Annotated in this window: 108 protein-coding genes, 1 rRNA gene and 2 pseudogenes (1 of these 111 cut by a window edge); 53 read left to right on the top strand and 58 right to left on the bottom strand. The window is 70.5% G+C overall.

All coding sequences use genetic code 11. The features are described 5' to 3' along the window. Together sigK and EAS64_RS24420 are read left to right on the top strand one after the other, a co-directional pair. Window positions 1–53, top strand: partial view of an ECF RNA polymerase sigma factor SigK gene (sigK, locus tag EAS64_RS24425; protein ID WP_145856377.1) — the final stretch only. Its footprint begins 532 nt before the window's first position; only the last 53 of its 585 coding nucleotides appear in the window; its start codon lies beyond the left edge, outside the window; the stop codon is at window positions 51–53. Beyond that, on the top strand, window positions 50–682 hold the full coding sequence (locus EAS64_RS24420) for an anti-sigma factor domain-containing protein (protein ID WP_222849541.1): 633 nt from the start codon (window positions 50–52) through the stop codon (window positions 680–682). The genes sigK and EAS64_RS24420 overlap by 4 nt, the downstream gene beginning before the upstream one ends. 86 nt (window positions 683–768) lie before the next feature. Here the strand turns inward: EAS64_RS24420 and EAS64_RS24415 are convergent, their stop codons facing one another. The 3 genes from EAS64_RS24415 to EAS64_RS24405 are packed head-to-tail and all read right to left on the bottom strand — an operon-like array spanning window position 769 to window position 2,848. Beyond that, window positions 769–1,107, bottom strand: coding sequence for a phospholipase (locus EAS64_RS24415; protein ID WP_145856375.1), 339 nt, complete (start codon window positions 1,105–1,107; stop codon window positions 769–771). A 9-nt stretch (window positions 1,108–1,116) separates the two neighbouring features. Continuing rightward, window positions 1,117–2,508 (bottom strand): DUF4331 domain-containing protein, encoded by a 1,392-nt coding sequence (locus EAS64_RS24410; RefSeq protein WP_145856373.1) that lies wholly within the window; start codon window positions 2,506–2,508, stop codon window positions 1,117–1,119. A 4-nt stretch (window positions 2,509–2,512) separates the two neighbouring features. Then, window positions 2,513–2,848, bottom strand: coding sequence for a hypothetical protein (locus EAS64_RS24405; RefSeq protein WP_145856371.1), 336 nt, complete (start codon window positions 2,846–2,848; stop codon window positions 2,513–2,515). 165 nt (window positions 2,849–3,013) lie between these two features. On the opposite strand from EAS64_RS24405, the gene EAS64_RS24400 reads away from it, so the two are divergent. After that, window positions 3,014–3,478: a GNAT family N-acetyltransferase gene (locus EAS64_RS24400; protein ID WP_222849540.1), complete on the top strand. Its 465-nt coding sequence runs from the start codon at window positions 3,014–3,016 to the stop codon at window positions 3,476–3,478. 34 nt (window positions 3,479–3,512) lie between these two features. Here the strand turns inward: EAS64_RS24400 and msrA are convergent, their stop codons facing one another. From msrA to EAS64_RS24380, 4 genes are all read right to left on the bottom strand, one after another. After that, entirely contained in the window at window positions 3,513–4,028 is a 516-nt protein-coding gene (msrA, locus tag EAS64_RS24395; protein WP_145856369.1) for a peptide-methionine (S)-S-oxide reductase MsrA, read from the bottom strand. A 133-nt stretch (window positions 4,029–4,161) separates the two neighbouring features. After that, a complete protein-coding gene (locus EAS64_RS24390) occupies window positions 4,162–4,410 on the bottom strand; it encodes a DUF8691 family protein (protein WP_145856367.1) in 249 nt (82 codons plus the stop codon). Further along, a complete protein-coding gene (locus EAS64_RS24385; protein ID WP_145856365.1) occupies window positions 4,407–6,281 on the bottom strand; it encodes a glycoside hydrolase family 15 protein in 1,875 nt (624 codons plus the stop codon). Before EAS64_RS24385 ends, EAS64_RS24390 begins: the two co-directional genes overlap by 4 nt. A 24-nt stretch (window positions 6,282–6,305) precedes the next feature. Next, window positions 6,306–7,700 carry a dihydrolipoyl dehydrogenase family protein gene (locus EAS64_RS24380; RefSeq protein ID WP_145856363.1) on the bottom strand — a complete coding sequence of 465 codons (1,395 nt, stop codon included), beginning with the start codon at window positions 7,698–7,700 and terminating at the stop codon, window positions 6,306–6,308. A 297-nt stretch (window positions 7,701–7,997) separates the two neighbouring features. On the opposite strand from EAS64_RS24380, the gene EAS64_RS24375 reads away from it, so the two are divergent. Continuing rightward, the gene (locus EAS64_RS24375) at window positions 7,998–8,297 is read left to right on the top strand and encodes a dihydrofolate reductase family protein (RefSeq protein WP_246115835.1); all 300 of its coding nucleotides are present in this window, start codon (window positions 7,998–8,000) and stop codon (window positions 8,295–8,297) included. A gap of 34 nt (window positions 8,298–8,331) precedes the next feature. Here the strand turns inward: EAS64_RS24375 and EAS64_RS24370 are convergent, their stop codons facing one another. Next, complete coding sequence (locus EAS64_RS24370) at window positions 8,332–9,153, bottom strand: glucose 1-dehydrogenase (protein ID WP_145856359.1); 822 nt, start codon at window positions 9,151–9,153, stop codon at window positions 8,332–8,334. 605 nt (window positions 9,154–9,758) lie between these two features. Here EAS64_RS24370 and EAS64_RS24365 point away from each other — a divergent pair. The 3 genes from EAS64_RS24365 to EAS64_RS24355 are packed head-to-tail and all read left to right on the top strand — an operon-like array spanning window position 9,759 to window position 12,258. Then, window positions 9,759–10,421 carry an RNA polymerase sigma factor gene (locus EAS64_RS24365; protein ID WP_145856357.1) on the top strand — a complete coding sequence of 221 codons (663 nt, stop codon included), beginning with the start codon at window positions 9,759–9,761 and terminating at the stop codon, window positions 10,419–10,421. A 45-nt stretch (window positions 10,422–10,466) separates the two neighbouring features. After that, on the top strand, window positions 10,467–10,784 hold the full coding sequence (locus tag EAS64_RS24360) for an SDR family oxidoreductase (RefSeq protein ID WP_145856355.1): 318 nt from the start codon (window positions 10,467–10,469) through the stop codon (window positions 10,782–10,784). Window positions 10,785–10,806: 22 nt separating this feature from the next. Continuing rightward, on the top strand, window positions 10,807–12,258 hold the full coding sequence (locus EAS64_RS24355; protein WP_145856353.1) for an APC family permease: 1,452 nt from the start codon (window positions 10,807–10,809) through the stop codon (window positions 12,256–12,258). Here EAS64_RS24355 and EAS64_RS24350 read toward each other — a convergent pair. The 4 genes from EAS64_RS24350 to EAS64_RS24335 form a co-directional block, all read right to left on the bottom strand. Then, window positions 12,251–14,473: a winged helix-turn-helix domain-containing protein gene (locus EAS64_RS24350; RefSeq protein WP_145856351.1), complete on the bottom strand. Its 2,223-nt coding sequence runs from the start codon at window positions 14,471–14,473 to the stop codon at window positions 12,251–12,253. The genes EAS64_RS24355 and EAS64_RS24350 overlap by 8 nt on opposite strands. 419 nt (window positions 14,474–14,892) lie before the next feature. Further along, window positions 14,893–16,125: a cation:proton antiporter gene (locus EAS64_RS24345; protein WP_145856349.1), complete on the bottom strand. Its 1,233-nt coding sequence runs from the start codon at window positions 16,123–16,125 to the stop codon at window positions 14,893–14,895. Continuing rightward, window positions 16,118–16,339 carry a hypothetical protein gene (locus EAS64_RS24340; protein WP_145856347.1) on the bottom strand — a complete coding sequence of 74 codons (222 nt, stop codon included), beginning with the start codon at window positions 16,337–16,339 and terminating at the stop codon, window positions 16,118–16,120. The genes EAS64_RS24345 and EAS64_RS24340 overlap by 8 nt, the downstream gene beginning before the upstream one ends. Before the next feature lie 156 nt (window positions 16,340–16,495). After that, entirely contained in the window at window positions 16,496–16,807 is a 312-nt protein-coding gene (locus EAS64_RS24335; protein WP_145856345.1) for a hypothetical protein, read from the bottom strand. A 304-nt stretch (window positions 16,808–17,111) separates the two neighbouring features. Here EAS64_RS24335 and EAS64_RS24330 point away from each other — a divergent pair, with 304 nt between their 5' ends. Together EAS64_RS24330 and EAS64_RS24325 are read left to right on the top strand one after the other, a co-directional pair. Then, window positions 17,112–18,716, top strand: coding sequence for a GMC oxidoreductase (locus tag EAS64_RS24330; RefSeq protein ID WP_145856343.1), 1,605 nt, complete (start codon window positions 17,112–17,114; stop codon window positions 18,714–18,716). Then, the gene (locus EAS64_RS24325) at window positions 18,713–19,204 is read left to right on the top strand and encodes a hypothetical protein (protein WP_145856341.1); all 492 of its coding nucleotides are present in this window, start codon (window positions 18,713–18,715) and stop codon (window positions 19,202–19,204) included. The genes EAS64_RS24330 and EAS64_RS24325 overlap by 4 nt, the downstream gene beginning before the upstream one ends. 328 nt (window positions 19,205–19,532) lie before the next feature. Here the strand turns inward: EAS64_RS24325 and msrB are convergent, their stop codons facing one another. From msrB to EAS64_RS24300, 5 genes and pseudogenes are all read right to left on the bottom strand, one after another. Further along, window positions 19,533–20,003: a peptide-methionine (R)-S-oxide reductase MsrB gene (gene msrB / locus EAS64_RS24320; protein ID WP_145856339.1), complete on the bottom strand. Its 471-nt coding sequence runs from the start codon at window positions 20,001–20,003 to the stop codon at window positions 19,533–19,535. A gap of 119 nt (window positions 20,004–20,122) precedes the next feature. After that, complete coding sequence (locus EAS64_RS24315) at window positions 20,123–21,982, bottom strand: DNA repair protein RecN (RefSeq protein WP_145856337.1); 1,860 nt, start codon at window positions 21,980–21,982, stop codon at window positions 20,123–20,125. Between the two features lie 184 nt (window positions 21,983–22,166). Continuing rightward, window positions 22,167–23,195 (bottom strand): NAD kinase, encoded by a 1,029-nt coding sequence (locus EAS64_RS24310; RefSeq protein ID WP_246115834.1) that lies wholly within the window; start codon window positions 23,193–23,195, stop codon window positions 22,167–22,169. A gap of 341 nt (window positions 23,196–23,536) precedes the next feature. Beyond that, window positions 23,537–24,337 (bottom strand): annotated as a pseudogene (locus tag EAS64_RS24305) (TlyA family RNA methyltransferase); the annotation flags it as partial. A gap of 30 nt (window positions 24,338–24,367) precedes the next feature. Beyond that, the gene (locus tag EAS64_RS24300; protein WP_187366143.1) at window positions 24,368–24,688 is read right to left on the bottom strand and encodes a hypothetical protein; all 321 of its coding nucleotides are present in this window, start codon (window positions 24,686–24,688) and stop codon (window positions 24,368–24,370) included. A 97-nt stretch (window positions 24,689–24,785) separates the two neighbouring features. Between EAS64_RS24300 and EAS64_RS43790 the strand changes: the two genes are divergently transcribed. Then, the gene (locus EAS64_RS43790; RefSeq protein WP_187366142.1) at window positions 24,786–25,127 is read left to right on the top strand and encodes an SCP2 sterol-binding domain-containing protein; all 342 of its coding nucleotides are present in this window, start codon (window positions 24,786–24,788) and stop codon (window positions 25,125–25,127) included. Between the two features lie 119 nt (window positions 25,128–25,246). Then, window positions 25,247–25,888 (top strand): histidine phosphatase family protein, encoded by a 642-nt coding sequence (locus tag EAS64_RS24290; protein ID WP_145856329.1) that lies wholly within the window; start codon window positions 25,247–25,249, stop codon window positions 25,886–25,888. 10 nt (window positions 25,889–25,898) lie between these two features. Here EAS64_RS24290 and cutA read toward each other — a convergent pair whose 3' ends face one another. Beyond that, window positions 25,899–26,285, bottom strand: a complete 387-nt coding sequence (cutA, locus tag EAS64_RS24285) for a divalent-cation tolerance protein CutA (protein ID WP_145856327.1) — start codon at window positions 26,283–26,285, stop codon at window positions 25,899–25,901. A gap of 77 nt (window positions 26,286–26,362) precedes the next feature. On the opposite strand from cutA, the gene EAS64_RS24280 reads away from it, so the two are divergent. The 11 genes from EAS64_RS24280 to EAS64_RS47185 all read left to right on the top strand — a co-directional run bounded on the left by EAS64_RS24280 (window position 26,363) and on the right by EAS64_RS47185 (window position 37,851). Beyond that, on the top strand, window positions 26,363–27,196 hold the full coding sequence (locus tag EAS64_RS24280; RefSeq protein ID WP_145856325.1) for a phosphoribosylaminoimidazolesuccinocarboxamide synthase: 834 nt from the start codon (window positions 26,363–26,365) through the stop codon (window positions 27,194–27,196). Window positions 27,197–27,305: 109 nt separating this feature from the next. Next, window positions 27,306–30,902 (top strand): S53 family peptidase, encoded by a 3,597-nt coding sequence (locus EAS64_RS44995; RefSeq protein WP_222849539.1) that lies wholly within the window; start codon window positions 27,306–27,308, stop codon window positions 30,900–30,902. 240 nt (window positions 30,903–31,142) lie between these two features. Further along, complete coding sequence (locus EAS64_RS24270; protein WP_246115833.1) at window positions 31,143–32,351, top strand: pyridoxal phosphate-dependent aminotransferase; 1,209 nt, start codon at window positions 31,143–31,145, stop codon at window positions 32,349–32,351. 36 nt (window positions 32,352–32,387) lie between these two features. Beyond that, on the top strand, window positions 32,388–33,566 hold the full coding sequence (locus EAS64_RS24265) for a MerR family transcriptional regulator (RefSeq protein WP_222849538.1): 1,179 nt from the start codon (window positions 32,388–32,390) through the stop codon (window positions 33,564–33,566). A gap of 95 nt (window positions 33,567–33,661) precedes the next feature. Next, on the top strand, window positions 33,662–34,234 hold the full coding sequence (locus EAS64_RS24260) for a DUF1697 domain-containing protein (protein ID WP_145856321.1): 573 nt from the start codon (window positions 33,662–33,664) through the stop codon (window positions 34,232–34,234). Between the two features lie 33 nt (window positions 34,235–34,267). Further along, on the top strand, window positions 34,268–35,017 hold the full coding sequence (locus EAS64_RS24255) for an SDR family NAD(P)-dependent oxidoreductase (RefSeq protein ID WP_145856319.1): 750 nt from the start codon (window positions 34,268–34,270) through the stop codon (window positions 35,015–35,017). 111 nt (window positions 35,018–35,128) lie between these two features. Continuing rightward, entirely contained in the window at window positions 35,129–35,260 is a 132-nt protein-coding gene (locus EAS64_RS47195; RefSeq protein WP_342782070.1) for a DUF3291 domain-containing protein, read from the top strand. Beyond that, a complete protein-coding gene (locus EAS64_RS47190; protein ID WP_342782069.1) occupies window positions 35,260–35,460 on the top strand; it encodes a DUF3291 domain-containing protein in 201 nt (66 codons plus the stop codon). The genes EAS64_RS47195 and EAS64_RS47190 overlap by 1 nt, the downstream gene beginning before the upstream one ends. A gap of 166 nt (window positions 35,461–35,626) precedes the next feature. Then, window positions 35,627–36,595 carry a cyclase family protein gene (locus tag EAS64_RS24245; protein WP_222849537.1) on the top strand — a complete coding sequence of 323 codons (969 nt, stop codon included), beginning with the start codon at window positions 35,627–35,629 and terminating at the stop codon, window positions 36,593–36,595. 26 nt (window positions 36,596–36,621) lie between these two features. Further along, window positions 36,622–37,086 carry a nuclear transport factor 2 family protein gene (locus tag EAS64_RS24240; protein WP_145856315.1) on the top strand — a complete coding sequence of 155 codons (465 nt, stop codon included), beginning with the start codon at window positions 36,622–36,624 and terminating at the stop codon, window positions 37,084–37,086. 51 nt (window positions 37,087–37,137) lie between these two features. After that, window positions 37,138–37,851 carry a VOC family protein gene (locus EAS64_RS47185; RefSeq protein ID WP_145856313.1) on the top strand — a complete coding sequence of 238 codons (714 nt, stop codon included), beginning with the start codon at window positions 37,138–37,140 and terminating at the stop codon, window positions 37,849–37,851. Between the two features lie 73 nt (window positions 37,852–37,924). Here the strand turns inward: EAS64_RS47185 and EAS64_RS24230 are convergent, their stop codons facing one another. Next, on the bottom strand, window positions 37,925–38,464 hold the full coding sequence (locus tag EAS64_RS24230; protein ID WP_145856311.1) for a hypothetical protein: 540 nt from the start codon (window positions 38,462–38,464) through the stop codon (window positions 37,925–37,927). A gap of 213 nt (window positions 38,465–38,677) precedes the next feature. Here EAS64_RS24230 and EAS64_RS24225 point away from each other — a divergent pair, with 213 nt between their 5' ends. Both EAS64_RS24225 and EAS64_RS24220 read left to right on the top strand, forming a co-directional pair. Then, complete coding sequence (locus tag EAS64_RS24225) at window positions 38,678–39,934, top strand: sensor histidine kinase (protein ID WP_187366141.1); 1,257 nt, start codon at window positions 38,678–38,680, stop codon at window positions 39,932–39,934. Window positions 39,935–40,024: 90 nt separating this feature from the next. Continuing rightward, the gene (locus EAS64_RS24220; RefSeq protein ID WP_145856307.1) at window positions 40,025–40,723 is read left to right on the top strand and encodes a response regulator transcription factor; all 699 of its coding nucleotides are present in this window, start codon (window positions 40,025–40,027) and stop codon (window positions 40,721–40,723) included. A 75-nt stretch (window positions 40,724–40,798) separates the two neighbouring features. Here EAS64_RS24220 and EAS64_RS24215 read toward each other — a convergent pair whose 3' ends face one another. From EAS64_RS24215 to EAS64_RS24195, 7 genes are all read right to left on the bottom strand, one after another. Beyond that, window positions 40,799–42,178 carry an alpha-amylase family protein gene (locus EAS64_RS24215; protein WP_145856305.1) on the bottom strand — a complete coding sequence of 460 codons (1,380 nt, stop codon included), beginning with the start codon at window positions 42,176–42,178 and terminating at the stop codon, window positions 40,799–40,801. Window positions 42,179–42,263: 85 nt separating this feature from the next. Next, window positions 42,264–42,404 (bottom strand): hypothetical protein, encoded by a 141-nt coding sequence (locus EAS64_RS43785; RefSeq protein ID WP_187366140.1) that lies wholly within the window; start codon window positions 42,402–42,404, stop codon window positions 42,264–42,266. Between the two features lie 23 nt (window positions 42,405–42,427). Beyond that, a complete protein-coding gene (locus EAS64_RS24210) occupies window positions 42,428–43,645 on the bottom strand; it encodes a serine hydrolase domain-containing protein (protein ID WP_145856303.1) in 1,218 nt (405 codons plus the stop codon). Then, window positions 43,642–44,262 carry an L-threonylcarbamoyladenylate synthase gene (locus EAS64_RS24205; protein WP_145856301.1) on the bottom strand — a complete coding sequence of 207 codons (621 nt, stop codon included), beginning with the start codon at window positions 44,260–44,262 and terminating at the stop codon, window positions 43,642–43,644. Before EAS64_RS24205 ends, EAS64_RS24210 begins: the two co-directional genes overlap by 4 nt. A 124-nt stretch (window positions 44,263–44,386) precedes the next feature. Beyond that, entirely contained in the window at window positions 44,387–44,683 is a 297-nt protein-coding gene (locus EAS64_RS24200; protein ID WP_145856299.1) for a hypothetical protein, read from the bottom strand. Between the two features lie 85 nt (window positions 44,684–44,768). After that, window positions 44,769–44,897, bottom strand: a complete 129-nt coding sequence (locus tag EAS64_RS46855; RefSeq protein WP_281283308.1) for a hypothetical protein — start codon at window positions 44,895–44,897, stop codon at window positions 44,769–44,771. Between the two features lie 31 nt (window positions 44,898–44,928). Continuing rightward, window positions 44,929–45,693 carry a class I SAM-dependent methyltransferase gene (locus tag EAS64_RS24195; RefSeq protein ID WP_145856297.1) on the bottom strand — a complete coding sequence of 255 codons (765 nt, stop codon included), beginning with the start codon at window positions 45,691–45,693 and terminating at the stop codon, window positions 44,929–44,931. Window positions 45,694–45,739: 46 nt separating this feature from the next. Here EAS64_RS24195 and EAS64_RS24190 point away from each other — a divergent pair, with 46 nt between their 5' ends. From EAS64_RS24190 to EAS64_RS24180, 3 genes are all read left to right on the top strand, one after another. Beyond that, window positions 45,740–46,174, top strand: coding sequence for a helix-turn-helix domain-containing protein (locus tag EAS64_RS24190; RefSeq protein WP_246115832.1), 435 nt, complete (start codon window positions 45,740–45,742; stop codon window positions 46,172–46,174). Window positions 46,175–46,212: 38 nt separating this feature from the next. Continuing rightward, on the top strand, window positions 46,213–46,653 hold the full coding sequence (locus EAS64_RS24185) for a VOC family protein (protein ID WP_145856293.1): 441 nt from the start codon (window positions 46,213–46,215) through the stop codon (window positions 46,651–46,653). Window positions 46,654–46,722: 69 nt separating this feature from the next. Further along, window positions 46,723–50,055, top strand: a complete 3,333-nt coding sequence (locus EAS64_RS24180) for a sacsin N-terminal ATP-binding-like domain-containing protein (RefSeq protein ID WP_145856291.1) — start codon at window positions 46,723–46,725, stop codon at window positions 50,053–50,055. Between the two features lie 202 nt (window positions 50,056–50,257). Here EAS64_RS24180 and EAS64_RS24175 read toward each other — a convergent pair whose 3' ends face one another. Further along, entirely contained in the window at window positions 50,258–52,399 is a 2,142-nt protein-coding gene (locus EAS64_RS24175) for an MFS transporter (protein ID WP_281283307.1), read from the bottom strand. 35 nt (window positions 52,400–52,434) lie between these two features. After that, on the bottom strand, window positions 52,435–52,884 hold the full coding sequence (locus EAS64_RS24170) for a COG4315 family predicted lipoprotein (RefSeq protein ID WP_187366139.1): 450 nt from the start codon (window positions 52,882–52,884) through the stop codon (window positions 52,435–52,437). Between the two features lie 147 nt (window positions 52,885–53,031). On the opposite strand from EAS64_RS24170, the gene EAS64_RS24165 reads away from it, so the two are divergent. The 4 genes from EAS64_RS24165 (at window position 53,032) to EAS64_RS24150 (ending at window position 58,561) form a co-directional block, all read left to right on the top strand. After that, the gene (locus tag EAS64_RS24165; RefSeq protein WP_145856286.1) at window positions 53,032–53,766 is read left to right on the top strand and encodes a YcnI family copper-binding membrane protein; all 735 of its coding nucleotides are present in this window, start codon (window positions 53,032–53,034) and stop codon (window positions 53,764–53,766) included. Between the two features lie 28 nt (window positions 53,767–53,794). Then, the gene (locus EAS64_RS24160) at window positions 53,795–55,519 is read left to right on the top strand and encodes a copper resistance CopC/CopD family protein (RefSeq protein WP_145856284.1); all 1,725 of its coding nucleotides are present in this window, start codon (window positions 53,795–53,797) and stop codon (window positions 55,517–55,519) included. 108 nt (window positions 55,520–55,627) lie between these two features. Then, window positions 55,628–57,553: a multicopper oxidase family protein gene (locus tag EAS64_RS24155; protein ID WP_145856282.1), complete on the top strand. Its 1,926-nt coding sequence runs from the start codon at window positions 55,628–55,630 to the stop codon at window positions 57,551–57,553. Between the two features lie 255 nt (window positions 57,554–57,808). Next, a complete protein-coding gene (locus tag EAS64_RS24150) occupies window positions 57,809–58,561 on the top strand; it encodes an SGNH/GDSL hydrolase family protein (RefSeq protein ID WP_187366138.1) in 753 nt (250 codons plus the stop codon). A gap of 18 nt (window positions 58,562–58,579) precedes the next feature. Here EAS64_RS24150 and EAS64_RS24145 read toward each other — a convergent pair whose 3' ends face one another. Continuing rightward, window positions 58,580–59,983, bottom strand: a complete 1,404-nt coding sequence (locus EAS64_RS24145) for a lyase family protein (RefSeq protein WP_246115831.1) — start codon at window positions 59,981–59,983, stop codon at window positions 58,580–58,582. Between the two features lie 60 nt (window positions 59,984–60,043). Between EAS64_RS24145 and gabT the strand changes: the two genes are divergently transcribed. From gabT to EAS64_RS24130, 3 genes are all read left to right on the top strand, one after another. Beyond that, the gene (gene gabT, locus EAS64_RS24140; protein WP_145856278.1) at window positions 60,044–61,396 is read left to right on the top strand and encodes a 4-aminobutyrate--2-oxoglutarate transaminase; all 1,353 of its coding nucleotides are present in this window, start codon (window positions 60,044–60,046) and stop codon (window positions 61,394–61,396) included. Window positions 61,397–61,518: 122 nt separating this feature from the next. Continuing rightward, window positions 61,519–61,854 (top strand): Gfo/Idh/MocA family oxidoreductase, encoded by a 336-nt coding sequence (locus EAS64_RS24135; protein WP_145856276.1) that lies wholly within the window; start codon window positions 61,519–61,521, stop codon window positions 61,852–61,854. Next, a complete protein-coding gene (locus tag EAS64_RS24130) occupies window positions 61,817–62,161 on the top strand; it encodes a hypothetical protein (protein WP_145856274.1) in 345 nt (114 codons plus the stop codon). The genes EAS64_RS24135 and EAS64_RS24130 overlap by 38 nt, the downstream gene beginning before the upstream one ends. 21 nt (window positions 62,162–62,182) lie before the next feature. Here the strand turns inward: EAS64_RS24130 and EAS64_RS24125 are convergent, their stop codons facing one another. The 5 genes from EAS64_RS24125 to EAS64_RS24105 are packed head-to-tail and all read right to left on the bottom strand — an operon-like array spanning window position 62,183 to window position 65,873. Further along, window positions 62,183–62,743 carry a hypothetical protein gene (locus EAS64_RS24125; RefSeq protein ID WP_145856272.1) on the bottom strand — a complete coding sequence of 187 codons (561 nt, stop codon included), beginning with the start codon at window positions 62,741–62,743 and terminating at the stop codon, window positions 62,183–62,185. 10 nt (window positions 62,744–62,753) lie between these two features. Then, window positions 62,754–63,704, bottom strand: a complete 951-nt coding sequence (locus EAS64_RS24120) for a Gfo/Idh/MocA family oxidoreductase (protein ID WP_145856270.1) — start codon at window positions 63,702–63,704, stop codon at window positions 62,754–62,756. A gap of 29 nt (window positions 63,705–63,733) precedes the next feature. Continuing rightward, complete coding sequence (locus tag EAS64_RS24115; RefSeq protein ID WP_145856268.1) at window positions 63,734–64,585, bottom strand: class III extradiol dioxygenase subunit beta; 852 nt, start codon at window positions 64,583–64,585, stop codon at window positions 63,734–63,736. A 2-nt stretch (window positions 64,586–64,587) separates the two neighbouring features. After that, window positions 64,588–64,980: a protocatechuate 4,5-dioxygenase subunit alpha gene (gene ligA / locus EAS64_RS24110; RefSeq protein WP_145856266.1), complete on the bottom strand. Its 393-nt coding sequence runs from the start codon at window positions 64,978–64,980 to the stop codon at window positions 64,588–64,590. Then, the gene (locus EAS64_RS24105; RefSeq protein ID WP_145856264.1) at window positions 64,977–65,873 is read right to left on the bottom strand and encodes an amidohydrolase family protein; all 897 of its coding nucleotides are present in this window, start codon (window positions 65,871–65,873) and stop codon (window positions 64,977–64,979) included. Before EAS64_RS24105 ends, ligA begins: the two co-directional genes overlap by 4 nt. A gap of 300 nt (window positions 65,874–66,173) precedes the next feature. Here EAS64_RS24105 and EAS64_RS44980 point away from each other — a divergent pair, with 300 nt between their 5' ends. Continuing rightward, on the top strand, window positions 66,174–66,329 hold the full coding sequence (locus EAS64_RS44980; protein ID WP_222849536.1) for a hypothetical protein: 156 nt from the start codon (window positions 66,174–66,176) through the stop codon (window positions 66,327–66,329). 28 nt (window positions 66,330–66,357) lie between these two features. Here EAS64_RS44980 and EAS64_RS24095 read toward each other — a convergent pair whose 3' ends face one another. The 3 genes from EAS64_RS24095 to EAS64_RS44975 form a co-directional block, all read right to left on the bottom strand. Beyond that, entirely contained in the window at window positions 66,358–68,259 is a 1,902-nt protein-coding gene (locus EAS64_RS24095; RefSeq protein WP_145856262.1) for a DUF222 domain-containing protein, read from the bottom strand. Window positions 68,260–68,370: 111 nt separating this feature from the next. Next, entirely contained in the window at window positions 68,371–69,048 is a 678-nt protein-coding gene (locus EAS64_RS24090; RefSeq protein WP_145856260.1) for a DUF429 domain-containing protein, read from the bottom strand. A 3-nt stretch (window positions 69,049–69,051) separates the two neighbouring features. Then, window positions 69,052–71,229: an RtcB family protein gene (locus EAS64_RS44975; RefSeq protein ID WP_222849535.1), complete on the bottom strand. Its 2,178-nt coding sequence runs from the start codon at window positions 71,227–71,229 to the stop codon at window positions 69,052–69,054. Between the two features lie 671 nt (window positions 71,230–71,900). On the opposite strand from EAS64_RS44975, the gene EAS64_RS24075 reads away from it, so the two are divergent. The 10 genes and pseudogenes from EAS64_RS24075 to EAS64_RS47575 all read left to right on the top strand — a co-directional run. Then, on the top strand, window positions 71,901–74,648 hold the full coding sequence (locus EAS64_RS24075) for an ATP-binding cassette domain-containing protein (RefSeq protein ID WP_145856258.1): 2,748 nt from the start codon (window positions 71,901–71,903) through the stop codon (window positions 74,646–74,648). After that, on the top strand, window positions 74,645–75,355 hold the full coding sequence (locus tag EAS64_RS24070; protein ID WP_222849534.1) for a response regulator transcription factor: 711 nt from the start codon (window positions 74,645–74,647) through the stop codon (window positions 75,353–75,355). Before EAS64_RS24075 ends, EAS64_RS24070 begins: the two co-directional genes overlap by 4 nt. 297 nt (window positions 75,356–75,652) lie before the next feature. Beyond that, the gene (locus EAS64_RS24065) at window positions 75,653–76,903 is read left to right on the top strand and encodes a sugar ABC transporter substrate-binding protein (RefSeq protein WP_187366137.1); all 1,251 of its coding nucleotides are present in this window, start codon (window positions 75,653–75,655) and stop codon (window positions 76,901–76,903) included. A 76-nt stretch (window positions 76,904–76,979) separates the two neighbouring features. Then, complete coding sequence (locus EAS64_RS24060; protein ID WP_145856253.1) at window positions 76,980–77,774, top strand: ATP-binding cassette domain-containing protein; 795 nt, start codon at window positions 76,980–76,982, stop codon at window positions 77,772–77,774. Between the two features lie 3 nt (window positions 77,775–77,777). Further along, complete coding sequence (locus EAS64_RS24055; protein ID WP_145856251.1) at window positions 77,778–79,058, top strand: sugar ABC transporter permease; 1,281 nt, start codon at window positions 77,778–77,780, stop codon at window positions 79,056–79,058. Window positions 79,059–79,143: 85 nt separating this feature from the next. Then, complete coding sequence (locus EAS64_RS24050) at window positions 79,144–80,121, top strand: spermidine synthase (protein WP_246115830.1); 978 nt, start codon at window positions 79,144–79,146, stop codon at window positions 80,119–80,121. Between the two features lie 50 nt (window positions 80,122–80,171). After that, window positions 80,172–81,653: a DUF2510 domain-containing protein gene (locus EAS64_RS44970; RefSeq protein ID WP_222849533.1), complete on the top strand. Its 1,482-nt coding sequence runs from the start codon at window positions 80,172–80,174 to the stop codon at window positions 81,651–81,653. A gap of 167 nt (window positions 81,654–81,820) precedes the next feature. Then, complete coding sequence (locus EAS64_RS24040) at window positions 81,821–82,786, top strand: ABC transporter ATP-binding protein (protein WP_145856249.1); 966 nt, start codon at window positions 81,821–81,823, stop codon at window positions 82,784–82,786. A gap of 2 nt (window positions 82,787–82,788) precedes the next feature. Further along, window positions 82,789–83,532: an ABC transporter permease gene (locus tag EAS64_RS24035; RefSeq protein WP_145856247.1), complete on the top strand. Its 744-nt coding sequence runs from the start codon at window positions 82,789–82,791 to the stop codon at window positions 83,530–83,532. 14 nt (window positions 83,533–83,546) lie between these two features. Beyond that, window positions 83,547–84,269, top strand: a pseudogene (locus EAS64_RS47575) (ABC transporter permease); the annotation flags it as partial. A 62-nt stretch (window positions 84,270–84,331) separates the two neighbouring features. On the opposite strand, the gene EAS64_RS47570 reads toward EAS64_RS47575, so the two are convergent. From EAS64_RS47570 to EAS64_RS23995, 7 genes are all read right to left on the bottom strand, one after another. Beyond that, window positions 84,332–84,853: a DUF1707 and DUF4190 domain-containing protein gene (locus tag EAS64_RS47570; RefSeq protein ID WP_187366135.1), complete on the bottom strand. Its 522-nt coding sequence runs from the start codon at window positions 84,851–84,853 to the stop codon at window positions 84,332–84,334. 36 nt (window positions 84,854–84,889) lie between these two features. Then, window positions 84,890–85,654, bottom strand: coding sequence for an ABC transporter permease (locus EAS64_RS24020; RefSeq protein WP_145856241.1), 765 nt, complete (start codon window positions 85,652–85,654; stop codon window positions 84,890–84,892). A gap of 5 nt (window positions 85,655–85,659) precedes the next feature. After that, window positions 85,660–86,517, bottom strand: a complete 858-nt coding sequence (locus tag EAS64_RS24015; protein ID WP_342782068.1) for an ABC transporter ATP-binding protein — start codon at window positions 86,515–86,517, stop codon at window positions 85,660–85,662. A gap of 111 nt (window positions 86,518–86,628) precedes the next feature. Beyond that, complete coding sequence (locus EAS64_RS24010) at window positions 86,629–87,555, bottom strand: CHAD domain-containing protein (RefSeq protein ID WP_187366134.1); 927 nt, start codon at window positions 87,553–87,555, stop codon at window positions 86,629–86,631. 37 nt (window positions 87,556–87,592) lie between these two features. Further along, on the bottom strand, window positions 87,593–89,698 hold the full coding sequence (gene ppk1 / locus EAS64_RS24005) for a polyphosphate kinase 1 (RefSeq protein ID WP_145856235.1): 2,106 nt from the start codon (window positions 89,696–89,698) through the stop codon (window positions 87,593–87,595). A gap of 277 nt (window positions 89,699–89,975) precedes the next feature. After that, complete coding sequence (locus tag EAS64_RS24000) at window positions 89,976–91,490, bottom strand: CoA-acylating methylmalonate-semialdehyde dehydrogenase (protein ID WP_145856232.1); 1,515 nt, start codon at window positions 91,488–91,490, stop codon at window positions 89,976–89,978. Then, the gene (locus tag EAS64_RS23995) at window positions 91,490–92,806 is read right to left on the bottom strand and encodes an aspartate aminotransferase family protein (RefSeq protein WP_145856230.1); all 1,317 of its coding nucleotides are present in this window, start codon (window positions 92,804–92,806) and stop codon (window positions 91,490–91,492) included. Before EAS64_RS23995 ends, EAS64_RS24000 begins: the two co-directional genes overlap by 1 nt. A gap of 109 nt (window positions 92,807–92,915) precedes the next feature. Between EAS64_RS23995 and EAS64_RS23990 the strand changes: the two genes are divergently transcribed. Next, window positions 92,916–94,865 (top strand): PucR family transcriptional regulator, encoded by a 1,950-nt coding sequence (locus EAS64_RS23990; RefSeq protein ID WP_439333620.1) that lies wholly within the window; start codon window positions 92,916–92,918, stop codon window positions 94,863–94,865. Here the strand turns inward: EAS64_RS23990 and EAS64_RS23980 are convergent. The 6 genes from EAS64_RS23980 to EAS64_RS23950 all read right to left on the bottom strand — a co-directional run bounded on the left by EAS64_RS23980 (window position 94,840) and on the right by EAS64_RS23950 (window position 101,481). Beyond that, the gene (locus EAS64_RS23980; RefSeq protein WP_145856228.1) at window positions 94,840–95,577 is read right to left on the bottom strand and encodes an alpha/beta fold hydrolase; all 738 of its coding nucleotides are present in this window, start codon (window positions 95,575–95,577) and stop codon (window positions 94,840–94,842) included. The genes EAS64_RS23990 and EAS64_RS23980 overlap by 26 nt on opposite strands. Before the next feature lie 43 nt (window positions 95,578–95,620). Further along, entirely contained in the window at window positions 95,621–96,052 is a 432-nt protein-coding gene (locus EAS64_RS23975) for a YybH family protein (protein ID WP_145856226.1), read from the bottom strand. A 41-nt stretch (window positions 96,053–96,093) separates the two neighbouring features. Next, window positions 96,094–96,624 (bottom strand): hypothetical protein, encoded by a 531-nt coding sequence (locus EAS64_RS23970; RefSeq protein ID WP_145856225.1) that lies wholly within the window; start codon window positions 96,622–96,624, stop codon window positions 96,094–96,096. 14 nt (window positions 96,625–96,638) lie between these two features. Continuing rightward, window positions 96,639–98,876 carry a penicillin-binding transpeptidase domain-containing protein gene (locus EAS64_RS23965; protein WP_145856223.1) on the bottom strand — a complete coding sequence of 746 codons (2,238 nt, stop codon included), beginning with the start codon at window positions 98,874–98,876 and terminating at the stop codon, window positions 96,639–96,641. A gap of 71 nt (window positions 98,877–98,947) precedes the next feature. Then, window positions 98,948–100,081 carry a hypothetical protein gene (locus EAS64_RS23960; protein ID WP_222849532.1) on the bottom strand — a complete coding sequence of 378 codons (1,134 nt, stop codon included), beginning with the start codon at window positions 100,079–100,081 and terminating at the stop codon, window positions 98,948–98,950. Then, window positions 100,051–101,481 (bottom strand): DUF4037 domain-containing protein, encoded by a 1,431-nt coding sequence (locus tag EAS64_RS23950; protein WP_246115829.1) that lies wholly within the window; start codon window positions 101,479–101,481, stop codon window positions 100,051–100,053. The genes EAS64_RS23960 and EAS64_RS23950 overlap by 31 nt, the downstream gene beginning before the upstream one ends. Before the next feature lie 94 nt (window positions 101,482–101,575). Between EAS64_RS23950 and EAS64_RS23945 the strand changes: the two genes are divergently transcribed. Next, window positions 101,576–102,316 carry a dienelactone hydrolase family protein gene (locus EAS64_RS23945; protein WP_145856219.1) on the top strand — a complete coding sequence of 247 codons (741 nt, stop codon included), beginning with the start codon at window positions 101,576–101,578 and terminating at the stop codon, window positions 102,314–102,316. Between the two features lie 21 nt (window positions 102,317–102,337). Here the strand turns inward: EAS64_RS23945 and EAS64_RS23940 are convergent, their stop codons facing one another. Then, the gene (locus tag EAS64_RS23940; RefSeq protein ID WP_145856734.1) at window positions 102,338–103,225 is read right to left on the bottom strand and encodes a phosphotransferase; all 888 of its coding nucleotides are present in this window, start codon (window positions 103,223–103,225) and stop codon (window positions 102,338–102,340) included. A gap of 139 nt (window positions 103,226–103,364) precedes the next feature. Here EAS64_RS23940 and EAS64_RS23935 point away from each other — a divergent pair, with 139 nt between their 5' ends. Continuing rightward, entirely contained in the window at window positions 103,365–104,216 is an 852-nt protein-coding gene (locus EAS64_RS23935) for an LLM class flavin-dependent oxidoreductase (RefSeq protein ID WP_145856217.1), read from the top strand. Here the strand turns inward: EAS64_RS23935 and EAS64_RS23930 are convergent. Beyond that, window positions 104,182–105,558, bottom strand: coding sequence for an MFS transporter (locus EAS64_RS23930; RefSeq protein ID WP_145856215.1), 1,377 nt, complete (start codon window positions 105,556–105,558; stop codon window positions 104,182–104,184). The genes EAS64_RS23935 and EAS64_RS23930 overlap by 35 nt on opposite strands. Window positions 105,559–105,624: 66 nt before the next feature. Here EAS64_RS23930 and EAS64_RS23925 point away from each other — a divergent pair, with 66 nt between their 5' ends. Then, on the top strand, window positions 105,625–106,341 hold the full coding sequence (locus tag EAS64_RS23925; protein ID WP_145856213.1) for an ArsR/SmtB family transcription factor: 717 nt from the start codon (window positions 105,625–105,627) through the stop codon (window positions 106,339–106,341). Window positions 106,342–106,357: 16 nt separating this feature from the next. Here EAS64_RS23925 and EAS64_RS44965 read toward each other — a convergent pair whose 3' ends face one another. Beyond that, window positions 106,358–106,600 (bottom strand): hypothetical protein, encoded by a 243-nt coding sequence (locus EAS64_RS44965; protein ID WP_222849530.1) that lies wholly within the window; start codon window positions 106,598–106,600, stop codon window positions 106,358–106,360. A 53-nt stretch (window positions 106,601–106,653) separates the two neighbouring features. On the opposite strand from EAS64_RS44965, the gene EAS64_RS44960 reads away from it, so the two are divergent. Then, window positions 106,654–106,941: a hypothetical protein gene (locus tag EAS64_RS44960; RefSeq protein WP_222849585.1), complete on the top strand. Its 288-nt coding sequence runs from the start codon at window positions 106,654–106,656 to the stop codon at window positions 106,939–106,941. Window positions 106,942–106,981: 40 nt separating this feature from the next. Then, the gene (locus EAS64_RS46080; protein WP_246115828.1) at window positions 106,982–107,215 is read left to right on the top strand and encodes a hypothetical protein; all 234 of its coding nucleotides are present in this window, start codon (window positions 106,982–106,984) and stop codon (window positions 107,213–107,215) included. A gap of 37 nt (window positions 107,216–107,252) precedes the next feature. Here EAS64_RS46080 and EAS64_RS23915 read toward each other — a convergent pair whose 3' ends face one another. Next, window positions 107,253–107,720, bottom strand: a complete 468-nt coding sequence (locus tag EAS64_RS23915; protein ID WP_145856211.1) for a PPOX class F420-dependent oxidoreductase — start codon at window positions 107,718–107,720, stop codon at window positions 107,253–107,255. 81 nt (window positions 107,721–107,801) lie between these two features. On the opposite strand from EAS64_RS23915, the gene EAS64_RS23910 reads away from it, so the two are divergent. Further along, window positions 107,802–108,602 carry a 2-keto-4-pentenoate hydratase gene (locus tag EAS64_RS23910; RefSeq protein WP_145856210.1) on the top strand — a complete coding sequence of 267 codons (801 nt, stop codon included), beginning with the start codon at window positions 107,802–107,804 and terminating at the stop codon, window positions 108,600–108,602. Window positions 108,603–108,718: 116 nt separating this feature from the next. Here the strand turns inward: EAS64_RS23910 and EAS64_RS23905 are convergent, their stop codons facing one another. Next, window positions 108,719–109,795 (bottom strand): alpha-hydroxy acid oxidase, encoded by a 1,077-nt coding sequence (locus tag EAS64_RS23905; RefSeq protein ID WP_222849528.1) that lies wholly within the window; start codon window positions 109,793–109,795, stop codon window positions 108,719–108,721. A gap of 118 nt (window positions 109,796–109,913) precedes the next feature. Here EAS64_RS23905 and EAS64_RS23900 point away from each other — a divergent pair, with 118 nt between their 5' ends. Continuing rightward, window positions 109,914–111,341 (top strand): MFS transporter, encoded by a 1,428-nt coding sequence (locus tag EAS64_RS23900; protein ID WP_145856207.1) that lies wholly within the window; start codon window positions 109,914–109,916, stop codon window positions 111,339–111,341. Here the strand turns inward: EAS64_RS23900 and EAS64_RS23895 are convergent. The 3 genes from EAS64_RS23895 to rrf all read right to left on the bottom strand — a co-directional run bounded on the left by EAS64_RS23895 (window position 111,264) and on the right by rrf (window position 113,905). Then, complete coding sequence (locus EAS64_RS23895) at window positions 111,264–111,674, bottom strand: RidA family protein (RefSeq protein WP_145856205.1); 411 nt, start codon at window positions 111,672–111,674, stop codon at window positions 111,264–111,266. The two genes, EAS64_RS23900 and EAS64_RS23895, sit on opposite strands and share 78 nt — an antisense overlap. A gap of 53 nt (window positions 111,675–111,727) precedes the next feature. Next, window positions 111,728–113,614 (bottom strand): primary-amine oxidase, encoded by a 1,887-nt coding sequence (locus tag EAS64_RS23890; RefSeq protein ID WP_222849527.1) that lies wholly within the window; start codon window positions 113,612–113,614, stop codon window positions 111,728–111,730. Window positions 113,615–113,788: 174 nt separating this feature from the next. After that, window positions 113,789–113,905 (bottom strand): 5S ribosomal RNA (gene rrf, locus EAS64_RS23885). Window positions 113,906–113,917: the final 12 nt, after the last annotated feature.

The raw sequence follows: 113,917 nt of genomic DNA, 5'->3' as shown, positions 1-113,917 counted from the left end.
GGATTCGCGACGGGCTCAGCAGGCTGCGGGACTGCCTGGGGGTGGGCCGGTGAGATTCCCGCGCTTCCTGTTCCTGGGCATGCTGCCCTGGCGGTCCAGGCACTCGCTGGCCGGCCCGTACGCGCTCGACGCGCTCGAGCCGGCCGAACGCGCCAGGTTCGAGCGGCACCTGCGCGGCTGCGCGGCGTGCCAGTCCGAGGTGCGCGACTTCGCCGAGGTGGCGGCGTCGCTAGGCCTCGCGGCGGCGACGACCCCGCCGCCCTCGCTCAAGGGGCGGGTGCTCGCCGACGTCGGGGCGCTTGACGCCGCTAGGTCCGACGACGCCGCGATCGCCGCCGTGCTGTCCGCGGCGGACGCGCTGATCGCCAGCGCGGCGACCTCGGCGGGCGGCACCGCAACGGTCGTCGCGTCGCGGAGCGGCCGGTCGGTGGTGTTCACCAGCGCGGGGCTGCCCGTGCTGCCGCCTTCTTCTGTCTACGAGCTGTGGTTCATCGGGTCCGCGGGGGTGCGGGCGGCCGGCCTCGTGCCGTCGCCGGCGGCCGGGACCCACGGGATCACCGTGCCGGTGCTCGCGGCCGGGCTGTCCGGCGACGACGCGGTCGGCGTCACTGTCGAGCCGGCGGGCGGCACCACCGCGCCCACCACCACGCCGATTGTGGTGCTGACGCTCCCCGGACGTTAACCGGGTCCGATCGCGGAACCGAGTGATCTCGGCATGCCGGATGCGGCGGGACGCATCCGGCACGCCGAGCGTGCGGGACAGCCAGATCAGGCGAGGCCGGCCGGAGTCACTTCCGGCCAGCGGAACCGGCTCGCCTGACCCCCGCGGATAGTGACCTGTCCCGCTTGGCTCCCGTCCTGGCGCCATACGACGTAGTCGCCCGCGGCGAGGACGGGATAGACGGCGGCGTAGACGGTCCGCACGCCGGTATGACGCTCTCGCACCATCGAGTGGGTGCGCGGGCCGCCCTCGGACGGGCTGATCTCGATCTCCTGGCCTGCCAGGTCGGGCGGCGCGTCGAGAACGAGGGCGCCGATGCCCTCGCCGAGCTCGAGAATGACGCTGCCCGGCTCTGACGTGCCGTAGTGGTGATGGTGCTCGGTCATCGCGGTATCTCAGGAACTCGGAGTCTCGAAGCCCCCGTAGGGGACGCCGAGGTAGGGGAAGGTGCTGAGGTAACCGGACGGCACGCTCGACGGGGTGAGGCCGTCGGTGACCAGGCTGGCCGCGCCGTCTGGGGTGAAGGACTTGTCGACGAGCGGCACCGTCACTCCGGCGATGGCGCGCAACTCGACGGTGACCACGTCGTCGAACACGCGGCGCCCGTTCGGGAAGCCGGCCGGGTCGCCGCCGATCAGGCCGAGAATGTTCGGCTTGCTCGTCGGCGGTATGGCCGTGTTGAGCCGGAGCATGTCCGCGATGACCGGGCCGGTGAAGTTCTGGAAGCCCGGCACGATGCCCGACGGGATGCCGGTCATCAAGATGGCCTCCAGGTCGGCGCGCGCCGTCTTCGCGGCGACGAGCGCGGCCAGGTTGGGGAACACGCCCGGGTAGAGCGCGGGGAGCAGCCCGGCCAGTTCCGGGTGGGCGACGGTGTTCAGGAAGATCTTGTCGACGTGCGGGGGCTGGCTGTTCCAGAAGTCCTTCTGGCCGAGCGGGATGAGCACCTCGTTCACCAGCGGGTTGCCCAGGCGCGACACCTGGTGGAACGGCCCCGACCAGACCTTCTTGTGGCTGTGCGAGTCCCACACCTGGACCCGCTGGCGGCTCGCCGTGGTCCACACGCCGATCACCGAGCCCTGGTCGGTCACCTTGCCGTGCGGGCTGCCCCACAGCAGGTCGCCGATCGGCACCTGGATCGCGATCGAGTGCACGTTGAGCTGCGCCGTGGCGTTCACGCCGGGCGCGCCCTTGCTGAACAGGTGCATGCCGTACTGGGCGTGCAGGTTCTCGAACGGGCGCAGGTCGCCCAGGTCGAAGATCGCGCCGAGGTCCACGTAGAAGCCCTCGGCGCGCTGGCCCGCGAACACCTTGATGTTGCCGTGCAGGTCGTGCACGGCCGCCTGGGCGAGCGACGGGTAGTTCGGCGTGGACAGCGGGCCGATGTTGCACGGCGGGCAGGACAGCCCGTCGGCGAGCACGGTGCTCTTGCCGTTCTTGACCTGGGTGACCCGGTAGACCTGCCGCCGGTTCCAGTTCGAGCTGCTCAGCGACGTGATCGGGCCGGTGTTGTAAAGGAACGTGTCCGGGTCGGCAAGCTCGGTCCTGAACCGGAACTGGAAGGTGAGATCCGGCTCCGCGTCGCCGTCGTTGTCGACGTGGATCTCGTAGAGCACGTCGTCGCCGAAGGCGTAGAAGTTCGGGCCGCCGGCCGGCCCCTCGAGCGGGATGTAGTTCGCGATCAGGGTGACGGTGCCCGGGCAGTCCGGGCTGACGAACGCGTAGACGTCCGTGCTGTCGGCGACCGGGTCTGTGCAGATCTCCGGGGCCTCGCGATGCGAAGACACTGTGCTACCTCACCTGGTTGAGCAGCTGGACGGCGAGCTTTCTGTCGCGGACCCGCACCAGCCGGGTCCCGTGGAAAACCTCGAACTCTCCGGTGGCCGCGTCCCGCAGGTACGCGACGATCGGCTCGTCGCCCGCCGGGTGCGCCCCTGTGCCGGCGGGCGTGTCGGTCGCCGCGTGCGCCGACCCGGCCGCCGCGAAGATCGTGCCCGCGCCCGCCGCGGCGGCGACGGAGACCGCGCCGACGCCGGCGGCGCCGCGCAGCAGGGACCGGCGGGAAAGCGAAGGTGCCGGGCGCCCGGCTCCGGGTTCCGCTTGATCCGCATGAATCTGAGGAGGCATGGATGTCCTTCCCTGTGTGTACGGACTGCCGTTACGCAGCGGATTCGGCGCACACCCGGTTACGGATTGACCACGCGCCACCTCGTAACGAAACCGTTACCTGAGACCGGGCCGAAGCACCACGGGTCTAACAGAACGGAAATCTCCTGCTCATACACTGCTGCGGTGACTGCTGCAGTGATCATGGTCGATGACCCGCGCAAGCCCGAGGTGCGCGCCATCCTCGAACGCCACCTGACGTTCTGCCTCACCGAGACGCCACCCGAGCACAGCTTCGCGCTCGACGTGGACGGCCTGCTCGACCCGGCGGTCACGTTCATCAGCTACCGGGACGGCGACACGCTGCTCGGCGTGGCGGCCATCAAGGAACTAGACCCGGAGCACGCGGAGATCAAGTCGATGCACACCGCGGCCGAGGCACGCGGGCGCGGCGTCGGCCGGGCGCTGCTCACCCACCTGCTCGAGGCCGCGCAGGCGCGCGGCTATCGGCGGGTGTCACTGGAGACAGGGACCACACCGGGCTTCGCCGCGGCGCGCGCCCTGTACGAGTCGGTCGGGTTCGTGCCGAGCGGCCCGTTCGGCGGCTACCCGGTGACCGGCGACAACTGCTTCTACACGCGGGCGCTATAGCCGACGGGCCGCCAGTCCTCGGGCAGCCGGAGGTTCAGTGTGCGGCTGTGCCAGTGCGATGCGGCAGCTTCCAGCCGGGACGCGGGAAGTGGCAAGTGTACCCGTCGGGGTAGCGCTCCAGGTAGTCCTGGTGCTCGGGCTCGGCCTCCCAGAAGGGCCCGGCCGGTGTCACCTCGGTGACCACCTTGCCGGGCCACAGGCCGGAGGCGTCGACGTCGGCGATCGTGTCCTCGGCCGTGTGCCGCTGCGCGTCGCTGAGGTAGAAGATGGCCGACCGGTAGCTGGTTCCGATGTCGTTGCCCTGCCGGTTCAGCGTGGTCGGGTCGTGGATCTGGAAGAAGAACTCCAGCAGGTCGCGGTAGGAGATCCTGTCGGGGTCGAAGGTGATCTCGATCGCCTCGGCGTGGCCGTGGTGGTTGCGGTAAGTGGCGTTCGGTACATCGCCGCCCGTGTACCCGACCCGCGTCGAGATCACGCCGGGCAGCTTGCGGACGAGGTCTTGTACCCCCCAGAAGCAGCCGCCGGCCAGGATGGCCTTCTCAGTGCTCATGATGCGCTCCCTGTATCATGGTTCGGGTCCGAACAGGTGGCTGTCGCCATCCACCATCCATGCAACCCCATGCCGGTCACCACTATTTCAGCGGGTAAGGGCTGAGCCGCACGGCAAACCGAAAAGGCACCTGTCACTTCGTGGCACCGCGCGAGCCACCCTCTGGGCCGGCGTCTGCCGGGGCAGTGGGCTCCACGGCGAGCAGTTCGATTCCGAAGTCACGCAGCCGGTCGAGCAGCCCGTACAGGTGCGCCTGGTCACGGATCTCGCCGACGAGCACCGACTGGTTGGGGCCGAGTTCGAGCGCCATCCCGTCGAAAGCCGACTCGAAGCGATCGCCCAGCCGCCCGCGCAGGACGATGCGGTATCTGCTTGGGGTCACTGGTCAGCTCCAGTGCTCGGACGCCTTGCCTGAACTGCCCCCCCCGGGGCACGGCGGGCAGCTCGCTGCCGTGCCTGGGAGATGGCCCAGGCCGCGTTGACCAGGCCGATGTGACTGAAGGCCTGCGGGAAGTTGCCTATCATCTCGCCGCTGGCCGCGTCGACCTCCTCGGCCAGCAGGCCCACGTCGTTGATAGCTGCCACCGCCCGCTCGAAGGTCGCGGTGGCCTGGTCCAGCTCCCCGGCCAGCGCCTGGGCGTGGGCGAGCCAGAAGGTGCACAGCAGGAACGTTCCCTCCTCCCCAGCTAGGCCGTCGTGAGCCAGGTACCGGTAGACCAAGCCTCGCTCGTCGGTCAGCCGGGCGGCGGTCGCATCGATGGTCGCCTTCATCTGCGGGTCATCGCCGGGCAGGAAGCCGGTGATGGCCAGCATCAGGTTGGAGGCGTCCAGGTCATCGCGGCCGAAGGCCTGGGTGAAGGCGCCTGCCTTCTCACTCCACCCGTGCTCCAGGATGGCCGCGCGGATGTCGTCGCGGGCCGCGGTCCATTCCCCGACCTTGTGCTGGGCGCCGAGCTGGGGAGCCAGCGCAATCGCGCGGTTGAGCGCCGCCCAGCACATTAGCTTGGAATACAGGAAGTCGCGCGGCTCGCCGCGGATCTCCCAGATGCCTTGATCCTTCTCCTTCCAGCGGCTGGCGGCGGTGTCGGCGGCTGCGGCCAGGAACCGCTGGGTGATCGTGTCGAGATCGCCTAGCTGCTGCACCAGCCGCTGGGCGGCACCGAGCATCTCGCCGTACACGTCAAGCTGGCGCTGGCTCCAGGCACCGTTGCCGACCCGGACCGGCCTGCTGCCCCGCCAGCCGGCCAGGTGCGGCAGCTCTCGCTCCGACAGGTCGCGTTCACCGCCGATCCCGAACATGATCTGCAAGTCCATCCCGCGCTGAAGCTGGGACGCTGCGGCGTCAGCCAGGAACGCGAAGAACTTGTTCGCCTCATCCGGGCATGCCGCCACCCACAGGGCCTCCATGGTCAGGCACGCGTCGCGCACCCAGGTGTAGCGGTAATCCCAGTTGCGCTCGCCGCCGACGGTCTCCGGCAGCGAGGTAGTAGGCGCCGCGACGATCGCGCCGGTCGGCGCGAACGTAAGCGCCTGCAGCACCCGCCCGGAATGGTGGACAAGGTCCTGCCAGGGACCCTCGTAGCTCTGGTGAATCACTGACCAGGACCGCCATCCCGCCAGCGTGTCATCTAGCCGGGCAGCGATCGTTTCCTGGTCCCAGGCGTGCAGCGGCGGGTCCCACATCTGGCCGTGTGCCAGCGCGAAGCCCACCGCCTGGCCGGCTGCCACATGCACGCGCGCTGTCGCAGTCGCGCCGTCAATCCGGAAGGCAGCAGGTGCGGACAGCAGCAGGCGACCCGCGCCACCCCGCGCGGCCAGGCCACCAGGAACCGCTTCCAGGATCGGGTGGATCAGGCCATATTCCGGCCGGGGTGCGTAGCTGACCTCGATATCCATCTCCCCGCTGGTGCACACCAGCCGTCGCAACAGCACCCCAGGAGACCCGGCGCCCAGCTCATGGCCCCGTTCGTTGCGGCCCACCGCCATCGCATCGGTCAGCACCGCTGTGCCGGCCGACGTCGTGAAGGTGATTTCCAGCGCCATGGTCTGGTCAGCGTAGGTCCGGCTGGCCTCGTAGTCCCCGGCTGGCGCGATGGCGAAGTGCCCGGCACCAGGGTCGAGAAGGCGGGCGAACACTGCCGGGGCGTCGAAACGCGGGAAACACAGCCAGTCCACCGAGCCGGCCCGGCTGACCAGCGCCGCCGAGCGGCAATCCGACAGCAGGGCGTAGTCGCCGATCGGCAAGCTACCCATCACGGTTTCCCTTCTTCAGGACGGTTAGAGGCCGTAGGCCTCGAGCAGGTGCAGCCAGACTTCGCTGACGGTGGGGAACGACGGCACCGCGTGCCGCAGGCGGTCGACGGTGACGCCGCCGCAGATCGCGACGGTCGCGGAGTGGAGCAGTTCCTGGATGCCGGGGCCGGTGAAGGTGGCGCCGACGACCGTCCTGCGGTCGTCGGCGATCACCAGCTGGCTAGTGCCGCGGATTCCGTTGCCCTGGGTGTACGCACCGGGAACCTCGCCCGTCGGGGTACTGACGGGCGTGACGCGCAGCCCGGCGGCCCGCGCCTCGGCCGCGGTCAGGCCGACCGCGCACACCTGGGGGTCCGTGAACGTCACCCGGGGCACGATGCCGTGCGAGGCCACGTCCTCGGCCTGGAGGCCGAGAATCGCCGCCGCGGCGATCCGCGCCTGGTACTTCCCCATGTGCGTCAGGGGGGCCAGCCCGTTGCAGTCACCGATCGCGTACAGCCACCCCCCGGCCACACCCGCAGCACGCAGCTGCTGGTCGACCTGGACGGCACGCCCAGGCTCCAGCCCCACTCGATTCAGGCCGAGGCCGGCCGTGGCCGGCTTACGGCCCACGGCCACCAGGATCTCATCGCCGGTGAACTCGCGCCCGTCCGCCATCTGTGCCAGTACCGGGCCGTCCTTGCCCAGCCGGCGGGCGGCAGTCATCCGGGCACCGGTTACCACGGTGATGCCCTCAGCCTCGAAAGCCGTGCGCAGCTCCTCGCCGGCGAACGGCTCTTCGCGGGCGAGCAGCCGCTCCGCGCCCTCGAGCACGACCACGTCCGCGCAGCCGAGACGTTTGAACGCCTGTGCCATCTCGGCACCGATGGCACCGCCGCCCAGCACGAGCAGCCGGCGGGGGAGCTCCTTCGCGCTGGTGACCGTCCGGTTGTCCCACGGGCCGGCCTCGCGCAGGCCGGGGATCGGGGGGATGACCGGGGTGCTCCCGGTAGCTAGTACGACCGCCCGCGCCGCACGGAGCTGCCGGACGGCGCCGTCCGTGGCTTCGACCTCGACGGACCGCTCCCCGGTCAGCCGTCCGGTCCCGCGGATCAGCTCGATGCCTTTGCTGTCCAGCCAGCGGCGTTGCCCGTCGTCACTCCAGTGGGAGGTCATGTAGTCGCGCTGGGCGAAGGCGGCGGCCGTGTCGAGCTGGCCGGTGACGGCCTGCGCGGCGCCCGGCGCGCGCCGCGCCGCGGCGATCACGTCACCTGGCCGGATCAGCGTCTTGCTGGGGATGCAGCCCCAGTAGGAACATTCTCCGCCGACCAGCTCCCGTTCCACGATGGCCGCGCTGAGGCCGCGATCAGCCAGGCGACCCGCAGCGTGTTCGCCGGCCGGGCCGGCCCCGATCACCAGCACGTCGTATGTGTCGGACACGAGGTGACTCCCTCCGCGAGGCGATTGGTTGCATGACCCCGTCGTTACGCAGTCTCGGCTGCGCCGCGTGCGTTACAGCAGCTGGGATGATGTAACGCCACGCGCCGCCGCCGGGACCGACGGCCATCATGGCCCGCGCGCTCACTGGTTTACCGGAGGCGGCCCAGCCGACCATGCGCTGTTGGCCCTGCTCCGCCCAGGCCGACGCGGTGCTGATCGCGGCCGGAACGTCCCGGGCCGAGCGCTATGGGCCCGCTGAGCTGCACATCGCGGTCAGGTCATCGCCGGGAGCGTGACGTGGACCTGACGGCCGCGATTGGTGCGCTGGCCGCGTGGGGCTTCGCCCAGATTCTCGCCGAAGGCGGCCCGAGCCTCAACGCGCAGCTTGCGGCCGCCGGCCTGATCGATGAGGTATGCCTGACCGTGTCCCCGCTGCTGGCCTTCGGTGACGCGAGCGGATCCTGGCCGGGCCCGGCCTTCCGGGCGGCCCGCTCTGGCGCCTCCGCTCGCTCTGTGAGCAGGACGGATTACTGTTCGTCCGCTCCCGCCCGGCCTAGGCCTGCTCACCCGGGACCGGCCGGGGTACCTCCCGCTTGAAGGTGCCCCCGTGCGCCAGGGCCTTGCCGAGCCGTTACTCCGAGGACCAGGTCGTTTCGAACGACGGGTACAGGGTGAGCCCGCCGTCCACAAAGAGCGTCTGCCCTGTGATGTATGCCGCCTCATCGGAGGCCAGGAAGGCCGCCACGGCGGCCATCTCCTCGGACCCGCCGGCACGGCGCATCGGGATGTGGTTTTCCACCATCCGCCGTTTCACCGGGTCATCAATCCACGACCGGTTGATCGGTGTGACGGTCGCGCCGGGGCCGAGTCCGTTGACCCTAATTCCTCGCGCGGCGAATTCGAGGGCCAGCGACCGGGTCAGGTTCTGCATTCCGCCCTTCGACACCGAATAGCCGAGGAACCGCGGCTTGGGGATCACCTGATGCACGCTGGACACGTTGATGATGACCCCTGGCTGCTGCGCGGCCAGGAAGGCCCGCACCGCCCCGCGGGCGCACAGGAAAGCGCCGCGCAGGTTCACGGCCAGGACCTTGTCGAAGTCCGCGGCCGACAGTTCATCGGAGTCTTCGGCGATCTGGATACCCGCGTTGTTGACCAGGATGTCAAGCCGACCGTATTCGCCCAGCACGTGCTCGAACATCTGGTCCACGGCTTGCTCGTCGGACACGTCCGCTGCGACCAGGATCGGCCGGCCGCCGGCGTCCGAGAGTTTCTTCATGCAGATCTCCACGCCATGGTCTATCGCTTCCTTGGTAGAGACCGCGCCCTCCGGCCGGCCTACGTAGTTGATCGCAACGCTGGCGCCCTCCTCGCCTAGGCGGATTGCGATCGCCTGCCCGATTCCGGAGCTGCCCCCTGTGACGAGAGCAACCTTGTCCTGCAGTCCTTTCATGGCATCCTCCCTGATGGGCTGGCCGGGGCTGTGTGAACTCGCGCCCGGGCGTTGCGGAAGAAGGCGACCGCTTCCGGCACGGTGCCGATCTGCTTGCTGGTGCGGATGACCCCGAAGGGGGCGACAGCTGCTGCCGTCCGGATCGTGGTGAGGGCCGTCCGGCGGGTGCCTGCGGCGTCGCCGACGACCAGCTCAGTGCCGTCAACGGCGCGGAACCTGCGGTTTGCCCCGAACGGCGGGGTCCGGAAGCCGCCCGGTGCGGGAACAAGACCCATGTGGCCGGTGGCCGCGAACCGCGCGGGGGCGAGTACATGCTCTGCGACGCCGTGCCACGCGGCGCGGGTCGCTGCCAGGTGGGCTGGTGAACGGTCGGCCCCGGCTGTTCATTGCTGTCATGCCTGTTCTGTCTCACTCGCCGCTGCGGCGTTACGGAATGGGGACGCGTCGTGCCTGTTGCCCGCGTGTGCACTGGTCAGCGTCCCGGGTCGCTCCGGCCTCGGCCGCAGGCGTGGGTTTCTCACCCGGGTGAGATGAGGCGAGGGGGGAGGCGCCTGGCCGGCTTCCGGGATGAAGCTGCAATCAGCCGAGGCCGGGAGGCGATCACCATGGCGCAGACCACTTGTTCCGTAACCCCGCGGACCGATGAGTCCAGCTACGCCGACGCGAATCTTGTCGCGCAGCTGCGGGCCGGGGACGAGGCCGCGATGTCCCAGCTGGTGGATCAGTGGTCGCCGACAATGCTCCGCATCGCGCGTTCGTTCGTGGACAGCGTGCAGTCCGCCGAGGATGTCGTCCAAGACGCCTGGCTCGGCATGCTGACCGGCCTGGCCAAGTTCGAAGGCCGGGCATCGCTGCGCACATGGACGTTCTCGATCCTGATCAACCGGGCCAAGACGCGTAGCGCCCGGGAGGCGAGGACGCTTCCGCAGTCGTCGCTCGCTTCCCAGGAAGGGCAGGCGGCGGATGACTGGATCGCGGACCCGCAGGGTGAGCGCCCCCGGAAGTGGGCCTCTATCGACGCTCTGTCGTCCTGGGACAGTGCCCCGGAGAACGTGCTGATGTCGAAGGAAATGCTGCGACTTCTGGACCAGGCCCTGTCTGAGCTCCCGGCCCGGCAGCGCAGCGTGCTAACCATGCGCGATGTCTGCGGGATGTCGACCGAGGAGGTTTGCGCTGCCCTGCGCACCTCACCCCAGAATCAGCGGGTGCTGCTGCACCGCTCCCGGGTCGCGCTGCGCACCGCTCTTGAGGGGTATTACCGTGGATGACCTGGACCGGGTGGAGCAGACCCGTGCCGCTCCGAGAGGAGACACATGGCCGCTGATCTGTCTGGCCAGGCCGCGCCGATCACTGGTGCCACTTCTGGCATCGGCCGGGCGAGCGCACTCGGGTTCGAACTTGGCGGCACCGGCATCCGCGTCAACCGCGTCAACGCCATCGCCATCGCCCCGGGAGTGACCCGGACAAGCATGACCTCGGCAGTCAGCGATGAACTGCTCGCCGCGGTGGCGCTGAGCCGCATCGCGGAACCTGAGGAGATCCCCGCGGCCGCGGTGTGGCTGTGCTCGGCCGAGGCCTCGTACATCACCGGCTCGGTGCTGGTCGCCGACGGCGGCTGGCTCGCCGGGTGAACATGGCCCCGGGGAGCCGCTGATGACACACCACGAAAGCGGCGCCCAGCCGCGCTCCGGCGACCCGGCCCCGCGGCCGGCGCTGCGCCGTGAGCTCCGGTTCATGGAGACGGCATCAGTCTCGGTGGGAGTGATGGCCCCGACCCTGGCCATGTCGATCACCGGAGTCGCAGCCGCCACTGCGCTGGGCCGAGCGGCACCGCTGGCCTTCGCCGTCGCCGCTCTGGGAGTGGGGCTTGTCGCCTACGGGTTCGTCCGGCTCGCCGGCGAGTTCAGCCACGCCGGGTCGGTCTATGCGTTCGTCGGCAACACGCTCGGCCCCCGGCCCGGGTTTCTCGCCGGATGGGCGCTGCTCGGCACCTACCTGGTGTTTCCTCCGGTGTCAATCATGGGTGCCGCTATTTTCGGACGTGCCTTCCTGAGCATCGCCGGGCTGGCCCGCGATGCCGACTGGTACCCGCTCGCGCTCTCCGCCTGGGCGGTCATCTGGGTGCTCGCGGCGCGCGGGGTCCGGCCGACGACGCGGTCCGTCCTGGTATTCGAAGTCGTGTCTGTCTGCCTCATTTTGGTGCTCATGGGGGCGATCTACTGGCGCCTGGGCGTCGGCCGGCCACCTGGCGGCCAGGCCTTGTCCAGCGATGTCTTCGTGCTCCCGCCGGGCGTGGGGGCCTCCGCTCTAGCGCTGGCTGCGACGACGGGCTTCCTCGCCTTCGCAGGCTTTGAGTCGGCTGGCTCGCTGGGAGAGGAGTCCCTCGTGCCGACGCGGATGATCCCGCGCGCCATCATCACCACGGTCGCCTTCGGAGCCGTCTTCTACCTGGCCTGCGTCGTCGCCCAGACGCTCGGGTTTGGTACCGGCGCGGCCGGTGTGTCGGCTTTCCGTCACTCCCAGGCGCCGCTCAGTGAACTGGCCCAGCGGTACGTGGGTACGCCGCTGGCTTCGCTGCTCAATCTCGGGGCGGTGCTCAGTGCGCTTGGCGCCGGGCTTGGCGGGGTGACCGTCGCCGCCCGGATGATGTTCGCCTTCGGGCGAGATGGCCTGACCGCCCGCCGCCTCAGCCGCGTGTCAGCATCCACCGGCGTGCCGCAGCGAGCGCTGGCGCTGGAGATGCTCATCGGCCTGGTGCTGCTCACGGCGTTCCGGCTGGCTGGAAGCCCGGCTCTCAACGTGTTCTTCTACCTGGCGACCATCGGAACTCTGTCCTTGCTGGTCATGTACGTGCTCACCAATATCGCCGCGGCCCGGCATCTCGGCCGGCGATCGCTCTGGCAGGTCATGGCTCCGGCGGGTGGCGTGCTCATCGCCGGTTTCGTGCTCTACCACAACGTCTGGCCAGTGCCTCCGCCGCCCTATGAGTTCCTCCCCTACCTGGTGCTCGGATGGCTTGCCGTCGGGCTGATCATCACCACCGTGATCCCCGGTTTCGCTGCCAAGGTGGACGACGGGCTGGGACGTGCCACGGACGTCAGATAAGGCCGCGTTCCCGGGCCCGGACCACCGCGTCGCCCCGGGATTCCGCGCCGAGCTTGCGGTAGATGGCGCGCAGATGAGTCTTCAGCGTGTTGGGAGTGACGAACAACGCTGAAGCCAGTTCACGCTGCGGGGTCGGCGCGGGTAGCAGCCGCAGGATCGCGAGCTCTCGGCCGGTCAGCGGCTCGATCAATCTCTCCTGGCGGGTGCGCACCGCCTCGGCGCGCTGTTCGTCGGTCAGCCAGGTGGTCACCACCGGCCCCGGGTCGGGGCAGTGCCGCACGATGCCGCGCGCCTCCCGCACGAGCGCGGCCGGCTCGCTGCCTGCTCCGTCAGCGGCGGTCCGACCTTCGGGATCGCGGGTGGCCGTGGCGGGCGGCGAGGTTCTGAAGACCGCCGACGCGGTGAGCAGTGCCGCGGCGAGCTCCACCCGTCCAGCGCCTCGCCGGCCCAGTTCCACCGCCGTGGCTGCCGCGCGCTCAGCTTCCGCCCAGTCCCCGTGCCGGGCGGCGAGACGGGCCCCGGCCAGTGCCGGGAACATGGCCACGAAGTGCGAGTCCAGGAGCGCCTGGGCGACCATAGACTGCGCGTCGCGCACCAGCGAGCCCGCGAGGGCCAGGTCCCTGCGGTTCACCGCCATGAGCGCCAGGCAGCCCTGGGCGTAGATGTAGGCGAGGCGGTTACCGTCGCCCACAGCTCGTCGGCCCGCCTCGGCGAGCAGGTCACAGGCGCGGTCAGCGTCGCCCAGCCACATCGATGAGATGCCCTGAACGAGCCGGTGGACCGTGGCGACGAAGGGGTCATGGGCACTCGGAGAGATCTCCCTCAGCCGACGCGTAGCACCGCCCACATCCCCCGTCTTGTACATGTGCAGCGCGCGCAGGACCATCAGGTGGGTATCGGGTGGACCTGACCTCTCAGCGGCGTCAAGCGCGGCTCCCACTTCCTCCAGCCTGCCTGTGTCCAGAGCTACCCAGACCCGCGCCGCCGAGAGGGACGCGTCCACGGCAACGAGTTCGGTCGGCAGGGCATCGAGCCACCTGCGCACCGTCTCCAGCTGTCCAGCGTTGAAGTGCTGGCGCCAGTGCGCCGCTACTAGGCATCTGGTGAGCGAGGGGTCGCCGGAGGCGATGGCATGGCCGATCGCCTCGGCCGGATCGCCGTTGCTGGCGTACCACTCCGCCGCCCGCTGATGCAGCGCGGAAGACTGCTCTGGCGCGGTGCGGACCAACTCATGCCGGAGCAGGCCGCCGAAGAGGTGGTGGTAGCGGAACCAGCGCCGTTCGTCGTCCAGTGGGATCAAGAACAGGTTGGCGCGATGTACCTCGCTGATCAGTTCGGCGCCGTCGGCGCGTCCGGTGAGCGCATTGCACAGCGGTGCACACATGCGATTGAGGACCGAGGTCACCAGCAGGAACTCGCGTACTTGCGGGGTCTGGCTGGCCAGCACCTCCTCGCCGAAATAGTTGACGATGTGCCAGTCAGCGCCGGTGAATCGCTCGATGAAGGCAGACGAGTCAGTCCGGTCCTTTAGCCGGAGGGCCGCGAGTTGCAGGCCTGCCGCCCATCCTTCAGTCCGCGCCAGGAGCCTGTGCACGTCCTCCTCGGACAGCTGCGTCCCCAGCCGGTCACCGAAGAACTCCAGTGCCTCGTCCAGGCTGAACCGGAGCTGCTCGGCTCGCAGTTCGGCGAGTTCCCCGCGCACTCTCAGCCGGCTTAGCTGCAACGGCGGGTCGGCCCGCGTGATGAGCACGAGGTGCAGTTGGGGTGGGCACCGATCGACCAGCGTGCTGACGGACGCGTGCACCTGCGCGCTGGTGATCAGGTGATAATCGTCTAGCACCAGCACCAAGGGCGCGTCTGACGGCGTCATCTCATTGATGAAGGTTGGGAGCACGTCCCGCAGGACATCGGAACCGGCGGCGTCTAGCCGGCGCAGGGCGGCCGCGCCTTCGGCCGGGCCCGCCTGGCCGGCGGCGAGGAGGAGGTACCGCCAGAAGCGTTTGGGGTCGTTATCGCCGCCGTCAAGCGACACCCAGCCAGCGGTGACCCGGTCCTGTCGGAGCCAGTCGGCGACGAGCGTGCTCTTCCCCCAGCCCGCTGGGGCGACAACGAGGGTCAGCGGCAGTGTACGGCCCTGGCGCAACAGATCATGCAGGCGCGTGCGCTCCACGGTCTGGTGCCGCGGGCTGGGCCTGAACAACTTGGTCGCGATCACGACCTCGGGAACCGCCAGCTGTCACCCCCCACCGCCTCGGTCCTGCCGAGGTGCCGCGCTGGTGGCTGCGGACACACCGGACTCGTCCTGAGGCACGACCGGGCCGCGCTGGCCGGGCCCGGCTTTAGATCGACTTTAGCTTGCCGGCACTCAGACCGACAGATCCCGCGGCGAGGGAAGGCTCTGTAGTCAGCCGCCAGCGACCGGCTCGCCAGTGATGGCCAGCGCGGGTCTCAGCTTGCCGCTGGGGCCGCGACGGGGCGCCAGTCGCCGATGGTACTGATTCCCACAGCAGGGTCCATACCTCGCCGACGGGTGCGTCGACGACCGTGCTCGTGAATACCTGCGGCATGTCAACCTTCTCGAGCGTGTTCGCCGCTCCACGGCGCCGCTGCGCCAGACTGTAGGCCTACCACCGGTCACATCAGATGCGGTTCCGGCATAGGTTCGGTCTCCCCCTCGGTCGTGGCGGGTTCAGGCATGCCCCGGCGCAACGTGGTGAGCGCGAGGAGCGGGAAAATCAGTACCGACAGCAGGCCGGCGCAGACAAGCGCGGCGGCTGTCACCGGAGTGATCTTGCCCAGTGTCACGCCTATCTGCGTGGCCGTCACGATGAACGGCAGCGAAGTAGCCTGGAGCAGCCCGAGAGCCACTGTTGACCTGGGACCATTCGCGCGCAGGCCGAGCAGCGCGGGCAGGCCACGCACCACCAGCAGGGCCAGCAGGAACACCGGGACGCGGACCAGCGCGGACGGGCTGTGAACCAAACCAGTCAGGTCGAGCCGGATCCCGCTGGTGACGAAGAACACCGGCACCACGAACCCGTAGCCGATGGCCTCCAGCTTGGTCCGGAACTGCGGGTGGGAGGCGGAGTCGCGATCGACCAGGCCGACGATCGCCCCGGCCAGGAACGCGCCGAGGATGCTCTCGAGGCCGAACCGCTCGGCGAGGGCCGTGAACCCCACCAGCAGCAGAACGGCGAAGCGGACCCTGATCTCTGCGGTAGTGTCCTGCAGGCGGACAAGCACCTGGCCAAGCCGCATGGACCGGGCGGCGCCGGACACCACCAGGCCGGTCACGGCCACGAGCCCTGCGAATGCGCCGAGCACCACGACCCTCGAACCGGTGCTCCCGCCCGAGGAGGAGAAGAACAGCGACAGCAGGACAATGGCCGAGAAGTCGGCGATGCTCGCCGCCGCCAGCGCAGTCTGCCCCACCTGGCTGTGCACCTGCCCGGCGTCCTTGAGCACCGGCACGACCAAGCCGAGCGCGGTGCCGGAGAACACGATCACCAGCAGCAGCGGCTGCGACACCCACCCGATTGCGGTGAAGGACGCACCGGCGCCATATCCCAGGACAAGCGACACCAGGTATCCGAGCACGGCGAAGCGGAGCAGCCGTCCCCGCAGCTGGTGCACGTCGATCTCCAGCCCGGCGAGGAAGAGCAGGAACGCCAGGCCGAACAGGGCGAGGATCGACACCGGCAGGTCGACGTGTACCCAGCCGAGCACGGACGGCCCGATGATGATGCCGCCGACGATCTCCAGTACCACGGCTGGGACCCGCAGCCGCGGCAGGTAGCCCACGGTGAGCGGGGCGAGGACCGCGACGCCCATCACTACCAGCAAGTTGACGAACGAGACGTCAGGCATGGCCAGCCACCCCTGCGCCGGCCGGCATGGGCGCCTTCCAGGCGGCCCTCGCCTGCGCGCCAGTCGGATCGAAGTCGGCCTTGGTGCGGCGCAGCAGGTCCTGCAGGTCCTCCCAGAGCTGGAACGGTGAGGGCCGGCCCCAGAACAAGTACCCGACGTACACCTTGTCCACGACCAGGCCAGCTTGGGATGCCGCCGTCAGCATCTCGGTCATGACACCTCCTCGGAGAATGGCCGGCTAGGCCTTCGGCTCACAAGATCGCAAGCGACGCGACCCACGCGCCGGTGGCCCCACGCAATTTGGCGTGCGAAATGACAAGCAGGAATTCGTACACGTGGTCACGCGCGGCCGCCTCCAGCCGTAGGTTCTCTACGACCGCCACCCCATGGCGGACGTTGAGTTGTGCCCTAGGCCCGCCGGGCCCGCGTCGGGATGGCGCCGGTTGATCTGGCGGTAGTTGGTGGTCAGGTACTGCCGGAAGGTACGGCCGGGGAATGCGGGAATGTCCCGGTGCAGCACATGCGCCAGGTCATAGACCCGTCCCTGGCGGACCAGGCGGACCGCTTCCAGGACCTTGCCGGGCGTGATCTCGTTCAACGCGCCGGCTTGGTCGTCGGCGCCGTACTTCGACGGCCACCACTGGGACGTCCCGTTCTCTGTGGGTGCAATCTGCGCATTCATCACCATGCCGGTTGGGTCCCGCCAGCGGGCAGAACGTTTCACTCTCGGGCCTGGACCGCTGCGCAGGGGGCGCACCGAAGGCTTGGCCGACTTTGGCCTCGCCGTGAAACGTTCTGCCCGGTTGGCGGACTACGGATGAAGCGATGGCTCTGCCGGTCGGCCTGTGAACTAGGAGAGAAACGATGGCGCACGCATCCAGCGACCGCCGAAAGTATCGTGGCCGCGCCCGGGCTGGACGGCTAGAACATCCCCGTCGCTGTGTGGACGTGCCCGATCGCCCTCGTCTGAACCAGGAGTGAACGCCATGACCACCGAGCACTACGACGTCATCATCATCGGTACGGGCGCCGGCGGCGGCACGCTCGCGCACAAGCTGGCGCCATCCGGCAAGCGCATCCTGCTGCTCGAGCGGGGCGGCTACCTGCCGCGGGAGCCAGAGAACTGGGACAGCCGCGAGGTCTTCATCAAGGACCGCTACCTGTCTGATGAGGTCTGGTACGACCAGGACGGCGAGGGCTTCAAGCCCCACCAGCAGTACTTCGTCGGCGGTAACACGAAGTTCTACGGAGCCATCCTCTTCCGCCTGCGCGAGCGGGATTTCGGCGAGATTCAGCACTACGGCGGCCTCTCACCGGCGTGGCCGATTTCCTATCCGGATCTTGAGCCGTACTACGCAGAGGCGGAGAAGCTCTACCTCGTGCATGGGCGGGCGGGCGAGGACCTGACCGAGCCGCCACGCTCCGGGCCGTTTCCGTACCCGCCGGTGTCGCACGAGCCGCGCATCCAGCAGCTCTCTGATGACTTTGAGAACGCCGGGCACAGGGCGTTCCACCTACCAGTCGGCGTGGACCTGAACGAGTCCGACCCCGAGGCTGGCCGGTGTGTCCGATGCGACCGGTTCGACGGCTTCCCCTGCCTCACGGACGGGAAGGCCGACGCGCACGTGCGATGCGTGCGGCCCGCGCTGAAGCGCGGCAACGTCACGCTGCTGACGCACGCGAAGGCGGAGCGGCTCGTGACCGACGGCAGCGGCCGTAGCATCACCGAGGTTGTGGTAGACCGCCGCGGCGTCCGTGAAACATATAGCGCCGACATCGTGGTCGTCTCGTGCGGCGCGGTCAACTCCGCGGCGCTGCTGCTGAAGTCGGCCAGTGACCAGCATCCGAACGGGCTGGCGAATGCCTCGGACGTGGTAGGCCGGCACTACATGGCGCACATCAACTCCGGCGTCATCGCGATCTCGCAGACGCCCAACCTGACGAAGTTCCAGAAGACACTCGGAATCAACGACTACTACTGGGGCGCCGACGACTCCGAGTTGCCGCTCGGGCACATCCAGATGCTCGGCAAATCTGACCGGCATATCCTCCGCGGCGGTGCTCCGTGGTTCGCGCCCGGCCTCGCGCTCGACTACGTCGCCAAGCACGCGATCGACTTCTGGATCACCACCGAGGACCTGCCCCATCCGGCCAACCGGGTGACAGTGGACCGGCTGGGCCGCATCCACCTGGCCAAGACCTACCACAACCTTGAGCCCCATCAGCGCCTGCTTGCCAAGCTCAAGAAGCTAATGGGCCCCCTGGGCTGTCACGACACCACCATCCCAGGCTGGTCAATCCTCGACAAGCGCATCCCGTTGGCCGGAGTCGCCCACCAGTCCGGCACCGTGCGCTTCGGCGATGACCCGAAGACGTCGGCCCTCGACGTCAATTGCCGCTGCCACGACATTGACAACCTCTACGTCGTGGACACGAGCTTCTTCCCTTCCAGCAGCGCCGTCAACCCGGCGCTGACCGCCATGGCCAACGCACTACGAGTCGGCGACCACCTGGTCCAGCGACTCGGTGCCCACGTCGCGACCGTGAGCGAACCGGCATCCGACGGACGACTCCAGGAGGCGGACTCGTGAGAACCGCTGAAAAACTGGCCAGCAGCATCGGCAAGGGGCTGGTGGCTGGCCTCGCCGGGACCGCGGCAATGACAGCCTCGAGTACGCTCGAGGCGCGGCTCCGTCACCGCAAGCCGAGTTCGGCGCCAGCCCGGGCGACGGCCAAAGCGCTGGGGATCACATCCTTCGAGGACGACATCGCCCGTGCACGGTTCAACGACCTGGCGCACTGGGGCTATGGCACCGGCTGGGGAATAGTGCGCGGACTGCTCGATACCGTCGGCCTGCCGCCGCGCGCTGCGACGGCGGCCCACGGCGCCGCCGTATGGGGCAGCGCACAGGTGACCCTGCCCGCACTGGACATCGCCCCGCCGGCCATCTTCTGGGCACCGCAGGAAATCGCGATCGACGCCTTCCACCACGCGGTATACGCCGTCGCGACAGGCATCGCCTATGAGCTGCTGAGCAGCGGGCGCGGCGCACACAACGGCGGCAGCAGCGCGAGTTGACGTGACGGCCGCTCCGATCCTGCAACGGCTGGCGTCAAGGACTTGGGCACGTACCCTAGCCCTCGGGCGGCACGCGTGCGGCTTCCCCTGGTGCGGCGGAATACGCAATAAAGCGGATTCTCCCCAAGCGGAGAAAAGCCACCACCGCGTGTTCAAGCGGTGTCCGTTTCGGGATTTTTCACCGTTTTGGGTGTCCGAGGACCGAGCCGCACCTTACGTACACGACCGACATCGCGCTGACCGCAGAGTTGCCGCTCTACCGGCCGCCGCGCCGGGCTGGTTTCCGAGGCCGCGCTGGGCGCGTAGGCGGGGATTGCCGGCGCGGTCGTCATGATTTGCCGCCGGTGTCGTCGGCGGGTTCGAAGAGCTTGCGGTAGGCGCCGTAGCCTTCGCGTTCGAGGTCGGCGGCCGGGATGAAGCGGAGGGCGGCGGAGTTGATGCAGTAGCGCAGGCCTCCGGCTTCCCTGGGCCCGTCGCGGAACACGTGGCCCAGGTGGCTGTCGCCGTGGGCGGAGCGGACCTCGGTCCTGGGTATCAGCATCTTGAAATCGCGGCGGCTGACCACGTTGCCGCGCTCGATCGGGGCGGTGAAGCTCGGCCAGCCGGTGTGGCTGTCGAACTTGCTGGCCGAGGAGAACAGCGGTTCGCCGGAGACGACGTCGACGTAGATGCCGGGCTCCTTGTTGTCCCAGTGCTCGTTCCTGAACGGCGGCTCGGTGCCGTTCTTCTGGGTGACCCGGTACTGTTCCGGGGTCAGCCGGGAGACGGCCTCGGGGTCTTTGCGGTAATTGCCGGTCATGTCAGCTCCCTGGTTCACGGTCCCGCTGGCTGCGGGATGGCCCTCGATCAATGCAACCTGGAGCTGGCCGCCGTTATGTCCGGCGAACCGCTGTTCTCCTCGGCCGCCACGTCGGCCGGTTACGGCCGGGAGGCCTGGTCGGCGGCCATCGCGAGCAGTTCGGCGGCGTGCGCCTGGCCGAACTCGGATTCCTCGAGTCCGGCGAGCATCCGCGACAGCTCGCGGACCCGGCCCTCGTGGTCGAGGCGGAGCACGCTGGTGCTGGTGATCAGGCCGTCGCTCGACTTGGCGACCACCAGGTGGTTGTCGGCGAACGCGGCGACCTGCGGCAGGTGGGTGACCACGATGACCTGGGCGAGCCGTGCCAGCATGGCCAAGCGGCGGCCGATCTCGACCGCGGCCTTGCCGCCGACGCCCGCGTCCACCTCGTCGAAGACGAACGTCGGTACGGGGTCCGCCCCGGCGAAGACCACCTCGATCGCGAGCATCACCCGGGACAGTTCGCCGCCGGAGGCGCCCTTGTGCAGCGGCAGGGCGGGCGCGCCGGGGTTGGACGCCAGCCGGATCTCCACGTCGTCGATGCCGTGCGGCCCCGGTTCGCTCAACGGCGTGAGCACCACGGAGATGCGGGCGTGCGGCATGGCGAGCGCGGTCAGCTCGGCGGTGACGTCGGCGGCGAACCGCTCCCCCGCCTCGGCCCGCAGCCGTGACAGCCGTCCCGCCATCTCGGTGACCTGCGCGGAGAGCTCCGCCTCGGCGGCGGTGAGCTCGGCGATCGTCTCGTCGTCGTTGTCGAGCTCGGAGACCCGGACGGCGGCGAGCCGCGCCCAGGCCAGCACGTACGCGATGTCGTCGCGTTCCGCCGTCGGCGCGGCGTCGCCCGCCGCGGGCACTGCCTCGCCTGTCGCGGACCAGTCGTCGGCCTCTGACGGCGCGGCACTGCCGGCCGGCGGGGCTTCCAGAGTCACGGGCGCGCCGTTGACCCGCGCGTTGACGCCGCCCGGCCCGTAGAGCCTGATGATCCGGCCGAGGACGGCGCGCCGTTCCTGAACGGCCGCGAGCCGCGCCGGGTCGGCGTCGATCGACTGGATGTACGTGGCGAGCTCGCCGGCCACTTCGGAGATCAGGTAGGCGGCCTCGGACAGCCGTTCCGCGACCCCGTCGATCTCGGTGTCGTGGCGGCGCACCGCGTCGAGCGCCCGCCGCGCGTGGCCGAGCAGGGTGACCGCGTCCGCTCCGTCGGTGCCCGCGGTCGGATCGCCGAGCAGCGCCTCGTGCGCGGTCGTCGCGGCGGCGTTCAGCTCGTCGGCGTTGGACAGCTTGTCCTCTTCCGCCCGCAGCGCGGCCTCCTCGCCGGCCACCGGGTTGAGCTTCTCGATGTCGGTGAGCCCGGCGCGCAGTTCCTCCGCCTCCGCGGCGCGGGCCCTGGCCTCCGTGGTGAGCGTGGTGAGCTCGTCCCTGACCGCGCGGTGCCTGCCGTAGGCGCGCTGGTAGTCGGCGAGCACCTCGGCGAGCACGCCGCCGGCGTATTTGTCGAGTGACTCGCGCTGCCTGCCTGGCTTGAGCAGCTGCTGCTGGTCGGACTGGCCGTGCACCGCCACCAAGTCGTCGGCCAGGTAGGTGAGCAGCGAGACGGGGACCGAGCGGCCGCCTGCGAACGCGCGGGACCGTCCCTCGCCGGACACGGTCCTGGTCAGCACCAGCGTGCCGTCCTCATCGAGGTCGCCGCCTGCCTCCTCGACCTGCTGCGCGACTTTGCCGCGCGGGTCGGTGCGCAGCCGTCCCTCAACGGAGGCACGCTGCGCGTCGGGCCGGACCCTGGACGGATCGGCGCGGCCGCCGAAGAGCAGGCCGAGCCCGGTAACGACCATGGTCTTGCCGGCTCCGGTCTCCCCGGTCAGCGCGGTGAAACCGGGCGAGAGCTCGAGCAGCGCGTCGTTGATGACCCCGAGCCCGGTGATGCGCACTTCCTCAAGCATGACCGCCAGCAGTCTCCTTCTCGACCCAACCCCCGCCGACTCTACCCGTCGCGGCCGACACTCGCGGCGGCTCGGGCACGGTCACATCTCCCTCGCGATCAATTCGCTGAATTGTTTGCATTCAGTCTTGCGGCATTGACGGCTTCAAGCAAACATTTCGATCGAAAGCGTTTCCGTGGCGTCATCAGCGACGCGGTCCCGACCTGCCGCGCCAGCCGGCGACCGGCAGGCCAAACTTGGCCACCAGGCGGTCAGTGAACTCGCCGCCCGCCGGCGTGCCTCCCGCGTCCGCCTCGGCCGTCAGGCCGTGCACCCGGGCCAGCGACACCGGCAGCACGCCGCGGCGCACCTCGACCCTGGCGCCTGGCGGCAGGTCGAACCGGCGCCGGCCGTCGCACCACAGCACCGCGCGGTCCGCCGCGGTGTCGCCGCCATCGGCGACGCGCGCCTTGTGGAGCGCGGCGTCGGGCGCTCGCTCCTGTCCCGCGGCCGACTCGCCCCCGTCGGGCACGAGCTCAACGGCGAGTACCGAGTCAGGCGAGACGACGAGCGGCCTTGCGAACAGCGCGTGCGCCGCGAGCGGCACCATGAGCAGTGCTTCCACCTCGGGCCAGACGACAGGGCCGCCGGCCGAGAAGGCGTAGGCAGTCGACCCGGTCGGCGTGGCGCACACCACGCCGTCGCAGCCCCACCGGGACAGTGGGCGGCCATCCACCTCGATGATGACCTCGACCATCCGCTCGCGTGCCGCCTTTTCCACGGTCATCTCGTTCAGCGCCCAGGTGCGCGCGATCTCGGTGCCGTTGTCGCGGGCGACCACGTCGAGAGTCATCCGCTCCTCAACCCAGTACTTCCCCGCGAGCAGCGCGTCCACGGTCTCGGTAAGACCCTCGGGCTCCGCCTCGGCGAGAAAGCCGATGTGCCCGAGGTTCACGCCGATCAGGGGGGTGCCCGCGGGGCGGGCGAGCTCGGCGGCGCGCAGCAGCGTCCCGTCGCCGCCAAGGACGATGACGAGTTCCGCGCCATCGGCGGCGGCGGGTCCGGCGGGGACGACGGTCGCACCCGCGCACTCAAGCGCGGGAACCTCGGCGTCCGTCACCCGCACCGCGACGCCCGCCGCGGCCAGCCGCTCGATCACCTGCCGCGCGCTCGTCCGGGCGCTTTCCCTGCCGGTGTGCGCGAGCACCAGCATCGTCCGCTTGGTTTCACCCATCGCGTGCAACTTACCGCCCCCGGGTGACGGCAATGGCACGCGGCCGTGCCCGTAACAGAACCGACCCACGGCGAGTGCAGCCAGCGGGTAGCCGGCCCCACGCTGGCCCGCGGGCGCCCCTTCAGTTCGTGATCGTGGGTCACCCGCGGCAAAGGATCTTCAAGGCGAGGTAATTTGCCCGCTTTATCCAGATTTGTTCACCCACCAATCCGGTCATTCAGGTGATTGTGGGTCAGAAATGGCGAATAGCGCCGCGGATGGTCCACGGTAATTTCTGGCTGAGCGGGTACCCCGGGCCGGGCGGGCGGGCAAGCGGAGTATGGGGTCATCTCCCTGGATAACTGCGGGCCCGACTCGATGGCCTGGTTCAGGTCGGCGTCGTCGAGGGGCGGCGAGCCGCGGCGGAACCAGGCGAAGTACTCGACGTTCCCCGACGGTCCGGGCAGCGTGCTCGCCGTCACGCCCTTGACGCCGAGGCCGAGCGACCAGGCGGCGTCGCACACCGTGCGGACCGCCGCGGCCCTGTCTTGCGGGCTGCGCACCACGCCGCGCGGGCCTACCTTGCCCTTGCCCACCTCGAACTGCGGCTTGACCATGAGCGCGAAGTCGGCGTCCGGCGCCGCGCAGGCGGCGAGCGACGGCAGCACCAGGGTCAGCGAGATGAACGACAGGTCGGCCACCACCACCTCGGGCGGCGGCGCCACCAGGGCGGGGTCCAGCGATCTGACGTTCACCCGGTCAAGCACGGTGACCCGCTCGTCGGTCCGCAGCGACCAGGCGAGCTGGCCGTAGCCGACATCGGCCGCGACCACGTGCGCGGCGCCCGCGCGCAGCAGGACGTCGGTGAATCCCCCGGTCGACGCGCCCGCGTCAAGGCAGCGCTTGCCCGCGACGTCGAACCCGGCGAACACGGCGAGCGCGCCCGCCAGCTTGTGCCCGCCCCGCGACACGTACCGCGGTCCCGCGTCGGTGTCGTCGGCGACGGTGACCGGCGCGTCCCTCGCCACCTGGGTGGCCGGCTTCGACGCAGTCTGGCCTGCCACGGCGACCCGGCCGGCCGCGATCAGCTCGGCGGCCTGCTCCCGCGACCTCGCCAGGCCCCGGCGGACCAGTTCCGCGTCGAGCCGCGCCCGCGCGGTCACGCCCGCCCCCCGCCAGCCAAGTCCGGCCGCTCAGCCAAGCTCGGCCTGCTCGCCGGGCCGGCCGGGCTCGCCTGGCCGCGATGAGCCACCGTGAACCGCACCGCCAGTGACCGCACCGCCGGGGACTGGACCGCCGAGAACTGGGCCGCCGGGAACTGGGCCGCCAGGCACTGGCCCGCCTGGACCGCCGAGCTCGCCAAGGATCGCGCGCAGCTTGGCGTGCACGTCCTCCAAGACCATGGGCCGCCTGACGAGTTCCAGCTCGCCGATCGTGGCGAGCCGCTCGATGGCCGCGTCGACCCGGGGGTCACCGGTGGGGGCGAGAGCCGGCGGCAACCGTTCTGGATCCATTGTTTCCTCTCCCCGATGGCGACCGGTATCCCGGCTGGTACTCCGCGTGCGCTACCCTCCGCTGGAACCGTACCGCCCACCGAGGAGCGACGTGCCCATGGCGTCCGCCGAAGAGTGCCGCACGGCACTGCAGAAGCTGGCTGGCAGGCTCTCCGAGCTCAGCCCAGCCGACAGGGAGCAGTATTTCGGGAACCGGAGGATCAGCGTCACCATTCCCGACCTTGACGTCACCTATGTGACGGTGCTCGGCACGGGTGACGACCCGGTACGGGAACTCGCGCCGGGCGAGCCGCCCGCCGACATCCGGATGACGGCCAAGAGCGACGAGGTGGTCTCGCTCGCCGAGCAGCCGATGAACATCGCCAGGGCCTGGATGTCCGGCCGGGTGAAGATCGAGGCGTCGGTGAAGGACCTGTTCCGGCTGCGCCGACTGCTGTAGCGGCGTCCGCAGGCTGCTTTAACGGGCGCCCGTCGGCTGCTTTGCGGCGTCCGCCGCTTCTTGCTGTTATCAGGGGAGCGGTGAGTCCGCCTCGATCGGGGGCTGGGATGATGGTTGCCATGGGAGACCTGATCTTGCTCAGGCACGGGCAGACGGAGTGGTCCGCCGCCGGACGGCACACCGGCCGGACCGACATCCCGCTCACCGCGAAGGGCGAGGCCGACGCCGCCGCACTGGCGCCGATGCTCGCCAGGCGGGTCGCGGCGGGGTTCCGGATCGCCGCGGTGTTCACCAGCCCGGCGCGGCGCGCCACGGCGACCGCGGAGCTCGCGGGCCTCGGCATGCCCGGCGTGCCGGGCAGCGTGGGCGCCCCGGCGCCGAAGCAGGATCCCGACCTGTGGGAATGGGACTACGGCGGCTACGAGGGCATCACCACCGCCGAAATACAGCAGCAGCGGCCCGGCTGGTCGCTGTGGCGGGACGGGATCATCCCCGGGGACGCCGAGCACCCGGGCGAGACGGTGGAGTCGGTCGGCGAACGGGTGGACCGGGTGCTCAAGCGAGCCGCGCCGCTGCTGTCCGACGGCGACGTCGTGCTCGTCGCGCACGGGCACGTGCTGCGCGTGCTCACCGCTCGCTGGCTCGGCCTGCACCCGGCCGACGGGCGGCTGTTCCGCCTGGATACAGGCACGATGTCCAGCCTGGGCACGGAACACGACCAGAGCGTGATCCTGGCCTGGAACGTGCCGCCGTCCTCCTGACGGGAGCCGGCTAAGAATCCGCGGGCGCCACCACCTCGGCCTGGTCGCGCGGGCGGGTCTCCTCGGTGATCCAGTTCAGGAAGGATGCCGAGCCCGCCGCGAACGGGGTTGCCAAGATCTCCGGCTCGTCGTAGCTGTGCCGCTCGGCGAGGAACGCGGCAAGCGCCTCGTAGCGGTCGGCGGGCAGCTTGAAGAAGACGAACCATTCCTCGGAGCGCTCGATCTCGTCGTTCCACCAGTAGGTGGAGGCGACGGGACCCGCCACCTGGCCGCAGGCCGCCAGCCGTGCCTCGACCGCCGCCCTGGCCAGGTCCATCGCCTCGGCCCGGGAATCCGTCGTCGTCTGTACCTGCAGGTATTCGCCGCTCACCCGCCGGACAGGATCGGTTCCAGCCATGTCACCTGATCGTACGCCGACCCGCGATAGTACGCTTACCAGCCTCGGCGAACGGCCGTTATCGACGGGAGAGCCAGGTGGAGCTGATTCACTCGGGTAAGGTCCGCGAGGTCTACGCGGACGGCGATGACCTGCTGCTTGTCGCCTCGGACCGGATATCCATCTACGACGTGGTGCTGCCCACGCCGGTGCCTGGCAAGGGCCGCGTGCTGACCCAGCTGTCGCTTTGGTGGTTCGACCGGCTCGCCGACATCGCACCCAACCACGTGATCTCCGCGACCGACGTGCCAGCCGAGTGGGCCGGCCGCGCGATCCGCTGCCAGCACCTGGAGATGCTCCCCGTGGAGTGCATCGCCCGTGGCTACCTGACCGGCCTGGGCCTGACCGCGTACCAGGAGAGCGGCGCCGTGTCGGGGGTGCGGCTGCCCGACGGGCTCGTCGAGGCGTCGCGGCTGCCCGAGCCGGTGTTCACCCCGACGACGAAGGCGGCCGCCGGGCATGACGAGCCGATGACCTACGACGAGGTCGAGGACCTGGTCGGCCCCGCGACGGCGGCGGAGCTGCGGCGGATCACTCTCGAGGTCTACCGGCGCGGTGCGGACCTGGCCGCCGAGCGCGGCATCATCGTGGCCGACACCAAGCTCGAGTTCGGCAAGGCCAAGGACGGGACGATCGTGCTCGCCGACGAGGTGCTCACCCCGGACTCCTCCCGGTTCTGGCCGGCCGACGAGTACCAGCCTGGACGGCCGCAGCACTCCTACGACAAGCAGTACCTGCGCGACTGGTCCACCTCGATCGGCTGGGACCGCACCGCCCCGGGACCGGAAATCCCCGGTGACGTTCTCGCCGTGCTCACCGCGCGGTATTCAGAGCTATTCGAGAAGATCACCGGACGCCCGGTAACGGGCTAGCTAATTTATCGCGGCAGCGCGGCTAAGCCCTTGTGTTGTGCCGTATATAAGAGAAGGCTCGGGACTGGCCGAGTAACGGCTTGACGACGGCTCAACGGGGAGAATCTCAGTGCGACGCATCATCGGGTGGCCTGCCGGGCGTGTCCGTATCCTGATCGCCGTCTGCGCAGCGCTCGCAGCCATCGGCGGCGTTCTCGCCGCCCCCGCGTTCGCCGGAGGCAGCGCCGCCGCGCCCGCGGCAACCGCGTCGCTTTCCTCGCCGATAAGCCAATCAGGTCACGCTAATAAATCCGTCCTGTTGATTAACGGTGACCGGCTGCTCATCAACGGCAAGTCCACCTCCGTGTCACTGGCGGGCTCCGGCTTTTCCGCCGCGCTCACCGAACTGCGCATCGCGGGCCGCCAGTACGCCGTCCCCGACGTCGCGCTGCCCTATCTCGGGCGCGGTCTCGACCTGAGCCTGTTCGACGTGGCCGCGCAGCCGGGCGGCGCCACGCTGCCGGTGCGGATCACCTACAGCGGGCGGACCCCGCGGCTGCCCGGGGTGACGATCACCCACGCGGCGGCAGGCGCGGCCACCGGGTACCTCACCGCGGCAGGCGGCAAGGCGTTCGCCGCCGCCCTGACGCGGCAGTTCGCCGCCGACCACGGCACCGCCAGCTACGGGAGCGAGGGGCTGTTCGCCGGCGGGGTGTGGATCTCCGCGCCCGGCGTCGCGGGCGCCACGGCGTCGCGGGCCGCGGCCGCCGCCAGGCAGCGCGCCGCGGAGCCGAAGACCCCCGCGTTCAAGATGCACGAGGTCACGCTGCGCGGGGTGACGGCGAAGGGCAAGCCGGACACCGGCGACTTTGTCTTCCTGTTCGACGCGGCGAACAACAGCATCTACGGCGACCCCTACGAGGAGCCGAACGCCTTCTACCACGGCACCGCCAGGTTCTCCCTGCCCACCGGGACCTACTGGGCGTTCACCTGGTTCACCACGACCGACAGGAAGGGCTTCCCGACCGGCCTGCACGCCGTGTTCGTGCCGCGGATCGTCATCAACGGCAACGCGACCCTCACGCTGCGGGCGGCCACCGCGTCGAGCAAGGTCACGTTCAGCACGCCCAAGCCGTCGAACCTGCTCATCTCCTCGGTCGAGTTCGCGATCTCCGACTCGCGCGGCGACATCAGCGCCTTCACCCTCATCCAGGGTCCCGGCTTCCCCACCTGGCTCAACACGACAACCCAGCGGATCCCCGGTGGCACGCTGAAGGAGTTCGCCAACGCCTGGCTCCAGGCGCCCTCCGGCTCCTCTCCGATACCGGCCACCGACCCCGACCTGTATGCGGGGGTTTTCCAGGACACCAGCGGGCTGATCCACTCGCAGCACTTCACGATGCCCGCCGCGTCGCTGGCCACCGTGCACGCCGTGTACGCCTCTGACGTCGACACCATCGGCGGGGTGCAGCTCGGCGGCTTCAGCACCGCGGCATTCGACAGCGTCGGCAGCCTCTCGGCCATCACGCCGGTGCAGGTGCCCGCCAAGGTAACCGAGCACCTGCTCGGCGGTCCCGGCGTGTTCTGGGAGAACGAGTACTTCCAGTCCAACGACGCGCTTGGCGGCGGGCAGTTGGACGCCATCCGCTCCTTCGCCGCGGGCTCGGACACCACGCAGGACTGGAACGTCTACCCGCTGCACACGCCGCTCAACTCCGGCCAGCAGGCCTCCATACCCGGCACGCAGGGATTCTTCGGCACCCCGCTGTCCGCGAGCCGGACCGTCAACTCGCTGGCACTCGACCTCAACCCGTTCACCGATGACACACCCGGGCACACCGGCACCGGATTCTCGCAGGGCTTCGCGCGGCGAGTCGGGACGATCACCGGCAACTACATGATCGCTGTGAACGGGAAGCAGCAACAGGCGGGGACGATCGAACCCGATCAGATCTTCGGCACCTTCTTCGACGAGCTCAACCTGCCCGCCGGGCCGTCGACCGTGTCGCTGCGGCTGCGTGCCAGGCGGACCGGCGCGCTGTTCCCGCTGTCCACCGCGATCTCCGACACCTGGACGTGGCGTTCGGGCACCGGGCTTTCCAACGGGCTGCCGAGCGGCTGGTTCTGCGCCGACGGCTCGAACCGGTGCGAGGTCGAGCCGCTGCTCAACTTCGGCTACCAGGTCGCGGGCATCGCGCTCGACGGGACGACGGCCGCCGGCGCGCAGCAGGTCAGCCTGACCGTCGGCCACCAGGCGCTGGTGACGTCGCCCGCGGCGGTGACCGGCGTGACGGCGCAGTACTCGCTCGACAACGGGGCCACCTGGAAGCCGGCGACCGTGACCGGCGGGGGCGGCGCCTGGACCCTGGCGTTCGGTGCGCCGCCCGGGAGCTTCGTGTCGCTCAAGGTCAGCGCGGCCGACGCCGCCGGCGGCAAGCTCACGGAGACGATCAGCAAGGCGTTCGCCACGCAGACCACCGTCGCGGCAGCCAGCGAGACGGCCGCGCAGCGGGCGGCGGAACTGGTCACCTTCGCCGCCGGCGCACGCGCCGCGACCACCTCGCTGACGTCCGCCCAGCTGCCCGCGGCTAGCGGCGCGTCCGGCGCGGCCGCGTCCGGGTACCGGTCGGCGTGCGCCGCGCCGGGGCCCGGCCAGGCGCAGTGCTTCGTGCTGGTCGCGCCGGAACCCGCGGCCAACAAGACGAGCAGCGCCGCGGCGAAGAAGCCGGCCGGCTGGGGCGCGAAGGACATCGAGCACGCCTACCGGCTGCCCGTCAGCCGCGGCAGCCGGGCGACTGTGGCGGTTGTCGAAGCCTTCGACACGCCGAAGCTGGAGACCTACCTCAACGACTACCGGCGCGAATACGGCCTGGGGCCCTGCACGACCGCCAACGGCTGCTTCCGCAAGGTGGGCCAGACCGGCTCGGCGAAGCACCTGCCGGCCTCCGGCGTGCTGTCCGGCTGGGACCTGGAGGCGACGCTTGACGTCGACATGGTCTCCGCCGCCTGCCCGCGATGCCGCATCCTGGTCGTCGAGGCGAACGGGCAGGACTTCGACCAGCTGTCGGCCGGGGTGAACACCGCGATCAGGCTCGGTGCCGTCGCCGTCTCCAACAGCTACGGCGGCAGGGAAACCGGGCAGGACCTGGCAGACGCACGCGGCTACAACCATCCTGGCCACGCGATCGTCGTGTCGACGGGCGACTTCGGCTACTCGGCGGCGTCGTTCCCCGCCAACCTCCCCACGGTGACCGCGGCCGGCGGCACCGAGCTGTTCAAGGCGGCGAACAAGCGCGGCTGGCGCGAGACGGCGTGGAACACCGGGGGCCTCGGGGCCGGCGCGTCCGGCTGCTCCGCCTACGTGGCCAAGCCGTCCTGGCAGCATGACAAGAACTGCCCGGGACGCACCGTCGCCGACGTGTCCGCGGTCGCCTTCAACCTCGCCCTCTACAACAAGGACTGGGGCGGCTGGGTCATGGTGGGCGGCACGAGCGCGTCCTCGCCGATCATCGGCGGCATCTACGGCCTGGCGGGCAACGCCGCGAAGATCAAGCCGGGATACGAGTACGCGCACGCGAAGGACCTGTTCGACGTGGTTTCCGGCAACAACGACTGGTTCTTCAATGCGGGCGGCGCATCCTGCGGCAAGGACTACCTGTGCGTCGCCAAGCCCGGCTACGACGCGCCGACCGGCCTCGGCACCCCCAACGGCCTCGGGGCGTTCTAGGAACCCCGAAACCGGGTACGCAAAGCCACGCAGCCGTTCGGGATGTTCCTGGTTTTGGTGATCTGGCTGCACGGCGCGGCTCGCAGGCTCAGTGATCTGGGGCGCAGAGTCAGGCTGGCCACTTCAGGTCCAGTTATTGCCAGGGGGGACCGGCGCCGAGCCGGTAACATTCTGGCATCGGGTCTGCTCGGCGCGGCCCGCTGTCCTTTAGCACGCGATCACGAACTGGGGAGGCCCACAGTGGTGTCTCAGGCGAGCCGTCTTGCCGACGTCCGTTACGACATACGCGGACCGGTGCTCCGGCGAGCTCGCGAGCTTGAGGCACAGGGGCACGAGATCATCAAGCTGAACATCGGCAACCCGGCGCCGTTCGGGCTGTTCACGCCCGACGCGGTGCTGTCTCATGTGACCGCCTCGATCGCCGACTCGCAGGGCTACAGCGACGCGCGCGGCATCGCCCCCGCCCGCGAGGCGGTCGCCAGGTACTTCGGGCGGCTCGGGGTGGCCGGCGTCACCCCGGACGACGTCTACCTCGGCAACGGCGTGTCCGAGCTGATCGTGATGGCGCTGCAGGCGCTGCTCAACCCGGGCGACGAGGTGCTCGTGCCGTCGCCCGACTACCCGCTGTGGACCGGCGCGGTCAACCTCGGCGGGGGGCGGGCGGTGCACTACCGGTGCGCCGAGGATCTCGACTGGAACCCGGACGTCGAGCACGTCGCGTCGCTGGTCACCCCCAAGACCCGCGCCCTGGTGATCATCAACCCGAACAACCCGACAGGGGCGGTCTACTCGCGTGCCACGCTGCTCGCGCTGCTCGAGGTCGCCAGGAGGCACAACCTGCTGGTGCTCGCCGATGAGATCTACGACCAGATCCTGTTCGACGGCGCGATCCACCACAGTGCGGCGGCACTCGCTCCTGACCTTCCCGTGCTCACCATGGGCGGCATGTCCAAGACCTACCGGCTGGCCGGTTTCCGCTCAGGCTGGCTGGTCGTGTCCGGGCCGCGCGAGCCGATCGCGGAGTACCGCGAGGGTCTTGAGCTGCTCGCCAACATGCGGATGTGCCCCAACGTCCCGGCGCAGCACGCGATCCCCGCGGCGCTCGACGGCGGCATCGACATCACGCCGCTGCTGCTGCCTGGCGGGCGGCTGCGCGACCAGCGCGATCTCGCCTGGTCGGCGCTGACCGAGATACCCGGAGTCGACTGCTACAAGCCGGCCGGCGCGCTCTACCTGTTCCCCCGGCTCGACCCCGAGGTGCACAAGATCGTCGATGACCAGCGGATGTGCATCGACCTGCTCGAGCAGCAGCACCTGCTGCTTACCCATGGCACCGGGTTCAACCTGCCGTCGACCGACCACATCCGGGTGGTGTTCCTCGCCCCCGTCGAGGTGCTGTCGGAGGCGATCGGACGGCTCGGCGAGTTCCTTTCCTCCTACCGTCAGTAGGTGGTTGACCTTCCCCTTGGGTGAACCCTCAGGGTGGTGGCTGTGAAGCTGCTGACGATCGGCGAGTTCGCTCGCCTGTCCCGGCTGTCGCCGAAGGCGCTGCGACTGTATGACGACCTCGGGCTGCTGCGGCCGTTCCGGGTCGACGCGTGGTCCGGGTACCGCTATTACGAGCCGTCCCAGCTCGAGCGGGCCCGGCTTGTCGCGTGGCTGCGCCGTCTCGGCATGCCGCTCGCCCAGATCGGCGCCGTGGTCGAGGCGTCGCCGGCTAATGCCGTCGCCTTGGTGACTGCCTTCTTGCGGGTGACCGAAGCTGAATTCGCCGAACGTCAGCGGCTTGCTCAATTCCTCATCGGCTACTTCTCCGAGGGAGCAACCGCCATGTCAGTTCCTTCCGCCCCCGCATCGTCGACGTCGAGCGCTCCGCTCGCCATCAGGTACGCCGCCGCCTCGGACATCGGGCTCGTCCGCGCGCAGAACCAGGACGCGGTCGCCGCCGGCCCCCGTCTGGTGGCCGTCGCCGACGGCTTCGGCCCGGCAGGCGACCTGGCGAGCGCCGCCGCCATCGACGCGCTGCGCGACCTCGACTCGGTGGCGCCCGGAGACCTGCTCAACGTGCTGTCCGACGCGGTCTCCGCGGCGAGCGCCTCGGTGCGCTCCATCGCGCCACCCGGTGGGATTTTCGATGCGACTTCCGATGCGACTTCCGGTGCGCCAAGCAGCGGGTCGACGCTGACCGCGATGCTGCTGTCCGGGTCCCGGCTCGGCCTTGTGCACATCGGCGACTCGCGCGCCTACCTGTTCCGCGACGGCGGCCTGTTCCAGATCACGCACGACCATTCGGTGACCCAGTCGATGATCGACGCCGGCCGGCTGACGCCGGAGGAGGCGGGATCCCACCCGCAGCGCTCCCTGCTGGTCCGGGCGCTCGGCATCTCGGCTGAGTTGATGCGGGAGTCGGGAATGCCCGAGGCACAGGTGAGCGAGGCGGGGACGGCCGACCTGTCGCTGCTCGACGCGCGGGCAGGCGACCGCTACCTGCTCTGCTCCGACGGGCTGACCGCAGCGGTCCCGGTGGCCGCGATCAGGGGGACGCTGGCGGATGCCGCGCTGTCACCCGAGGAGGTGGTCGGCCGGCTGATCGCTCTCGCCAACGAGGCCGGCGGCCCCGACAACATCGCCTGCGCCCTCGCCGACATCACCGAGGCAGCGTAGTCGCCGCCCGCCCGGCACCGACGTCGGAGGCCGTCTGGCGCCTAGGGTCGGCGGTGCGCGCTGAGATGGCACGGGGCCTGGGGCAGAATGGCGGCATGGCCACGCATGTCGCGCTGCTGCGGGGGATCAACGTCGGCGGCAATAACAAGGTTCCAATGGCTGACCTGCGGGCGCTGGTCGCCGATCTCGGGCACACGGACGTGTCGACGTACATCCAGAGCGGGAACGTGCTGTTCACCGTCGCGGAGGCGGACGCGGACACCGCCGCCCTGGCGCGGGCGATGACCGAGGCGATCGCGGCGAAGCTCGGGGTGACCACGCCCGTCGTGGTGCTGAGCCGGGAGGAACTCGCGCGCATCCACGCGGCCAACCCGTTCCCCGGCGAGCCCGACCCGCGGCGGGTGCACGCCGTCGTGCTGAGTGAGCCTCCGTGGCCGGAGCTGCTGACCAGGCTGGACACTGCCCGCGCGAAGGCGGCTCAGGCGGGCAGCGGCGACGAGGTCCTCGCGGTCGGGCGCACGCTCTACCTGCACACGCCGGAAGGCTTTGGCCGCAGCGTGCTCGCGGAGGTGCTGATGCGCTACGTCACCGGCAGGAAAACCGGCGCCACGGGCACGGCGCGGAACTGGGCGACGATGACCAAGCTGCTTGACCTGTGCGGTAGCTGACCGGGCGGGACCGCCAACCGGTAAAGTCGCGGCGTGAGTCGTGCGGTTCTTGTTACAGGCGGGTCGCGGGGCATCGGCGCCGCGATCGTCCGGGGTTTCGCGGAACGCGGTGACCGGGTGGCGGTGCACTGCATCCACGGCGTCGCCGCCGCGGAAGCGGTGCGCGATTCGCTGCCCGGCCGTGGTCATGTCATCGTCCGGGCCGACCTGACTGACCCGGACGCGGTCCGCGCGATGGTCGACGACGCGGCCGGCCAGCTTGGCGGGCTCGACGTTCTCGTCAACAACGCCGGGATCTACGGCGGCCACCCGGTGCTCGGCACCTCCTACGAGGAGTGGCAGGCGGCCTGGCAGGCCACCCTGGGCATCAACCTGACCGGCGCGGCCAACGCCACCTGGTGCGCTGTGCGGCTCATGGTCGCGGCCGGCAAGGGCGGGCGGATCGTCAACGTCGGGTCCCGCGGCGCCTATAGGGGCGAGCCCGCGCATCCGGCGTACGGTGCCAGCAAGGCGGGGCTGCACGCCTTCGGGCAGTCGCTCGCCGTGGCGCTGGCGCCGCATGGCATCACCGTCGCCTCGGTGGCGCCCGGGTACGTGGCGACGGACATGACGGCGGAGGAACTCGCCACCCCGGCGGGCGACGTCATCCGGGCGCAGAGCCCGTTCAACCGGGTCGCCACGCCCCGCGAGGTCGCCGCCGCCGTCGTCTACCTGGCCTCGCCCGAGTCGGCCTGGTCGAGCGGCGCGGTACTCGACCTTAACGGCGCCTCGTACTTGCGCTGACTGGCTGGGCTGACCGGCCGTGCTGACCGGCCGGGCTGACTGGCTGGGCTGACCGGAGGGCAGGCGGAAACGCGGTTGCCCGCGCCGAGCGGCGTCTGGCAGCATCGGCCCATGGACTACGTGCTCGCTGAGGTCAATGTCGGACGGCTCGTCGCACCGCTGGACAGCCCGCAACTCGCGGATTTCGTGGCGAATCTCGACCCGGTGAACGCGCTCGCCGACGGCGCGAATGGTTCGAGTTGATGCGTGAGGCCTACATGGCCGCCTGGTGGATACCGCGCGGGCACATCCCCACCGTGGCCGAGGCCGAGGAGCGGGTGCATCACCTGCGCGCGCACGGCCCGACACCGCACGCCTTCACGCTCAAGGTGCACTTCCCGCCGCCCGGCGACGAAGCCGCGGGGCCGCTGCACAGCCCGGACGACTGGACCTGCACGGTCTAGGACCGCCCTGTGCGCTTGCGCCGGGCGGGGAGGAGATGGCGGCGGGGACGGGGGAAGCGCGAACCCGTTCGGGATGATCTTCTTATGTCCTGGCACCACTGCGGCGCTAGCAGTTCAGTCACGCGGACCCATTGCCGGCGGCGGGCCGTGCTGTAACGCTGCGAGTGTGACCGACGACGACGTCATCCCGTCCTACGACTCGCTCCCCCGCCTGCCCGGCAACGGGCTGCGCCACGCGTGGGACGTCTGGGGCCGCGGCGACAACCTCGGCACGCTGAACCGGCTGAGCGGCGCGGTGGTCGCGGCGGCGGCCGGCTGCGTGCGGACCGGCGAGCGGATCGGGGTGTCGCTGCCGCTCGGGCTGCCCGATCCGCCGTTCTTCGGCCGCAAGTCGTTCAGGCACGGCTTCGAGCCGATGGGTCCCGCCGCCTGGGACGACTACGTAGACGGCTTCTACCTGCAGTGCTCGTCGCAATGGGACGGGCTGCGGCACATCGGGTCGGGGGCCGACGGCTGGTACGGCGGATGGCGCGGGCAGCCGGCCGACGACCTCGAGCCGCTCGGCATCCACCACTGGGCGCAGCGCGGCATCATCGGGCGCGGCGTGCTCGTGGACCTCGTGTCGCTCATGGCCGAGACGCAGGGCGAGTCCTACGACCCGTTCACCCAGGTGGCGTTCCGGCCTGCCGACCTGGTCGCCGCGCTCGACAGGGCCGGGGTGACGCCGCGACCCGGCGACATCCTGTGCGTGCGGACCGGCTGGACGGACAAGTACCTGACCCTGGACGCGGCCGGGCGGTCGGCGCTGTCGGAGGGCATGCAGTCGTTCAGGGGGTACGCGGCGGCGGGGCTCACGGGCAGCGAGGAGATGGCGCGCTACCTGTGGGACTCCGGGATCGCGGCGGTGGCCTGCGACAACCCGGCCGTCGAGGTGGTGCCGGGCGACCCGGCCGACGGGTTCCTGCACGAGCGGCTCATCCCGTGCCTCGGGATGGCGATCGGCGAGCTGTTCTCGTTCGGTCCGCTGGCCGCCGCGTGCGCCGCGGCGGGTCGTCACGAGTTCCTGTTCGTGTCCGTGCCGCTCAACGTGACGGGGGCGATCGGCTCGCCAGCCAACGCCGTCGCGATCTTGTAGTCAAGCTCGTTTCGCAGGAGGTCAGGATGTCCGATGCCAAGGATGTGGTGCGGCGGTTCTTCGACACGCTCGGCACCGGGGACTTCGCGAGGGTCGGCGAGTTCTTCACCGACGACTCCGTGTGGATGGTCAACGACGTTGCGCGCGGGCTGCCGCGGCAGCAGGGCCGCAAGGCGATCATCGATGACTTCCTGCAGCCGATCAGGGAGGGGCTGTTCGAGCCCGGCGACCCGAAGGTCGAGATCCGGTCGATGATCTCCGAGGGCGACCGGGTGGCGGTGGAGACCACGGCACGCGGCACGCTGCGCAACGGGAACCACTACGAGAACCAGTACGTGTTCATCATCGAGGTCGCGGGCGACACGGTGAAGTTCCTGCGCGAGTACATGGACTCCGACTACGCCCATTCGGTCTCCGCCGGCTCCGGCGGCTCGGGCGACGGCAGCGACGAGCACGTCGCGGAGACGCTGCGCCGTCTGGGCCACGACTAACGCCGGGCCCGCTCCTGGCATGATGGGCGGTGAGTCAGGAGGGAGTGTCCGATGATTGGCACGTTGCGCGCGGTGGCCCTCGACGCACCCGACGCCAGGCGGCTCGCCGCCTTTTACGCCGACCTCGGCGGGTGGACCATGCAGGACACCGAAGACGACGAATGGATCACGGTGCAGACCGGGGACGGGTGGCGCATCGCCGCCCAGCTCAGCCCCGATCATGTGCCGCCGCGGTGGCCCGACCCCGCCTATCCGCAGCAGGCGCACCTCGACCTGCGGGTGCCCGACCTCGACGCCGGCGCGGCGCGGGCGGCCGAGCTCGGCGCGGAGCTGCTGCGCAAGAACGACAACTGGTACACGCTCGCCGACCCGGCGGGGCACCCGTTCGACCTGTGCCTGTTCCCCGCGAAGCAGGAGACCACGCTCATGGGCGTGATGCTCGACTGCCCGGACTCCGGGCAGCTGAGCGCGTTCTACGCGGAACTCCTCGGCAAGCCCGTCACGTACGAGGGCGAGGGCGTGGCGATGATCGGCGAGGACGGTGCGCACCCGGTGATGTTCCAGCAGATCGCCGAGTATCACGCGCCGCGGTGGCCCGACCCCGCCTATCCGCAGCAGTTCCATCTCGACGTCACCGTCGACGACGTCGACGCGGCGGAGGCGGCGGTGCTGCGGCTCGGCGCCACCTCGCTGGCGGCCAGCGGCGTGAACTGGCGGGTCTACGCCGACCCGGCTGGCAAGCCGTTCTGCCTCTGCTGGGACTAACGGCTCGACCGGGAAACGACGAGAGCCCGCCGCCTGTGATCACGGGCGGCGGGCTCTCGTTCAGCTGGTTCCGTTAGCGAACAGGGGCCGACAGCGGGGCGGCGGGCTGCGCCGTCCGCCTGGCGCTCGCCTGGCGGGCACGGGCCGCAAGGGCGCCGGTCCTGCCGAGCAGCATGGCCACCGAGAAGAAGATCAGGGCGGCGGTCAGGCCGTTGACCGTGATGTGGCTTGCCGCCATCCACTCGCCAAGCGGCCTGGTGAACACGTGGTTGGCACCGTAGGTGAAGTACAGCCTGGCGGCGACGACCACCATCCAGAACAGTGCGTAGGCCTTGCCGCCGATGGAGACGACACGGCCGGTGGCGGGGTCGGCGAAGACGCGCATCACCGAGGCGGCGAGCACGCCAAGTGCGACGCCTGCCGCGATGCCCGCGACCTCGATCAGCAGGCCGTCGCCCGAGGTCTGCACGCCCTTGAAGAAGAACGGGATGATGACGGCCGCCGCGATGAACGGACGGATCAGCCGGAGCGGGGTCACGAAGCGCTGTCCGTAGTCCGACGCCAGCACCGTGACGAGGATGACGAGGTTGGGGATCAGCACGCTGGCGTCCACGGGATTTCCTCTCTCGGATTCACTGCGGAGCGGTTGCTCCGCACACCGATGACGCTACGGAGCCGGCCCCATCCACCGCGTCGGCCGACGGTTCGATACCGGGTTGAAGCGGCGGCGGGGCGGGGGTTGACGCCGGGTGGAGAGGCGTTCTCCACCCGGAATCAACCCGGTCGTCGCGCCCGGCCCGGCCGGCATCCGGATACGTTAGGAGTCGTGGTCCTTGCCTCCTTCACGCGACGCCTGCTCGTTCCGGAACTCCGGGGCGGGCCGCTGGTCAGCGAGGTGAAGATCCCGCCAGCGGTCCAGGTCACGCGGCTGTGCGTGATCGTGATGGTGGTCGTCACCGTTCCGCTGTTCACGCCCAACTTCGGCACCGGGCCGCAGGGCATCGCGATCGCGGTGACCCTGGCGATCTCTGCCGTGGCCTGGGCGACCTGGCAGCTGGCCGAGGGCAGGCCGCGGCTGTGGCTCACGGCGCTTATCGTCATGGGGGCGGCGGGCGGCGTGCTCGCCGGGCTGTCCTCACTCAGCACGGCGGTCGCGGTCAGCCTCGCGGTGGCGGTGTCCGCCGGTGCACGACTGTCCACCGAACTGTCGCTCGCGATCGTGGCGGAGACGGTGGCGGCGTTCCTGATCGGGGCGCTGATAAGCGGCGCGCCCCTGCAGGCCATCGTCGGCTGGGGCGTGGGCATCGTCGGCCTGTGGGCCTTCGGGCTGACCAGGCGCGCCTACGTGCTGCGCGCCATCGAGGCCGAGCAGGCACTGGAGCAGGCCCGCCGTGCGCACGCGGCGGAGACGCAGGCGGCGGCGCTCGGTGAGCGGGCGCGGATCGCCCGCGAGATCCACGACGTGCTCGCGCACTCGCTCGCGGCGGTCTCGGTGAACCTGCAAGCGGCGAGCGGCCTGCTCGACGCGCTGCCGGACAGTCCCGAGCTGGCCAAGGCGATCGAGTGCGTCGAGCGGGCAGGTGCGCTCACCAGGGAAGGCATGGCCGAGGCCCGCCGTGCCATCCTCGCGTTGCGCGGTGACATGGAAAACGCGGACGCGGAAACCGCAGGCGATCGCGGGGCGGCGACCGCCGGGCGGCTCGTCGTGCGGCTGCGCACGCTGGCCGAGGAGCACGGCGCGGCGGGCGACGCCTGCGTCGAGTTCACCGTGACGGGGACACCGCGGCCGCTCGGCGCGGACGGCGCGCTGACCGCCTACCGCACGGCGCAGGAAGCGCTCACCAACGCGCGCAAGCACGCGCCTGGGCAGCCGGTGCGGGTGGCACTCGACTACGCGGCGGACGCCGTCACGCTCCAGGTCAGCAACCCGCTGCCGGAAGCGGTCGCGGCGGGGCCGCTGGCCACGGCCGGGTCCGGCTACGGGCTGACCGGGCTGCGGGAACGGGCCGCCCTCGCGGGCGGCACGCTGGCCGCGGAACCCGGCGACGGCCAGTGGCGGGTGCTGCTCACGCTGCTGGCCTGACGGCCACGGCACGTCAGCAGCCCGGCGATGGCCCGGCGCCGCCCGCCGTTAACGGCCTGAGGCCGCCCGCGGGCACGGCACAATGGAGGCATGCCTGACACCAGCGGCGAGCCAGCCGTCACCGTCGTGGTGGCGGACGATCAGTCGGCTGTCCGCGAGGGCCTGGTGCTGCTGCTCGGCACGCTGCCCGGCATCACCGTCGCGGGTCAGGCGGCGGACGGCGAGGAGGCCGTCGAACTGGTGGCCGCGACCAGGCCGCAGGTCGTGCTCATGGACCTGAACATGCCGCGCTGCGACGGAGTGGCCGCCACGACGCGGATCACCGCGGAGCACCCGGAAACCAAGGTGGTGGTGCTCACCACCTACGCCGACGACGTGTCGATCATCGGCGCCTTGCGGGCCGGCGCGCTCGGCTACCTCACCAAGGACGCGACACGGGCCGAGATCGGCCGCGCCGTTCAGGCCGCCGCCGCCGGGCAGGCGGTCCTCGACCCCGCCGTCCAGCGGCGCTTGCTTGACGCCGCGGTGCGCGCGCCTGAGGCGGTCCCGGCCGCCGCGGCCGCCTCGGCCGACGCCGGAGCGGATTCCGGCGAGCTGACGCCGCGCGAGGCGGACGTGCTGCGGCTGATCGCGGAGGGCCAGTCCAACAGGGAGATCGCCAGGACCCTGTTCGTCAGCGAGGCGACGGTGAAGACCCACGTGAACCGGATCTTCGCCAAGACCGGCTCACGCGACCGCGCCCAGGCGATCCGCTACGCCTACAGCCACGGCTACGCCCTGCCTACTTAGCGCCCTGCGGGCGCGGGGCCTACTTCGCGCCCCTGCGGGCGCGGGGCCTACCTAGCGCTCCTGCGGGCGCGGGGCCTACCTAGCGCCCCGCGGGCGCGGCACCGGCCTAGCCCGCCGCGGGCGCGGCGGGGGCGGGCGCAGCCGCGATAACGCCAGGATCGTCCAGCTGTGCGCCGCGACGAGCAGCGGGTCGGCGCCGGCGGCGGCCGTTTCCGCCGCCTCGGCGACCGAGAGGCCGCCGGCGTCCACGTCGAACCGGTGCGGTTCGTCGCCCACGTTGAGCAGCAGCAGCACCTGCTCTCCCGGCCTCTCGCCGCGGATCCGCAGCGCCATCGCCGACGCCTGCAGCTGCTCCGGGGTGGTGCGGGCGCGGACCAGCCACGGGTGACGGCGGCGGAAGCCGATCAGCCGCTGATGCAGCCGGTAGTGGCGCCAGCCGTCGGGCAGCAGTTGCGACGGCGAGGCGGGGAACGCGGGCCTGATCGCGTCGTCGCCGCCCTCCCGCTCCTCCTTCAGGCCGCGGAAGCCCTGTTCGTCGCCGTAGTAGACGCTCGGCACGCCGCCGACGCAGAGCAGGATCGCGATGGCGTGCGAGAAGTGCCGTTCGTCGCTGAGCGCCGTCGCCAGCCTGGTCACGTCGTGGTTGCCGACGAACGTTTGCGCGAGCTCGCCGTCCATGAACGCGTTGTGCCGCCCGAGCGCGTGGTCGAGCTCGTAGAGGTTCCTGTCGTTCAGCGAGGACCAGACGGCCTTCCACACCTCGTACTGGGTGATCGAGTCCAGCCCGGCCTCGTTCGCGTAGGCGGCGTAGTCCCCGTGGATCATCTCGCCGAGGAACCACGCGTCGGGAAACGTCTCGCGCACCGCGGAGGTCACCTTGGCCCAAAACGCGGGCGGCACCGCGTACGCGGCGTCGAGCCGCCACCCGGCCGCGCCGCGGCCGAGCCAGTGCGTCATCACCTCGACCACGTAGGACAGCACCGCGGGCTCGTCGTGGTCGAGCTCGACCAGATGGCCGTGCCCCTCGAACACCGCGTAGTCCGATCCGTCCGGTGTCCGCTTGAACCACCGGGCGGCCGGCGTGGACGGCCCGCCCGCCAGTGCCGCGCGGAACGCGGGGAACGAGCGCCCCACGTGGTTGAACACGCCGTCAAGGATCAACCGCAGCCCGCGCTGGTCGGCGGCCGTCACCAGCGCGTCGAAGTCGTCTTCGTCACCGAGCCTGCTGTCGATGCGGAAATGGTCGGTGGTGTCATAGCCGTGCGACTCCGCGGCGAAGACCGGCCCGAGCAGCAGCCCGTTGCAGCCGAGCTCGACCGCGTAGTCGAGCCATGCCGCAAGCTGCCCGAGCCGGTGCCTGACCGGCTCGTGTGCGGGCAGCGCCGCCCGCTCGGCGCCGGTGAAGCCGAGCGGGTACACCTGCCACAGGATGGCGTGATCAGCCCACGAGGTCACCCGCACACGCTACCGGCTCCGGTCGGTCACCGCCCGGATTCGCGCGGCACGGAGGTTAACACCAAGTATCCAGAACGGGTTCGGCTTACTGCCGGCCGCCAAGCTCACGCGTTATCGCGGTCACGGCGGCGAGCGTGGCCCTGCGCAGCGGGGTACTGAGCGCGGTCGGCCAGCTGGACAGCTTGACCACGACGGTCTCGCTCGGGCCGGCCGAGGCAGTTAACACCGAGCATCCGCAGCGGGTTCGGCTTACCGCCGGGCGCTAAGCTCCGTCGTTATCGCGGTCACGGCGGTGAGCGTGGCCCTGCGCAGCGGGGTGCTGAGCGCGGTCGGCCAGCTGGACAGCTTGACCACCACGGTCTCGCTCGGGCCGTGCACGAACACCAGCTGGCCGTTGATCCCGACGGCGCTGAACGCCGGGAGCGCGGGCTCGCTCACCCACCAGCCGTTGCGGTAGTGCGCGCCCTCCCGGTGGCCGGCCCCGCCGTCGCCCGCCTTGAAGGCGGCCGCCCCGTCGAGCGCGCCCCGTACCGTGTCGTCGAACCAGTACGCCTCGATGACCTGGTTTCCGTTGGCCCGCCCCCGGCGCAGCGCGAGCAGGCCGAGCCGGCCCGCGTCCGTGAGGGTGGCGCTGATCCCGCCGTCGGCGAGGGCGTTGCCGTGCGCGTCGAGGGTGATGTCCGCGTCGCACTCGGCGCCCATCGGCTGCCACAGCAGCCGCTCGACCAGGTCGGCGAAGGGCGCCAGGGCGGCCTTCTCGAGCACCCAGGCGAGCACGTCGATGAGGATCGAGCGGTAGCGGAACTCCGCGCCGTGCGCCCCCTCGGCGGCCAGCGTGGCGAAGTACTCGTGCGCGTCGGCGGGCCGGGGCTTGCCGTCGCCTGGCCGCCATCCGTACACCCGGTCGGCGACGGCGAGTTCCCCCTCGGGATCGTCGTAGTCCTCACGGAACCCGATCCCGGCCCGCAGGTCGAGCAGGTGCTGCACGAGCGCGCCTTCGAAGGCGGTGCCCGCCAGTTCGGGCACGACGGACTCGACGGGCGCGGTGACGTCGATCAGTCCCTGGCCGGCCAGCGCCCCCGCGATCAGGCCGGTCACCGACTTGGACACCGACATGAGCAGGTGCGGCACATCGGGCCGCAGCCCGTTAAAATACCGCTCGGTCACGATCCGGCCCTTGTGGATGACCAGGAACCCGTCGGTGTGGGTCGCGTCGAGCAGCTCGTCGAGGGTGAGCCTGCCGAAATGCTCGGTGGCGAACTCGACGCCGCTCAGATCGCGCTCGTACCGTGGCAGTACCCATGCCGGCCCGTGCCCGCGGGAGATGCGGGCGGTCGGAATCAGCTCCCTGACGTGCTGGAACGCCCACCGGTTGAACGGCGGTGCCTGCCAGTTCTCCAGCGTGACGAGCCTGTCCGGCGAGTACGGCGGCGCCCCCGCCATCAGCCCGGGACTGTCCGGGGTCACTCGAACGCCTCCGGGTCGCCGGCGCCGCGGCGGACGATCTCCGGCTCGTCGCCGGAAAAGTCGATGACCGTGGTCGGCTCTGTCCCGCAGTCGCCCGAGTCGAGCACCGCGTCCAGTGCATGGCCGAGTTCCTCGTTGATGTCCCAGCCCTGCGTCATCGGCTCGTCCTGGCCGGGCAGCAGCAGGGTCGCCGAGACCAGCGGGCCGCCGAGCTCGGCGAGCAGCGCCTGGGTCACTGTGTGGTCGGGTATGCGCACCCCGATGGTCTTCTTCCCCGGGTGCATCAGCCGCCGCGGCACCTCCTTGGTCGCGGGCATGATGAACGTGTAGCGGCCAGGCGTCGCGGCCTTGACGGCGCGGAAGACCCTGTTGGGTATGGTCACGAACTTTCCGAGCTGCGCGAAGTCCTGGCACACCAGCGTGAGGTGGTGCCGGTCGTCCAGCTGGCGGATCGTCCTGATCCTGGCGATGCCCTCGGTGCTGTCGAGCTGGCAGCCGAGCGCATAGCAGGAGTCAGTTGGGTATGCGATCACGCCGCCACCACGCACCACGTCGGCCACCTGAGCGATGGACCGGCGCTGCGGGTTGGCCGGATGAATATCGAAGTACCTGGCCATACGAGGAGTCTAGGCCCGCGCGGCCCGCCGGCGGGCGGCTACGCTCAGGCACCCGATCGCCCTGTCACGCGCGGACACCCCCGGCGGTTACCCGGTCAGCCGCGGACGGGCCGCGGTTACCCGGTCAGTCGTAGTAGTACTGGCCGCGCCGCAGGCGCATGAACTGCTCACCGCGCTGGCCGATCGCCTTGCGCACGTATCCCACGCCGCCCAGCGCGGCCGCCACGATGGCCACCATGGCCGCGAGGATCGAGGCGCCGAATAGCGCGAGGCCGCCGACGACATGGCCGAGTAGCATCAAGATCAGGCCGACGAAGAACGCGGCGGGCACGGCTGCCACCAGCAGCACGGCGAGCACCCCGAGCACGATCACCGCCCGCGCCGACCAGCCAAGCCGTGATTCGCCATACCGGAACGTCATTGTCGCTCACTCCTCATCAGACAAGACATAATTAAGATATGTCGTGTTGAGGGCGAGCGCAACATCAATTGTCCGCGGCGGGTGCTCAGCGCGCCAGGCGCGCGAAGTAGCCGCGGCAGTCGTCGTCGAGGTCGGCGATGAGGCCGATGTAGCCGTCGGCGGGCAAGCTCCACGGCGGCGACCAGGCCGACGGGCCCGGCCCCCACCACGACAACGGCGGCGGCTCACTGGTTCACAACGCGAACCTAGCGGCTCGTGCGATGCGTGCGGTCCGCGCGCCAGCAGTGCGAGCGCATGGGGATCTCGATGAGGCCGTCGGAGTCGGCACGCGGCAGGAGTTCCTCACGGGCGTGCGCCAGGGCGGCGGCCCGCTCCTGGCCGGACGCGGTGATGAGTCCGCTGTAAGTGGCCAGCCAGTTGACGATCTGGTCCACCGTCATGCACCTGGCGAAGGTGAACGACGCGGTGGCGACGTTCTCGAACGGCGCGCCGGGCGGCAGCGTGACCTCGTGGCGCCGCCGCTGTCCCGCGTCATCGTGCGCGTCCTGCGGCGGCTTGCGGGGCAGGTCGAGCCTGGCCACCCAGTCGGCCTGCCGGTCCCGGCCGGTCCAGATGACGCCAAGGCGGCCGCCGTCGGCGAGCACCCGGGCGATCTCGGGTATGGCCTGGCCCGGGTCGAGCCAGTGCCACGCGGAGGAGACGAACACCCCGTCGGCGCTCGCGTCGGGCACCGGGATGACCTCACCGCGCCCCTCGACGGCGCGGACACCCGGCGACCTGGCGGCGAGCACTTCGCGCATCCGGTCGTCCGGCTCGACGGCGATGACGTCCTTGACCCGGCGCTGCAGCGCGCGGGTGAACAGCCCGGTGCCTGCGGCGATGTCGATCGCGGTTCGGCACTCCGGCGGAACAAGCCAGTCAAGCGCCTGCTGCGGCGGTCCTGGCCGCAGCCGGTCGTAGTCGCCCGCCACCTCACCGAACGAGCTCGCCCTCGCCTCACCAGCAGCCATCGCCGCACCGTAACACATGTGCCAGCTGGCCCCGTATCGTGGGGGTGTGACCGCGCAGCCGCTCTCCCGTCACCTGCTGCGGGCCCGTGACCTGGCCGACGCCCGCTACGCCGAGGAGCTGACGGTGGCCGACATGGCCCGCGCCGCCGGTCTTTCCCCGTCATACTTCAGTACCGCGTTCAAGCGCGCCTTCGGCGAGTCCCCGCACCAGTACCTGCTGACGCGGCGGCTGGAGCGGGCCGCAACGCTGCTGCGGGTGACCGACTGGTCCGTTGCCGATGTGTGCTTCGCCGTCGGCGCGGGCAGCGTCGGATCCTTCACCGCGAGCTTCAGCCGCGTCTACGGCTGCTCCCCCACCGCCTACCGGCGCCGGTGGCCGCCGGCGGCGCGGCTGGTCAGGATCCCGCAGTGCGTGGCCATGGCCTACGCGCGGCCGCAGAACCGTACGTTTCGAGAAGACGCAGGCCAGGCCCGTTCGTAGGGTTCTTCCTGTAGCCACTCGGATACCGGAGGACCACGATGATCAAGATCGCCAATGTGCAGTTCTGGGTGCACGACCAGGATGAGGCGCTCGCCTTCTACACCAAGACGCTCGGCTGGGAGGTGCGCGCCGACGTCGTCATGGAGGCGTGGAGCTTCCGCTGGGTGGTGGTGGGGCCCGCCGGGCAGCCGGAGGTCGGCCTGGTGCTCATGCCGGTGCCGCGGCCGCCCATGTTCGACGCGGACACCAGCGCGGCGCTCGCCGACCTGGTGGCCAAGGGCGCGGGCGGGACGCTGTTCCTTGAGACCGACGACTGCAAGGCCGCCTACGACGACCTGTCCGCCCGCGGCGTCACCTTCAACGACCCGCCGACGGAGCAGGCCTACGGCATCGACACCTCGTTCCGCGACCCGTCGGGCAACAACATCCGTCTCACCCAGGTGCTCGACTTCGACCCGGCGCGCGGCACCGGCGCGTAGGGACGGTGGCGCCTAGGGACGGTGGCGCCTAGGCACAGTCGCACCTGGCCGGTGGACTAGGGTCGGTGTGTGCCAGGTGAGGTGACCGATCCGTATGCGACCGCGGCGCTGCGCGCGCGGGTTCTCGACGCGTGGGCCGCGTCGCCGAGCCGGTTCCGTGAGGACGCCAACGCCGAGGAGGACTACGCGCTCGGCGGCTACCGGGACCGGGTCATCGTGGAGCTCGCGCAGAACGCGGCGGACGCCGCGGCCAGGGCCGGGGTGCCGGGCAGGCTCCGGCTGACGCTGCGGGACGGGACGCTGACCGCGGCCAACACCGGGGCGCCGCTCGACGCGGCCGGGGTCGAGTCGCTGTCGACGCTGCGCGCGTCGAGCAAGCGCGGCGACGCCGCGCCCGGCGAGACCGCCGGTGAAACCGTCGGCCGGTTCGGCGTCGGGTTCGCGGCGGTGGTCGCGGTCAGCGACGCGCCGCGCATTCAATCCGCCGACGGCAGCGTCGCCTGGTCGCGGGCGGCGACGCGGGACCTGGTAACTGGCATTCCAGCGCTGTCTGATGAGCTGGCCGCGCGTGCGGGTCAAGTGCCCGTGCTGCGGCTGCCGTTCGCGGACCTGCCAGGCGCCGGGTCGCCGGGCACGGTCGCGGCGGAAACCGGCGCGGGCGAGGCCGCGGTACCGGCGTCGTCGATACCCGGCGAGTACGCGACGGTGGTGGAGTTGCCGCTGCGTGACGCGGACGCGGTACGCCTCGTCACCCGGCTGCTCGCGGAGACCGGACCCGCCCTGCTGCTCGCGCTGCCCGCGCTGGCCGAGGTCGAGATCGACGCCGACGGGGAGCGACGGGTGCTCACCGCGACACACGCGGGCGGCCGTTCCGTCATCACCGTCGACGGCGATGAAAGCGCCTGGCGGGTCGCGTCCGGGGGCGGCGGGCTCGACCCGGCGCTGCTCGCGGACAGGCCCGCGGAGGAGCGGGCGAGAACTTCCTGGTCGGTCCGCTGGGCCATTCCGGTTAGGGAGACAAACACGCCGACGGGGCGGCTGCCCGCGGGGGTCGCCGCGGTGGTGCACGCGCCGACGCCGACGGACGAGCCGCTCGGCCTGCCCGCGCTGCTGCTCGCGTCGTTCCCGCTCAGCCCGGACCGACGGCACGTCGCGCCCGGGCCGCTGACAGACTTCCTCGTCGAGCGAGCCGCCGCGGCGTACGCGGCGCTGCTGCCGGAGCTCGCGCCCGCACCCAGCCTGCTCGGCCTGGTGCCAGGGCCGGTCGCCAGCGGTGAGCTCGCCGCCCGGCTGAGCCGCGCCATCGTGGCACTGCTGCCCGACGTGCCGTTCCTGCCGGCGGCCCAGCCGACTGACGACGCTGCGGAGACGGGCGGGCGGGTTCGGCCGAGGGACGCGGTGCTGCCCGGTTCCGCCGCACCTGGGCTGACCGGGCTGCTCGCACCGGTGCTGCCGCATCTCATCGACGGGCCGTCGCGGCATCCCGCGTACGCGGTGCTCGGGGTGCGGAGGATGCCGCTCGCGGAACTGGCCGACCTGCTCGCCGGGCTTGGCAAGGATCCAGCGTGGTGGCGTGAGCTCTACGCGGCCCTCGCCGACGTGCCAGCCGAGGAACGGGCCGAGCTCGGCGCGCTGCCGGTTCCGCTGGCCGACGGGCGGATGGCCCGCGGCCCGCGGGGTCTGCTGCTGCCGGGGCCAGGACTCGAGCAGGCCGGCGACCTCGCCGTGCTCGGGCTGCGGGTGGTCGATCCCGCGGCGGCGCATCCGCTGCTCGCTCGGCTCGGCGCGGTCGAGGCGACGCCCAGGTCCGCGCTCGAGGACCCGGCCACCCGCGCTGCCGTCGCCACCTCCTACGACCGCGCGGTCGAGGCGTACTACGACGACGACAGCCCGCACCGGGTCGCCGACGCGGTGCTCGGCCTGCTCCGCGCCGTCGGCGCCGAACCGGGCGATTACCCCTGGCTCGCGGAGCTGGCGCTGCCCGGCGACGACGGCGACTGGTATCCGGCGGGCGAACTGCTGCTTCCCGGGTGTCCGCTCGCGGACCTGATCGCGGACGACGCACCGTTCGGCACCGCCGGGGAAGACTTGGTGGACCGCTACGGCGCGGCGACCCTCGAGGCGGCCGGGGTCTTGTCCACGTTTGGGCTGATCACGGCGGAGGACGTGGAGATCGATGAGGACCACCTCGACCTCGATCTGGACGGGGTGGCCGACTGGGCCGCCGACACGCGGGATCGGCTGAGGCTCCGCGGCGATCTGGCGGACGGCGACCTGGCAGTCGACGGCCTGGCTGGTCTGCCGCCGGTCGCGCCCGAGTTCACCGCCGTCCGCGACCTCGACCTGGTGGGCCCGGACCGCTGGCCGCGTGCCCTCGAGCTGCTGACGCGCCCGCCGCTGCGCGCAGCGCTCACCGAGCCGCTGCGGCTGCGGCTGCCCGACGGCGGCCGCGCCGACGTCCCGTCCTACACCGCCTGGTGGCTGCGGCGGCACCTGCTGCTCGGCGGACGCCGGCCGGGCGAGCTGCGTACCGACGATTCCGATCCACTGCTCGCCGGGCTGTACGACGTGATCAGCGCGGCCGGAGCCCGACAGACGGCGGCCCAGCTGGCAGCGGCCGACCTCGCGGACACTGAACCCGGACAAGCGGGCCTCGCGGCGGCCAGCCCCAACCAAGCCGGTCTCTCAGTGGCCGACCAGGCGGAGACCTCCGGCGCCTTCGCCCGGATGCTTGCCGACCCGGCGGTCACTCGCGCGCTCGGCGTCCGGGTCTCGCTCACCGGGCTGCTCGCCGAGCCAGGCGGTGCCGACGAGCTGCTCACCAGGCTCGCCGACCATGATCGTCCGGTCACCCGCGCGCAGCTGCGGTCGCTATGGTCGGCGCTCGCCACCGCCGACGGGGTAACGGCGGACCAGCTCACCCCGCCGGACCGGGTCCGGGCGGTGCACGGTGACAAGCTCACGGTCGCCGACGCCGACGACGTGCTTATCCTCGACACCCCCGACCTGTGGCCGCTTGCCGCGGACCGGCCGCTCATCCTGGCACCCTACGAACACGCCGTGCGCCTCGCCGACCTGCTCGACCTGCCGCTCGCGTCGGAGGAGATCGCCGGGGCCGTCGAGTCGGATGGCGAGTTCCGCCCCGTTCCCGACGTGGTGCGCGAGGTGCTCCCCGAGGCGCCCGCCGGCTACCGCGAACACGACCGGCTCCTCGTCGACGGCGCGGACCTGCCGTGGCGCTGTACCGGCGGCGAAGTACACGCCGCCACCGCGGAGGGCCTCGCGCACGGCCTCGCCTGGGCGGCCGGGCGCTGGTCCGCGAGACACCTGGTCGCGGAGCTGCTGCTCAGCCCAGAGGAGACCGCCCGCATCCTGGCCGAGGCTGACCTGGACGCGGACTGACTCCAGGCGAGAACTCCGGCTCAGGACAAACGGGCTAACGGGTAATCCCGGGCTCGTCACCGATGCACCGAAAGGCATCTTGCTGTTATCACGAGAGTGGCGGCTGGTTCGGGCTCAGTGTGGATCGCTAGGAGGCCTGGAGGAGAGTGCGGGCGCATAGGGCGAAGGCACGAACCCGTTCGGCGTGATCCTGGTTTTCGGCTTAGCGGTCCACCAGGTGACGGTCGGCGTCGTCGCCGAGCAGGGCGCGGGACAGCTCGGCGAGCACGTGCTCGAGCTCGGCGTGCTGTTCCGGTGACCAGCCGGCCAGCTGGCCCTCCAGCCAGGTCTGCTCGGTGGCGAAGAGCCGGTCGGCGGTCTCGCGGCCGCTGGGAGTGAGGGCGAGCACGCCGTCGGTGCGGATGATCAGGCCGCGGTCGACGAGCAGCTGGGCGTTGGGACGGCCCTCATCGACGGTGACCCCGGCCTGCTTCGCCAGCTCGGGACCCGGGGTGGCGCCCTGGCGGGCGAGGCGGGTCAGGATCCAGCAGGCGCCGCCGGTCAGGTCGAGGCCGGCCGCGCGGGCCAGCCTGGCATAGCCGAAGCGGCGCAGCTCGACGGCGGACAGCCGGGACAGCACCCGCTCCGCCTCCTGCGCCGAGGTCCTGCTCGTCGGCGCGCAGCCGAGCGCCTCGCCGAGGTCGGCGGCGCTCGCCGCGCTGCGCAGCGTCGTGCCCTGTGGCGTCTCCGCGCCCGCCGCGGTGCGCAGCGGCACCTCGCGCAGGAACCAGGCCAGCACGAACGCGACGAGGGCGATCGGCACCGCGGTGCGGAACACCGGCTGCAGCGCGAGGCTGTAGGCGTGCTCGATCGCCTCGCGGAGGTCCGCGGGCAGCGCCTTGAGCTGGCTCGAATTGGCCTGCACGCTCGCCGCGCTGAACCCGCGCGGCAGCTTCTTGCCGGTCAGCGCGACGCGGAGCTGGCTAGCGAGCTGATTGGCGAAGATCGCCCCGAACACCGAGACGCCGAACGATCCGCCGATCGAGCGGAAGAACGTCACGCCCGAGGTGGCCGCGCCGAGGTCAGCGTAGCTGACCGAGTTCTGCACCGCGATGACAAGCACCTGGATGATCAAGCCGAGGCCGAAGCCGAGTATGAAGAAGTACAGGCTCATCAGGCCCGATGAGGTGGTCTCGTCCATCGTGGACAGCAGGAACAGCGCGACGCTCAAGATGGCCGTGCCGGCGATCGGGAACGCCTTGTAATGCCCGGTCCGCGCGATGAGCTGGCCGCTGCCTATCGAGGTGATCAGCAGGCCGAGCACCATCGGCAGCAGGGACACGCCGGAGATCGTCGGCGAGACGCCGCGCACCACCTGGAGGAACAGCGGCAGGTAGGACAGCGCGCCGAACATGGCGAACCCGGCGGCGAGGCTGATCGCGGCGGAGACGGCGAACACCGAGTTGCGGAACAGCCGCAGCGGCAGCACCGGTTCCGCGGCGTAACGGGCGGAAAAGTACCACGCGGTGAGCAGCGCCGCGCCCGCGGCGAACAGGCCGATGATGACCGGCGAGGACCAGGCGTAGGTGGTGCCGCCCCAGGAGGTGGCGAGCACCACGGCGGTGGCGAACCCGGCGAGCGTGGCCGCGCCGAGGTAGTCGATCTTGTGCTGCTGCCTGGTGCTGACGGCCGGGAGCACGATCGCGATCACCACGAGCGCGATCGCGCCGATCGGCAGGTTGATGTAGAACACCCAGCGCCAGCTCAGGTTGTCCACGAAGAAGCCGCCGAGCAGCGGGCCGATGACGGATGCCACGCCGAACACCGCGCCGAACGCGCCCTGGTACTTGCCGCGTTCCCGCGCCGGGACGATGTCGCCGATGATCGCCTGGGTCAGCACCATGATGCCGCCGCCGCCGACGCCCTGGATGGCGCGGAAGGCGATCAGCTCGCCCATGTTGCGCGACTGGCCGCACAGCGCGGAACCGACGAGGAAGATCACGATCGCGCCGAGGAACAGGTACTTGCGGCCGTACTGGTCGCCGAGCTTGCCCCAGACCTGTGTGCTCGCCGTGGAGGCGAGCAGGTACGCGGTGACCACCCAGGACAGGTGTGACAGGCCGCCCAGGTCGTTGACGATGGTGGGCAGCGCGGTGGACACGATCGTCTGGTCCAGCGCGGCGAGCAGCAGCGCCAGCATCAGCGCACCGTAGATGACGAGCAGCTTCTGGCCGTGTTCCTCCGTGCTCTGCTGCGTCGCCTCCGCGGTTTGCCGCGTCGCCGCCGTGCTCGTCGCCTGCTGGTCACCCGCCTGCTGTGCCGGAACGCGCGGCCCCGGAGGCGACGATTCGCCTGATGTCGTCACAGACGGCTGATACCCGGGTTACCACGACAGGAACGTTAGCCGGGCTTTACCGCGTGCCAGGTGCCGCCGAACTGGACCACGCCGTTCCCGCCGACGTCGCCAGGATCGAAGTCGCCGGCGAACGTGTAGAGGGGATGGTCGTCGTAGGTGGCCTGGACGACTCCGCCCTGGTGAGTGATCGTGCCGAGCCTGCCTGGCAGCCTGACGCCCGAGGCGGGCCTGGGCGCGCCGGTCACCGGCGGCCACTGGGCGATGCACAGGGTGTCGCAGGCGGACGACCGCGCGGTGTCGCCGCTGAACCAGTACAGGGTGTATCCGGTGCCACTGCTGACCACGGTGCCGGCCGAGGCGGTGCGCAGCGTCTTGAGCAGCGCTACGGCGTTGCCGCCGATGGTTCCGGACAGCACGCCGTTCGAACTGGCCGCGGCGGACGGGTGCGCCGTGCCCGCGCAGGCCGCCACGAGCGGCACGGTCAGGGTCAGCAACGCGATTCGGACGGCACGGCGTGCGCTTCCGCAACCCCGCATCACACCCCCTATTCCTTTGGCCAGCGCGAATGCCTGTTTTCCGTTGTCGCGATAGTACGTCCGTATTGGCGAAGAATGGCCGGAGATCGTCTACCCTGGCACACCATGACAGGGAAGCTGAGCAGCCGCGGTCGCGTCGCACGCCGGGTGCTGCTGGTGCTCGGCGGGGCCGGGCTGGGCGTGGGTGTCCTGGCGGGAACGGCGTTCGCGCACGTCACGATCTCGCCGGGATCCGCGCCGCAGGGATCGACGGCGGAACTCACCTTCCGGGTGCCGAACGAGGAGTCGACCGCGGACACGGTGGAACTTCAGGTCGAGCTTCCCACCGACCACCCCATCGCGCAGTTCCTCGTCGAGCCGGTCCCCGGCTGGACGATCAGCGTGCGGACGGTCAAGCTCGCCAAGCCGCTCGTCACCGACGACGGATCGTTCAGCACCGCGGTGTCCGAGGTGACCTGGACGGGCGGCAAGATCCTGCCCGGCCAGTATCAGGACTTCTCCGTGTCGGCCGACCCGCTGCCGGCCGGCGTCAGCCAGCTGGCGTTCAAGGCGATCCAGACCTACTCCAACGGCGATGTGGTGCGGTGGATCGACCTGCCGCAGCCGGGCCAGCCTGCTCCAGAGCATCCGGCACCGATCCTCACCCTCACCCCCGGAGGCACGACGGGTTCGGCGGCTTCGACGGGTTCGGCGGCTTCGACGGGTTCGGCGGCAGGCGACCCGCCAGCCGCGGCCGGGAGTGACACGACGGCGCTCTCGCTCGGTGCCGCCGGGCTCGCCGCCGGCCTGCTCGGCCTGGTGGCGGGCGGCGCGGCCTGGCTGCGCGGCCGGCGTCGATGAACCGCGTCCCCCTGAGACGTGGGCGCCGATGAGGCGGATCGCGGCGCTCGTCATCCTGGTGGCGGCCGCGCTCGCCGCCATGGCGCCCGCGGCGTTCGCGGTTTCCGCCGCCCCGGCGTCGCCCGGGTCGCCGGGGTCGCCCGGGTCGCCCGCGTTGTTCGCGCACGCGGCGCTCGCCTCCACCCAGCCCGCCGACGGCACGGTGGTCGCCACCGCGCCGCGGCAGGTCACCGCCTCCTTCGACGAGCCGGTCGGCATCACCGCCGACAGCCTCGTGGTGTACTCGCCGGACGGCCAGCGGGCCGACGACGGGCAGGCCACGCTGGTGTCCAGCTACGAGATCGCCGTCGGCCTGCTGCCCGGTCTTGGCGACGGCACCTACACCGCCGTCTGGCACGTGATCTCCGCCGACACCCACCCGGTGACGGGCGCGTTCACCTTCTCGGTCGGCGCGCCGAGCGCGACCCACGTCGGCGCGCTCTCGTCCTCATCAGGCGATGCACTGGTGAGCGACCTGTTCGGCGCGGTCCGCTGGGTTGAGTACCTGTGCTTCGCGCTGCTGGCAGGCGGCGTCGCGTTCCTGATCGTCTGCTGGCCCCAGGGCGGCGCCGTACGCGGTGTTGGCCGGCTGGTCACCCTGAGCGCTCTCGGGCTGCTGCTCAGCACGCTGCTCGGGCTGCTGCTGCAAGGGCCGTACAGCGCGGGCACCGGGCTGAGCCAGCTGTTGAGCGGAACGCTGGTGCGCACCACGCTGCACGGGCGCCTCGGTCCGGCCTCCGAGGCGCGCGAGCTGATGTCGCTGCTCGCCGTCGCCGCCGCGAGCTTCCTGCTCCCCAGGCTGCCGGACGCCGGGCCGGGGTTCCGCCGCGCCGCCGCCGTCGGGTGGGCGGTGCTGACCACAGCCATCGCCGCGAGCTGGGCGGTGTCCGACCACGCGTCCACCGGCGTGCAAGCTCCCTGGGGCATCCCCGCCGACATCGTCCACCTGGACGCCGTCGCTGTGTGGATCGGCGGGCTTGCGGTGCTCGCCGGGTTCGCGCTGCGCAGCCCGGGCACCCCGGCGGTGATGCGCGCCGTGCCGCGGTTCTCCGCGATCGCGCTCGGCTGCGTGACCGTCATCGTCGCAAGCGGCGTGTATCAGGCCTGGCGCGAAGTGGGCACCTGGGGCGCGCTGTTCGAAACCGGGTACGGCCGGCTGATCCAGGTCAAGATCGCTGGCCTGCTTGTCCTGATCGACCTCGGCTACCTCGCCAGGCGGCACATCAGGCGCGGCCGGTTCCCCGGCGAGGCGTGGGAACAGTCGATGCGCCGGCTGCGCCGGTCGGTCGCGGCGGAACTCGCGGTCGCCGCGGTGATCCTGGCCTGCACCGCCGTGCTGGTGAACACCGCCACCGGCCGGGACACTTACGCTCCCGCGGTCAGCGCGAGCCAGGCATTCGAAACCGGCGGGCCAGGCGGCACCGGCACCGTGCACGTCTTCGCCACCCCGGCCAAGCTCGGGCCGAACAGCATCCAGGTGTACCTCACCACCGCCGGCGGCCGCGCGTTCGTCCCGGCCCAGATCACGGCGGCGCTGTACTTCCCGGCACGCAACCTGGGGCCGCTGCCCGTCACGCTCATCCGCACCGCGCCAGGCCAGTACAGGACCGACAGCGCCGCGGTGACGTTCACCGGGCAGTGGACGCTGCAGATCGTGGTGCGCAGCGACGCGTTCGACGAGACGAGCGTGACCTTCCCGCTCGCGATCCATTAACAGGCGCAACCCGGCGCGATCGCCGTAAATCACCGCAGCCCCGGCGTTAGACTCGTCACCTTGCGGGGCCTGGCGGCAGATGCGGGATCCGGCGGCGAGGAGGAATCGATGAAACTGACGCGCAGGCAGGCACTGCGCGCGGGCGCGACGGTGGCGGTCGCCGGGGCGGCGATTGAGCTGCCGCTGTGGCTCGAGGGCCGCGGCGCGCAGGCCGCACAGCTGGACTCCACCACGATTCCGCAGTTTGTCACCCCGCTGTACGTGCTTCCCGCGATGCCGGCGTCCGCCGTCGGGGCGAAGTCCGACGGCTACGTGATCGCCGCCAAGCCGTTCAGGCAGCAGATCCTGCCCAAGCCGTTCCCGTCCACCCCGGTCTTCGGTTTCGGCGCGGCCGGCCATCCGGGGTCGTTCCACGCGCCCGCGCACACCGTCGAGGCGAGCGTCAACAGGCAGGTCCGGGTGGTCTGGGCCAACCAGCTCGTCAACGCCGCGGGCGGCTACGTCCCGCACATCCTGCCGGTCGACCCGACGCTGCACTGGGCGAACCCCGCGGGCGGCACCGCGGGCCGCGACTCGGTGCCCGAGTTCACCAAGACGCCTGGGCCGTACACCGGGCCCGTGCCGCTCGTCGTCCACCTGCACGGCGCGCACGTGTACCAGGACTCCGACGGCTATCCGGAGGCGTGGTACCTGCCGCACGCGAGCAACATCCCCAAGGGCTACGCCGTCTCCGGCAGCCGGTACGCGCAGTACGCGGCGGAGGCCAAGCACCGCTTCGGTGTCACCTGGGGCAAGGGAATGGCCCAGTACGAGTACGGCAACGACCAGCGGGCGACCGCCCTGTGGTTCCACGACCACAGCCTCGGGATGACCCGGCTCAACGTGCGGGCCGGACTGCTCGGCATGTACATCCTGCGCGGCGGCGGCACCGACCTGAAGGCCGGCGTGCTGCCGGGGCCCGCCCCCCGTCGCGGCGAGAAGCCGGGCACGCGGCACTACGAGATCCCCCTGGTGATCCAGGACCCGTCCTTTAGCACCGACGGCAGACAGTACCTCCCGTCCGTCAACACGTTCTCGCCTGGGCCGTACATCCCCACATCAGACATCCCGCCGATCTGGAACGAGCTGTACTACGGGAACACGATCACCGTGAACGGCAGCACCTGGCCGAACCTCAACGTGGAGCCGCGACGGTACCGGTTCCGGGTGCTTAACGGCTGCGCGGTGCGCCCGCTGACGCTGAAGGTGGTGTCCAACCCGAAGGCGTCGGTCCCCGCCAAGGCGGCACTGCCCATCTGGGTCATCGGCAGCGACGGCGGCTTCCTGCCCGCCCCGGTGGAAACGCCGGTCAAGAGCGGCGGCGAGCAGCACGGGCTGCCGGTGCTGCCGTCCGAGCGGTACGACATCATCGTCGACTTCACCGGCGTGAAGCCGGGCACGCATCTGTACCTGACCAACGAGGGCGCCGCCGCGACCGTCGGCACCACCGGGTCCATCATGCGATTCACGGTGGTGCCGCTGAAGTCGAAGGACACCTCGGTCCCGCCGCAGCACCTGAAGCTGCCCGGCTACACCCCGCCGGGCGCGGCGGCCAAGACCAGGCGGGTCTCCTTCAGCGAGCAGATCTCCGGCTTCCAGCTCACCCAGATCTCGAAATACATGTGCGGCACCGTCGATTCCGACGGGGTCAACACGCCGCTGAGCTGGGACGATCCGGTCACTGAAAAGCCCGCCTACGGATCGACGGAAATGTGGGAAGTGTGGAATTTCTCACCGGAGGGCGCGCCCGCCGTGTCGCACGTCTTCCACATGCACCTGGTGCAATTCCAGGTCGTCGACAGGCGGCCGATCGGCGCGACCTCCGGCAGCGCGCCCGGCGCGTGGGAGCGGGGCCCGAAGGACTCCTGCAACGCGCCAACCGGCTACATCACCCGGGTGAGGGCGCACTTCGACAGGCGCGGCAGCTACGTGTGGCATTGCCACTTCCTCGACCACGAGGACAACGCGATGATGCGGCCGATGCAGGTGGTATGAAACCGGCCGTCCCCATGGCAGAAATGCAACATTTCTTAGCGTCTTCTTATTGTTCGTCTGAGTAGATTCTTATTGTTTGCGCATGTCGGCACTTGTCGCCGACACTATGGTGTGAGATCACGCGGGGCGGGACGAACCAGGACAATGGGGGCGGGCATAATCGCCTGTTGCGTCGCCCTCGCACTGGGGATCGCCATCTCAATCGGCCATCCATCGGCGGCCAGGCCAACCACCGCCTGGCGACTAGTTCAGCGCGTGCCCGCGCACCAGCATGGCCAGCAGCACAGCCGCACCGAGATGGTCGCCATCACGTCGTCGCTGCGCGCGTGCGAGGCGCGCCTGGAGGCCCAGCCGCGCCGCGTGCCCACGATCGCGATCGTCGGCGCGTCCTTCACGGCGGGCATGGGCCCAGACAACCCCGAGCTTTCCTGGGCGGTGGTGCTCGCCAGGCTGCTGCGCTGGAACGCGGTCATCTACGGCGTTCCCGGCGCCGGCTACGTCGCCCCGGGCACCGACCAGCGCGGTCCTGTCGAGCGCATGCTGGCCCAGGAGCGGCTGCACGGGCTTGCCCCCACCGTGGTGATCGTGCAGGCGGGACACGACGACGTCGGCCAGCCCGCCGACCGCGAGGCGCCACGAGTGGAGTCGGCGGTGGACCTGATCCAGGCGGGCGCACCACGGGCGCAGATCGCCCTGATCACCGTCTTCGCCGGAGCCAGCACCCCCGCGCTGCGCGCGATCGACCAAGCCATCGTGACTGCGGGCAAGGCGGCGGACAAGCAGGTCATCATCATGGACCCGCTGACCGGCCGGTGGAAGTTCCCCCGTGCCCGACGCGACGGGCTGCACCCGTCCGCGGCCGGCGACGTATGGATCGCGCACAAGGTGGCGGACATCCTGTCCGCGCACGGCGTGCAGCCCGCCTCGGTCGCCGCGACCGTTCCGGTGATCTGCGACGTGGCCGTGGGCATGTCGAAGCCGTCGAGCGACACCGACAGGGACGCGTAACCCGCATCAGGACCGCGGCTAGCCCTGCGCGTGCGCGTCGAGCGCGGCGGCGATGAACGCCTGCGCGGCGCCCAGGTAGCCGGCCGGGTCGAGCGCCTCGTCCAATTGCGCCTGGCCGATCCCTGCCTCGGACAGCTTCTGCACGAACTGCGGCGTGGCGAGCAGCACGTCGCGCAGCGGCACGCCGGACGCCGCGGACCGCGCTGCCGCGCCCGCCACCAGGTCATGCGCCGCGGGGCCGCCGAGCGACTCGCCCAGCAGCGCGGTGACCCGCTCGGCGAGCGGCAGTCCGCCCGCCCGTGCCAGATTGGCGGCCATCCGCTGTTCGTCGACCGTGAGGTGGGTGACGAGGTCACGGGCCCAGGCCGCGGCGGACACGGTGAGCTGCAGCAGGTGGCCAAGCGGCTGCCATTCGGCGTGCCAAGCGCCGGCCGCCCGCTGGTGCTCCTGCTCGGCGGCCGCGACGAGGGTGGCGAGCAGGCCAGGCGCCTGCTTCGCGCAGCCGAGGATGGCGATGGCGGCGACCGGGTTGCTCTTGTTCGGCATCGCCGACGAACCGCCGCGGCGCACAGCCCCATTCGGCGCGGCCAGCTCGCCGCCCTCCGCCACCTCGCCGACCTCAGTCTGCGCGAGCAGGATCACGTCGCGCGCGATCTTGGACAGCGCCGCGCACGCGCGCGCCGCGGTCGCGCCGACGTCGATGATCCGTAGCCGTTCCGTGTGCCAGGGCAGCGGCGGGTCGCCGAGCCCGAGTTCCTCGGCGAACAGCGCCTTCACCCGCACGCCGTCCTCCCGGAGCGAGGCGAGCGTGCCGGCCGCGCCGCCGAACTGCACGGCGAGACGCGTGTCGCGGACGAAGGAGAGCCACTCGATCGCGCTGTCGAGTCCGGCGAGCCAGCCCGCCGCCACCACGCCGAACGTGACGGGCACCGCCTGCTGCAGCAGCGTCCTGCCGATCATCAGCGTGCCGTGGTGTACCTCGGCGAGCCGGGCGGCGGCGGCCGCCGCCGTCCGCAGGTCGGCGAGTGCCGCGTCCATCGCGTCGTGAGCGAGCAGCATCGCCGCGGTGTCGATGATGTCCTGACTTGTCGCCCCCCGGTGCACGGCCGAGCGCGCCACCGGGTCCGCCACTTTCCTGGTCAGCACCCGGGCCAGGCCGGGCACCGGGTTGCCGGTCTGCCCGGAGGACTGGGCGATCTCCGCGCGGTCCGCCGTACTCAGCTCGCCGGCCTGCGCGGCCGCGGTGACCGCGGCGCCTGCGCCGGCCGGCACCAGCCCGGCGCGCTCGAGCGCACGGGCGAGCCCCGCCTCGGCGGCGAGCATGGCCCGCAGCCACGCGCCGTCGTCGGCGACCACCCGGCCACGCGCGAATACCCCGTCGAACAGCCCTGTCCGGTCAGTGGAACTATTCTCGCTTGTCACACTGGTTCCTTTACTGGTCCGCCGTTCTGAGCAGGCATGCCCGGATGTTATCGTCCGAACATGACCGCACTTCCCGTCGGCGGCCCTGAGCTGCCTCAACGCCGTAACCTTGTCACCGAGATCCCCGGCCCCGCCTCGCGGGCGCTGATGGATCGCCGCAACAGCACCGTCGCTCGCGGCGTATCGACCACCCTGCCGGTTTTCATCACCGCGGCAGGCGGTGGCGTGCTCCTGGATGCGGACGGCAACTCCCTCATCGACTTCGGCTCCGGCATCGCGGTCACCTCGGTGGGCAACGCGGCGGCCGCCGTCGTAGACCGAGTGCAGGCCCAGGTGGCCCAGTTCACGCACACCTGCTTCATGGTCACCCCGTATGCGGGGTACGTGGAGGTCTGCGAGGCGCTCGCCAAGCACACACCTGGCACGCACGCCAAGCGTTCCGCGCTGTTCAACTCCGGCGCCGAGGCCGTCGAGAACGCCATTAAGATCGCCAGGCACTACACCGGCAGGCAGGCCGTCGTCGCGTTCGACCACGCCTACCACGGCCGCACCAACCTGACGATGGCGCTCACCGCCAAGAACATGCCGTACAAGCAGGGCTTCGGCCCGTTCGCCAGCGAGATCTACCGGGTGCCGATGGCCTACCCGCTGCGCTGGCCCGACGGCCCTGAGGCGTGCAGGGCAGAGGCGCTCAGCGTGGTCAAGTCGCTGATCCACGCTCAGGTCGGCGAGCAGAATGTCGCCGCCGTCATCATCGAGCCGATCCAGGGCGAGGGCGGCTTCATCGTCCCGCCGGACGGGTTCCTGACTGGCCTCGCCGACTTCTGCAAGGAAAACGGCATCGTCTTCATCGCCGACGAGATCCAGTCCGGCTTCTGCCGCACCGGCGACTGGTTCGCCAGCGAGCACGAGGGCGTCGTGCCCGACCTGGTCACCACCGCCAAGGGCATCGCGGGCGGCCTGCCGCTCGCCGCGGTGACCGGCCGCGCCGAGATCATGGACGCGGTGCACCCAGGCGGCCTCGGCGGCACCTACGGCGGCAACCCCGTCGCCTGCGCCGCCGCCCTGGGCTCGATCGAGACCATGGAGTCGCAGGACCTGGCGGGCAAGGCACGCCGGATCGGCGAGATCATGGTCCCCCGGCTGCGCAAGCTGGCCGAGACCCACCCGGCGATCGCCGACGTCCGCGGCCGCGGCGCGATGATCGCCATCGAGCTGACCAAGCCCGGCACCCTGGAGCCCGACCCGGCGTCCACCGCCGCGGTCGCCGCCTACTGCCACGCCCACGGCCTGCTGGTGCTGACCTGCGGCACGTTCGGCAACGTGCTCCGGTTCCTGCCGCCGCTCGTCATCGGCGAGGACCTGCTCGAGGAGGGCCTCGGCATCCTGGAGGACGCCTTCGCGTCGCTGTAGGTCCCGTCCCACCTCAAGTCAAGATCGAGATCACGAGGAACGGGTGGTGGTTACACGTACTGCCACCCGTTGCGGGAAACTCCGTCATTGCGCGGGGACGGCATTCACGGCAAGGTGTCGTGATGACCTTTGTGCCGTACGACCGCCCTGTCAAGGCCGCGTTTATCGGGCTTGGACGGATCTACGACCTGAACGTTCGCGCTTACGCAGGCAATCCCGATGTCGAAGTCGTCGCGCTTGTCGACCCGAGCGAGGAACGCCGGGCGCAGCGCCAGGCGGACTGGCCGACGGCCCGCACGTTCGCGTCTGCCGCCGCGCTGGCGTCAAGCGGCATTCAGGTCGACGCGGTAGAGGTGCTGCTGCCCGCTCCGCTACACGGCGACGGCGCGCGTCCGCGGCGTCTGGGATATCACCCTCGCGATGGACATGTACCTGCGATCCGATTACTACACCAATGACGAACGCTGGGAGATCACCGGCAGCAGGGGCTACGCGCGGGTCAACCGATGCACCGGCCGCGGCATCCAGCAACCGAGCCTCGAGGTCTACGCCGACGGCGTGATGCGCGGATATCACGCGCTCGATGACGACTGGGCGAGCAGCTTCCGCGACTCGGGCCGGCACTGGCTGCGCTGGCTCCGAACCGGCGACGGCCCCCTCTCGTGGAGCGGCGAAGAAGCGATCGAGGTGCTCAGGTTCGCGCTCGCGGCCTATGCGAGCAGTGCGTCGGGAGGGGCCGGCGTGAACCCCGCGCAACTCCGATAGCCAGCCGAGGCTCTCTCATCGCTACTTGCTGGCCGGGCTCAGCGGCAGCAGGGCGAGGGCGGCGCGGGCGGCATCCTTCTCCGTGCGACGCCAGGGGCGGCCGGCCGCCTGACCCAGGTCGGCGAGGACTTGTTCCGCGGCCGGCAGTGCGGACTGCTCGACGGCGTCGGCCGGCCACCCGCATTCGCTGGCCGCGGCGAGGAACGCACGGCGGTACAGGACTCCCTCGGCCGCATGCATCCAGGCGTGCGAGCGCAGCACCCCCGCCACGTCATCGGGTACCGACACTGGCTTGGTCACCACCGCCACCGCGTCTGGTGCGGCAGCCGGGACCTTGCCGAGCAGCGCGCGCAGCCCGGCCGCGGCGGCATCCTCGGCGCAGCGCTCCACCCGGCCGACCAGTGACTCGGCCGCGGCGGCGGCTAGGCCGGCCGCCGCGTGGTACGGCTGCGCGGGCAGCCCGGGCGCTACCAGGTCGATCTCGTCCCGCGCCAGGAACAGCGGCACCGCGGCTGTGCCGCCAAGAGCGAACGCGACCGCCGATCCGGTCCTGGCCACCACCCCGATGACGACAGCTGACATACCCCAATTCTTACTGCTGGGAGTCGAGCTGCCTTTCCAGGTCGCCGAGGACCCGGTAGCAGCCGAGGACGCTGCCGATGCTCGAGTTGGGCTCGCGCCCCTCGCGGATCGCCGCGACGAACTCGCGGTCCTGGATCTCGATGCCGTTGGTTGAAACGTCGACCTTAGAGACGTCGATGAACTCCTCGCGGCCGTTGACCAGGTCGTCGTAGCGAGCGATGTAGGTGCCGTTGTCGCAGATGTAGCGGAAGAAGGTGCCGAGCGGGCCGTCGTTGTTGAAGCTCAGCGACAGCGTGCAGACCTTGCCGGACGGCGTGCGCATGATGATGCCCATGTCCATCGCGATGCCGAGCTCGGGGTGGATCGGGCCCTGCACGGCATAGGCGAGCTGTGCCTGCTCGCCCGTCTGGTACTGGAACAGGTCGACGGTGTGCGCGGCATGGTGCCAGAGCAGGTGGTCGGTCCAGCTGCGCGGGTTGCCCGCCGCGTTCATGTTGGAGCGGCGGAAGAAGTAGGTCTGCACGTCCATCTGCTGGACAGCCAGCTCGCCGGCCGCGATGCGGTGGTGGACCCACTGGTGGCTCGGGTTGAAGCGGCGGGTGTGCCCGACCATGCAGACCTTGCCTGTCTCCAGCTGGACCCGCTGCACCTCCTGCGCGTCCGCCCAGCTGTCGGCGACCGGGATCTCCACTTGCACGTGCTTGCCCGCCCGCATCGCGGCGATGGCCTGGCTGGCGTGCATCTGGGTCGGCGTGCAAAGGATCACGGCGTCCACGTCGTCGCGGGCGAGCACCTCGTCGAGGTCGGTGCCCGCGTGCGCGATGCCGTACTTGTTCGCGACCTCTTCTGCCTGTTCGAGGCGGCGGCTGACGACCGAGGTGACGGTGACGCCGTCGATGTTGGCCAGGCCGTCGAGGTGCTTGATGCCGAAGGCGCCGGTTCCGGCGAGCGCGATCTTCATTTTTGCCGGTGTCTCCTAGGCAGTGTTGGCTAAGCGGGGGTTTCGACGGACTGCAGCACCAGGTGCCCGACAGCGGTGTTGGAGCCGGGGACGTGGTAGAAGCGGTACAGCTCCTGGGCCTCAGGGCCGAGGGCGCCGCGCATGATCAGCCACATGACGAGCTCGATGCCTTCCGCGCCCGCCTCGCGGACGAACTCCAGGTGCTTCAGCTGGGACAGCCCGTTCGGGTCCTTGACGAGCTGGTCCATGAAGGCATGGTCCCACGTCTGGTTGATGAACCCGGCACGCGGTCCCTGCAGCTGGTGGCTCATGCCGCCGGTTCCCCAGATGTGCACGTTGAGGTCCTGGTCGAAGCGCTCAACCGTGCGGCGGATCGCCTGGCCGAGCATGAAGCAGCGGTGCGCCGTCGGCGGCGGGTACTGCACCACGTTCACGGCGAGCGGTATGACCGTGACCGGCCACGCGTCCGGCTGGCCGTAGACAAGCGAGAGCGGCACCGTGAGGCCGTGGTCGACCTCCATCTTGTACATCAGGGTGAGGTCGAACTCGTCCAGGATGAGGCCCTCTGCCATGTGGGCCGCGAGATCGGCACGGCCGGCCACGACGGGCACCGGGCGCGGGCCGTACCCCTCGTCGGCGGGCGGGAACTCATCGGCGCAGCCGAGCGCGAAGGTCGGCACAAGTTCCGGCGTGAACGCGGACGCGTGGTCGTTGTAGACGAGGATGATGACGTCGGGGACGTTCTGTTTCGCCCAGGCCTTGGTCCACTCGTAGCCGTCGAACAGCGGCTTCCAGTACGGTTCCTGTGTCCTGCCGTGGTCGATCGTGGCACCGACGGCCGGGATGTGACTCGTGGTCAGCCCGTGCGTGATGCGAGCCATGGTCAGTTACCGTCCTTAATGGAGCGCCAGCCCTCCGGCGAGCGGCCGCCCGAGATCATCATCTGCTGGTACTCGTCGGTGGGCATTCCGGTCATCGTGCTGACCGCCTGCAGGTAGCTCAGCCCGTCGGTGGCGAAGATCTTCGCGAGGAAGTAGATCTGACCGCCGAGGTCGATCATCGTGTTGTAGTCGCGGTCGAGCACGGCCCGCTTCTGCTCTTCCGACATCTTCGTCTCGTCGAGGTAGGCGCGCTCGTCGGCCTTGAACCGCTCGCGGTTGGCTTCCTTCATCAGGCTCATGCAGAACTGGTTCAGCTCGTAGCCCTTTTTCGCGCGCTCGGCGGTGAACACCCGGGTCCCGGGGATATCGTCGAACTCCGCCGTATATGACGTCATGAGGCCTCCCAGTACAGGCGCATGGGGTTGTCGACGAGCAGCTTGCGCTGCAGGTCTTCTGTCGGGGCGAGCCGCGGGATGAGGTCCACCTGGTCGCCCTCGTCGGGCATGAAGCTCTTCATGTTCGGGTGCGGCCAGTCCGTGCCCCAGATCACCCGGTCGGGGAATGCCTGCGCCAGGTGGCGGGCGAACGGCACGACATCGTCGTACCCGGGCGGGCCCGCGACGGTGAGCCGCTCGGCGCCGCTCAGCTTGGCCCAGACGTTCTCGTGCTCGTGCATGAACCGCTGGAACGGCGTGAATCCCGGGCCGTCGATCGGCTTAGTGACGTCGGGGCGCCCCATGTGGTCGACGACGATGGTCGTCGGCAGGCTGGTGAACAGGTCCCAGCGCTCTTCCAGGTCGGGCGCCTCGAAGTAGATGACGATGTGCCAGCCGAATTCGGCGATGAGGTCGACGAGGCCTCGGTAGTAGTCGTCGGGCTTGGGGTCGGCGAGCCGCCTGACGAAGTTGAAGCGGACCCCGCGGACGCCGGCCTCGTGCATGTCGGCGAGCTCGTCGCGGGTGACACCCGGGCGAATGGTGGCTACGCCGCGGGCCTTCTCCCCCGCTGCCCGCAGCGCGTCGACAAGGGCGCGGTTGTCCGCGCCGTGGCAGGTCGCCTGGACGATGACGCTGCGGTCGAAGCCGAGGAAGTCGTGCAGCGCGAACAGCTTTTCCTTGGGCGCGTCGGTCGGCGTGTACTTCCGTTCGGGTGCGTAGGGGAAGACGTCGCCGGGACCGAAGACATGGCAGTGCGCGTCGACCGATCCCGGTGGCAGCTTGTACCGCGGCTTGTGCGGGTTGGCCACGTAGGTGAGCCAGTCAGCATCCGGTTGGAAGGTGGAAGTCATCGACTGTTGCGTTCCTCTTGTCCTCGTGCGCGCAGGCCCTCTTTTGTACCGCATTTGTTGACAATCTGGAAAGATGGCGGGCCACAACCCTGTCGCACTCCAACTGGGGCAGCCACAAAGGCCGGTGACCTACAGCGTGCCACGGAGGCTCATGAGGGCTGATCGCGGCCCGGACCACCATGCCAAGGCGGCCCTGCTTGAGGGTGCCGGCTTGGGTGTGAGGTGAAACACGCAACCGTTCGGAATAAAGGGTTTTCTCTTTTCCAGCGGATCGCTGAGTCTTGCCGACTGGAGACGCGGATGGGGCGGAGCCGCGAGCGCGGGGACCACAGAGTGACGTTCGCGGTGCTCGCGGCGGGGGTGGCGGCGTACGCGCTGCTCCAGTCGCTTGTCGTGCCGGTGCTGACCACGATTCAGGAGCAGCTGCACACCTCGCAGGACACCGCGGCCGAGTAGCCTGCCGGACCGGCGGAATCCGGTAGCGTCAGGCCGGGTATCGCTTCGGGCCCTGCACGTAGCTCCGGCCTGTGGGGGTCTCCCACTGATGCCAGCCGGGGCGCGTCTGGGTGACGGTCCAGCCGGAAGACTGCTTGACCTGATGACAGGTTCTGCTGCGGGCACCTGCGTTGCAGCCACAGGTGCGGCCGCCCTTGTCGTATGGGACCGCGTGCTCAAAGTCAGATTCTCTCGCGTGCCGTGAGCACACCGGGAAGGTGCAGGTGCCGTCGCGGATCTGGACCAGGTGACGAAGCCTGTCGTTCGGCTGGTACGCGTGCGACTCGTGCCGGTGATCGCAGTCGAGCGTGGGCACTGGTTCGAGTTCCACGGTGAGGCTCCTGCCGTCGGGCAGGGTCAGCGTCCATTTGCCGTGGCCGCCCGGTGGTCCGGTGTTACCGGCCCGGGCAAAGGCCCACGGCGAACTGTCCGGCGGCCCGGCCCCGCCTCGCGGCCCGGCCAACTCGGCGAGGCGGTCCGCGGTGATGGTGAGGTTGACCCGGGCGGTCAGGGACGCGAAGGCAGCTGGGACGGTGCCGGCTTTCTGTCGCGCGCAGCCGTGGCCGATGGCGATGCCTCCGGGACCGGTAACCGTCACGCAGAGCCGACTGTGCGGGCTGGCGACGGCCGCGTCGGCCAGGTCACGGCACAGAGTTGGATCGAGCGGGCCGAGACCGTGGCCGTCGCCAGGCCGCTCGGCCAGGCCAAGCAGCGTGGCCAGCGGAATCACGAGGTCGGCCAGCCGCAGCGGAGGCGAGGAGGCACCGCCGGATGGCCGGCCGCCGGACGGATGGCCGCCGCGAGGACCGCCGCTATCCGGGCCACTGTCGTTGCCCGGGCCGCTGTTTTCGCTTGGGCCGTCATCGCCGTCCGCGTCGTCGCCGTCCTTCGGACCGTCATGCTCGCTCAGGCCTTCGTCGCCTTGGCCGCTGTCCTCACCGGCGTAGGCGATGCTGACGAGGTGCCGGCTGGCGATGCGCGTCTCGGCGGAGATCTCGTTGATCAGGTCGAGGTAGGCCGTGACACGGAACTGGTCCATGCGCGTGTCGTCATCGAAGACGCCGGAATCCTTGTACTGCTGGGCTCGGGCGCTGACGTTGGCGTGGGCGGCCAGCGTCTGGTCGGTAGGCATGTCGCGGCCGGACAGGGCCGCCGCACCTGAGTCCTCACGGAACAACTGCACCCGGCATCGGTGCTGCTCGGCGTCCTCGCGGCGGCGGGTGGCCGACTCCGGGTCGACCGTGATCGCCGCCTGTACGGCGAGCTTCTCGACCTGGCCGTAGGTCTTTCCTGGCAAGTCGGGGGCGATGATCGCCTCGGCCCGTGCCGCGTCCTGGTCGGTGAGCTGGCCGAGGGCTTTGTCGACCGCCCGTGCCTTCGCGAGGGTGAGCTCTCCGGCGGCGAGCAGGTCGCCGGTGCCTGGGAGCACGGCCTGCAGGTTCCAGGCCAGCCACATCTGCTGTTCCGCCGATACCGCGGGCATCGACAGGGCAAGCGCCACCTCATGGGTGAGCGACCTGGTCCAGCCGTCCGGCAGATTGCCGTGATAGCCGCCGCCGGGCAGTGGCTGGTCGTCGTCGCGGATCAGCGCTCGCAGCAGGCCGAGCTTGCCCGCCGCGGCCCACGACTCCAGGGCCTGCCACTGGCGCAGCATGCCGAGCAGCTCGTCGCGGGTCGCGCCTGGGCATCGCCACTGAACACCTGACGACGCCTCCAGCGCGACGGCGAGCGCCGCCGACGGCCTGCTGGCGTCCCACTTGCCGTCCTTGGCGAATCCCGGAGTGCGCGGATCGTGTGCGGGGCCGGCCGGCGAGGGGGTGCCAGGTCCGGGCAGGCCAGATCCGGGGACGGGTTGGTCACTCGTCCCTCCCGAACCTGGCTGCCAGCCCATCGACGCTCCTTCCAGTGAATGCGCTACAAGATCTATTACTCGAATACTAACACGAATTTATGATCATTTTCAGTTAAGCCACGCCGATTCATGGGCGTGTCTCTGGCCTGCTCAGTAGCGGATGGCGATCTCGGTGCCGTCGTCGGCGCGCTGTGCCTGGTTGGCGAGCACGACGGCCTGGCCTGCGGCGATGCGCCGGGCCGACCAGGCGACGGCGGCCGCGTCGAGCAGGTCGTCCGCTGCGGCGCCAGCCACCCGCAGGGGGACGGCGATCCCTGCTCGCGCGAGCAGATCCCGGCGGGCGGCGAGTCCGGCCGCGGTGTGCTTGCTGTCGGGAAGCGGAGCACCGGCCAGGGCCGCGAAGGCCAGCTCGGGATGCACCTCGTACAGCCGGACACCATCTGGCGTCGCGGCCGCGCGGCGGCGGTACGCGTCGGCCTCGGCCATCTTCCCGCGCAGGCCCCAGGCCTGCACGGAGAAGCTCTTGCCGGTCAGCTCGCGGCACACGCCGCCCGCCTCGGCGTAGCTCTCGCATTCCCAGACCGGGCGCGGCGGGATCGCGAAGACGGTCACGCCGCGTCGGCCGAGCGCCCGCCGCGCCAGCACGTCGGCGTCCCGCCAGCCGGCCGCGAGCAGGCCGAGAGGCATGTCGATCCCGGTCACGCCGGTCAGCGGCAGGCCGTCGAGCGTGGCCGCCACGGCGATGCGGACGTCCTCGCCGGGGCCGAGCGTGACCGCCACCCAGCCCCGCGCGCAGGCGTCCACACCCGTGACGGCCAGCTCGGCCACCGGCTAGTCCCCCTTGACGTTCACGATCTGGCGGAGGGTATGCCGGATCTCTACCAGGTCGGCGGCGTCTGCCATGACGACGTCGATGCTCTTGTAAGCACCGGGGATCTCGTCGAGGAAGGCGTCGGTGTGCCGCCACTCGATGCCGGCCATCGCCGCGTCCAGCTGGGCGCGGGTGAAGGTCCGGCGGGCTTTGGAGCGGCTGTACTCGCGGCCGGCGCCGTGCGGGGAGGAGTTCAGCGACAGCTTGTTGCCCTTGCCTGTCACCACGTACGAGCGGGTGCCCATCGAGCCGGGGATCAGGCCCGGCTTGCCCTCGCTCGCGTCGATCGCACCCTTGCGGGACAGCCAGACGTGGCCGGTCTTGCCCTGCGGGTACTTCCACCGGGCGAGCAGGTCACCGCTCATCTGCTCGGTGTAGTTGTGGTGACAATTCCCGACCAGAATGTTGTCGGCAAGGGCAAAGGAGTGAGTGCCCTCGACCACTGCACAGTAGACCTCGGTCGACTCGCCAGTCGGCCGCACTGCGATGACGTTCCAGCCACGGCGCTCGCCGAAGGCGTTACCAGGCCGGTCATCACGGGAAGCCTCGAAGCGGCGCCGGTGCGCGGGGATCAGGAAAAACTCTGGGTCAAGATCGCTTCGCATGAGGCCGAGAAGATGCACGGCCGACGGTGGCTTCCCCCACCCTGATCGCGCGCGCGTCCTGATGCCGAATGTCCCGATGCCAATCTCCTGGCAGAGGACGCGCACGTACTCCAGGTTGGCCCGAGAAGCCGATGAGAGGGTCGGACGTCCCGTCTTTCCCACGTCACCGTCGGCGGCGAAGTAGCCCGCGAGCCACCCGTAAAGCTCTGACGGGGTGGAGTCAAGCGGCGGGGTGCCGGTCTTCCATTCTGGGGGCAGTCCCGTGATGCGGGTGAATGCGCCGGCATAGCCGTGCTGGCTGTAGTTGTACAGCCGCGGGGGCCGGCCCAAGCCCTCGAAGTACGGGAGGAGTACTGCATCCTTCGCTCCGTGGAAGTTCGCGGCCGACCTGTTGGGGCTGCACCGATAGCCGTCGCCGTAAACGAACCCGCGAGCGATGGACGTCCGGTCCAGCGTCATCGGAGGGCGGGGCGGGAACGAGAACTGCAGGCGGTCGCCCTCCTGGAGCTGGGCGGTGGTTGCCTCATACTCCAGCCCACGACGAGATCGCAGAAGCCATCTGTGACCGGCGGTCGCGCGGATACGCTTGATCACGCCCGAACGGCTCACGGTTACCTCGCTGACCTCCTGGTGGCCGAAGGACCGCACAGGTGCCTTCGTCCAGGCACCGTTTGCGGAGAGCAGCTCGTGTACGCTGCCAGCCAGAGATTCGATGGTTCGCGGCCCCTTCCGCGTTATAACCGCCGTCTCACCCGCGAAGCACTGGATCGTCTCGACCGCTTCGATGTCCCGGCCCATGAACGCGGCCAGGCAGGCCGTGACGCGGGCCATCATCTCGGCGCGGTTGAGCAGCGCGAAGTGCTGTGCCCAGCGCAGGTCGCGCAGGTAGTCACGGAACTCTGGCGTGCCCTCGACCAGGTAGGCGAGATCCGGGTTGGGAAGCGGGATCCAGGCGCGGTCGCACCACTGCTGTGCCACCTTGATGTGCCTGCTGGCCAGCTTGTTGCCGACGCCACGCGAGCCCGAGTGCAGGAACAGCCAGACCCGGCCCGCCTCGTCCAGGCTCACCTCGATGAAGTGGTTGCCTGAGCCGAGCGTGCCGAGCTGCAGCCGCCAGTTCGGCGCCACGGTCTGTGCGCTGTCACCGCCGTCCATGGCGGTGAGCTCGTCGATCCGAGCCTGCGTGCCGTCGTCCCAGACCGCGTTGTTGTACTTGCCCGCCGACAGCGGCACCGCCTTCTCGATCGACTCGCGCAGCCGGGCCAGGTCCTTGCCTCCCAGGTCATCGTGCACCAGGCCGGTGCGCACGGCGATCATGCCGCAGCCGATGTCGACCCCGACGGCGGCGGGCATGATCGCGCCCAGGGTCGGGATCACCGATCCGACCGTCGCGCCCTTTCCGAGATGGGCATCGGGCATGAGCGCTAGATGGGGCCAGATGAAAGGCATTGTCGCTGTCCGCCTGGCCTGCGCGCTGGTCTCGTCCTCCAGGATCGACGCCCAGTTCATCAGCTTCTTCGCCAGCTGCTCCACGACCGCTCATGCCTTTCCGTGCTCGCCGCCCGCATTGCCGGGCGCTCGAGCGCAACGGTAACCGCCGTCGTGCCGCGAAGGCATCTGCATTTCGCGCGGGGAGGGCCGCGCCGACGCGCGGAGGTGACGGGCAAGACGCCGGCGGCGCGGCGCAGCCGGCGATCCGGGGGCGAAACGGCGGCCAGCGCTGACACGGGACGACTAAACGGGAAATTCACATTATCTCCGCCCATCGCGGGCCTGCGAAGCGCAGGAAGCCTGAGAAATTGCCGGAATATTCAAACGAACTCATCCCGTCTGCTTACGGGCGAGCGCGCTTATTTCCTGAAGCCTTAACCGGATAATTATCGCAGCCGCAGCAGGCCGCACTCTGTGCGTCATCCCGGCATTTATCGCCACTGAATTTGCGGCCATTTAGCAGCCAATCGGCACGCGGCTCCCCATCCCGCTCACCGAGACCGGCGCGGTCACGGAAGGTGACCGGTTTCGCTGCGGCGATGGTCACGGAAGGTGACCGGCCGCGCCGAGACGACGGTCACGGAGGGTGGCCACAACCGGCCGCCCGCGCGGATGCGTTGACATCCGGGCGGGGTGGCGCGAGCGTGATAAACCGGGCGGAGCTGTCCGCTTGATGGAACGGTTACTCCTGAGCCTGGATAACAATTGTGACTGTGACCAGCAGTGTGGAGCGGGATACCACAAGCGTGATACCCGAGCTCGCGGTGTCCTCGCTTACGGTGCGGTTCGGCGCGCTCGTCGCGCTTGACGGGGTGCACCTGGCGCTGCGCGCCGGCGAGGTGGTCGCGCTGGCTGGCGAGAACGGGGCGGGCAAGACCACGCTGATCAGGGCGATCGCCGGAGACGTGCCGACGGTCTCCGGGTCGATCAGGGTGGGCGGTCAGTCGGTCGCGCCCGTACCCTCGGCCGCGGCGCGGCTCGGCGTGCGCGTGGTCTGGCAGGACCTGGCGCTCAGCGACAACCTCGACGTCGCCGCCAACGTGATGCTCGGCAACGAGCGGCGCAGGCACCTGTTCTCTGAGGTAGCGCTGCACAAGGACGCCTCGCGGCTGCTTGAGCGGCTCGGCATTCCGCTGCGGGACACCACGCAGCCGGTCAGGACGCTGTCCGGCGGTCAGCGGCAGATGGTCGCGGTCGCCAGGGCGATGGCGCGCGAACCGCGGCTGCTGCTGCTCGACGAGCCGACGGCCGCGCTCGGCGTGCAGGAGGCGGCCCTGGTCGAGCGGCTGATCACCCGACTGCGCGCCCGGGGCACGACGATCCTGCTGTCCTGCCACGACACGGAGATGATGTTCCGGCTCGCCGACCGGATCGTCGTGCTGCGCCACGGGCGGGTGGTCACCGAGGTGGCGCCGAGCGAGGTGCACCCGGACGACGTGGTGGCGCTGATATCCGGACAGGCCGTGGACTCATCCGCGCGCCGCCAGCTCACCAGGCTGCACGGCCTCACCGACCGCCTGGTGTCCTCCGACCCGTCGTCGTCGCTGTCGCTCATCCTGTCCGCGCTCGGCGCCGCCATCGGCAGCGAGCGGCTCGCCATCCACCTGCTCGAGGACGGCGAACTGGTACGCGCGGCGTCACTCGGCATGCCAGACACGCTGCTCGACGCGTGGGCGCGGCTGCCAGTCGGCATGTCGGGCGGCCCGGTCGGGCTCGCCGCGGAGCGTCAGGTTCCCGTCATCGAGGAGAACCTGCGGACCGACGGCGGCAGCTGGCAGGTCTTCGGCAACCTGGCCAGGCCCGCGAAGGTGGCGAGCTCCTGGTCGGTGCCCGTGCTCGGGCCTGGCGGCCTGCTTGGCGTGATCACCGTGTTCCGCGCGATGCCCGGACTGCCGCGCCGCGACGACCTGGACCTCGCCGCCCTGTACGCCGGGTACGCGGCCAGCGCGATCGAGCGGGACCGGCTTCTCGACGAGGTGACGGCGCGCAACAGGCTGCTCGAGACCATCAGGGAGATGCTGCAGACCCTGGCGGGCCCGGTGCCCGTCGAGTCGGCGCTGCGGATCGCGCTGCAGGCGCTGCGGCAGGGGCTCGGCGCCGAGGAGGTGGCCCTCATCGCCGCGTCCGGCGAGGTGACGACCTGCCGCGGCTACTCGAGCGCCGCCGACGACTTCTGGACGGCCGCGGCGGTTCCCGGCCGCGACGCTGCGGGCCTCGAGCTGCCGCCCGCGCCCCAGCTGCGGGAGGCGCCCGCGGCGATGCCCGAGTCGATGGCCGTGGCGGCCAGGGCTGCGGTCGAGCGCCGCGACCCGGACGGGGTCGCGGTCGACGGGACCGTCGACCCGGCCGCGTGGCCTGGGCCGCCGAGCGCGGGGACCCTGCGGACCGGCGGCGGCCAGCCCGCGCAGCACGCGGAGCGCCGGTACCTGTCCGTCTCGTTCAACGCGCCGGATGGCCGGACGATCCTGCTGGCCGGCTGGCGCGACGGCGCCCATTCTGAGGATGCGACCGCCCTGCTCGAGGACGCGGCGAACTCGCTGCGCCTGGCGCTCGAGCGGGAGCGGGCGCTGCTCGCGCAGCAGGAGGCGATGGCGCTGCGGCAGTCGCGCGAACTCCAGCGCACGTTCCTGCGCAGGCTGAGTCACGAGCTGCGCACGCCGCTCACCGCCATCACCGGGTACGCGACCAGCTTGCTGCAGCAGGACGTTACCTGGGACGCCGAGTCGCAGCAGCGGTTCCTGTCGCGCATCGCCACCGAGTCGGCGCGGCTCGGCCGCCTGGTCAACGACCTGCTCGACTTTTCCACCATCGAGTCGGGCATCCTGCGGCTCAACAGCGACTGGTGCGACATCCCGCTGGTCGTCGACGCCGCGGTCGCCGTGCTGCCGCCGGCGGCCGCGTCCCAGGTCACGGTCGCGGACGGCGGCGGGCTTCCGTCCATCTGGGCCGACCACGACCGGCTTGAGCAGGTGTTCGTCAACCTGATCGGCAACGCGCTCGGGCATAACCCGCCGGGCACGCGGGTTACCGTCACCGCGGTGCCCGCGGGCCCGGGCACGGTGACGGTGCGGGTCGCGGACGACGGCGACGGCCTGCCGCCCGAACTGGCCCGCGCGGTCACCGAGGCGGCGGACGAGCGCGATCCGCGCTGGCACGACGTGCTCGCCTCGAGCACCATCCGGCCGCCGCGGCGCGGTTCTGGCGCCGGGCTCGGCCTGTCCATCGCCAGCGGGATCGTGGCCGCGCACGGCGGGCGTCTCGAGCTGGCGCCGACCGCGCGGGGCACCTGCTTCCTGATCACCCTGCCCGTCGAGAGGCCAGCGAGCACCGCCACGGCCCCGATCGTGGCGCCGCCAGGCGCAGTGATACCAAGTAACACAGTGACACCTGATAATGCGGAGACACCGAGTAACGCGGTGACACCGAGTACAGCGACACCCAACGGAGTGACGGCACTGTGACCGAGCTGACCATGCCCACGACCCGGGTCCTCATTGTCGAGGACGACCCGAACATCGTGGACCTGATCAGGGCAAACCTGGCTGTCCGCGGCTTCGACACGCTTGTTTCCGCGGACGGCAGCAAGGCGCTCAGCCTGCTGGAGACCGAGCAGCCGGACATGGTGCTGCTCGACCTGATGCTGCCGGAGGCGGACGGTTTCGAGCTGTGCAGGCAGATCCGCGAGCGCTCCGCCGTAGCCATCATCGTGGTATCCGCGCGCGGCGGCGAGCGGGACAAGGTCACCGCGCTGAACATGGGTGCCGATGACTACATGACCAAGCCGTTCGGCATCGAGGAACTTCTCGCCAGGATTCTCGCCACGCTGCGCAGGACCCGGCCCGCCGAGGGAACGGTCGAGGCCGCGCCGTCGGTCATCACGCTCGGTGATGTCGAGATCGACCTGATCGGCCAGCAGGTTAGCCTCGCGGGCGAAGAAGTGCATCTCACCCCGACCGAGTTCGCGCTGCTCCGAGAGCTCGCCCTCAACAAGGGTAAGCTCCTTTCCCGCGCTCACCTGCTAAGACGCGTATGGGGCCGCGGTTACGAGACCGAGACGGAGTACGTGAGGGTGTACATCAGGCGGCTGCGGTCCAAGCTCGAACCTCCTGGCAGCCCCCCGCTGATCATCACCCAGCCCCGGGCCGGCTACCGAATCACCGGAGAGTGACTCTCCTGCACCACTGAAAGTGACGATGTTGTATCGTACCGTAAGCGGATAGCCGCTGCTAGATTAACAGCAGGGAAACGGTAAAGTCACGAAAAGGTCTCGACGACTACGCTGACGGCACTGAGCTACCCGGCCATTAACGCTTTTTTAACGTACTTACGAGAGTGTTAACGGCAACGTTTCTCCGGGCAGTCCTACGCTTTCCGCGAATAGTCCGGACGAACGTGTCCGGGTTATACGGATCTGGTCTCGCACATGCCCGCCCGGGTATGTCTGATGAATGAGCGAGGTACACCGTTGTATTCCGTATCAGCACGAGCCGGACTGACCGCGGCCGCCGCGGCCGCCGCGTTGCTCGCTGTGGCTGCCTGTAGCTCTAGTTCGACCTCCACGCCGGCGGCGACGACCTCCGCGCCGGCCGCGACATCAGGCACAGCCACATCGCCCGCGGCGACTTCGGGCGCCGGGTCGATCTCGGTCAACGACCTGAACAACTCCTTCTCCGCGATGGCGCAGCTCAAGTCGGTTGCCGCCGCGGGCAAGGGCACGATCGCGGTGATCCTCCCGGACACCACGTCATCCACCCGGTACGTCGAGTTCGACGCGCCGTACCTGAAGCAGGCCTTCACCGCGGCTGGGCTTACCAGCTCGGACTTCCTCATCGAGAACGCCCTCGGCTCCGACGCGACGCAGCTGTCTGACGCGCAGTCGGCCATCACCAAGGGCGCGAGCGTGCTCGTCGTCGACCCGCTGGACTCGGGCGTCGGCGCGCACATCGAGGCGTACGCCAAGCAGCACGGCGTGGCGGTCATCGACTACGACCGGCTGACCCTTGGCGGCACCCGCTCGTACTACGTGTCGTTCAACAACGTCAAGGTCGGCCAGGTCATGGGGCTGGGCATGGTCAGCTGCGTCACCGACTGGGGCGTCAAGAGCCCCAACCTCATCGTGATGAAGGGCGCACCCACCGACAACAACGCGACGCTGTTCGCGCAGGGCTACGATGGCGTGCTCGCGCCGTACTTCGCCTCCAAGGGCTGGGTGAACGTGTCCCAGCCGGCCGGCACCTGGGACCCGCCGACCGCGCTTTCTGAGTTCCAGCAGCAGTACACCGCGCACAAGAACATCAACGCGGCGCTCATCCCGAACGACGAGAACGCTGCCCCGATCATCCACTACCTGCAGGGCCAGGGCATCAAGGCGAAGACCTTCCCGACCACCGGGCAGGACGCCACGCTGACCGGCCTGCAGAACATCCTGGCCGGCTACCAGTGCGGCACGGTCTACAAGCCGATCTACCTGGAGGCACAGGCCGCCGCCGCGCTCGCGCTTTACGTGCGGGCCGGGCAGACGCCGCCCGCCAGTCTGGTGAACGGCTCGACCGCCGACTCGACCGCGAAGACTCAGGTTCCGTCGGTCCTGCTCGTCCCGACGTGGGTAACCACCAAGAACATGAACGCCACCGTCATCAAGGACAACTTCGTGCCCGCATCCCAGCTGTGCAAGGGCTCCTTCGCGACCGACTGCACCGCCGCCGGCATCTCCTAACCCATCGCACACCGCCTGTCCGGGGTGCGGGCACCCAGCCCGCACCCCGTACGGGTTGATCAGGCAGGATGTAACTGTGAACGACGCTGAACCGCTGCTGCGGCTGCGTGGAATCGGGAAGAACTTCGGGCCCGTGCGCGCGCTGACCGACATCAACCTAGACGTCCCCGCCGGCCAGGTAACCGCCCTCGTTGGCGACAACGGCGCGGGCAAGTCGACGTTGATCAAAACGATCTCCGGGATCTGGGAGCCCAACGGCGGCGACATACTGTGGCAGGGCAAGCCGGTGCACTTCCACTCCCCCAAGGACGCGACGAACACCGGGATCGCCACCGTCTACCAGGACCTGGCGCTCTGCGACAACCTCGACATCGTGCAGAACATGATGCTCGGGCACGAGATGCTCAGCGGCGGCGCGCTGCTCGACGAGATCCACATGGAGAAGGCGGCCAAGAAGACACTCGCCGACCTGAATGTCACCACGGTCCGCAACATCCGCCAGCCGGTCGGCTCGCTGTCCGGCGGGCAGCGGCAGGCGGTCGCCGTGGCCAAGGCCGTCATGCTGGAGGCCAAGCTCGTCATCATGGACGAGCCGACCGCGGCGCTCGGCGTCTCGCAGACCGCCCTCGTCCTCGAGATCATCGAGCAGCTCGCCAGCCGGGGCATCGCCGTCCTGCTGATCTCGCACAACCTGACCGACGTGTTCCGCGTCGCCGACCGGATCGCCGTCCTGTACCTCGGCCGCATGGTGTCAAGCGGGCCGGTGGCCAACTACGACACCAGCTCCACCGTCCACTGGATGACCACAGGAACGGCCCCGGGAACGGCCCCAAACTCCCATGCGTCATCCCCGCAGAGCACGGAGGGCTGAACCATGACGTCCGTGAACCAAGACCCGACGCCAACCGAAGACGAGATCACGACATCGCCGGACGCGTCCGCCGAGCTGCTCGCCAACTCCATGGGCGAGTACCTGCGGATCGTGCTGCGGCGGATCCGCTCGGGTGAGAGCGGCGCGCTCCCTGTCATCGTCGGCCTGATCGTCATCGTCATCTTCTTCCAGGCGAAGAACTCGCTGTTCCTTTCCGCTGGCAACCTGGTCAACCTGATGGCCCAGTCGGCGTTCATCATCACGCTCGGCATGGCGGAAATCTTCGTCCTGCTGCTCGGCGACATCGACCTGGCCGCCGGGTACACCGCCGCCTGCGGCGCCGTCATCGCGCTGTGGATGCTGGCACTCGGCGACCCGTGGTGGGCCGCCGTCCTCGCCGCGCTCGCCGCCACGGCCGCCTACGGCGCGCTGCAGGGGTTCATCATCGCCAGACTGGGGCTGCCGTCCTTCGTGGTGACCCTGGCCGGCCAGCTCGGCCTGTCCGGCCTGCTGCTCTACCTGATCAACGCGACGGGCAGCATCGGCGTCGGCGGCGTCATCAACCTGCACAACGCGGTCATCAACGACATCGAAAGCGGCCAGCTCAGCCCGACCGCCACCTGGATCGTGATGCTCGTCATCGCGGCGCTGGCCGGCCTTGTCCTGTTCTACGGCGACCAGCGGCGCAGGTCCGCCGGCCTGGTCGCGCCGCCGGTTTCCGTGACGCTGCTGAAGATCGCCGCCGTGTTCGCCGCCGCGATCGTCATCGCGGCGGTCGCGAACCAGAACCGCGGCCGGCTGATCACCCTGGAGGGCATGCCCTGGGGCATCCTCGTCGTGCTCGGCGTCCTGTTCCTGTGGACGGTGCTGCTCGGGCGGACCCGGTTCGGCCGGTACATCTACGCCATCGGCGGCAACGCCGAGGCCGCCCGCAGGGCCGGCATCAGCCTCCTCAGGATCCGCACGCTCGCCTTCACCCTGTGCGGCCTGACGGCGGGCATCACCGGCATCATCTACGCCTCCTACCTGGGATCCATCTCCACCAATGTCAACGGCGGCCAGAACGTGCTGAACGCCGTGGCGGCGGCGGTCATCGGCGGCACCAGCCTCTTCGGCGGCCGCGGCAAGATGCTGGACGCCGTCCTCGGCGGCCTGGTGGTCGGCGTCATCTACAACGGCCTCGAACTGCTCGGCCTGTCGGCCGCCGCTCAGCTGATGTGGACCGCGCTCGTCCTGCTCGCGGCCGTTATTGTGGACAGGATCACGAGGCGCGGACCGGCCTGACGCGCCCGGAGTACTACGCCGGCCGCCCGCCGGCTGTTGACGAGCGATCAACAGCCGGCGGGCGCGCCGTTTTCTGGAGATGATTGTGACCGATAACCCCGGGCGGCGGCGGTCGCCGCGCCCCGCACGGGCCGGTGGACCGCGGACCGCGGTCCACCGTGAGGTGCGGCTCGGCTCGGCGGAACTTGTCCCAGACCTCGACGCAGCGGATTCGTGGCTCCTATTCGTCGACGGGGTCCCGCAGAGCGGTGTCGACCTCGCCGACCCCGGCTACCTGGAGTTCGAGTACGTCCGCCGGATCGGGCACGTCGCCGACCTGGCTTTCCCGCCCGGCGAGGCGCTGCACGTGCTGCACCTGGGCGGCGGGGCGCTTACCCTCCCCCGCTATCTCGCGCACACCAGGCCAGGGTCGCGGCAACTGGTCGCCGAACTCGACGACACGCTGACCAGCCTCGTCCGCGAACGGCTGCCGCTGCCCACGGGACACCGCATCCGGGTGCGGGCCGCCGACGCGCGCGCCGTAGCGGAGTCGGCCCGCGAGGCCAGCTACGACCTGGTGATCGGCGACGTGTTCGCCGGGGCGGTGACGCCGCCGCACCTGACGACGGCGGAATTCGCCGCGGTGACCGCCCGCGCGCTGCGCCCGGGCGGCGTCTACGCGGTGAACGTCGCCGCGGGACCTACTGCTTCGTCAGGAACGACCCCCCGCGGACCACGCGATGGACTGGATGCGGCGCGGTCGGCGGTCGCCACCATCCGTTCGGTATATCCGGAGACGTGCATTGTCGCCGAGCCGAGCGTGCTGCGCGGACGGCGGCGGGGCAACATGGTGATCTTCGCGAGCGACAAGCCGCTGCCCGAGGCGGCGCTGTCGCGCGCGGCGGCGGCCGACCCCTTCCCCGCGCGGCTGGTGGCCGGCGAGGACCTGCGGCGCTTCACGGCGGGCGCCGCGGTGGTCACCGACGCGGCCATTGCCGCTAACACAGCCGCTGACACCGCCGAGCACAGTTCCACTTACGGGGCAGCGCAGTCCGGAGCCGCCGCGCAGCCAACGAACTGGTAACACGCCCGAATCATGCGTTCTTCGCTCGCATGTTCTTCTACCCTTGGCCCATGGACTTGCCCCCCTCAGGTTGGTACCCGGACCCGTACGGAACGCCTCGGCTGCTCCGCTGGTGGGACGGTACGAGCTGGACCCAGCACACCCACCCCGACCCGACGGCGGGCGGGGCGGGGCCAGCGGGCGGGGCGGCGGCGACCGGTGTGCAGTCGACGGCGGTCCAGTCCACCGCGGTGCAGTCGACCACGGTCCAGCCGGGCGCCGTGTCGTACGCGGGCGTGGAGTCGACCACGGTGGGCGCGACGGCCGTGCAGCCGTCTTCCGAGTGGCTGAGCAGGACAAAGCCGCCCACCGGGCCGCGTACCGCGCCGCAGCCCGCCCTGCCGTCGAGCCCCGGGGTCGCGGCCACCGCTGTGCAGTCCGCAGTGCAGCCGACGGCCGTGCAGTCGGCTGTCCAGCCGACCGCTTACCAGCCGGCCGCCTACCAGCCGACGGGCGCCGCGGGCGTTAACGACGGGGGCACCCAGGTGCTGTTCGTCGGCGACGACAACCCCTGGATGCTGCCTGGCGGGCTTGGGTCGGGCGGACCCGGCGGACCCGGCGGCCCGGGTGGGTTCGGCGGACCCGGCGTCCCGGGCGGACCCGGATACGGCAACCGGTTCGGTTACCTGGAAGCCCAGCGACGGCGGCGGCGCTGGATGATCGCCGGCCTCGCGGCGGGCACCGCCGTCGCCGTCGCCATGATCGCGGTCATCGCGTCCACCCTCGGCGCCTCGCCGTCGTCCACCGCCGCCCAGCGGACGCCGACCCCGCATAAGCACAAGACCACCCCGGCCGCCCCTGCCACGTCGGCCTCGGCGTCCCCGACCGCCTCGCCCACCACGAGCGACGGCTCGCTGCTGTCCGACGGCCAGTCGGGGCTGTCCTACCCGCAGCTCGCACAGCCATGGCAAGGCCCGTCGTGTCCGGGCGGGCTCAACAACGGCACGTTCACCTGGACCGCCGGCGAGTACGCGGTCGCCGGGCAGGTGAACGGCGGCTCCGCCACCTGGTACGGCGAGGCCTGCTCAGGGCCGCTGCCCGTGCAGTTCGGCTATCAAGGCGCCGCCAACCTGCAGCCCACCGCCGCCGCACTCGCGAACTCCTTCGAGAACGCCTACTACGGCGGCCTCGACCACACCATCACCCCGGGGGTCAGTCAGCCCATCTCGGTCAGCGGGCATGCCGGCTGGGAGGTCACCTACCAGGTCAGTTACACCAACGCGGCGACGCAGGGCGCCACCTGGACGGACGAGCAGGCGGCGGTGGTAGTGGTCGACCCAGGGACCGGGAACGAACCCTCGGTGTTCTTCACGTCAGTTCCGGGCAACCTCGGCGAGAGCAACGTCACCAGCCTGGTCTCGTCGCTCCAGTACTCCGCGCCGGTCGGCGTCACGCCGACAGACGGCACGCCGTCCGGCGTCGCCTCTGACGGCTCCGGCGGCGGGAACCCGGGCAACGGCCACGGCGGCGGGGACGGCGGCAACCACCCGTAACTCTCTGCCGTGGCCCGCTTCGTCGTCGCCCGTCCCGTCCTCGTCTGCCCGGAGAAGCCCGCTGACCACGGTGCCGCACTCGCGTAGACCGGAACCGACGAGAGTCCCCGCCTTTGGCTGGCTTTCGCCCCTGCTGTGTCCGGCGAGGCCGTGCACATACTCGTGACATGGACGACGACGGGGACGGGCTGTTCCGGGCGGATGGCGTCAGCAAGGTCTATCCGAACGGGATCCGGGCCAACGACGGAATCTCTCTGCACGCGGCGCCTGGTGAGGTTTACGGCCTGCTCGGGCCCAACGGCGCGGGCAAGACCACCCTGGTAAAGCAGGTCATCGGCCTGCTCAAGCCGACGGCTGGGCGTATCACGCTTGGTGCCTGCGACCTGGTGGCGGACCCGGCCGCTGCCCGGCAGCTCTGCTCCTACCTGCCGCAGGCGCAGGTGCCGATCGACTCGTTCCGCGCCAGAGAGGCGATCGTGCTATGCGGCCGGGTGCGGGGCGGCCGCCGGAAGGCGGTGGAGCGGCGTGCGGACGAGCTCATCGAAGCGCTCGACCTGGGCGAGTGGCGGGACAAACGCGGCATCGGCCTGTCTGGCGGGGTGAAGCGGCTTGTCGGGTTTGCCATGGTGACGGTGTGCCCAGGCCGGCTGGTGATCCTGGACGAGCCGACTAACGACGTTGATCCGCTGCGCCGCCGGCTGCTTTGGGAGCAGGTTCGGCAGCTCGGCGACCGGGGCGCCGTCGTCCTGCTCGTCACGCACAACGTGCTGGAGGCCGAGAAGGCGGTGGACCGGCTGGCGATCATCAGCGACGGCAGGCTGATCGCCGAGGGCACCCCGTCGGCAATGAAGGCCCGCGACCGCGGCCACCTGAGGCTCCAGCTGATGATCGCGCCGGGGCACGAGACGCCGGCGCTGCCGCCGTTCGCGCTGCGGTCCACCTTGGCCGGCCACAACCTGATGACCGTGATCGCGGAGGGGGACGCGGCGGTCGGCATCAAGTGGGCCCAGCAGGTCATCGCGGCCGGTGCGGCAGAAGAGTACGCGCTGAGCGCCACCTCGCTTGAGGACGCCTACATCGAGCTGACTGGCCGCGACTCCGCCGGGGGAGTCCCCGGCGGTATCGGAGGCTGAGCATGGCGATGTCGTGGCCCGGCGCATACTGGCGGATGGCCGTCTGGCACCTCGCGGAATTGCGCCTGTACCTGCCGGTGCTCAGCGCCGTCCTCATCCTGCAGGGAGCCGGCTTCGCGCTCGGCGTGGGGCTACTGTTCGGCACGATGCCACAGGCCGCCGCCATCTTCCTGGTGACCGGGGCACCGGTGATGAACCTCATCACGACCGGCCTCATCTTCGAGCCGCAGCTCGTCGCAGAGCAGCGCACCCGCGGCACCTATGAGTTCCTCCAGTCGCTGCCCGTTCCGCGCAGTGCCGCCGCGCTGGCCTGGTACACGGTCGCCCTGGGCACGGCGCTGCCAGCGGTGATCCTCACCCTGGTCGCCGGCGTGGCACGGTACCACCTGAGCCTTACCGTGACGCCCATGGTCGTTCCCGCCATGCTGCTGACCTGCCTGACCGGGGTGCTGCTCGGCCTGGCCATCGCGCACGGCATCACCGCGCCGATGGCGGCGGAGTTGGCCAGCACGACACTGATCTTCGTGATGTTCGGGTTCAGCCCGGTCGCGCTTCCTGCCTCGCAGCTGCCGGGCTGGCTGGCCGCGGTCAACCAGTGGCTGCCGTTCGGGTCGATGGCGACCATCGTCCGCGCGGCACTGGTGAACGGTGTGGCAAGCGGGGTACCTCGCGCCTACCTGGTGGTAGCCGCGTGGGCGGCGGGTTCCGCGCTCGTCGTGGCTTGGGCGCAGGGCCACAGAAGATAGCCAGGAGGTAGGCCATGAGCGTACGGCACGGCATGCGGTACTGGGCCGCCAGCTACGCGGCGATGCTCAGGTTCGACCTCGCCGCGCAGCGAAACTGGCTGCCGATGTTCGCGCTCATGCAGATCCTGTTCGGCGCCGGGATGGCTATCATCTACGGCTTCTACCTTGGGCGCCTGTCCAGGGACGCCGCCCTGTACATCGTCAGCGGCTCGCCGGCGCTTGCGGTGCTGACCGCCGGGCTGATCGGTGTGGTCATGATGGTCACCGAACGGCAGCAGGCTGGCAGCTGGGACTTCATCTGGTCGCTGCCCGTCCCGCGTTCCGCCGCCATGGCCTCCACGTTCACAGTGTTCACGCTGCTCTCGATTCCCGGGATCGCAGTGACCCTGGCCCTGGCCGCCTGGCGGTACGGCCTTGCCCTCACCGTGTCACCGGCGGTGGTGCCGGCGATGCTCCTGGCTTCGCTCATGGCCACCTCGGTCGGATTCACCATGGCGCAACTCATCGCCAGGCCGCTGGTGACCAACGCAATCGTCAACGCGCTGATCTTTATCGTGCTGATCTTCTCCCCGGTGCAGTTTCCGATCAGCCGCCTGCCGCTGTGGCTGGCCGACGTGCACCGAGTGCTGCCCATCTACTACCTAGGCCAGGTGCTGCGAGGATCGGTAACGCAAGGACTGGTCTCCAACCTGGCGCTGTCGTACGCGATGCTGGCCGCCTGGACGGCGGCCGCGTGGGCCGGGGCGGCCTGGGCCGTCGCCCGCCGGCGTTTACGTGCTGCCAGAAGAGTGTCGGCGGATCAGGGCATTTGCATGCCAGCATGCATCCCGCTCATGGCCAGCGCGGCGGCGATGAGGATGAAGATGACGCCCACGATCACTGCACCCCAGCCCAGCACCAGGCCAGCCAGTGCGACGCCGGCCCCCTGTTCCCCGGTGCGCCTGATCTGGCTCCGCGCCAGGTGGCCGAAGACGATCGCCGGGACGGTCGCCAGCGGCCCGACCACAAACTGGCCAAGCCCGCAGGCGAGGCTCGCTACCGCGAACCCGTTGGTCCTGGCCACAGGGGCCGCTACGGCCGGCCTGGCGGCAGCGCGCGCCACGTCCGCCCGCACGGGCAGGTCGGTCACGATCTGGTCCAGGTCGGCGTAGGTGCGCGCGGACAGGGCGGCCTCCAGGCGGGCGTCGTACTCGTCTTTGGACAGCCGGCCCTCGCTGTAGGCCGTGCCGAGGATCCCCGCCACACGGTCGCGGTCCGCGTCAGCGGCGCGTATCCCGCCGGGTCCGCCGCCGACCGCCGGATTGCCAGCCTCAGCCGCCATCGGTGCCTCCAGTGCCATCTCGTTCTTCGGTTTCTGTCAGTTCCGGCGAAAGAGCCATAGCGCGGGGATGCCGGCCACGACCGCGTAGGCAGCGAGGACGGCGAGATCGGTGCCAGCCCAGCCGAACCCGAACCACGCGTTCTGCACAGCGGTCACGAGATGGGTGAGTGGCAGCACGCTGCCAGCGTCGCGCAGACCCGCGGGCAGGACGGCGCGGGGCGGCGCGGTGCCCGAGATGAGCCACAGGACGAAGAACAGCATCAGGCCGATGCCCTGAGCCGAGCGACTGGTTTTGACGACTGCCGCGAGCAGCAGCCCGATCGCGCCGAAGGCCGCGGTTCCGGCCAGCAGGGCGACAAGAACCCCGAGCATGTCCTTGGGCAGCATGGCGTGATATGCGAGCCGGGCGACGATGGCCATCACGAGGGTGCCGGCTGCGAACGTGACGAGCGCGACCGTGAGCTGCGCGCCGACGAGGGCCAGCGTGGAGACTGAGGATGCGCGGAAGCGCCGCAGGATCCCGCGCTGGCGATAGCTGGCGAGGGTGATGGGGAGGGTCATAACCCCGAGCGCCGCGATAATCCCGGCTACCGAGGCCGCCGTGTAGTAGTTGGCGGGGGTCACGCCGCGCCAGATGAGCATCCCGTTCTGGATATTTCCCGCATCGGCCTGGTTGTTCCCGAACACGGCTGCCAGCAGCACCATCATCATCAGCGGGAATGCGAGTACGAAGACCACCGAGAAGGGCTCGCGGCGGAAGAGCCTGAACTCGGAGCGTGTCATCGCGAGGTAGCCGTGCATCGTTGTCACCTTCTGACGTCCCGTCCTGTCAGGGCCAGGAACGCATCCTCGACCGTCGGGCGCTCGACCCGCAGGTCAAGCGGGACGATATTGCGCGCGACAAGCTCGGACGCCACCAGCGCCAGCACCGGGCCGGTGCCGCGGATCTCGATCGCGTCCCCGTGCCGGGCCATGGACTCGACCACGTCAAGCTTCTCCAGCCAGCCCAGATCGGTCTCGGACGTGCTGAAACGCACGACCGACGGCAGCCCCAGCCCGTCGACCAGCCGCTGCGGGGTGTCGAGCGCCACCACCCTCCCCCGGTCGACGACAGCGACCCGGTCGCAGAGCTGCTCCGCCTCGTCCATGAAGTGCGTTACCAGCACGACTGTCGTACCGTCTTGCCGGATCTGGCGGATCAGCTCCCACGTCGCCCGCCTGGCCTGCGGATCCAGTCCCTGGGTCAGCTCGTCAAGGAAGACCACTTCAGGTGAATTGACGAACGCGAGCGCGATGAACAGCCGCTGGCGCTGACCGCCCGAGAGACTGTCGAAAGCCTGATTGCGCAGGTCGCGCAGTTGCCAGCGGGCGAGGATCTCGTCGCAGTCGACAGGATGCCTGGCGAAGGCCGCGAACAGCTCGATGGCCTCGGCGACCCGGAGCCGGCCAGGCAGCGAGGAGTCCTGCAGCTGCGAGCCGATGCGCTGCCGCAGTTGCCCGGCCTGGGTTGCCGGGTCGAGGCCAAGCACCCGGATCGTTCCCCCATCAGCGCGGCGCAGCCCCTGGACGCACTCGACGGTCGTCGTCTTGCCAGCGCCGTTCGGGCCGAGGATGCCAAAGATCTCCCCTGCCTTGACGACGAACGACAGGTCGTCAACAGCCATCACATGGCGGTAGGCCTTGCGAAGGTGATCTACCGTGATCACATCCATACAGGCAAGCTAAAGCCCACGGGAGACGGCCGCCAGAGACGAAAGTCCCCGGGCCTAGGGACCCTACGGATCAAGAATCTCGACGGTGAATGGCGGCGCAGCCTGCTCCAGGCGGGCGGCCCGGTCGGCCTGCCGCTGGTACATCAGGCCGTAGGTGAAGGTGTCCTCACCCGCCTCCCGGGCCTCTCCCGTAAGGTCGAGCAGCACGGTACGGGCGACAACGCTGTCGTGGTGGTCTCCGAGCACCTGCTGCAGGTCCTTGGCCGCCGCGGCCTGACGGCTGGCCGCGGCGCCAAGTGCGGGCTCTGCCGCTTCGGCGGCGTACCTGGCCCTCTTGGCCGCCTTGCGCGCCTCGTGGAGCGCCGCGTCACGGTCCTCGGCCTCGGGTACGGCGGCCAGGGCGCGCAGCAGCCGCCGCCCGGCCCGCCGGACTGGCTTGGCGAGTACCTTGCCCGCCCCGCGTTCCGCCCGTGGTGTCAGCGGCGGCCGGGCAAGCAGCCGGTCCAGGTCACCCCGAAGCCGCCGATAGCGCCGCCCGTCCAGCGCCGCCACCGCGGCCTTTCCCGCCTGCGCGAGCTCGGCGGTGAAGTGGGCGGTGATACGGGCCTCGACCGGCCCGGCGATCAGGGCGGGCGGTATACCAGCAAGGCCGGCCTTGATCAGGTCCAGCATCACCTCAGTGTCGCGCGCCTGCCCGAGCGCGATACCGAGCCACTTCAGCTCGTCACAGAGGGGCCGGGTCGCCTCCCTGTCGACGACGCTCCCGAAGGCCTGCAGCGCGCTGCGGGCCCGGCGGGTGGCCACCCGCATCTGGTGCACCGCGTCTGGCTCGTCCCGGCGGACCAGCGGGTCGTAGCGCGCGATGGCCGCGACCTGGTCGCGCAGGTAGGCGAGCACCACATCGGCGGCGGACGAGTGCCTGGTCAACGGCGGATCGTGGCGCGCGCCCGGATCGTGTTTCCGCTCGATCTCGCGTACGTCAGCGGCCATGTCTCCTCCCTCAATCAGTTTCACATGGTGACCCGAGTCATAACGACGAAGCCGCCCGCTCGATGAACACCTGCTGAGCACCCCTCCGGCACTCGCCCGCGGCGGGATGCCGGAGGACGTACTCGCCATCGGGCTGCATGTCCCACGCCGAGCAGTTGTCCGCCTCGTACGTACACAAGATGGCCTCCAGCTCGGTCTTGATGACCGGATCGTTGACGGGGGCGATCACTTCCATCCGCCGGGAGAGGTTGCGCGTCATCCAATCGGCCGAGCCTATGAAGAACTCGGGCGTGCCACCGTTCTCGAAGCGGTAGATCCTGCTGTGCTCCAGGAATCTGCCGAGGGTGCTGTAGACCTTAATCGTCGGTGACAACCCAGGTACCCCTGCCCGCAGGCAGCAGAGGCCGCGGACGTTGAGGACGATGGGGACGCCGGCCATGCTGGCCCGGTAGAGCTCCCGGATTATCTGCGGGTCCTGGAGTTGGTTCATCTTGGCCCGGATGCCGCAGGGGCGTCCGGCACGAGTGTGTTCGGCCTCGCGCCTGATCGCTGCGGTGAACCGCTCGCGGAGGTCGTGCGGCGCTACCAGCAGCTTGCCCGGGGTCGGAGCCGGGATGCCGCCGGTCAGCTCGTTGAAGACCGCCGCCGCGTGGGCGGCAAGTTCGGGATCCATGCTGAGCAGCCCCAGGTCCTCATACAGCCGTGCCGTTCCCTCGTGGTAGTTTCCCGTGCCGACGTGGACGTAGCGGCGGATGCCTGCTGGCTCCTCACGCACCACCAGCGCCAGCTTGACGTGCGTCTTTACCCGCTCCACGCCGTACGCGACGTGAGCTCCCGCCTCTTCGAGCTCCCTGCCCCAGCTGATGTTGGGCGCCTCGTCGAAGCGTGCCGTGATCTCAACGAGGACCGCCACCTGCTTGCCGCGGCGGGCCGCCTCTTTAAGCGCCTGGATGATCGGGGAGCGGCGGCCGGTGCGGTAGATCGTGAGTTTGATCGCCAGGACGGCCGGGTCAATGGCGGCACTCTGCAGGAAGCGCAAGATCGAGGTGTCGAAGCTGTGATAGGGCAGGTGCACCAGGATGTCCCCGCGGCGGATCTCGTCGAACACCGCGGCCGGGTCGGTGCGGTCCAGGGCCCGCAGCCGCGGATGAGTCACCGGCTCGTGCGGAGCGTCACGCAGCTCGGCATGGCCTTCCACCGGCAGGTCCATGAGGTCGCCGAGGCTCAGCAGCCCGGGAGTCGCGATGACGTCGGCAGGATCGGCGCCGAGCTGAGCAGCGAGCCAGTTCCGCAGAGCAGCGGGCATGTCGGCGCTGACCTCCAGACGCACCACGCCCGCGTACTTTCGAGCGGACAGCTCAGCCGTAACCATCCCGATGATCGCACCAGGCGAGAGCTCCACGTCCTCGTCGTCGGCCTGGTCGGTCCATGGATCGTCCTTCGCTCCCCTGGTGACCCGGAAGAAGTAGCAAGCCGACACCGATGCCCGCGGGAAGATCGCGCTCAGGTTGTCGGCGATCACCTGCTCGAGGGGCACCCAGCCCGCATGGTCCGGCAGCGGCACCCAGCGCGGCCGGTTGGCAGGCACCTTGATCCGGACGAAGCGGGGATTCCTGCGACCCGGCTCGCTTACCAGTACCGCCAGGTTGAGGCCGAGGTTGCTGATGAACGGGAACGGATGCGCGGCGTCAGCCGCCAGCGGAACGAGGATCGGTTCCACCGAGTCCATGCAGTACCGGGTGAGGAAGTCCCGCTGGGACGGGCTGAGGTCACCGGCATTCAGGATCGGCAGTCCCAGGTCGCGCAGCGCGGGGCGCAACTGCTCGTCCACCACAGTGGCCACCAGCTGCTGCTGGGACCGCAGCTCCGCACGGCAGGCCTTGAGCGCTTCGGCCGGGGTGAGGCCGTCCGGTCCGCGTCTGGCCCAGCCCTTGCGGGCCTGCCGAAACAGGCCGCCGATCCGCTTCATGGCGAATTCGTCGTAGATCGTGCCCATGATCCCGGCGAACTTGACCCGCTCGAGTAGCGGCTGCCCGGGGTCTTCGGCCAGGGCAAGCACGCGTCGGGCGAAACTCAGCCAGCTGAGCTCCCGGTTGATGAGGGCCGCCGGAGAGTCCGGCGTGATCTGTTCAAGCTCTGTCATCTACCTGCACCTCGGCACGCGCGCCTCAGAACGAGCCGGGATTAGCGAAGCTAAGCCGACATGTGCGGGACGACAACTCACTACCCCCGGCACGATCTGTGCCTGTCCAGGCGTCAAGCGCCTGGTTATTAACACAAGGCTCTACGAGGAGAACGATGGCTGTCCAGGGCCGAACGTCCCCGCGCCATTTCGGCGGCGCGGGGGTGTGGCGGCGGGCAAACGAGCGGGGGCCGGGGCCGGGCATTCGGCACGGCTAGCCCCCGCGCGGCGGTACCGGTCAGGAATTGACCGGGAACCCGAGGTTGACCCCGCCGTGGCTCGGGTCGAGCCAGCGGGAGGTGACCACCTTGCCGCGGGTGTAGAAGTGGACGCCCTCGGTGCCGTGCATGTGGGTGTCGCCGAACAGCGACGCCTTCCACCCGCCGAAGGAGTAGTACGCCATCGGCACCGGGATCGGCACGTTGACGCCGACCATGCCGATCTCGGCCTCGGAGACGAAGCGGCGGGCCGCTCCCCCGTCGTTGGTGAAGATCGCCACGCCGTTGCCGTACGGGCTGTCGTTGACCAGCCGGACCGCCTCGTCGTATGACTGCGCGCGGACCACCGACAGCACCGGGCCGAAGATCTCGTCGGTGTAGGAGGTGTTGTCCGCCGTCACGTTGTCGAGCAGCGACGGGCCAAGCCAGAACCCGCCGGCCGTGGCGGCCGAGTCGTCACTGCTGACCGGGTGGGTCCGGCCGTCGATGGCCAGGGTCGCGCCCTGGGTGACGCCGGTCTCCAGGTAGGACGCCACCTTGTCGCGGTGCGCGCCAGTGACCAGCGGGCCCATCTCCGAGCGCCGGTCGGCGCCGGGGCCGATGGTCAGCTTGGCGACGCGCTCCTTGATCTTCTCGATGAGCGGGTCGGCGATCGGCTCGACCGCGACAAGCGCGGAGATCGCCATGCAGCGCTCGCCCGCGCTGCCGTAGCCGGCCGAGACCGCCGCGTCGGCGGCCAGGTCCAGGTCGGCGTCGGGCAGGACGACCATGTGGTTCTTGGCGCCGCCGAGCGCCTGCACCCGCTTGCCGTGCTGCGTCCCCGTCTCGTACACGTACCTGGCGATCGGCGTGGAGCCGACGAAGGAGACCGCGGCGATGTCCCGGTGGGTGAGCAGCGCGTCGACGGCGACCTTGTCGCCGTGCACCACGTTGAACACGCCGTCGGGCAGGCCGGCCTCCGCCCAGAGCCTGGCGAGCAGGATGGAGGCGGACGGGTCCTTCTCCGATGGCTTGAGTATGAACGCGTTGCCGCAGGCGATCGCCAGCGGGAACATCCACATCGGCACCATGGCGGGGAAGTTGAACGGGGTGATCCCGGCGACGACGCCGAGCGGCTGCCTGATCGAATACGAGTCCACCCCGGTGGACACGTTCTCCGAGAAGCCGCCCTTGAGCAAGTGCGGGATGCCGCAGGCGAACTCGACCACCTCGAGGCCGCGGGCGACCTCGCCCGCCGCGTCCGCGGCGACCTTGCCGTGCTCGCTGGTGATCAGCGCGGCGATCTCCTCGGTGTGGCTCTTGACCAGCTCGCGGAAGGCGAACAGCACCGTGGCCCGCTTGGCGAGCGAGATCTTGCCCCACGACTTGGCGGCCTCCGTGGCGGCGGCCACCGCGTCGTTGACCTCCTGGATGGTAGCGAAGTCGACGGCGCCGGTGACCTGCCCGGTCGCAGGGTCGTAGATGTCGCCCTGCCGCTCCGCCGTGCCGGTCCAGGGCTTGCCGTTGATCCAGTGGGTGACGTGCTTGGCGGACATCAGGCGCCTGCCCCTGTGCCAGTTGTCTCAGCGTCTACCGCGCGGAGGGCGTCGACGAGCAGGCCGAGGCCCTCGCGCGCCTCCGCCTCGCTCAGCGTCAGCGGCGGCGCCATCCGCAGGGTCGACCCGTACAGGCCGCCCTTGCCGACGAGCAGGCCGCGCTCCTTGGCCGCCTCGAGTGCCTTGGCGGCCAGGGCGGGCGCGGGCTTGCCGGTAGACGGATCGGCCAGGTCGACGGCGAACATCAGGCCCTTGCCGCGCACGTCGGCGACGGTCTTGAGCTCGTTGGCCGCGGTCCTGAGCCCGGCGATGATGATGTCGCCGCAGGCGGCGGCGTTGGCCTGCAGGTCGTGGGAGAGCACGTAGTCGAGGGTGGCGTTGCCCGCCGCGGTGGAGATCGGGTTGCCGCCGAAGGTGGAGATGCCGTTGCCGCGGATGCCGTCGAGCACGTCGCCGCGGCCGACGACGCCGCCGATCGCGAACCCGTTGCCGAGGCCCTTGGCGAACGTCATGAGGTCCGGGGTGATGCGGTGTGCCTGGATGCCCCAGAAGTGCTCGCCGGTGCGGCCCCAGCCGGTCTGCACCTCGTCGGAGATGAACAGGATGCCGTGCTCGTCGAGGACTTCCTTGTAGGCGCGGAACAGCCCGTCGGGCGCCATGGTGAACCCGCCCACGCCCTGGATCGGCTCGGCGATCAGCGCCCCGACGTCGGCCGGGTGGATCGCGGCGGCCAGCAGTGCGCGCAGGTCCTCGACGCACGCGTCGATGAATTCCGCGTCGCTCAGGTTGCGGTAGGCGGGCAGCTGACGGTCGGTGCCGTGGAGATAGTGAGTACCGAACGGATCGTTGCTGCTCGCTTTCCAGCTCGCGTTGCCCGTGATCGCGACAGTGCCGAAGGTGCGGCCATGGTAGGAGTTGCGCATCGCCAGGACCTGGTTGGCCTTGCGGGCGGACAGGGCGGCGGCGAGCGCGGTCTCGTTGGCCTCGGAACCGGAGTTCGTGAAGAAGACCTTGGCGCCGGAGATGCCGGACAGCTTGGCGATCTTCTCGGCGAGCTCGACCTGACCGCGGATCAGGTAGAGCGTCGAGGTGTGGTAGATCCCGGTCGCGAGCTGCCGCTCGACCGCCTCACGTACCTCGGCCACGTCGTAGCCGAGCATGTTGGTGAGGATGCCGGCGAAGAAGTCGAGGTAGCTGCGGCCCTGGCTGTCGGTGACCCGGCATCCCTTGCCGCCGATGATCTCGATCGGCTCGCTGTAGTTGAGTGCGACCCAGGAAGGGATAACCGCGCGATGGCGGGCAAGGAGATCTGACATGGTCCCAGTCTGCCCGCGCCCGGCCCCGGAGCCTAGTGACAGTCTGCCACGAATTTCGGCGTCTTCCTTACATGTTGTAAGGTCGGGACCATGTTGGTGAGGCCAGTCGGTGCCGCTGACGCTTCGTGAGGTTCTCGACCTCGACGCCGTTCGCCGCGGCACGCCGCGGGTGGTCGCGGGCGCGGAGCGGCTTGACGTCACCGTGCGCTGGGTGCACGCGCTTGAGCTGACCGACATCAGGCGGCTGCTGCGCGGCGGCGAGCTCGTGCTGTCCACCGGTATCGCGCTGCCGGAGTCCGCCGCGGGCCTTGCCGAGTACGTGGCCGCGCTGGCGGACGTGGGCATCGCAGGCCTCGCCGTGGAGCTTGGCCGCAGGTACGCGGCCAAGCTGCCTGACGCGCTAGTCGGCGCGGCGCAGGCGCGGTGCGTACCGCTGATCGAGCTCCGCCACGAGGTGCCGTTCATCGAGATCACCGAGGCCGTGCACACCCGGATCATCGACGAACTGCTGGTCTCGCGCGCCGCGGCCACCCTGGCACTCGGCCAGGTGCTGACGTCGCGGGGCGAGTCGCTCGAGCGCCAGGCGCACCGGACGCTGATCAGCGCGATCATCGAGCGGTCAGGCGTGGCGCTCGACGCGGACGAGGCCGAGGCCAGGGCCCGGGCGATGGGCGTGGAGGTGGCCGGCCGCGAGCTTGTCGCGGTGGTGGCCCGGCTGCCCGACGCGGGACCGTACCCAGCCGGCGAGGCTGGCAGGGTCGGCGCAGCCGGCGGGAGTGGCGGGACGGGCACGGCCGGCGCTACTGGCCCGGCTGGCGGGCACGCCGCCGTGCTCGGTGTCGCGGAGGCGATGGCGGCGAGCTGCCGCGCGAGCGGCGTTCCCGCGCTTGTCGGCGCGCTCGACGACGTGCGGGCCGGAGCCCTGCTCTCGCTGCCGCCTGGCGGCGATGACGACGGCCCGCTGCGCGCTCTCGCGGCCCGGCTCGCCGGGCCGGGCGGGGCTGTCGGGCTAGACCGGGCCGCAGGAGCTGGCCTGGTGATCGGCGCCAGCCGGCCCGCGGAGTCGCTCGGCGCGGTCCGCGCGGCGTTCCGCGAGGCCCGCGAGGTCGCCGACGTGGCACTGCGGCAGCCGGACGGGGTCGGACGGCGCCGCTACTACCGGCTGCCCGACCTGCGGCTGCGCGGCCTGCTGCACCTGCTGCGTGACGACGACCGGCTTGGCGCGTTCGCCGGCCGTGAGCTGGGACCGCTGCTGTCCTACGACGCGGAGCACGGCACCAGCCTGGCCGCCGACCTGGCCGTCTTCCTGGATTCCGGCGGCAACAAGGCCCTCGCCGCCTCTCGCGCGCACCTGGCGCGGCCCACGTTCTACCAGCGGCTCGCGCTCATCGAGCGGATACTCGGGGTCAGCCTCGCCGACCCCGAGTCCCGCACCTCCCTGCACGTCGCCCTGCTCACCCAGCAGGACGGCCGCTTATCAGTCGAGGCAGAATTCGTTGCCTTCCGGGTCGGCCATGACGATCCAGCCGACATCCGGCGGCTGGTCGGCCGCGACGATGGCGCCGAGGCCTACCAGGCGTGCCAGTTCCGCTTGCTTATCGTCACTGTCCGGACTGACGTCCAGGTGGACCCGGTTCTTGACCCGCTTCTGCTCCTCGACCGTCTGGAAGTACAGCCGGGGCATGCCGTCAGAGAGCGGCATGACGACGTACTCGACGTGACCCGGCGTGGCGTCGCGCTCCCGCGCGGTGCCGCCCGTGACGGCCGCCCAGAACACGGCCTGCGCCCTGGCATCGGCGCAGTCGAACGTGATGTTGTGAATGGTGGAGTGCATGGTTTGCTCCGCTTTCTTCGCGGGCGCCCTCCGCCGCAGACGTCAGGAGCTGACGGCGGGCGCGGGAGAATGTCTCGACATCGACCGCACCCCCTCCCGTGGCTCGCCATTGTGACGTCAGGCAGAGCATCTCACGGCGCGAGCCCCAGGGCCAACGGATATTGGCGCCTGAGGTCAGTGCCTATGGACGCCTGCGGCGTCAGGGGCCGTCGAGGAACGGCGTGATCAGCGCGAGCAACTCGCGCGGCCGCCTGGTCATGCCCATGTGCGTGGTGCCTGGCAGCATGGCGAGCTGGGCGTCAGGCAGCATGGCGAACAGCTCGGCCACGTCGGACAACGGCCAGAAGTCGCGGTCGCCGAACATCAGCAGCGTCGGGGCCCGCAGCGACTTGAGCTGTTCGGCGGTCCAGCCGGGAAACTCGTGGACGAGTGCGCTTGTCATTGCGGCGGACTCAGCGAAGCGCTCGGGCTCCGGCGCGACCGCCACGTAGGCGTCGCGCATCGCCTCGAAGTCCTCGCGCGTCGGCAGCCGGTCCTCGCTGATCGGCACGCTTTCCCTGCCCGGCGGCCGGTGGGCGTCCGCCGACGCGATGATCAGCCGGCCGACGCGGTCTGGGGCGGTCAGCGCCACCGCGTACGCGACGAGACCGCCGAGGCTGAGGCCGAACAGGTCGGCCTCGGCGATGGCCAGATGGTCGAGCAGTGCGACGACGTCGGCGGCCAGCGCCTCGATCGTCATCGGGCGGTCAGTGATGGCGGTGTGCCCGTGGCCCTGGAACTCCACCGCGATCACCTGCCTGCCCGCGGCGAGCGGCTCGAGCAGCGGCCCGAAGGTCAGGTCGATGGTCACCACCCCGCCGTGCAGCAGCACGAGCGGCCGCCCGCTGCCGCGGACCTCGTAGTAGACCTCGATGCCGTTCACTGGTGCGTACGCCATAACAGTGCAGACCGTGCACGCTCCGTGAACTCATCGGCCCTTGTCAGGCCTGTTCCGGCGCGGACGCGGACTCCCCGGGACCCGGTCTCCTGATGTACCACTCGGTGAACTCACGGCACCGCCCCGCCTGGTCGAAACGCATCACGAAGCAGTTGTCGAACACCTGGTCAACCGGGCCGCCCGGCTCGGTCAGGTAGGTGCTGCTTCCGGTCGCTACCGCGACATCGCCGTCGACCGCGACCGTCCGGTAGACGGCGTCGAAGGTGCCTGGCGCGTCGACCGTCGACGCGCCCGGGTGTTCCGCCTCGCCGAGCCAGGTGCCGACGACCGCCGCGCGTCCCGTCACCGGCTCGTCGAAGGGGTGATAGCGGTAGCTGACGTCCTCGGCGAACAGCGCGCCGATCAGGTCGCGGTCGTTGCTCTTCCACGCCGTGACATACGCGTCGAGCCAGCGGTCGACCTCCGCCTTGTCCATGCGCACCTCCGGACGCCAGTCTCACACGGGCGGATCACACACTACTGACCGCCCGGGGTGCGGCACACGGGCGGGCTCAGTGGGCAACCACGCCGGTGGCTGGATCGATCACCACGGACGCGGCCTGCCCGGACCCCGCAGGGGCCCCACACCACCGTGAGCGGCTTGAGTCCGCCGAGCGGGAGCACGGCTCGCACGGTACGCAGCAGGATGGCGTCGGTTGACTGGTTGCTGACCTGGACGCCGAGCTGAAGCTTATGCCCGGTCTGGGTGGCGCAGGAGGCGACGTCCTGGGTGAGCGCGGGTGAGTCGGCGAACGAGAACGCCGTGGCGGGCGTCGCAATGCTGGGCTCGGGTGGCGTGGGCCGCAGCACGACGGTCACCGTGGGGGCCGCTCGCGGGGCGGCGGTCACGTGGCTGTCGCCTGCCGCGTACCCGGCGGCGAGGCCGATGGCCAGCGCCGCCACGGCGAGGATTCCGGCGCCGCGTGACGGCCGCCAGCCAGCGGGCAGGCGCGGGGCCCGCCGCTCGCCTAGCTCAAGGACGTCATTGGAGTCATGACCGGCATCCATGATGCCCATTGTGGCTAGTAAGCGTTGAGGAAGGAAACCACCTCGGGGCCTGCGAACTCCGCGCCGTAGCCGGCGTCAAGTACCAGAGCGGCGACCGCCACGTCCTTGTTCGGGTCGAAGGCGATCAGCCAGCTGTTCGGCTTTCCCTGCTTCTGGATGTCCGCGGTGCCCGTCTTGGCGTAGACGGTCGGGCCGAAGCCCATGCCCGCGGCAGTCCCGCGGCTGACGACGGCCTGCATCATTTCCTTGAGGTCCGCGTCCGTGGTGGCCGGCAGCGGCGTGGCCGCCGCCTGCTTGGTCCCCGCCACCAGGATCGGCTGCTTGAACGTGCCGGTGTCCACCGTGGCCGCGACCGAGGCCATGGCGATCGGCGAGGCCGTCAGTGCGCCCTGGCCGAACGCCTCCTGGGCGAGTTCTGAGCCCGACGCGCTAGCCGGCGCGTTGAAGTAGGGCGCGGAGAGACTGCCGATGCCGATGTTCCACTTCTGGTTGAGTCCGAAGTACTTGCTCGCCGTGCCCGCCAGCGCGCCCGTCAGGTGCTGATACTGGCTGGTGAACGCGTTGTTGCACGACTGCGCGAAGTCATCGATGAACGGCGTGCTCGGGGGCTCGGTTTCTCCCTTGTCGTTGTGGAAGGTGTTGCCCGTCACGGTGAACGTCTTCGGGCAGGCGACCGGGGTGCTGGGGGTGAGCACCCCCGCGTTGAACAGCGCCGCCGATGTGATCACCTTCATCGTGGAACCCGGTGAGACCGCGGCCGTCAGCGCGAAGTCGTTGAAGCCGGCGTTGTTGGCGATGGCAAGGATCCTGCCCGTCGACGGCTGGATGACGACCATCGAGCTCTGCTTGTGCATGGCGACCGCGTTCCGCGCGGCGGCCTCGGCGGTGGAGCTGATCGTGGTGGCAAGCGACTGGATGTTCTCCGGGTTGAGAATTTGCGCCTGGCTGCCCTTCACGACCTTGCCCGCGGTGGTCTCGATCTGCACGTCGAGTCCGGGCTTGCCCTGGCCGGGGGGCGCCCCCTTCTTCAGCAGGTTCGCGATGTTGGTGAGACCGGGGTCACCGTAGGAAGTCAGGTCTCCGCCGTTCGCATCGCTGACCATGGTCACCGACGGCGCGACAGACACGGCCATCAGGTGCGTCTTGGCGGTGAGGTTCGGCGCCAGCACGTCGGGCCGCCACGCGACGAACCACACGTTGGAGTTGGCCTGCTGGTAGACGGTGAGCGCCGAGTGGTAGCTCCACATGCCGCGCTCCGCCGACGAGCCCGCGGTCGCCGCGACTGAGGTGGTCACCGCGAAGGTCACCTTCTCGCGCGGGGCGGCGGACGTGCTGCCGGGAACGGCGGTGATGCTGTCCTGCGCGAACGAGAGCGCGCCGGTGTTCAGGTCCTTCGCGAAGGCCGCGAGCCCGGCCGACGCGGCCGCCGGGTGGTCGGTGAGGTTGCCCGCCTTGGCGAGCTTGCCCTTCTTCCAGGCCGTCAGGAACGTCGACGCGACCTGCCGCGCGTCCTGCTGTGGTGTGGAGCCGGTCGGAATCATGCCGGTGGCGGGGATGCCTGGGCCGCGCTTGATCACGAACACGAAGACGAGCGCGGCGGCCACGGCGAGCGCCGTGACACCCGAGATCACCGAGATGAGCACCGTGCGGCGCCTGCCGCCGCCTGTCCGTCCGCGACGGCCGCCGCCGCCACGGCTCCCCTGGCCCGTTCCGTGCCCAGGCGGCTGCGGACCGTAGCCCGGCTGCTGGCCACCCGACGGCTGGCCGCCCGGTGGCTGCTGACCATAGCCGGGTGCGTGTCCCTGCTGGCCATAGTTCTGCTGGCCGTACCCCTGCTGCTGGTAACCCTGCTGGCCGTAACCGGGCTGGACATGGCCCTGCTGGCTGTACTGCTGCTGGCCGTACCCCTGCTGCTGGTAACCCTGCTGGCCGTACCCGGCCTGCCCGTAGCCCTGCTGGCCGTAATTGGGCTGGCCGTAATTGGACTGTGCGTGATTGGACTGGCCGTAATTCTGTTGGCCGTAGCCCTGCTGGCCGTAGCCCTGCGGAGCGGAGGAGGGGGCGCCGTAGCCGTCGGCCCCGTACCCAGGGGTGCCGTACGACGACTGTCCGTAGCGCTGCTGCCCGTGTCCGTCCTGGCCACTGCCCTGCCCGTGCTGACCCTGCGGATATTGCCCGGGAGCAGGCTTGTCCGGCTGCCCGCCTGGCGTCTCCCATGGCGGTGAACTGCTAGGTCTCGGGTCGCTCGTCACTATATGAAAGTACCTACCGCCGTCAATTCCTGATGACTCATCCGCCAAATCATCTGGCCTTGTTGCCGGCGCTAGCTGATCGTGGAGTGAACCACGACCGGCTGGACGTCGGCGCCGTCCACGCTGTCGAAGATGCCCGGAGCGTTCTGGAACTGGCCACTCGGGTTCTTTGTGAGCTTGGAGTACTTGATCTTGAGCTGGCCGCCGCCCGCGTTGACGACGAAGAAGATCGCGCCGCCACCCTCGCGGGCGGTGTTACCGCTCATCGCCGTGCCAGCGATGATCAGGCTGTAGTGATTGCCGTCGGTGTAGATGGCGCCGCCGCTGCCGCCGCCCGGGGTCCCAGCGGACGCGGGGTTCGCGCCCCAGCCGATCGCCTTGTTCTTCGTGAACAGGCTGTTGAACACGCCGAACCTCGCGTAGAGGCCGCTCAGCGCGGCGCCGTTCGAGCAGGAGTTGCCGCTGAAGGTGTCATGGGTGATGTAAACGACGGCCCCCATGTACATGCCGACGGCGCGGATCGCCCCGCCGCCGAGGTCGGGACCGCTGGCGTAGCACCGGTCGCCGGTGAAGACCGAGTTGACGACCTTGAGCTGGCCGCCCTCATCGAAGATGGCGCCGCCGCCGTAGTTCGAGGTGGCGGTCTGCTTGGTGGCCGAATAGGCGTTCTTGAACGTCAGGTTCTGCACGACGAGAAGCGGCCACTGCTGCTCCCAGCAGTCGTTCGTCGTGTACTTCTGCTTCGGGTCGCAGGTGTTCATGTACAGGATCCTGGTCTTGCCCGCCCCGTTCAGCGTGACCTTGCCGCCGCCGTCGAGCACGACCTGATGGCTGGTGTTCACTACCTTGGCCGTGGCGGTCATCGTGATCGTGACCGGCTTGGGCCCGCAGTTGAAGGTGATGATGCCCCCCGCCGCGACCGCCTTGACGACGGCGGCCGACGTGCAACTGGCCGGGGTCCCGTGGCCGATCACCCGGGTGGGGTGCTTGGTGTTCACCGCCCGGCCCGCGGCCGGAACGGCGACGTTGCCCGTCGGATTGCCGACGGCGGGGATCGCGCGCACCGCCGCGGTGCCTACCTGGACTGTGCTCACTGCGCCCGCCGCCGCGCCTGAGCCGAGCACACCAGTGAGCGCGGCAGCGGCCAGGCAGCCCGCCGCCGTCACGAACCCGATCACCATGCCGTAACCACGCCTCGATCGCATGGGCCGCATGCTAGTCCGCCGCGGCCCGCCTGGTCCCGGTGATCACGGAACGCGGTGGGCCCGCGGGACCCTGAGTCACCGGATTGTAGCGCGCGGACCAGCTCGCGTGCCTGGGGGCCGCGATAGAGCACGTCGTCGGCGAGCAGGGCGCCGAACCGGTCCCAGTCGCGGGCCTCGGCCGCGGCCCAGTATTCAGCCACCACGTCATGCGCGCTCATCATGGGGAACGATATCCCCGTCTTCACCGGGCGTGCCGTCGTCATTGCCTGGCGTGTTGCTCCTGCCGCCGTCTCGCATGGCGGCAGCGGTGCAGGCGCGCAGCAGTCGCAGGTCGCCCGCGGCGTCAGTGCTGTCGATGAACTGGTCGGCCGCGCCGGCCGGCGGCAGCCGGCTGATCCGCGGATCGCCGATCGACTCGCGCAACGCGGTGGCGAACCGCGCGCCGCCGATGACCTGGAAGGGGCGGTCGTGGAAGAGGCGGGTGCCGGTGTCGAGGGCGCGGTGAGCCCGAGCCGGTTATGCCGTTCGGCGACGGCTTGGTACGCCCGTGTCAGGTGCCGTTCCCGTTCCTGGTAGCCGCGAGCGGAGATCGCGGCGGTCAGGTCGGCGACGAGGCCCGCATTGCCGGGAAGCCTGGTGAACGCGGTGCCGAGCCACTTGCTGTACGGCGGGTAGCGGCGGTTCATCAGCAGGCACAGCCGCATCAGGTCCCGGGCCAGCCGGGCCGTGAGGACCGCCGAGCCGAGTTCGTCGCCCGCCTCCGCGCACCGGCCAGGGAACGGTTCCTCCTGGTCAACGCGCTGCCACTGGCAGGCGAGCACGTGCCGCCACACGTCGTCGGGGTACCAGGCGAGGGTGTGTCTCGCGCGGGTCAGCTCGCCTGGGTCGTCGTGGAAGACCCGGCCCGTGGTGAACTCGGCAAGCCGCTGCGTCGGGGTGGCCAGCCAGTCGAGCAGGGTGGCGCCGGCGCGCGGGTCGAAGCCGAGCAGCCAGGTCAGCCAGCCGCCGAGTCCGGAGACCATGACGTGATGCCGCGCGGCGCGCGCGGGCTTGCCGCTGAGGGAAAACCTGACCGGGTAGCCGCGGAAGGATCCAGGCAGGCGGCGGGTGAGCATGGCAGTGATCGCTTCGGCGACGCCCGCTGTGTCGCCGACGGCGCGGATGTCGCCGAGCGAGCCGGTGAGCGTGCCGCTTGGCTCGTCGGGCAGCAGGAGTTGCAGGCGCGGGCCCCAGTCGTGGTCGGTTGACCGCTGGGTGTCGAAGCCGGCGACCTCGGAGCCGGGGCCGAGCAGCGCCGCCGCGTACCGGAGCCCGGGGAACTCGTCGGCGAGCAGCGGGCGCACCACGCCGGCGTAGAAGTCGCCGGCGATCTCAAGCCCGGGCACGAACGCGGGAGGCACGGCCACGATCGTAGTGACCCGGATGCCTTCACAGCCGGCGTCCGGGCCACTACGATCGTGGCGCCGGCAGGGTACTCACGCAGAGGAGACTCAGATGACACGCATCGATGTGCGGATTCCGACGAGCGACGGCGTGAGCCCGGGGACGCTGCACGTGCCAGACGGCGCGGGGCCGTGGCCCGGCGTGCTGGTGTTCACCGACATCTTCGGGCCGCGTGAGGTGTTCCTCGAGATGGGCGACCGTCTCGCCGGGCTCGGCTACGTCGCGCTCATCCCCGACATCTACTACCGGGAGGGCGACTACCCGGCGTTCGACACCCGGACTGCGTTCGGGGACGAGAAGGAGCGGAACCGGCTGTTCGCCCTGGCGGGCACGCTGAGCAACGAACGGGTGATCGCCGACGGCAACGACTACGCGGACTTCCTGCTGGCGCGGCCCGAGGTCAGCGGCACGGCGATCGGCGCCCAGGGGTACTGCATGGGCGGTCGGCTGACGCTGGTGGCCGCGGGTGGCCTCGGCGGCAAGCTCGCGGCGGCCGCCTCGTTCCACGCGGCGGGTATCGCCGTCGCCGACGACCCGAACAGTCCGCACCAGGCGGCTGACCAGATCAACGCCGCCGTGTGCGTGGCGGGCTCGGCAGGCGACCCGGGATTCACCGCCGAGCAGGCGGAACTGCTCGGTAGCGCGCTGGCCGCGGCCGGGGTGGAGCACACGGTGGAGAGTTGGCCGGGCGGTCACGGGTTCGCGGTCGCGGACATGCCCGTCTACGACGCGGCACTCGACGAGCGGCACTGGCAGGTGCTGAGCGACCTGTACGCTGAGCGGCTGTCGTAGCCGGGACGTGCCGACGGCCGGTCAGCGGCCGGTGAGGAGGCGGTCCAGGGTAGTGCGGCCGAGGCGGCTCATCACCGGGTTGGTGTCCTTGTAGTACCAGACCAGTCCCATGGCCTGCTGGAAGGCCCACGCCTTGCCGCGCTCCCAGTCCAGGTCGGGGCAGCGCAGGGTGTCGCGGAGCGCCTGGCGGGGCTCGGCGGCCAGCAGGTTCCAGGCGCTGATCAGGTCGAGGGCCGGGTCGGCGGGACCGAAGCTGCCCGGGTCGAGTACGCCGGCCAACCGTCCACCGGCCACCAGCACGTTGCCCGGTGTGAGGTCGCGGTGGCCCATCACGTCTGGGGCCTCCCGCGGTAGTTGCCTGAACTCGCCCCACAACCCGCGCAGCCGGGGCACGTCAAGCAGCCCCTCGCTCCGTTCGAGGCAGGTCTCCATCCAGGCATCGTGGTCCTTGAGATCACCACCGCGGCCGTGTCCGCCGAAGGACCTGCCGCGGGTGCCGATCGCCCGCACTTCGGCGATGAACTCCGCTAGGTCGCGGCCGAACGGAACCGAGCCCGACGGGTCCTCGTCGTCTCCGGTGGCGCCGGGCAGCCAGGTCTGCACCGACCAGGGCAGGGGATAGCCGGGTGCAGGCGCGCCGATGCCGACAGGCTCCGGTACCGGGAACCGGGTCGCCGCGGCGAGTTCGGCGGCGGACGCCGCCTCGGACTCCAGCGCGCGGCGGGCCTTGGCCGGGTCGTCTGGCTCCAGCGGGAAGCGCGCCGCGAGCCGGTCACCGAGGCGGAAGATCGCGTTGACCGTGCCCGACGAGGCGAAGCGCCGGACAGGCAGGTCCCGCCACCGCGGGAACTGCGCCGACACCAGGTCCCGTACCACGTCGTCGGTGATGAGCAGTTCGCCGGGGTGCATGGTCACGGCGGAAAGCTTCGCCGCTCCCCGGCACCAGGCGCAACCCAATATGCGCCCGAAGCGTGACTGTCCGGGCGCGGGGGGCGGCGGGTCCGGCTGGTAGCGGCGGAATGTCGGGGGCGGGGCCTACAGTCGCGGTATGCGATTCGGATTCGTGGTACCGCATGCGAACGCGCGCGCATTCACCGAGTTGGCCGTGCTCGGGGAACGGCATGGCTGGGACGGGGTCTTCACCTGGGAGGCGCTATGGGGTGAGCACGCCTGGGTCACCCTGGGGGCCGCGGCGATGGTGACGAGCAGGATCAGGCTCGGCACGCTGCTCACTCCGGCGTCCCGGTGGCGGCCGTGGGACCTGGCCTCGGCGGTCGGCACCGTCGACCGGCTCAGCGACGGCCGGGCGATGATGAGCGTCGGGCTTGGCGCGATTCACGAGGGGTGGACCGCGTTCGAGGCCGACGAGGGCCGCCGGGCCCGGGCGGAGAAGCTCGATGAGTGCCTGGCCATCTACGACGGGCTGATGCGCGGGCAGCCGTTCTCCTACGACGGCAAGCACTACAGCGCCAAGCCCACCGACTTCAACCTGCCGCAGCCGCCGGTCCAGCGGCCACGCCCGCCGGTCTGGGTGATGGGGACCAAGCTCGCGGGCAAGACCGCGCAGCCGTCGCTGGAACGGGCCGCGCGCTGGGACGGCCTGCTGCCCTCCGTCATGGAGGGGAAGGAAGGGCGTGCCGTCCGGGGGCCCGACGAGCTGGCCGGCCTGGTCGCCGAGGTGCGCGGGATGCGCGCCGCGGCCGGGCTCGCGGATGCCCCGTACGACGTCATCATCGAGGCCGACAGCAGCAGGGAGTTCATCCAGCTCGACCCGCCAGAGCCGGCGACCTGGGAGAAGGCCGGTGCCACCTGGTGGGTGGAGAGCTGGTGGACGATCGAGTCGGGCGCCGAGGGCCTTGCCGAGGTCAGGCGCCGGATCGAGGCCGGGCCGCCGTCCTGACCTCCGGCCGGCCGCCGCGGCGGGCGGCGGCGGCCCAGGTGGTCCGGTCGGCCTTCACCGCGGCCTGGCCTGCCCGGGCGATCCGTGACCCGCGGAGCCAGCTCAGGCCGGCGAGGATCACGGCCGCGGCCGCCAAGAGGGCGAACGTGCCCGGCTTGCCGAGCGGCGCGTTCAGCACGTCCGCGACGTAGGGCATCGCGAAACCCAGGTAGGCGAGCACGTAGTAGCAGGCCACCACGGCGCCCCGGTCGCGCGGCCCGGCCAGCCGCTCCGCCTGGTGCAGACCGCTCACCAGGGACAGCCCGTAGCCGAGGCCGAGGAGCACCGCTGCCACCCCGGCGAGCGGCCGGCTCACCTGCGCCACGGCGGCGATGCTGACGGCCGCGCCCGCCGCCGCGCAGCCAAGGCCCGCGATGATGCCGCCATGTGGGCTGCGCCCGGCCAGGCGGCGGGCGAACGGCTGGATGCCGACACCGGCGCCGAACGCAAGGGCGGTCATCAGCCCGGCGTACCCTGCCGACAGTGACTGGGCGCTCGTCACCTCCTCCGGGAGTACGACGATGGCGAGAGACGCGGTGCCGAACACGAACGGCGCGGCCGGCGCGACCCCCAGCCAGAACGCCCGGGTGCGCAGCGGTGCGGGTGGCGCGGCCGGCCGGCCCGCCGACTGACCGGCGCCGTCCGCCGGGTCGGTGCGCGCCTGGCCTCCGGCCAGGTCCGCGCCTGACGGGGCGGCGTCCGATGCGGCACGAGACGAAATGACAGGCTGCGCCCTGGCGGGACGCGGCGATGCCGGGGCGGTCAGGCCCACTGCGAGGGCTGCGGCGCCCAGCGCCAGGTGCGGCAGGTACGGGACGACGAGCGGGTCGCCCGCCCACTGTGCGAGCAGCGCGGCGACCACGGGGCCGAGCCCGAATCCGGCACTCAGCGCCAGCGCGGCCCGGCGGGCGCTCACCGCGTCGCCGGCGGACAGGTCGAGCACCCAGGCCGTCGCCGGGCCGAAGACCATGCCCGAGCACAGGCCGGCAAGGGCCCGGCCGGCCGCGATCAGCGCCAGGTCGTGCGGTCCGAGTATGAGCAGCAGTGTCGCCAAAGGCGACAGTGCGGCGAATGGCAGCACGCAGGCCCGGCGCCCTACCCGGTCCGATAGCGCTCCGCCGAGCAGCAGCCCGGGAATCAGCGTGGCCGCGTAGATGGCGAACAACCCCGCGATCTCCCCGGGGCCCAGGCCAAGCTCGTGCCGGTACACGATCAGCATCGGGGAGAACTGGTTGGCGCCCCAGCCCACGGCAAACATCAGGAGCGCGACCCGGATCCAGGCGGCGGGGATTGCGAGGCTCATGACTGAGACGCTAGCCGCAGAACCGTCAAAGGCCCGTTTGACGGTTCCAGGCTTAGGGTTGACGGCATGGAGCCCGATGCCGACCTCGCCGCGCTTGGTCACCTCATCGGTGATCAGAATCGAGCGCGGATGCTGCAGATCCTGCTTGGCGGGACACCACAATCCGGGTCCGCGCTGGCGGCCGCGACGGGGATCTCCCGTTCGCTGGCCAGCGCCCACCTGAAGAAACTCACCGCGGGCGGCCTGCTGCGCGCGGAATCCCTGGGCCGCCAGCGGCTGTATTCCATCGCGGGCCAGCCGGTGGCCGACGCGCTCGAGGCGCTGCTGATGCTGGCGCCGGCCAGGCCGGTTCACTCGCTCAGCGGCTCGGCGCGCCGTCGCAGCATGCGCATGGCCCGGACCTGCTACGACCACCTCGCGGGCATCACCGGAGTCGCGATCACCGAGGCGCTCGCCGCCAGGCACGCCATCGGAGAGCGGGACGGCGCCTGGGTCCTCGGCGAGCGGGCCGGCACGGTGTTCGCCGCCGCCGGCATCGACGTCGTCAGTGTGCCGCGCGGCACCCGGCCGCTGCTTCGGCCCTGTGCGGACTGGACCGAGCGCGGCAGGCATCACCTCGCGGGTGCGCTCGGCGCCGCCCTCGCCGCCGATCTCGTCAGGCGGGACTGGGTGCGCCGGCACGACGGCAGCCGGATCGTCACGGTGACCCCGGCCGGGCTCGCCGGCCTCGACGACTGGCTCGGCATTGACCTCGGCCAGCTCAGGGCCACGGCGGCGGCGTGATCAGCCGACACCCTGATCAGCCGACAGCGTGATCAGCCGGCAGCCTGCTCAGTCGGCGGGCTCGAGAAGTTCCGGCATCCGGGACAGCCAGCGCGGCGTCCACCAGTTGGCCCGGCCCATCAGGAACTGACTCGATAGGGACCTTCCCGGACACGCCGAGCAGGGAGCCTCCCCACCCCCACTGGAAGACCGCGACGATGACGCCGTAGGCGGCGCCGATCGAGAAGAGGTTGAGCAGCGCGGCCTTCAGCGCGAGCACCGGGCTGCGGAAGCTCAGCAGGAGCAGCAGGAAGGCGGCGGCGAGGCAGCGTCGTGTCCTGCAGGGTGCTAGCGAGCTGGCGGGTCGCGGCGTCCTGCGGCCGACTGGCCGGGATGACGCTGACGGACAGCACGGCGCCGTCCGGGCTCGGCTGCACCGGGCCGACGGACGCGACGTCCGCCGTCTTGGCGAGGGCGCTGCTCAGCGCCGAACTCAGGGCGCTGACCTGTGCGGACGTGCTGGTTTTGGCCTTGTCAACCTGCACGGCGACGGTGAAGGGACCGTTGGTGCCCACCCCGAACCCATCGCTGATGGCGTCGAAGGCCTGGCGGCTCGAGTAGCTCTCCGGGCTGGCGCCCGCGTCGATGTGACCGAGTCGCAGTGACAGCGGCGAGCGTCGGCGACACGGAGGCGAACGAGGTGGCTGCGGCGACCATGCCGAGCACGCCGAGACCGGCGATCGCGCCGATGACGGCCGTCACGATCGGCAGCCCGGCGGCGATGACGCTGCCGAAGCCGAGCTGCAGCACGATGATCTCGGCGATGATGCCGATGAGTTCCGAGCGCAGGTCGCCGGTCTTCGGCTGGGCGGCCTGGCCGAGCAGGCCGCCATAGCTGACCGCAGGAGGGAACAGGGCCCCGGACAGAGCCGCTAGTCGGCCAGGCGGGCGGGGAAGCCGCCGGTGGCGACCGGGCCCCAGCGGACCGGGGTGACGCGGAGCAGTGACTTACCCTGAGTAATCATGGCTTGCCGGTATTCGGCCCAGTCCGGGTGCTCGCCGGATATCGACCGGTAGTAGTCCACCAGGGCCTCCACCGCCTCCGGCACGTCGAGGACCTCGGCGGTGCCGTCGACCTGGACCCACGGGCCGCCGAAGTCGTCGGACAGGAACAGCACGCTGACGTGTTCCGGGTCGCGCCGGGCGTTGCGGGCCTTGGCCCGCTCCGGGTAGGTCGCGATGACGATCCGGCCCCGCTCGTCGACGCCGCAGGTGACCGGCGACGCCTGCGGGCCGCCGTCCTTCCGCGTGGTGATCACGATGGCCTGATGCCGGCCGCTGATGAACGCGGTCAGCTCGTCGGCGCCGACCGCGGTGTTCGTCGCGATTTTCCTTGGCACGCCGCTCACCCTAACAACCGGACCTGACGGAGGCTGCGAGCGGGCGGCGAGTCAGCCGAACCCGTTCGGGATAATGGGCGGATGGCTGGGACGACACCGGCGCTTGACGCGGCCGGCACCGAGGCACTCGACATCCTTGCGCGGGCGCGCGCCGACCGCCGCCCGTGCCCGCCGGTCCGCACCATCCTGCCGCCAGGCGACGTCGACGCCGCCTACGCAGTGCAGTCCGCCTGGGTGGCTACGCAGCTCGCGGCGGGCGACCGCTTGACCGGACGGAAGATCGGCCTGACCAACGCGGCCGTGCAGGCGCAGTTCGGCGTTGACCAGCCCGACTTCGGCATGCTGCTTGCCAGCATGGACTGCCCGCAGGGCGCGCGCGTCGACACCGGGCGGCTGCTGCAGCCGCGGATCGAGGCGGAGATCGCCTTCATCCTCGCCCGGGACCTCGACGGACCCGACATCGGTCCCGACGACGTGCTCGCCGCGACCGGCGCGGTCGCCGCCGCGCTGGAGATCGTGGACAGCCGGGTCGCCGGCTGGGACATCTCCATCGTGGACACCGTCGCGGACAACGCGTCGGCCGGACTGTTCACACTTGGCCAGGAGCGACGGCCACCCGGCGGGCTTGACCTGGCCGCCTGCCCGATGCTGCTGTGGCGCGGCGCTGAGGAAGTATCACGAGGAACGGGTGCGGCGTCCCTCGGACACCCCACCATTGCCGTCGCCTGGCTGGCGAACACCGCCCGGTCATACGGGCGCCCGCTGCGGTCGGGCGAGATCGTGCTGTCCGGCTCGCTCGGGCCGATTGTCCCCGTCGTGCCGGGCGACGAGTTCACCGCGGAGATCGGCGGCCTCGGCCAGGTGACGGCAGTGTTCGGCTAGTCGCCAGAGTCGCGGCCTGCTAGGGGCCCCGCCGGCTGGGGGCACTGCCGCCGAGGAGGACTGCTGGCTAAGGGCACTGTCGGCTAGGGGCACTGTCGGCTAGGGGCACTGCCCGGCTAGGGGCGCGGCGCGACCGCCGCCGCGGTGAGCGAACCGATGTCGGGGATGCCGGCCAGCGTCATCAGAATGTGCAGTTCCTCGGTGAGCAGCTCGACGGTGCGGCGGACGCCGTGCTCGCCCGCCGCGGCCAGGCCGTAGGCGGCGAGGCGGCCGATGACCACGGCGCTCGCGCCGAGCGCCAGGGCGAGGAAGACGTCGCCGCCGGTGCGCAAACCGCTGTCGAGCAGGACGGGGACGCGGCCCGCCACCTGGGCGGCGATCGCCGGCAGCATATCGAGGCTGGCGGGCGACGGATCTATCTGGCGTCCGCCGTGGTTGGAGACAAGGATCGCGGACGCGCCCGCGCCGATCGCGGCCTCGGCGACCTCGGGGGTGAGGATGCCCTTGGCGATCCACGGCATCTGGTGCCTGGCGGTGGCCTCGGCGAGCTGGTCCCAGGTCCAGGCGGGCACGATCTTGGAGCCGTAGGTGGACGCGACGTTCGGCGAGCAGTCATGGATGACGTTGCCGGCCCAGACCACGGGATCGAATCGGAAGCGCTCCATCCGGTTCCTGGTGCGGAAGCCCATGATCGGGCAGTCCACGGTCACGCACAGCGCGTCGTAGCCTGCCGCCTTGATGCGCTCGGCCGACGCGTCGAAGGAGTCGAACGGATGGAGTTGCGCGATGCGCGCGGCGGACGGAGCCGCCTCGGCGACCTGCTCCCAGGAGAAGCTGCCGACCTCGGGAACGATGGACGCGATCCCCGTCGCGGCGTTGGCGCGGGCCACCGCCAGGTGGCCGTCCCTGGCGAACAGCGCGTCGCCGCCGAACGGGGCGGTGAGCACCGGCACGGACAGCGAGATGCCAAGGAACTCGGTGTTGGTCTTGGGGTCGCCGACGCCGGTCATCGGCTTCGGCTTGATCACCCAGCGGGTGAACGCCTCCCGGTTGGCGCGCAGCGTCTGCTCGGTGCCCGCGCCGCTTTCCAGGTAGACCGCCGCGTCCCGCGGCAGGCGCTCGAGCGCCGCCGCGTGGATCTCTTCCAGGGTCCTGAACTCCCCGTCCTGGGGAAACGCCGAGGTAACCGTCACGATGGCACCCTACCGGCCGTTTGTCATGGCACGCCCTGGCGGTCGCGTTCGCCGGAAAAACTCGTTGTGAGCTGGGCTTGTCCGGCTGGTAGCGTCCTTGGGTGCTGGTGTTCGCCTCGTGACGTGGTCTTTGCTGCCCGACATCTCCCCGCTCCGCGAGTCGGCGGGGTTCCGGGCGATGTTCACCAGCAGGACGGTCGCCTTCCTCGGCTCGCAGGCAGGCGAGGTCGCGATCCTCGTCCAGGCGCAGCGGCTCACCGGATCGCCGCTCGTCGTGGGCACGCTCGGCCTCGCGGAACTGGTGCCGCTGATCGTGTTCGGCCTGTACGGCGGGGTGCTCGCGGACCGGTTCGACCGCCGCAAGCTCATGGTCTGGTGCGAGCCTGGCCTCGCCGCCTGTGCGGGCCTGCTGCTCGTCAACTCGCTGCTGCCGCACCCGCCGCTGTGGCCGCTTTACGTGGTGGCGGCGCTGATGATGGGGATCGCGTCGCTGCAGCGGCCTGCTTTCGAGGCGGCCACGCCGCGGGTGGTCCCGCTCGAGAAGCTGACCCAGGCGTCGGCGGTCATGTCGTTGTCCACCAACGCCAGCGTCCTCCTCGGCTCCTCGCTCGGCGGCGCGCTCGCGGCCGCTCCCGGGCCGTGGCTGGTCTACGCGCTGAACGTGGCCGGCTACGTCGTCTCGTTCGCAATGCTCCGCCGACTGCCGGCGCTGCCGCCGATCACGCCAGGCGCCGACGGCGCCTCGGACGGTTCGAGCGGCCCGGACGGGTCGAGCGGCTCGGACGGCTCGGATGGCGATGGCCCGGCCTCGCGGGCGCCCGCGCTCTCGGAGATCCTAGTCGGCCTGCGGTACGCGATAAGCCGGCGCGACCTGCTTGGCTCCTACCTGGCCGACCTGTCGGCGATGATCTTCGCCTACCCGAACGCGATGCTGCCGTTCCTCGCGCTGGAACTGCACGCGCCGTGGTCCACCGGGCTGCTGTTCGCCGCGCCCTCGGCGGGCGCGCTGATCGTCTCGGCGACCGGCGGCTGGATGCCGCGCATCAGGCGGCACGGCCTGGCCATCGCCGTCGCCGCCGGGTCCTGGGGACTCGCCATGGCCGCGGTCGGCGTGTCCCCCACCCTTTATGTCGCCCTGTTCTTCCTGGCGGTCGCCGGCGGCGCCGACGAGTGCAGCGCGATCTTCCGCGACACCATGTGGAAGCAGTCGATCCCCGATCACCTGCGCGGCCGTATGGCCGGCATCGAGCTGCTCAGCTATGCGGCGGGGCCGCCCACCGGGCAGCTCCGCTCGGGCGCGGTCGCGGCCGTCACCAGCCCGCGGTTCTCGCTCACCTCGGGCGGCCTCGCCTGCGTCGCGGCGGTGGCCGCCGTGCTCGCGGTGCTCCCGGCGTTCCGCGGCTACGTCGCCCCGGTCGGCGCCCCGGCCACCGCGTCGCCCGCTGGCCAGCCGGCCTTGCCTGGAGCCTTACGAATCCAGGACCGCGGCGACGGCTTCGAGCTCCACGAGCTGGTCGGTGTATCCGAGCACGGTGACGCCGATTAGGGTGCTCGGCACATCGTGGCTGCCGAAGGAGTCGCGGATGACGTCCCAGGCGGCCACCAGGTCCTCCCGTCGGCTGGATGCCACAAGGACCCGGGTGTTCAGCACGTCTTCCACCGACGCTCCCGCGTCGGCGAGCGCCGTCCGCATGTTCTCGAAGGCCTTCGCGGCCTGGCCGGCGTAGTCCCCGGGCGCGGCGGTGGTCCCGTCCTCGTTCAGCGGGCAGGCACCGGCCAGGAAAATCAGCCGTGACCCGGCGGGCGCGGTGGCCGCGTAGGCGTACTCGGCGACGGTGGACAGAGACGCCGAGCGGATCAGCGTGACGGCATGCGGCATGGTCGGACGATTCCCTTCCTGGTAGGCGTCGGCGGCTGGCGTCAGCGCTGGCCTCAGTGCCTGTGGCTTGGCGGGACGTCCAGGGCCGGGTTGCGGTCGAAGAAGCCGAACGGCTTGAGCCAGAACGAGACGATATCCGACGGCATCACCGGCCAGTCCTCCGGTCGGGTGATGTGGTGGATGCCGAACACGTACCAGAGCACCACGTCGGTGTTCTCGATCGGCCGGTCCGCCGCGGTCCAGGCGGGCAGGCCGGTGTCGGCGTCCGCCTGGACGGGGAAGTCGCCGCACGGCCAGCGCTCGTCTTGACGGTACGGGGTCACCCACAGGGTGTGCCCAATGACCTTGGCCCGCTGATACGCCGGCGAGGCGGGGTCGAGCAGCGCAGGGAAGGACGCGGCGGGGACCAGCTTGTAGCCGACCGGGGTACCCATCGCGTTCCTGACGGTGTCGTTGACGACCTTCCAGCCGCGCTGGCTGGCCCAGTCGTAGTCCTGCCTGCCCTCGGATTCGGTGCGCAGCGGGGTGCTGGACACGGTCAGGCCCAGCGCGTGCGGGTCGTCGTCGCCGGGCGCGGCGGGGCGGGACTCGGTGACGTAGACCGTGTTACCGGGACCGTCGACGTCCAGGTCCAGCCGGGCGACGATGAAGTGCTGGTGGAACGGGGCGTAGATGCCCTGGTCGACCAGCGTGCCGTTGGCTGGGCGGCTGCCTGGCGCCGCGGTGTGCGAGGTGACCATGATGCCGGTCGCACGGACCTCGCACTCGATCGCGCCGTCCTGGTAGAACCGCCAGTACACCAGGTACTCGTAGTTGGCCACGGTCACGTGGAAGGAGATCACGAGCCGTCTGGCCCGCCGCACCTCGGCGCCTGCCCGCTCGTCCACGTGCTTCCACAGCACGCCGCTGTCCTCCTCGTGCACGCAGATGGCGTTCGGTATCGTCACCGGCTCGCCCTTGGAGTCGTGCACCACCGCGTCCAGGTAGGTGATCTCGCCGAGGCAGTCGCAGCCCAGAGTCAGCGAGGTGGTCATGAAGCCGAGGCCCCACTCGCCGATGTCGAAGGCGGTGCGCCGGTAGTGGTCCGGGCTGGCGTCCCGGTACGGGACCACCATCTCCGCGAACGACAGCCGGTGCGCCACCGAGCGGAGCCGGCCACCGTCGCTGAAGGCCACCTGGTGCAGGACGAGGCCTTCCCGATGGTTGAATCCAAGCCGCAGCCGCCAGTTCTGCCAGCTGAGCAGGGTGCCGTCCAGGGCGAAGCCCGGCCCATCCGGCTGGCTGATGTGCAGCGGCGCCACCTCGCGCAGCCGCATCGGCAGCAGGTCGGGCAGGTACTCCCCCATGATCTGGACATCGTCGCCCGCCGGGCCGCTGTCCTCGAGTTCGAGCAGCGTCATCGTGTTCAGGTCGACGATGGGGTGCAGGCCGGTCAGGTGATGGGCGTAGGGGTTGCCACGCTCGCTGCCCCGGTACCACACGTCGCACCAGCCGATCCGCCGCCCGACGTAGCGGTCGGGGACGAGCGCGGCGCCGTAGGCCCACATGTCGGCGAGCACCCGGGACAGGTCGGTGACACCGCGCCGGGCGAGAGCCTCGAGCACCGCCGGATGGGAGCGCAGCATCGCGTCGCACTCGTGCCACTCGTCGACGGTCATGTTGGGCTGCTGCCCAGGCAGGTGCTCCCAGTCGCTGACCGCGTCGCCGGTCAGCGACACGACCGCGCGATACGCCTGCCCGTCGGCCCGGTTCCAGCAGACGACGATCGCCTCCCGCCGGTCCAGCCGGCCCTCGTCGAGCGCCGGCAGGTCCGTCTTGTCGGGCTCCCGCAGCTCGATGGAGGCGAACCGCCAGCCCTCGCCCACCCCACGGTCGCGCCGCACGATCCCGGCAACCCGGCGAATCTCATCGGCCGTCAGCGGGTCCAGTGGATGGCTCACAAGCGGTCCTTTCCCGTATGGGTGTGGCATCCATACGGCTACAACCGTATGGGTGTGGCATCCATGCGGTTGCGGGGGCTGGTCGCTCCACGATAGGGCCACTCCGTGGATTTCACCACTGCCGGGAAACCAAAGAAGGCCGACCCCAGTGGGGCCGGCCTTCTTTGAATGATGTTCCGGCGGTGTCCTACTCTCCCGCGAGGCCTCCCTCGCAGTACCATCGGCGCTGAAAGGCTTAACTTCCGGGTTCGGGATGGGACCGGGTGTTTCCCTTTCGCTATGGCCGCCGCAACTCTATTGAGA

Origin of the sequence: Trebonia kvetii (assembly GCF_007827045.1) — a bacterium.
GTDB lineage: Bacteria > Actinomycetota > Actinomycetes > Streptosporangiales > Streptosporangiaceae > Trebonia > Trebonia kvetii.
Note: the sequence above shows the minus strand (reverse complement) of the source record. Positions and strands in the feature narration are given on the sequence as shown.

Coding starts and splice junctions, on each gene's coding strand:
- EAS64_RS24415 (WP_145856375.1), bottom strand. CDS start 1,107: ATGACCGAGCACCATCACCACTACGGCACGTCAGAGCCGGGCAGCGTC.
- EAS64_RS24405 (WP_145856371.1), bottom strand. CDS start 2,848: ATGCCTCCTCAGATTCATGCGGATCAAGCGGAACCCGGAGCCGGGCGC.
- msrA (WP_145856369.1), bottom strand. CDS start 4,028: ATGAGCACTGAGAAGGCCATCCTGGCCGGCGGCTGCTTCTGGGGGGTA.
- EAS64_RS24385 (WP_145856365.1), bottom strand. CDS start 6,281: ATGGGTAGCTTGCCGATCGGCGACTACGCCCTGCTGTCGGATTGCCGC.
- EAS64_RS24370 (WP_145856359.1), bottom strand. CDS start 9,153: ATGAAAGGACTGCAGGACAAGGTTGCTCTCGTCACAGGGGGCAGCTCC.
- EAS64_RS24365 (WP_145856357.1), top strand. CDS start 9,759: ATGGCGCAGACCACTTGTTCCGTAACCCCGCGGACCGATGAGTCCAGC.
- EAS64_RS24360 (WP_145856355.1), top strand. CDS start 10,467: ATGGCCGCTGATCTGTCTGGCCAGGCCGCGCCGATCACTGGTGCCACT.
- EAS64_RS24355 (WP_145856353.1), top strand. CDS start 10,807: ATGACACACCACGAAAGCGGCGCCCAGCCGCGCTCCGGCGACCCGGCC.
- EAS64_RS24345 (WP_145856349.1), bottom strand. CDS start 16,125: ATGCCTGACGTCTCGTTCGTCAACTTGCTGGTAGTGATGGGCGTCGCG.
- EAS64_RS24340 (WP_145856347.1), bottom strand. CDS start 16,339: ATGACCGAGATGCTGACGGCGGCATCCCAAGCTGGCCTGGTCGTGGAC.
- EAS64_RS24335 (WP_145856345.1), bottom strand. CDS start 16,807: ATGAATGCGCAGATTGCACCCACAGAGAACGGGACGTCCCAGTGGTGG.
- EAS64_RS24330 (WP_145856343.1), top strand. CDS start 17,112: ATGACCACCGAGCACTACGACGTCATCATCATCGGTACGGGCGCCGGC.
- msrB (WP_145856339.1), bottom strand. CDS start 20,003: ATGACCGGCAATTACCGCAAAGACCCCGAGGCCGTCTCCCGGCTGACC.
- EAS64_RS24315 (WP_145856337.1), bottom strand. CDS start 21,982: ATGCTTGAGGAAGTGCGCATCACCGGGCTCGGGGTCATCAACGACGCG.
- EAS64_RS24310 (WP_246115834.1), bottom strand. CDS start 23,195: ATGGGTGAAACCAAGCGGACGATGCTGGTGCTCGCGCACACCGGCAGG.
- EAS64_RS24300 (WP_187366143.1), bottom strand. CDS start 24,688: ATGGATCCAGAACGGTTGCCGCCGGCTCTCGCCCCCACCGGTGACCCC.
- EAS64_RS43790 (WP_187366142.1), top strand. CDS start 24,786: ATGGCGTCCGCCGAAGAGTGCCGCACGGCACTGCAGAAGCTGGCTGGC.
- EAS64_RS24290 (WP_145856329.1), top strand. CDS start 25,247: ATGGGAGACCTGATCTTGCTCAGGCACGGGCAGACGGAGTGGTCCGCC.
- cutA (WP_145856327.1), bottom strand. CDS start 26,285: ATGGCTGGAACCGATCCTGTCCGGCGGGTGAGCGGCGAATACCTGCAG.
- EAS64_RS24260 (WP_145856321.1), top strand. CDS start 33,662: ATGGCCACGCATGTCGCGCTGCTGCGGGGGATCAACGTCGGCGGCAAT.
- EAS64_RS47195 (WP_342782070.1), top strand. CDS start 35,129: ATGGACTACGTGCTCGCTGAGGTCAATGTCGGACGGCTCGTCGCACCG.
- EAS64_RS47190 (WP_342782069.1), top strand. CDS start 35,260: ATGCGTGAGGCCTACATGGCCGCCTGGTGGATACCGCGCGGGCACATC.
- EAS64_RS24240 (WP_145856315.1), top strand. CDS start 36,622: ATGTCCGATGCCAAGGATGTGGTGCGGCGGTTCTTCGACACGCTCGGC.
- EAS64_RS47185 (WP_145856313.1), top strand. CDS start 37,138: ATGATTGGCACGTTGCGCGCGGTGGCCCTCGACGCACCCGACGCCAGG.
- EAS64_RS24220 (WP_145856307.1), top strand. CDS start 40,025: ATGCCTGACACCAGCGGCGAGCCAGCCGTCACCGTCGTGGTGGCGGAC.
- EAS64_RS24205 (WP_145856301.1), bottom strand. CDS start 44,262: ATGGCCAGGTACTTCGATATTCATCCGGCCAACCCGCAGCGCCGGTCC.
- EAS64_RS24200 (WP_145856299.1), bottom strand. CDS start 44,683: ATGACGTTCCGGTATGGCGAATCACGGCTTGGCTGGTCGGCGCGGGCG.
- EAS64_RS24195 (WP_145856297.1), bottom strand. CDS start 45,693: ATGGCTGCTGGTGAGGCGAGGGCGAGCTCGTTCGGTGAGGTGGCGGGC.
- EAS64_RS24185 (WP_145856293.1), top strand. CDS start 46,213: ATGATCAAGATCGCCAATGTGCAGTTCTGGGTGCACGACCAGGATGAG.
- EAS64_RS24165 (WP_145856286.1), top strand. CDS start 53,032: ATGACAGGGAAGCTGAGCAGCCGCGGTCGCGTCGCACGCCGGGTGCTG.
- EAS64_RS24160 (WP_145856284.1), top strand. CDS start 53,795: ATGAGGCGGATCGCGGCGCTCGTCATCCTGGTGGCGGCCGCGCTCGCC.
- EAS64_RS24155 (WP_145856282.1), top strand. CDS start 55,628: ATGAAACTGACGCGCAGGCAGGCACTGCGCGCGGGCGCGACGGTGGCG.
- gabT (WP_145856278.1), top strand. CDS start 60,044: ATGACCGCACTTCCCGTCGGCGGCCCTGAGCTGCCTCAACGCCGTAAC.
- EAS64_RS24135 (WP_145856276.1), top strand. CDS start 61,519: ATGACCTTTGTGCCGTACGACCGCCCTGTCAAGGCCGCGTTTATCGGG.
- EAS64_RS24130 (WP_145856274.1), top strand. CDS start 61,817: ATGGACATGTACCTGCGATCCGATTACTACACCAATGACGAACGCTGG.
- EAS64_RS24125 (WP_145856272.1), bottom strand. CDS start 62,743: ATGTCAGCTGTCGTCATCGGGGTGGTGGCCAGGACCGGATCGGCGGTC.
- EAS64_RS24120 (WP_145856270.1), bottom strand. CDS start 63,704: ATGAAGATCGCGCTCGCCGGAACCGGCGCCTTCGGCATCAAGCACCTC.
- EAS64_RS24115 (WP_145856268.1), bottom strand. CDS start 64,585: ATGGCTCGCATCACGCACGGGCTGACCACGAGTCACATCCCGGCCGTC.
- ligA (WP_145856266.1), bottom strand. CDS start 64,980: ATGACGTCATATACGGCGGAGTTCGACGATATCCCCGGGACCCGGGTG.
- EAS64_RS24105 (WP_145856264.1), bottom strand. CDS start 65,873: ATGACTTCCACCTTCCAACCGGATGCTGACTGGCTCACCTACGTGGCC.
- EAS64_RS44980 (WP_222849536.1), top strand. CDS start 66,174: ATGGGGCGGAGCCGCGAGCGCGGGGACCACAGAGTGACGTTCGCGGTG.
- EAS64_RS24095 (WP_145856262.1), bottom strand. CDS start 68,259: ATGGGCTGGCAGCCAGGTTCGGGAGGGACGAGTGACCAACCCGTCCCC.
- EAS64_RS24055 (WP_145856251.1), top strand. CDS start 77,778: ATGACGTCCGTGAACCAAGACCCGACGCCAACCGAAGACGAGATCACG.
- EAS64_RS44970 (WP_222849533.1), top strand. CDS start 80,172: ATGGACTTGCCCCCCTCAGGTTGGTACCCGGACCCGTACGGAACGCCT.
- EAS64_RS24040 (WP_145856249.1), top strand. CDS start 81,821: ATGGACGACGACGGGGACGGGCTGTTCCGGGCGGATGGCGTCAGCAAG.
- EAS64_RS24035 (WP_145856247.1), top strand. CDS start 82,789: ATGGCGATGTCGTGGCCCGGCGCATACTGGCGGATGGCCGTCTGGCAC.
- EAS64_RS47570 (WP_187366135.1), bottom strand. CDS start 84,853: ATGGCGGCTGAGGCTGGCAATCCGGCGGTCGGCGGCGGACCCGGCGGG.
- EAS64_RS24020 (WP_145856241.1), bottom strand. CDS start 85,654: ATGCACGGCTACCTCGCGATGACACGCTCCGAGTTCAGGCTCTTCCGC.
- EAS64_RS24015 (WP_342782068.1), bottom strand. CDS start 86,517: ATGGCTGTTGACGACCTGTCGTTCGTCGTCAAGGCAGGGGAGATCTTT.
- EAS64_RS24010 (WP_187366134.1), bottom strand. CDS start 87,555: ATGGCCGCTGACGTACGCGAGATCGAGCGGAAACACGATCCGGGCGCG.
- ppk1 (WP_145856235.1), bottom strand. CDS start 89,698: ATGACAGAGCTTGAACAGATCACGCCGGACTCTCCGGCGGCCCTCATC.
- EAS64_RS24000 (WP_145856232.1), bottom strand. CDS start 91,490: ATGTCCGCCAAGCACGTCACCCACTGGATCAACGGCAAGCCCTGGACC.
- EAS64_RS23995 (WP_145856230.1), bottom strand. CDS start 92,806: ATGTCAGATCTCCTTGCCCGCCATCGCGCGGTTATCCCTTCCTGGGTC.
- EAS64_RS23980 (WP_145856228.1), bottom strand. CDS start 95,577: ATGGCGTACGCACCAGTGAACGGCATCGAGGTCTACTACGAGGTCCGC.
- EAS64_RS23975 (WP_145856226.1), bottom strand. CDS start 96,052: ATGGACAAGGCGGAGGTCGACCGCTGGCTCGACGCGTATGTCACGGCG.
- EAS64_RS23970 (WP_145856225.1), bottom strand. CDS start 96,624: ATGGATGCCGGTCATGACTCCAATGACGTCCTTGAGCTAGGCGAGCGG.
- EAS64_RS23960 (WP_222849532.1), bottom strand. CDS start 100,081: ATGCGATCGAGGCGTGGTTACGGCATGGTGATCGGGTTCGTGACGGCG.
- EAS64_RS23945 (WP_145856219.1), top strand. CDS start 101,576: ATGACACGCATCGATGTGCGGATTCCGACGAGCGACGGCGTGAGCCCG.
- EAS64_RS23940 (WP_145856734.1), bottom strand. CDS start 103,225: ATGCACCCCGGCGAACTGCTCATCACCGACGACGTGGTACGGGACCTG.
- EAS64_RS23935 (WP_145856217.1), top strand. CDS start 103,365: ATGCGATTCGGATTCGTGGTACCGCATGCGAACGCGCGCGCATTCACC.
- EAS64_RS23930 (WP_145856215.1), bottom strand. CDS start 105,558: ATGAGCCTCGCAATCCCCGCCGCCTGGATCCGGGTCGCGCTCCTGATG.
- EAS64_RS23925 (WP_145856213.1), top strand. CDS start 105,625: ATGGAGCCCGATGCCGACCTCGCCGCGCTTGGTCACCTCATCGGTGAT.
- EAS64_RS23910 (WP_145856210.1), top strand. CDS start 107,802: ATGGCTGGGACGACACCGGCGCTTGACGCGGCCGGCACCGAGGCACTC.
- EAS64_RS23895 (WP_145856205.1), bottom strand. CDS start 111,674: ATGCCGCATGCCGTCACGCTGATCCGCTCGGCGTCTCTGTCCACCGTC.